98 protein-coding genes, 2 tRNA genes and 1 pseudogene (1 of these 101 running past the window's edge) are annotated in these 115343 nt (G+C 72.0%); 53 read left to right on the forward strand and 48 right to left on the reverse strand.

The genetic code is table 11. From position 1 onward, the window contains the following. Positions 1–121 precede the first annotated feature (121 nt). Entirely contained in the window at positions 122–871 is a 750-nt protein-coding gene (locus ACYVLT_RS16790; RefSeq protein ID WP_461121141.1) for a phosphotransferase, read from the reverse strand. A 51-nt stretch (positions 872–922) separates the two neighbouring features. Between ACYVLT_RS16790 and guaA the strand changes: the two genes are divergently transcribed. Then, positions 923–2482 carry a glutamine-hydrolyzing GMP synthase gene (gene guaA, locus ACYVLT_RS16795; RefSeq protein ID WP_461121142.1) on the forward strand — a complete coding sequence of 520 codons (1560 nt, stop codon included), beginning with the start codon at positions 923–925 and terminating at the stop codon, positions 2480–2482. A 95-nt stretch (positions 2483–2577) separates the two neighbouring features. Here guaA and ACYVLT_RS16800 read toward each other — a convergent pair whose 3' ends face one another. Further along, positions 2578–2781, reverse strand: coding sequence for a hypothetical protein (locus ACYVLT_RS16800; protein WP_461121143.1), 204 nt, complete (start codon positions 2779–2781; stop codon positions 2578–2580). Next, positions 2774–4072, reverse strand: coding sequence for a PspC domain-containing protein (locus ACYVLT_RS16805; RefSeq protein WP_461121144.1), 1299 nt, complete (start codon positions 4070–4072; stop codon positions 2774–2776). Before ACYVLT_RS16805 ends, ACYVLT_RS16800 begins: the two co-directional genes overlap by 8 nt. A gap of 110 nt (positions 4073–4182) precedes the next feature. Between ACYVLT_RS16805 and ACYVLT_RS16810 the strand changes: the two genes are divergently transcribed. After that, the gene (locus tag ACYVLT_RS16810) at positions 4183–5421 is read left to right on the forward strand and encodes an ATP-binding protein (RefSeq protein WP_461121145.1); all 1239 of its coding nucleotides are present in this window, start codon (positions 4183–4185) and stop codon (positions 5419–5421) included. Next, entirely contained in the window at positions 5418–6068 is a 651-nt protein-coding gene (locus ACYVLT_RS16815; RefSeq protein WP_053721568.1) for a response regulator, read from the forward strand. Before ACYVLT_RS16810 ends, ACYVLT_RS16815 begins: the two co-directional genes overlap by 4 nt. Before the next feature lie 44 nt (positions 6069–6112). Here the strand turns inward: ACYVLT_RS16815 and ACYVLT_RS16820 are convergent, their stop codons facing one another. From ACYVLT_RS16820 to ACYVLT_RS16830, 3 genes are all read right to left on the reverse strand, one after another. After that, a complete protein-coding gene (locus ACYVLT_RS16820; RefSeq protein WP_461121146.1) occupies positions 6113–7423 on the reverse strand; it encodes a serine/threonine-protein kinase in 1311 nt (436 codons plus the stop codon). Positions 7424–7446: 23 nt separating this feature from the next. Next, positions 7447–7857 (reverse strand): SsgA family sporulation/cell division regulator, encoded by a 411-nt coding sequence (locus ACYVLT_RS16825; RefSeq protein WP_360464368.1) that lies wholly within the window; start codon positions 7855–7857, stop codon positions 7447–7449. A gap of 228 nt (positions 7858–8085) precedes the next feature. Further along, positions 8086–8976, reverse strand: coding sequence for a DMT family transporter (locus ACYVLT_RS16830; RefSeq protein ID WP_461122226.1), 891 nt, complete (start codon positions 8974–8976; stop codon positions 8086–8088). A gap of 109 nt (positions 8977–9085) precedes the next feature. On the opposite strand from ACYVLT_RS16830, the gene ACYVLT_RS16835 reads away from it, so the two are divergent. After that, on the forward strand, positions 9086–9979 hold the full coding sequence (locus ACYVLT_RS16835; protein WP_461121147.1) for a LysR family transcriptional regulator: 894 nt from the start codon (positions 9086–9088) through the stop codon (positions 9977–9979). Positions 9980–10002: 23 nt separating this feature from the next. Here the strand turns inward: ACYVLT_RS16835 and ACYVLT_RS16840 are convergent, their stop codons facing one another. From ACYVLT_RS16840 to ACYVLT_RS16850, 3 genes are all read right to left on the reverse strand, one after another. Further along, positions 10003–11613 carry a serine/threonine-protein kinase gene (locus ACYVLT_RS16840; protein WP_461121148.1) on the reverse strand — a complete coding sequence of 537 codons (1611 nt, stop codon included), beginning with the start codon at positions 11611–11613 and terminating at the stop codon, positions 10003–10005. A 111-nt stretch (positions 11614–11724) separates the two neighbouring features. Further along, positions 11725–13065: a serine/threonine-protein kinase gene (locus ACYVLT_RS16845; protein ID WP_461121149.1), complete on the reverse strand. Its 1341-nt coding sequence runs from the start codon at positions 13063–13065 to the stop codon at positions 11725–11727. Between the two features lie 388 nt (positions 13066–13453). Then, positions 13454–14173 carry a hypothetical protein gene (locus tag ACYVLT_RS16850; RefSeq protein ID WP_461121150.1) on the reverse strand — a complete coding sequence of 240 codons (720 nt, stop codon included), beginning with the start codon at positions 14171–14173 and terminating at the stop codon, positions 13454–13456. Positions 14174–14266: 93 nt separating this feature from the next. On the opposite strand from ACYVLT_RS16850, the gene ACYVLT_RS16855 reads away from it, so the two are divergent. Then, positions 14267–14542: a hypothetical protein gene (locus ACYVLT_RS16855; RefSeq protein WP_461121151.1), complete on the forward strand. Its 276-nt coding sequence runs from the start codon at positions 14267–14269 to the stop codon at positions 14540–14542. A 93-nt stretch (positions 14543–14635) separates the two neighbouring features. On the opposite strand, the gene ACYVLT_RS16860 is transcribed toward ACYVLT_RS16855, so the two are convergent. From ACYVLT_RS16860 to ACYVLT_RS16870, 3 genes are all read right to left on the reverse strand, one after another. Further along, positions 14636–15214, reverse strand: a complete 579-nt coding sequence (locus tag ACYVLT_RS16860) for a hypothetical protein (protein ID WP_461121152.1) — start codon at positions 15212–15214, stop codon at positions 14636–14638. A gap of 354 nt (positions 15215–15568) precedes the next feature. Further along, positions 15569–16495 carry a hypothetical protein gene (locus tag ACYVLT_RS16865; RefSeq protein ID WP_461121153.1) on the reverse strand — a complete coding sequence of 309 codons (927 nt, stop codon included), beginning with the start codon at positions 16493–16495 and terminating at the stop codon, positions 15569–15571. Positions 16496–16707: 212 nt separating this feature from the next. Further along, positions 16708–17022: a hypothetical protein gene (locus ACYVLT_RS16870; protein ID WP_461121154.1), complete on the reverse strand. Its 315-nt coding sequence runs from the start codon at positions 17020–17022 to the stop codon at positions 16708–16710. Between the two features lie 64 nt (positions 17023–17086). Here ACYVLT_RS16870 and ACYVLT_RS16875 point away from each other — a divergent pair, with 64 nt between their 5' ends. Then, positions 17087–18148 (forward strand): arginase family protein, encoded by a 1062-nt coding sequence (locus ACYVLT_RS16875; RefSeq protein ID WP_461121155.1) that lies wholly within the window; start codon positions 17087–17089, stop codon positions 18146–18148. 8 nt (positions 18149–18156) lie between these two features. Here ACYVLT_RS16875 and ACYVLT_RS16880 read toward each other — a convergent pair whose 3' ends face one another. Continuing rightward, positions 18157–18417 carry a chorismate mutase gene (locus tag ACYVLT_RS16880; protein ID WP_360466478.1) on the reverse strand — a complete coding sequence of 87 codons (261 nt, stop codon included), beginning with the start codon at positions 18415–18417 and terminating at the stop codon, positions 18157–18159. A 218-nt stretch (positions 18418–18635) separates the two neighbouring features. On the opposite strand from ACYVLT_RS16880, the gene pcrA reads away from it, so the two are divergent. Continuing rightward, entirely contained in the window at positions 18636–20972 is a 2337-nt protein-coding gene (gene pcrA, locus ACYVLT_RS16885) for a DNA helicase PcrA (protein ID WP_461121156.1), read from the forward strand. A 373-nt stretch (positions 20973–21345) separates the two neighbouring features. On the opposite strand, the gene ACYVLT_RS16890 is transcribed toward pcrA, so the two are convergent. Together ACYVLT_RS16890 and ACYVLT_RS16895 are read right to left on the reverse strand one after the other, a co-directional pair. Further along, positions 21346–22062, reverse strand: coding sequence for a M23 family metallopeptidase (locus ACYVLT_RS16890; protein ID WP_461121157.1), 717 nt, complete (start codon positions 22060–22062; stop codon positions 21346–21348). Positions 22063–22310: 248 nt separating this feature from the next. After that, positions 22311–23327 carry an alpha/beta fold hydrolase gene (locus ACYVLT_RS16895; RefSeq protein ID WP_461121158.1) on the reverse strand — a complete coding sequence of 339 codons (1017 nt, stop codon included), beginning with the start codon at positions 23325–23327 and terminating at the stop codon, positions 22311–22313. A gap of 122 nt (positions 23328–23449) precedes the next feature. Between ACYVLT_RS16895 and ACYVLT_RS16900 the strand changes: the two genes are divergently transcribed. The 7 genes from ACYVLT_RS16900 to purH all read left to right on the forward strand — a co-directional run bounded on the left by ACYVLT_RS16900 (position 23450) and on the right by purH (position 32189). Next, positions 23450–25102 (forward strand): hypothetical protein, encoded by a 1653-nt coding sequence (locus ACYVLT_RS16900; RefSeq protein WP_461121159.1) that lies wholly within the window; start codon positions 23450–23452, stop codon positions 25100–25102. A 268-nt stretch (positions 25103–25370) separates the two neighbouring features. Beyond that, positions 25371–26540 (forward strand): ADP-forming succinate--CoA ligase subunit beta, encoded by a 1170-nt coding sequence (gene sucC / locus ACYVLT_RS16905; RefSeq protein ID WP_461121160.1) that lies wholly within the window; start codon positions 25371–25373, stop codon positions 26538–26540. A 2-nt stretch (positions 26541–26542) separates the two neighbouring features. Further along, positions 26543–27433, forward strand: a complete 891-nt coding sequence (gene sucD, locus ACYVLT_RS16910) for a succinate--CoA ligase subunit alpha (RefSeq protein ID WP_461121161.1) — start codon at positions 26543–26545, stop codon at positions 27431–27433. Between the two features lie 184 nt (positions 27434–27617). Continuing rightward, positions 27618–28280, forward strand: a complete 663-nt coding sequence (locus ACYVLT_RS16915; protein ID WP_461121162.1) for a DUF5336 domain-containing protein — start codon at positions 27618–27620, stop codon at positions 28278–28280. 102 nt (positions 28281–28382) lie between these two features. Further along, a complete protein-coding gene (locus ACYVLT_RS16920; protein ID WP_461121163.1) occupies positions 28383–29918 on the forward strand; it encodes a cell division protein PerM in 1536 nt (511 codons plus the stop codon). A gap of 55 nt (positions 29919–29973) precedes the next feature. Further along, complete coding sequence (gene purN / locus ACYVLT_RS16925; RefSeq protein WP_461122227.1) at positions 29974–30609, forward strand: phosphoribosylglycinamide formyltransferase; 636 nt, start codon at positions 29974–29976, stop codon at positions 30607–30609. Then, complete coding sequence (gene purH / locus ACYVLT_RS16930) at positions 30606–32189, forward strand: bifunctional phosphoribosylaminoimidazolecarboxamide formyltransferase/IMP cyclohydrolase (protein ID WP_461121164.1); 1584 nt, start codon at positions 30606–30608, stop codon at positions 32187–32189. Before purN ends, purH begins: the two co-directional genes overlap by 4 nt. Positions 32190–32249: 60 nt before the next feature. Here purH and ACYVLT_RS16935 read toward each other — a convergent pair whose 3' ends face one another. Continuing rightward, positions 32250–33035 (reverse strand): hypothetical protein, encoded by a 786-nt coding sequence (locus ACYVLT_RS16935; protein ID WP_461121165.1) that lies wholly within the window; start codon positions 33033–33035, stop codon positions 32250–32252. 201 nt (positions 33036–33236) lie between these two features. Here ACYVLT_RS16935 and ACYVLT_RS16940 point away from each other — a divergent pair, with 201 nt between their 5' ends. Genes ACYVLT_RS16940 through ACYVLT_RS16955 form a run of 4 tightly spaced genes read left to right on the forward strand, consistent with a single transcriptional unit; the run spans position 33237 to position 39180 of the window. Then, a complete protein-coding gene (locus ACYVLT_RS16940; protein WP_461121166.1) occupies positions 33237–34004 on the forward strand; it encodes a hypothetical protein in 768 nt (255 codons plus the stop codon). 3 nt (positions 34005–34007) lie between these two features. Further along, the gene (locus ACYVLT_RS16945) at positions 34008–35624 is read left to right on the forward strand and encodes a DNA polymerase Y family protein (RefSeq protein WP_461121167.1); all 1617 of its coding nucleotides are present in this window, start codon (positions 34008–34010) and stop codon (positions 35622–35624) included. Next, entirely contained in the window at positions 35624–35872 is a 249-nt protein-coding gene (locus tag ACYVLT_RS16950) for a hypothetical protein (RefSeq protein ID WP_461121168.1), read from the forward strand. The genes ACYVLT_RS16945 and ACYVLT_RS16950 overlap by 1 nt, the downstream gene beginning before the upstream one ends. Next, a complete protein-coding gene (locus ACYVLT_RS16955) occupies positions 35872–39180 on the forward strand; it encodes an error-prone DNA polymerase (RefSeq protein ID WP_461121169.1) in 3309 nt (1102 codons plus the stop codon). The genes ACYVLT_RS16950 and ACYVLT_RS16955 overlap by 1 nt, the downstream gene beginning before the upstream one ends. Positions 39181–39470: 290 nt before the next feature. On the opposite strand, the gene ACYVLT_RS16960 is transcribed toward ACYVLT_RS16955, so the two are convergent. Further along, positions 39471–39902 (reverse strand): hypothetical protein, encoded by a 432-nt coding sequence (locus ACYVLT_RS16960; protein WP_461121170.1) that lies wholly within the window; start codon positions 39900–39902, stop codon positions 39471–39473. A gap of 215 nt (positions 39903–40117) precedes the next feature. Here ACYVLT_RS16960 and ACYVLT_RS16965 point away from each other — a divergent pair, with 215 nt between their 5' ends. Continuing rightward, complete coding sequence (locus ACYVLT_RS16965) at positions 40118–43315, forward strand: AfsR/SARP family transcriptional regulator (RefSeq protein WP_461121171.1); 3198 nt, start codon at positions 40118–40120, stop codon at positions 43313–43315. 212 nt (positions 43316–43527) lie between these two features. Here the strand turns inward: ACYVLT_RS16965 and ACYVLT_RS16970 are convergent, their stop codons facing one another. The 3 genes from ACYVLT_RS16970 to ACYVLT_RS16980 all read right to left on the reverse strand — a co-directional run bounded on the left by ACYVLT_RS16970 (position 43528) and on the right by ACYVLT_RS16980 (position 47991). Further along, positions 43528–45993 carry a tetratricopeptide repeat protein gene (locus ACYVLT_RS16970; RefSeq protein ID WP_461121172.1) on the reverse strand — a complete coding sequence of 822 codons (2466 nt, stop codon included), beginning with the start codon at positions 45991–45993 and terminating at the stop codon, positions 43528–43530. Positions 45994–46163: 170 nt separating this feature from the next. Then, a complete protein-coding gene (locus ACYVLT_RS16975; RefSeq protein WP_461121173.1) occupies positions 46164–46715 on the reverse strand; it encodes a hypothetical protein in 552 nt (183 codons plus the stop codon). A gap of 709 nt (positions 46716–47424) precedes the next feature. Continuing rightward, entirely contained in the window at positions 47425–47991 is a 567-nt protein-coding gene (locus ACYVLT_RS16980) for a dihydrofolate reductase family protein (protein ID WP_461121174.1), read from the reverse strand. A gap of 72 nt (positions 47992–48063) precedes the next feature. On the opposite strand from ACYVLT_RS16980, the gene ACYVLT_RS16985 reads away from it, so the two are divergent. Further along, entirely contained in the window at positions 48064–48627 is a 564-nt protein-coding gene (locus ACYVLT_RS16985) for a TetR/AcrR family transcriptional regulator (protein ID WP_360458981.1), read from the forward strand. A gap of 6 nt (positions 48628–48633) precedes the next feature. Here ACYVLT_RS16985 and ACYVLT_RS16990 read toward each other — a convergent pair whose 3' ends face one another. Genes ACYVLT_RS16990 through ACYVLT_RS17005 form a run of 4 tightly spaced genes read right to left on the reverse strand, consistent with a single transcriptional unit; the run spans position 48634 to position 51951 of the window. Then, the gene (locus tag ACYVLT_RS16990) at positions 48634–48927 is read right to left on the reverse strand and encodes a DUF3017 domain-containing protein (protein ID WP_360459092.1); all 294 of its coding nucleotides are present in this window, start codon (positions 48925–48927) and stop codon (positions 48634–48636) included. A 19-nt stretch (positions 48928–48946) separates the two neighbouring features. Then, a complete protein-coding gene (locus ACYVLT_RS16995) occupies positions 48947–49804 on the reverse strand; it encodes a bifunctional methylenetetrahydrofolate dehydrogenase/methenyltetrahydrofolate cyclohydrolase (RefSeq protein ID WP_461121175.1) in 858 nt (285 codons plus the stop codon). A gap of 16 nt (positions 49805–49820) precedes the next feature. Further along, the gene (locus ACYVLT_RS17000) at positions 49821–50750 is read right to left on the reverse strand and encodes a DMT family transporter (protein WP_461121176.1); all 930 of its coding nucleotides are present in this window, start codon (positions 50748–50750) and stop codon (positions 49821–49823) included. Further along, a complete protein-coding gene (locus tag ACYVLT_RS17005; protein ID WP_461121177.1) occupies positions 50743–51951 on the reverse strand; it encodes an MFS transporter in 1209 nt (402 codons plus the stop codon). The genes ACYVLT_RS17000 and ACYVLT_RS17005 overlap by 8 nt, the downstream gene beginning before the upstream one ends. Before the next feature lie 109 nt (positions 51952–52060). Here ACYVLT_RS17005 and ACYVLT_RS17010 point away from each other — a divergent pair, with 109 nt between their 5' ends. The 8 genes and pseudogenes from ACYVLT_RS17010 (at position 52061) to ACYVLT_RS17045 (ending at position 63775) form a co-directional block, all read left to right on the forward strand. After that, the gene (locus ACYVLT_RS17010) at positions 52061–52564 is read left to right on the forward strand and encodes a YbaB/EbfC family nucleoid-associated protein (RefSeq protein WP_461121178.1); all 504 of its coding nucleotides are present in this window, start codon (positions 52061–52063) and stop codon (positions 52562–52564) included. Continuing rightward, a complete protein-coding gene (locus ACYVLT_RS17015; protein ID WP_360458991.1) occupies positions 52561–52872 on the forward strand; it encodes a WXG100 family type VII secretion target in 312 nt (103 codons plus the stop codon). The genes ACYVLT_RS17010 and ACYVLT_RS17015 overlap by 4 nt, the downstream gene beginning before the upstream one ends. A gap of 56 nt (positions 52873–52928) precedes the next feature. Continuing rightward, positions 52929–53273 (forward strand): annotated as a pseudogene (locus ACYVLT_RS17020) (WXG100-like domain-containing protein); the annotation flags it as partial. 1414 nt (positions 53274–54687) lie between these two features. Next, positions 54688–54858, forward strand: a complete 171-nt coding sequence (locus tag ACYVLT_RS17025) for a hypothetical protein (RefSeq protein WP_461122274.1) — start codon at positions 54688–54690, stop codon at positions 54856–54858. 455 nt (positions 54859–55313) lie between these two features. Further along, complete coding sequence (locus tag ACYVLT_RS17030) at positions 55314–59108, forward strand: glycohydrolase toxin TNT-related protein (protein WP_461122228.1); 3795 nt, start codon at positions 55314–55316, stop codon at positions 59106–59108. After that, positions 59071–59547 (forward strand): hypothetical protein, encoded by a 477-nt coding sequence (locus ACYVLT_RS17035; RefSeq protein ID WP_461121179.1) that lies wholly within the window; start codon positions 59071–59073, stop codon positions 59545–59547. Before ACYVLT_RS17030 ends, ACYVLT_RS17035 begins: the two co-directional genes overlap by 38 nt. After that, entirely contained in the window at positions 59544–61046 is a 1503-nt protein-coding gene (locus tag ACYVLT_RS17040; RefSeq protein WP_461121180.1) for a TNT domain-containing protein, read from the forward strand. The genes ACYVLT_RS17035 and ACYVLT_RS17040 overlap by 4 nt, the downstream gene beginning before the upstream one ends. 83 nt (positions 61047–61129) lie before the next feature. Beyond that, entirely contained in the window at positions 61130–63775 is a 2646-nt protein-coding gene (locus ACYVLT_RS17045) for a TNT domain-containing protein (protein ID WP_461121181.1), read from the forward strand. Positions 63776–63803: 28 nt separating this feature from the next. Here the strand turns inward: ACYVLT_RS17045 and ACYVLT_RS17050 are convergent, their stop codons facing one another. Then, on the reverse strand, positions 63804–64355 hold the full coding sequence (locus ACYVLT_RS17050; protein WP_461122229.1) for a pentapeptide repeat-containing protein: 552 nt from the start codon (positions 64353–64355) through the stop codon (positions 63804–63806). Positions 64356–64546: 191 nt separating this feature from the next. Here ACYVLT_RS17050 and ACYVLT_RS17055 point away from each other — a divergent pair, with 191 nt between their 5' ends. Together ACYVLT_RS17055 and ACYVLT_RS17060 are read left to right on the forward strand one after the other, a co-directional pair. Beyond that, positions 64547–65536, forward strand: coding sequence for a malate dehydrogenase (locus ACYVLT_RS17055; RefSeq protein WP_461121182.1), 990 nt, complete (start codon positions 64547–64549; stop codon positions 65534–65536). 101 nt (positions 65537–65637) lie between these two features. Beyond that, entirely contained in the window at positions 65638–66447 is an 810-nt protein-coding gene (locus tag ACYVLT_RS17060; RefSeq protein ID WP_461121183.1) for an inositol monophosphatase family protein, read from the forward strand. Between the two features lie 25 nt (positions 66448–66472). On the opposite strand, the gene ACYVLT_RS17065 is transcribed toward ACYVLT_RS17060, so the two are convergent. Beyond that, a complete protein-coding gene (locus ACYVLT_RS17065; protein WP_461121184.1) occupies positions 66473–67378 on the reverse strand; it encodes an NAD(P)H-binding protein in 906 nt (301 codons plus the stop codon). Between the two features lie 78 nt (positions 67379–67456). Here ACYVLT_RS17065 and ACYVLT_RS17070 point away from each other — a divergent pair, with 78 nt between their 5' ends. Further along, entirely contained in the window at positions 67457–68152 is a 696-nt protein-coding gene (locus tag ACYVLT_RS17070; protein WP_461121185.1) for a TetR/AcrR family transcriptional regulator, read from the forward strand. On the opposite strand, the gene ACYVLT_RS17075 is transcribed toward ACYVLT_RS17070, so the two are convergent. The 6 genes from ACYVLT_RS17075 to ACYVLT_RS17100 form a co-directional block, all read right to left on the reverse strand. Then, the gene (locus ACYVLT_RS17075) at positions 68074–68298 is read right to left on the reverse strand and encodes a DUF1918 domain-containing protein (protein ID WP_461121186.1); all 225 of its coding nucleotides are present in this window, start codon (positions 68296–68298) and stop codon (positions 68074–68076) included. The two genes, ACYVLT_RS17070 and ACYVLT_RS17075, sit on opposite strands and share 79 nt — an antisense overlap. A gap of 67 nt (positions 68299–68365) precedes the next feature. After that, positions 68366–68761 carry a bacteriophage spanin2 family protein gene (locus ACYVLT_RS17080; protein ID WP_461121187.1) on the reverse strand — a complete coding sequence of 132 codons (396 nt, stop codon included), beginning with the start codon at positions 68759–68761 and terminating at the stop codon, positions 68366–68368. A 38-nt stretch (positions 68762–68799) separates the two neighbouring features. Then, on the reverse strand, positions 68800–69753 hold the full coding sequence (locus ACYVLT_RS17085) for an ABC transporter ATP-binding protein (protein ID WP_461121188.1): 954 nt from the start codon (positions 69751–69753) through the stop codon (positions 68800–68802). Beyond that, positions 69750–70547 carry an ABC transporter permease gene (locus tag ACYVLT_RS17090; RefSeq protein WP_461121189.1) on the reverse strand — a complete coding sequence of 266 codons (798 nt, stop codon included), beginning with the start codon at positions 70545–70547 and terminating at the stop codon, positions 69750–69752. Before ACYVLT_RS17090 ends, ACYVLT_RS17085 begins: the two co-directional genes overlap by 4 nt. Further along, positions 70540–71241 (reverse strand): ABC transporter permease, encoded by a 702-nt coding sequence (locus tag ACYVLT_RS17095; RefSeq protein WP_461121190.1) that lies wholly within the window; start codon positions 71239–71241, stop codon positions 70540–70542. Before ACYVLT_RS17095 ends, ACYVLT_RS17090 begins: the two co-directional genes overlap by 8 nt. A gap of 143 nt (positions 71242–71384) precedes the next feature. Further along, positions 71385–71693 (reverse strand): ArsR/SmtB family transcription factor, encoded by a 309-nt coding sequence (locus tag ACYVLT_RS17100; protein ID WP_461121191.1) that lies wholly within the window; start codon positions 71691–71693, stop codon positions 71385–71387. A gap of 58 nt (positions 71694–71751) precedes the next feature. Here ACYVLT_RS17100 and ACYVLT_RS17105 point away from each other — a divergent pair, with 58 nt between their 5' ends. After that, the gene (locus ACYVLT_RS17105; RefSeq protein WP_461121192.1) at positions 71752–72969 is read left to right on the forward strand and encodes an MFS transporter; all 1218 of its coding nucleotides are present in this window, start codon (positions 71752–71754) and stop codon (positions 72967–72969) included. On the opposite strand, the gene ACYVLT_RS17110 is transcribed toward ACYVLT_RS17105, so the two are convergent. The 4 genes from ACYVLT_RS17110 to ACYVLT_RS17125 all read right to left on the reverse strand — a co-directional run bounded on the left by ACYVLT_RS17110 (position 72903) and on the right by ACYVLT_RS17125 (position 77375). Then, positions 72903–74363, reverse strand: coding sequence for a serine/threonine-protein kinase (locus ACYVLT_RS17110; RefSeq protein WP_461121193.1), 1461 nt, complete (start codon positions 74361–74363; stop codon positions 72903–72905). The two genes, ACYVLT_RS17105 and ACYVLT_RS17110, sit on opposite strands and share 67 nt — an antisense overlap. A 9-nt stretch (positions 74364–74372) precedes the next feature. Beyond that, positions 74373–74957 (reverse strand): HhH-GPD-type base excision DNA repair protein, encoded by a 585-nt coding sequence (locus ACYVLT_RS17115; RefSeq protein WP_461122230.1) that lies wholly within the window; start codon positions 74955–74957, stop codon positions 74373–74375. Between the two features lie 31 nt (positions 74958–74988). Continuing rightward, complete coding sequence (locus ACYVLT_RS17120; RefSeq protein ID WP_461121194.1) at positions 74989–76167, reverse strand: LLM class flavin-dependent oxidoreductase; 1179 nt, start codon at positions 76165–76167, stop codon at positions 74989–74991. Positions 76168–76265: 98 nt separating this feature from the next. Further along, positions 76266–77375 (reverse strand): J domain-containing protein, encoded by a 1110-nt coding sequence (locus ACYVLT_RS17125; protein ID WP_461121195.1) that lies wholly within the window; start codon positions 77373–77375, stop codon positions 76266–76268. Positions 77376–77433: 58 nt separating this feature from the next. Here ACYVLT_RS17125 and ACYVLT_RS17130 point away from each other — a divergent pair. The 3 genes from ACYVLT_RS17130 to ACYVLT_RS17140 all read left to right on the forward strand — a co-directional run bounded on the left by ACYVLT_RS17130 (position 77434) and on the right by ACYVLT_RS17140 (position 77893). Further along, positions 77434–77507: transfer RNA gene (locus ACYVLT_RS17130), tRNA-Ser, on the forward strand. Further along, positions 77508–77581, forward strand: a tRNA-Pro gene (locus tag ACYVLT_RS17135). It begins immediately after the preceding tRNA gene. A gap of 54 nt (positions 77582–77635) precedes the next feature. Further along, complete coding sequence (locus ACYVLT_RS17140) at positions 77636–77893, forward strand: Prokaryotic metallothionein (RefSeq protein ID WP_360459033.1); 258 nt, start codon at positions 77636–77638, stop codon at positions 77891–77893. Between the two features lie 28 nt (positions 77894–77921). On the opposite strand, the gene ACYVLT_RS17145 is transcribed toward ACYVLT_RS17140, so the two are convergent. Continuing rightward, the gene (locus ACYVLT_RS17145) at positions 77922–78401 is read right to left on the reverse strand and encodes a hypothetical protein (RefSeq protein WP_461121196.1); all 480 of its coding nucleotides are present in this window, start codon (positions 78399–78401) and stop codon (positions 77922–77924) included. A gap of 140 nt (positions 78402–78541) precedes the next feature. Then, positions 78542–79348: a metal-dependent hydrolase gene (locus ACYVLT_RS17150; protein ID WP_461121197.1), complete on the reverse strand. Its 807-nt coding sequence runs from the start codon at positions 79346–79348 to the stop codon at positions 78542–78544. 284 nt (positions 79349–79632) lie between these two features. On the opposite strand from ACYVLT_RS17150, the gene ACYVLT_RS17155 reads away from it, so the two are divergent. From ACYVLT_RS17155 to ACYVLT_RS17195, 9 genes are all read left to right on the forward strand, one after another. Beyond that, complete coding sequence (locus ACYVLT_RS17155) at positions 79633–80853, forward strand: NADP-dependent isocitrate dehydrogenase (RefSeq protein WP_461121198.1); 1221 nt, start codon at positions 79633–79635, stop codon at positions 80851–80853. Positions 80854–81056: 203 nt separating this feature from the next. Beyond that, the gene (locus ACYVLT_RS17160; protein ID WP_461121199.1) at positions 81057–81371 is read left to right on the forward strand and encodes an SH3 domain-containing protein; all 315 of its coding nucleotides are present in this window, start codon (positions 81057–81059) and stop codon (positions 81369–81371) included. A 12-nt stretch (positions 81372–81383) separates the two neighbouring features. Beyond that, positions 81384–81602, forward strand: a complete 219-nt coding sequence (locus tag ACYVLT_RS17165; protein WP_461121200.1) for a hypothetical protein — start codon at positions 81384–81386, stop codon at positions 81600–81602. Positions 81603–81611: 9 nt separating this feature from the next. Then, positions 81612–82418: an exodeoxyribonuclease III gene (locus tag ACYVLT_RS17170; protein ID WP_461121201.1), complete on the forward strand. Its 807-nt coding sequence runs from the start codon at positions 81612–81614 to the stop codon at positions 82416–82418. 214 nt (positions 82419–82632) lie between these two features. Further along, positions 82633–84318 (forward strand): TIGR03767 family metallophosphoesterase, encoded by a 1686-nt coding sequence (locus tag ACYVLT_RS17175; RefSeq protein ID WP_461121202.1) that lies wholly within the window; start codon positions 82633–82635, stop codon positions 84316–84318. A 138-nt stretch (positions 84319–84456) separates the two neighbouring features. Continuing rightward, positions 84457–86937, forward strand: a complete 2481-nt coding sequence (locus ACYVLT_RS17180; protein WP_461122231.1) for a bifunctional FO biosynthesis protein CofGH — start codon at positions 84457–84459, stop codon at positions 86935–86937. Positions 86938–87099: 162 nt separating this feature from the next. Beyond that, on the forward strand, positions 87100–87384 hold the full coding sequence (locus ACYVLT_RS17185) for a hypothetical protein (protein WP_461121203.1): 285 nt from the start codon (positions 87100–87102) through the stop codon (positions 87382–87384). Between the two features lie 109 nt (positions 87385–87493). Next, positions 87494–88504: a tryptophan--tRNA ligase gene (gene trpS, locus ACYVLT_RS17190; protein WP_461122232.1), complete on the forward strand. Its 1011-nt coding sequence runs from the start codon at positions 87494–87496 to the stop codon at positions 88502–88504. Positions 88505–88568: 64 nt separating this feature from the next. Further along, a complete protein-coding gene (locus tag ACYVLT_RS17195) occupies positions 88569–89540 on the forward strand; it encodes a YhjD/YihY/BrkB family envelope integrity protein (RefSeq protein ID WP_461122233.1) in 972 nt (323 codons plus the stop codon). Between the two features lie 42 nt (positions 89541–89582). Here ACYVLT_RS17195 and ACYVLT_RS17200 read toward each other — a convergent pair whose 3' ends face one another. Next, a complete protein-coding gene (locus ACYVLT_RS17200; protein WP_461121204.1) occupies positions 89583–89927 on the reverse strand; it encodes a hypothetical protein in 345 nt (114 codons plus the stop codon). 24 nt (positions 89928–89951) lie between these two features. Continuing rightward, positions 89952–90083 carry a hypothetical protein gene (locus tag ACYVLT_RS17205; RefSeq protein WP_461121205.1) on the reverse strand — a complete coding sequence of 44 codons (132 nt, stop codon included), beginning with the start codon at positions 90081–90083 and terminating at the stop codon, positions 89952–89954. 60 nt (positions 90084–90143) lie between these two features. On the opposite strand from ACYVLT_RS17205, the gene ACYVLT_RS17210 reads away from it, so the two are divergent. Continuing rightward, positions 90144–91436, forward strand: coding sequence for a D-alanyl-D-alanine carboxypeptidase family protein (locus ACYVLT_RS17210; protein WP_461121206.1), 1293 nt, complete (start codon positions 90144–90146; stop codon positions 91434–91436). Positions 91437–91641: 205 nt separating this feature from the next. Here ACYVLT_RS17210 and ACYVLT_RS17215 read toward each other — a convergent pair whose 3' ends face one another. The 6 genes from ACYVLT_RS17215 to ACYVLT_RS17240 form a co-directional block, all read right to left on the reverse strand. Beyond that, a complete protein-coding gene (locus tag ACYVLT_RS17215; RefSeq protein ID WP_360459057.1) occupies positions 91642–92424 on the reverse strand; it encodes a succinate dehydrogenase iron-sulfur subunit in 783 nt (260 codons plus the stop codon). Then, positions 92424–94175, reverse strand: coding sequence for a succinate dehydrogenase flavoprotein subunit (gene sdhA / locus ACYVLT_RS17220; RefSeq protein ID WP_461121207.1), 1752 nt, complete (start codon positions 94173–94175; stop codon positions 92424–92426). Before sdhA ends, ACYVLT_RS17215 begins: the two co-directional genes overlap by 1 nt. Before the next feature lie 25 nt (positions 94176–94200). Continuing rightward, positions 94201–94611 carry a succinate dehydrogenase hydrophobic membrane anchor subunit gene (locus ACYVLT_RS17225; protein ID WP_141980443.1) on the reverse strand — a complete coding sequence of 137 codons (411 nt, stop codon included), beginning with the start codon at positions 94609–94611 and terminating at the stop codon, positions 94201–94203. A 2-nt stretch (positions 94612–94613) separates the two neighbouring features. Continuing rightward, entirely contained in the window at positions 94614–95039 is a 426-nt protein-coding gene (sdhC, locus tag ACYVLT_RS17230; protein ID WP_360459062.1) for a succinate dehydrogenase, cytochrome b556 subunit, read from the reverse strand. Between the two features lie 242 nt (positions 95040–95281). After that, a complete protein-coding gene (locus ACYVLT_RS17235; RefSeq protein WP_461121208.1) occupies positions 95282–96541 on the reverse strand; it encodes a YrhB domain-containing protein in 1260 nt (419 codons plus the stop codon). 54 nt (positions 96542–96595) lie between these two features. Beyond that, complete coding sequence (locus ACYVLT_RS17240; RefSeq protein ID WP_461121209.1) at positions 96596–104086, reverse strand: scabin-related ADP-ribosyltransferase; 7491 nt, start codon at positions 104084–104086, stop codon at positions 96596–96598. A gap of 409 nt (positions 104087–104495) precedes the next feature. On the opposite strand from ACYVLT_RS17240, the gene ACYVLT_RS17245 reads away from it, so the two are divergent. Next, complete coding sequence (locus tag ACYVLT_RS17245) at positions 104496–105755, forward strand: hypothetical protein (protein WP_461121210.1); 1260 nt, start codon at positions 104496–104498, stop codon at positions 105753–105755. A gap of 345 nt (positions 105756–106100) precedes the next feature. Next, positions 106101–106706, forward strand: a complete 606-nt coding sequence (locus ACYVLT_RS17250; protein WP_461121211.1) for a hypothetical protein — start codon at positions 106101–106103, stop codon at positions 106704–106706. On the opposite strand, the gene ACYVLT_RS17255 is transcribed toward ACYVLT_RS17250, so the two are convergent. Beyond that, complete coding sequence (locus ACYVLT_RS17255) at positions 106691–108355, reverse strand: hypothetical protein (RefSeq protein ID WP_461121212.1); 1665 nt, start codon at positions 108353–108355, stop codon at positions 106691–106693. The genes ACYVLT_RS17250 and ACYVLT_RS17255 overlap by 16 nt on opposite strands. An 18-nt stretch (positions 108356–108373) precedes the next feature. Continuing rightward, a complete protein-coding gene (locus ACYVLT_RS17260; RefSeq protein WP_461121213.1) occupies positions 108374–108940 on the reverse strand; it encodes a YbaB/EbfC family nucleoid-associated protein in 567 nt (188 codons plus the stop codon). A 371-nt stretch (positions 108941–109311) separates the two neighbouring features. Here ACYVLT_RS17260 and ACYVLT_RS17265 point away from each other — a divergent pair, with 371 nt between their 5' ends. From ACYVLT_RS17265 to ACYVLT_RS17290, 6 genes are all read left to right on the forward strand, one after another. Beyond that, positions 109312–110442 carry a BMP family lipoprotein gene (locus tag ACYVLT_RS17265; protein ID WP_461122234.1) on the forward strand — a complete coding sequence of 377 codons (1131 nt, stop codon included), beginning with the start codon at positions 109312–109314 and terminating at the stop codon, positions 110440–110442. 97 nt (positions 110443–110539) lie between these two features. After that, on the forward strand, positions 110540–112114 hold the full coding sequence (locus ACYVLT_RS17270; protein ID WP_461121214.1) for an ABC transporter ATP-binding protein: 1575 nt from the start codon (positions 110540–110542) through the stop codon (positions 112112–112114). Continuing rightward, entirely contained in the window at positions 112114–113184 is a 1071-nt protein-coding gene (locus ACYVLT_RS17275; RefSeq protein ID WP_461121215.1) for an ABC transporter permease, read from the forward strand. The genes ACYVLT_RS17270 and ACYVLT_RS17275 overlap by 1 nt, the downstream gene beginning before the upstream one ends. 73 nt (positions 113185–113257) lie before the next feature. Further along, a complete protein-coding gene (locus ACYVLT_RS17280; protein WP_461121216.1) occupies positions 113258–114523 on the forward strand; it encodes an ABC transporter permease in 1266 nt (421 codons plus the stop codon). After that, the gene (locus ACYVLT_RS17285) at positions 114516–114905 is read left to right on the forward strand and encodes a cytidine deaminase (RefSeq protein WP_461121217.1); all 390 of its coding nucleotides are present in this window, start codon (positions 114516–114518) and stop codon (positions 114903–114905) included. Before ACYVLT_RS17280 ends, ACYVLT_RS17285 begins: the two co-directional genes overlap by 8 nt. Continuing rightward, positions 114902–115343 carry the start of a thymidine phosphorylase gene (locus tag ACYVLT_RS17290; protein ID WP_461121218.1) on the forward strand. 833 nt of this gene lie beyond the right edge of the window, so only the first 442 of its 1275 coding nucleotides appear in the window; it begins with the start codon at positions 114902–114904; the stop codon falls past the right edge of the window. The genes ACYVLT_RS17285 and ACYVLT_RS17290 overlap by 4 nt, the downstream gene beginning before the upstream one ends.

Below are 115343 nucleotides of genomic sequence, written 5' to 3' on the forward strand. Positions count from 1 at the left end.
CAGGCCTGGCGGACGCTTTTCCCGCCAGGCCTGCCCGGCTTTGGCCTGCCTGGGGTGCCCGTAAGGGCCCCATGTCAAATCGAGCCGGAAGCGCCCACCCCACCCCCTCTCCACCTCACCCTCACAAATCCAAAAAATGCTCCCGCACGTACTCCACGTGCCCCAGGTAATAAGCCTCGTGCCCCTCTTCTCGCTGCCGCCAGAACTCAGGCCGCTCCCGGATCATCGCGACCATGTCCTCCAACCGGGCCAACACCCGCCGCCCCATCCCCTCCACCGGCAGCCCGTACGCCCCGCAGAACAGCCCAACCCGCCTCCGCTGCTCCTCCACCCCGTACTCCGTCACCCCGAACCCCTCCTCCACCCCTCCGAACTCCGGCGAGAACGGCACCAGGCAATACGCCGTGTACGCCACGTCCCACCACCGCGGCCCAGGCCGAGCACCGTCGAAATCGAAAACCCCAACCGGCAACCCAGCCCGAAACACCATGTTGTAGGGCGCGAGATCGTTGTGGCAGATCACTTCAACGGGCGAAATCGCCGGAAACTGCCACCCCTCCACTCCCACCGCCCCCACCACCGGAACCGACGCGTCGTGCAACCGCCGCACCATCCGCGCCACCGCCACCAGCACCTCGTCCGACCGCAACTCCTCGCCCAACGGCGGGTGGCCCACCTCACCCTCCAGGTACGACAGCACCTCCCGCCCCCGCTCGTCGATCCCGTGCACCGCCGGCGAAACACCAAGCGGCGCAAGGTGTTCCAACAGCCGGTGCACGTTCGGTGTCCACGGACCGGTCGGCCTCCGCACCGTCGACCCGACCCGCACGACCTCGTTCAGCCCGCCTCCGGTGAGCGCTTCCTCATGCACGCATGACATCCTTCACCTGCGCGGATCCGCCAGACGAGAGGTTTTTCCCCAGTGGCCGAGAGCAGCAACCGCCCTGTGCTGGTAGTCGACTTCGGCGCGCAGTACGCGCAGCTGATCGCCCGGCGAGTCCGGGAGGCGCAGGTCTACTCGGAAGTCGTCCCGCACACCACCCCGGTGGCGGAACTGCTGGAACGCGACCCCGCCGCCATCGTGCTGTCCGGCGGTCCGTCGAGCGTCTACGAGCCGGGCGCGCCCCAGGTCGACCCGAAGCTGTTCGACATGAACGTCCCCGTCTTCGGCATCTGCTACGGCTTCCAGGCCATGGCGGGCGCCCTCGGCGGCACGGTGGAGCACACCGGCACCCGCGAGTACGGCCGCACCGAACTGGGCGTGCAGCACGCCGGCGGCCTGCTGCACGAGGAGCTGCCCGCCAACCACCCGGTGTGGATGAGCCACGGCGACTGCGTCACCAAGGCCCCCGAGGGCTTCACGGTCACCGCGACCAGCGAGGGCGCCCCGGTGGCCGCGTTCGAGGACACCGAACGCCGCTTCGCCGGTGTCCAGTACCACCCCGAGGTCGGGCACTCGCCGCACGGCCAGGAGGTGCTGCGCCGGTTCCTGCACGAGATCGCCGGCATCCGGCCGCAGTGGACGACGTCCTCGATCGTGGACGAGCAGGTGGCCCTCATCCGCGCGCAGGTCGGCAACGGCAAGGCGATCTGCGGCCTGTCCGGCGGCGTCGACTCCGCCGTGGCCGCCGCGCTCGTCCAGCGCGCCATCGGTGACCGCCTGACCTGCGTCTTCGTCGACCACGGCCTGTTGCGCGCGGGTGAACGGGCACAGGTCGAGCGCGACTTCGTCGCCGCGACCGGCGTCAACCTCGTCACCGTCGACGCCCGCGAGCGGTTCCTCGACGCGCTCAAGGGCGTCACCGACCCCGAGCAGAAGCGCAAGATCATCGGCCGCGAGTTCATCCGGGTCTTCGAGCAGGCCGAGCGTGACCTCAAGGCCGAGGGCGACTACCAGTTCCTGGTCCAGGGCACGCTCTACCCCGACGTGGTCGAGTCCGGTGGCGGCGCGGGCGCGGCGAACATCAAGAGCCACCACAACGTCGGCGGGCTTCCCGACGACCTCCAGTTCACGCTGGTCGAACCCCTCCGCGCGCTCTTCAAGGACGAGGTCCGCCGCGTCGGCACCGAACTGGGCCTGCCCGAGACGATCGTGCAGCGCCAGCCGTTCCCCGGCCCCGGCCTGGGCATCCGGATCATCGGCGAGGTCAACCAGGAACGCCTGGACGTCCTGCGCAAGGCCGACGCGATCGCCCGCGAGGAGCTGACCGCCGCCGGCCTCGACCGCCAGATCTGGCAGTGCCCGGTGGTGCTGCTGGCCGACGTGCGCAGCGTGGGCGTGCAGGGCGACGGCCGCACGTACGGCCACCCGGTGGTCCTGCGCCCGGTGTCCAGCGAGGACGCCATGACCGCGGACTGGACCCGGCTGCCGTACGAGGTGCTGGAGCGGATCTCGACCCGCATCACCAACGAGGTGAACGAGGTCAACCGCGTGGTCCTGGACGTGACGAGCAAGCCGCCGGGCACTATCGAGTGGGAATGACCGCGAACACGTGAAAGGCCCGTCCTCCCGGACGGGCCTTTCACTTTCTTCCCCCGAACCCTGCTACCCCCTCGCTACCGACGCCGCCGAGCTCGCTACCGACGTCGCCGAGCAGACCCCGCCAGCAACCCCAACCCGATCACCATCGCCCCTCCCGCCAACGCCCACCTCAGGTCGAGGAACTCCGGCCAGGACGCGCCGTCGGAGAGCATGTAGGCGGCCGCGACCAGGGCCGCGACCCCGAACACCAACCCCACCACGTCGACACCGCGCTTCTCGATCTGATCCTGGTCAGCCACGACTCACCTCCACCTGTCCGACTTCGCTCCGCACGTCCAGCTCGATCTTCAACCCGCCCTCGCCGTCGGCCCCGTTGTCGGTGACCTCCTGGTGCGCGCCCCTGCCGTCGGACGTCTGCCCGAGGCACTGCACGTCACCCACGTCGGCCTGGCAGGTGACCACGACGTCCGCGTTCGCGGGCACCCGGACGTGGGCGTTGCCCAGCCCGACCTCGACCTCGGTCCGCACCGACCCCGAGTTCGGCAGCGCGGTCAGGTCCAGCTGCACCTCGCCGACGCCGGTGGCGTACCGGGAGTCGACCTGCTCCACCGTCGTCGGCCGGTGCTGGTAGCTGCCGACCCGGTCCGAGTCGATCCCGTCGAAGTCGATCGAGGTGATCGCCACCCCGATCACCGACAGCGGCACGACCAGCCAGATCAGCCCGCGCCCGCCACCGCGGAACGCCCCGAGCACCATGCCCCCGCCCAGCACCGCGACCAGCAGGCCGAGGATGTGCCCGGCGTCGAACCAGTTCGAGTACGCGGACGCCACCAACGCCCCGGCCAGCACCACCATGGCGACCCCGAACGTCGCCACCCCCACCCGCGACCTGCGACGACGCACCGGCGCCGTCGTGGCCGTCGGAGCCGCCGCGACCGCCGGCTCCGGCGTCCCAGGCTCCGGCAGGTCCCATGCGAACGGCGCCGCACCCAGCGGATCCCAAGCCGGCGGCGTCACCCGCTCGGTCGTGTGCTCCTCAGCCGACACCGTGGCCTTCACCCCTTCTTCCCCCGAACCCACACCCGCACCTGCACTCACACCCGCCCCCGACGCCACACCCGCGCCCACTGGCTCACCAAAGCCCGCGACCACCTCCGGCCGGTTGAGGTGCCCCCGACCGCGGTGCAACAGGTAGATCGACCCCACCGACAGCAGCACCCCACCGACCATGGTGAAGCCGCCGTCCACGAAGAAACCGGTCGCCGGCACCACCGCGAGCCCCAGCAGCACCGTCAACGCCGTGGGCGTCGAGCTGCGGCCCCGCCCGATCAGCGACTCCGCCGCCGACACCTCGTCATCGGCCTGCGCGAGCCACAACCAGCCCAGCAGGTACACGAGCAACCCGGCGCCGTTGCACAGCGCCATGGCCACGAACGCCACCCGGACGATCACCGGGTCGATCTGGTACCGCTGGGCGATACCGGCGGCGACACCGGCGATCTTGCGACCGTCGTGAGGCCGCCTGGGCCGAGTGGCCCAGAAGTCCTTCAGCGTCTCTTCGACGCTGGCTGCGCTGATGCTCCCGCTCACAACGACAAGCTTGCTCAAACCGGGCCGCCCGCACATCGGGGGGCCACCCTGAACCGGGCATCGGGTGGAACCCTGATGACCGGCCCCGACCCGCGTGTGACCATCAACGGGTGAGTGTGGAGACGAAGGCCGTCGAGCCGGTGCGCCGCAGGCGGACCGGTCGGGTGGTCGCGGGCGTGGCCGGCGGTGTCGCCGACCACCTCGGCATCGAGGTGTTCTGGGTGCGGGCGGCGTTCGCCGCGCTGACCGCGCTCAACGGCGTCGGCGTGATCGCGTACGGCCTGCTGTGGCTGTTCGTGCCGCAACGCGCGGCCGGCGAGCCGGAACAGCCGTCGAACGCGCGGGAGCGCCAGCAGGCGCTCGGCCTCGTCGCCCTGGGCATCGCCGCGGCCGTGCTCGCCGGGCTGTTCTCCGGCCCGGTCAGCGGCTGGATCGCCGGGCCGCTCGCGGTGGCCCTGGTCGGTGCGGCCGTCGTCTGGCGCGAGGCGGACGAGGCGCAGCGCCGCCGTTGGCGGGCCGGCGCGAAGTCCGGCATCTTCGGCGGCACGGGCCGCAGCACGTTCGTGCGCGTCCTCGCGGGTGTGGCGCTCGTCGCCATCGGCATCGGCGTGCTGCTCGTCAACAGCTACGGCATCGACCAGCTCCGCTTCGCGCTGCTGGCCGTGGTCGCGACCCTCGGCGGGGTGGCGGTGCTCACCGTGCCGCTGTGGATCAAGCTGATCAACGACCTGGGCGAGGAGCGCCGGGTCCGCATCCGCACCGAGGAACGCGCCGAGATCGCCGCCCACCTGCACGACTCCGTGCTCCAGACCCTCGCCCTGATCCAGAAGCAGGCCGAGCAGCCGCGCGAGGTCAAGCGCCTGGCGCGCGGCCAGGAGCGGCAGCTGCGGGAGTGGCTGTACGGGCGGGTGGTGGAGGACAACAACGAGCCGACCACGGTGTCCGCCGCGATCGCGAAGGCCTCTGGCGAGGTCGAGGACAGCTTCGCGCTGGCCGTGCAGCAGGTCGTGGTCGGCGACTGCGTCCTCGACCCGAACCTGTACGCGCTCGTGCAGGCCTCACGGGAGGCGATGGTCAACGCGGCCAAGCACGCGGGCGTCGGCGAGATCAGCGTGTACGGCGAGGTCGAGCCCGAACGGGTGACGGTGTTCGTCCGCGATCGGGGCAAGGGCTTCGACCCGGAGACCGTGCCGGAGGACCGGCATGGCCTTGCGGACTCGATTGGGGGGAGGATGGACCGGCACGGCGGCGAAGTCCGGATCCGCACCCGACTGGGTGAGGGCACGGAGGTGCAGCTGATGATGCCGAGGAAGACCGCAGACAAGCGAGAGACGGGGGCCAGGACATGACCGTTCGGGTGTTCCTGGTGGACGACCACGCGTTGTTCCGCGCCGGGGTGCGGGCCGAGCTGGACTCGATCACCGACGAGATCGAGGTCGTCGGCGAGGCCGGTTCGGTCGGCGAGGCGGTCGCGGGCATCGGGCACCACCGCCCGGACGTGGTGCTGCTCGACGTCCACATGCCCGACGGCGGTGGCGCGGAGGTGCTGCGGCAGGTGCGCACGGCGTTGCCGGAGGTGGTGTTCCTGGCGCTGTCGGTGTCCGACGCCGCCGAGGACGTCATCGCGGTCATCCGCGCCGGTGCGCGCGGGTACGTGACGAAGACCATCTCCAGCCAGGAGCTGGTGCGCGCGGTGGTGCGCGTCTCGGAGGGCGACGCGGTGTTCAGCCCCAGGCTGGCCGGGTTCGTGCTGGACGCGTTCGCCGACCGACCGGGTGCGGCGCCGATCAGCGACCCGGAGCTGGACCTGCTGACCCCGCGCGAGCGCGACGTGCTGCGGCTGCTGGCGCGTGGTTACGCGTACAAGGAGATCGCGTCGGAGCTGTTCATCTCGGTGAAGACGGTCGAGACCCACGTGTCGAGCGTGCTGCGCAAGACCCAGCTGTCGAACCGCTACGAGCTGTCCCGCTGGGCGTCCGACCGCCGCTTGGTCTAGGGACCGACTGCTCTGGGAATCGACGGCTCTAGGGATCGACGGCTCTAGGGATCGAGCAGGCCCGACCGGACGATCAGCAGCCTGCCCTCGGTGTGCTCCAGCACGAGCTGGTAGCGCTCGGTCGTCTCGGCACCCGCCTGGATGAACGTCACCTGCACGTCCACCAGGAACCGGCTGGGCGACAGCGCCACGGCCTGGATCCCCTCCGCCCGCACCTGGTCGTACTGGCCCCAGGTCTGCTGGTAGTCCGCGAACGTGGGCCGGAAGACCGTGGCGAGGTTCTGGTAGGCGGCGTCGGGGTTCTCGGGCAGGGCCTCGTAGTGCCTGCGCACGAGCTCTGCCGCGTCCTCCTGCGTGTACGCGGGCTGCTGCGGCGCCACCTCGTACGTCGTCCTCCACGGCTGGAAGTACGCGGTGGCGGCTCCACCGGCGACCAGCAGCACGGCCGCCACGATGGCGGGCACGAGCCAACGGCGCCGCGCACGTGCCGCGGTCGGCTCGGCCGGCGGCTCGACCGCCTCCGCCGCGGTCGGCTCGGCCAGCAGGTCGACGGCCTCCGCCGCCGTCGGCCGGACTTGCGGGTCGGTGTCGAGCATCCTGGTCAGCAGGGCGGTGAGGTCACCTGACCGGGTCGGGGGCTCCACCTTGCCCGCGGCGGCGCGGTACAGCAGGCCGAAGCTGTTGTCGCTGGTCCCGTACGGCGACTGACCCTCGATCGCCGCGTACAGCGTCGCGCCAAGCGAGAACACGTCCGACGCCTGGGACGGCTGCTCGCCCCTCGCCACCTCGGGCGCCAGGTACGCCGGGGTGCCGGTGATCATGCCGCTGTCGGTGAGCGTGCCGTCACCCGCCGCACGTGAGATGCCGAAATCCGTCAACTTCACCGAGCCGTCGTGCCCGATCAGCACGTTCGACGGCTTCACGTCCCGGTGCACGATGCCCGCCGCGTGGGCCGCGGCCAGCGCCGCCGCCACCCGACCGCCGATCCGGGCCGCCTCGTCCGGGCTCACCCCGCCCCGTCCGGCCAGCAGCCCGGCCAGGCTGCGCGAGGGCAGGTACTCCATGACCAGCCAGGGCCGGTCGTCCTCCACCACCACGTCGAACACGGAGATCGCGTCGGGGTGTTGCAGCCGGGCCGCGTTGCGCGCCTCGCGCATCGCCCGCGCCCTGGCCACCTCGACCTCGCCGGCCGTCAGGTCCGGCCACCGCAGCTGCTTGACCGCCACCTCGCGGTCCAGCAGCTCGTCCCGCGCCCGCCAGACGACGCCCATCGCGCCGCTGCCGATCCGCTCGACCAGCGCGTACCGGCCGCCGACCGTGCCGATCCCCGTTCCTGTCCCCCCGGACTCCGCCACGCCAAGCAGGTTAGGCGATGACGTCAGTTGGTCGAGACCAACTTGGCCAGCTCGCGGTCGAAGTCGATCCACAGGTCCTCCTCGCCGGGCTGGACCACGTCGTAGGTGAGGTCCAGGAACTCGGCGATGTCCTCGGCGTCGGCGGACAGGATGGCGAAGCCCGTGGGGGCGTTCAGCTCGACCAGCACCCGCTCCGGGTCGTCGGCGGCCGGCCGGACCAGGATGTCGCCCTCGCCGGACGAGGTCAGCAGGCCGTCCGCGAGCAGGTCGCGCGCGAAGATCCACTCGACCTTGCCCTGTCCGGTGTGGAACAGCACGGCTACCGCGTACGGGTCCTCCGGTTCGTAGTGGAGCTCGGCCTCCACCGGTGCCGGGGCCACGCCCGGGACGAGGAGGTGGAACGTCGTCGTGATGGTGATGCTCTCGTTGCTCATGTCCTGTGGGTTCCCTTCCGGAGTCGTCCCTTTCATGTGAGGAGACGTCCGACAGGGCGAATCGGGACGTGGTTCGCCTGAACACCACGCGATCGGGGGAGACCTGAGTCTCAAGTCCACCCGTTTGCCCAGCAGCCGTGTCTCAGTTGGCCGCAGGGGCCGGCGCACCGCACCCGGACCGCCGCCACGCCGCCGCCATACCGGCGAGTAACACTGCGTTATCGCAGGTCACTTGTGCGTAGTCACCGGCTCCTCGACGAGCGGCACGATCGCCGTCGCGGGCTGCTTGCGGGTCAGGGCGACGCCGACGAGGACCACCACCATGCCGATCACGACGCGGAAGTTGAGCGCTTCGCCGAGGAACACCGCGCCCAGCAGCACCGAGACCACGGGCAGCAGGTAGCCGACCATCGTGGCGTTGGTCGCGCCCTCGTCCTCGATGACGCGGTAGTTGAGCACGAACGCCACGCCCGTCCCGAACACGCCCAGGATCGCCACGGCCACCAGCGGCTGCCACGACAGGTGCACCGGCTGCAACCCCGCCACCGGCACCACGACCGCCGTCATGCCCGCCGCGGCCACCAGTTGCGACGAGGAGATCTGCATCGGGGTCAGGCCGCGGCCGGACACCTTGCGGCCGATGTAGGCGTAGCTGACCGCGTAGGACGCCGCGGCGGCCAGGCACGCGAGCGCGCCCCAACTGGCCAGCCCGGCCTGCTGCCACGGGGCGAAGATGAGCAGCACGCCGGCGAACCCGAGCGCCAGGCCGGCGAACCGCGCCGCGTTGCGCTGCCGCTCCGTGCCCATGACCAGGCCGATGCCCAGCGCCCACAGCGGCGTGGTGGCGTTGAGCACACCGGCGACGCCGGAGTCCACCGTCTGCTCACCCAGTGCGAACAACGCGAACGGCACCGCGCTGCCGAAGAACGCGGCGAAGCCGAGGTGCAGCCAGGACGCCCTGTCCCGCGGCAGCCGCTGCCTGCTCCAGTGGACGAGCGCGACCAGCACCAGCGCGCCGAGGGCGGTGCGGGTGAGCGTGATCTGGATCGGCGAGAGGCCGGTGAGTGCGATCTTGATCCACAGGAAGCTGGAACCCCAGAGCAGGGCCAGGACACCCATCCTGATCAGCGTGCCAGGCTTGTTCACCAGGCCACTTTGCGGGATGACGAAGCATCAGCACAAGTGAATAGAACTGCACGAGCTTTAAGCTCAGCTGTAGTGTTGCGCCATGTTGGACGTGCGACGCATGCAGGTGCTCCGGGCCGTGGTGACCACCGGCTCCATCACCGCCGCGGCGGTGAACCTCGGGTACACGCCCTCGGCCGTCAGCCAGCAGGTGTCCGCCCTGGAGAAGCAGGCCGGCCTGCCGCTGCTGGACCGGGTCGGGCGGGGCGTGCGGCCGACGCACGCGGGTCGGCTGCTCACCGAACACGCCGCGCACATCACCGACCGGCTGGTCGAGGCGGAGGCGGCGCTCGCGGACCTCCGTGCGGGCCGCACCGGGCGGCTGCGGGTGCGCTACTTCGCCACCGCGGGCGCGGCCCTCGTGCCGCCCGCCGTGGCCCTGTTCCGGACCAAGCACGCCGAGGTGCAGCTCGACCTGAAGCTCACCGAGCCGGACGACCCGGTGGTCGAGGTGGAGGCGGGTCGGGCCGACGTGGCCATCGTGGTGCACCACCGGGACAGCGAGCCGCCGCGCGGCGTGCGCCTCGTGCACCTGCTGGACGACCGGTACCTGGCCGTGCTGCCGCGCGGCCACGAGCTGACCCGCAAGCGGGTGCTCGACCTCGCGGACCTGGCCGAGGAGCAGTGGGTGGACGCCGTGACGCCGCCCGGACCGTGCCGGGCCATCGTGCTCGACGCCTGCGCGGCCGCCGGGTTCGCGCCCAACGTCGTGGTGGAGGCCGACGACTACCCGACCGCGCAGGGGTTCGTCGCGGCCGGGCTGGGCGTCACCATCGTGCCCAAGCTCGGCCTCGGGGTGGTCAACCCCGGCGTGGTGATCCGCAAGCTGCGCCACCCGGAGCCGACCAGGACCATCTGCGCCGCGATCCGCGAGGACGGCCTGCGCTCACCCGCCGTGGTGAGCCTGCTGGAGGCCCTGAAGGCCTCCACCGGCTGACCGCGCACCCAGGACCGGGACGCTCAGCCGAGCTTCTGCTCGCCGTCGATGTAGATGCCCTGGTTCTCCCACTTCAGGATGATCAGCTTGCGCTCGGTGTTGATCGCGCCTTCCTTCATCTGGTAGGCGATGTCGACCTCGTACGCGTACGGCGAGTTCATCCGCACGCCCTTCAGGTCGACCGCCTTCACCGACTTCCACCAGCCCTCGTAGGCGCCCGCACCGCCGGCCGCGGCCTGCATCTTGGCGGTCAACCGGCCGAAGCCCTCGTCCACGTGGTCCGGCAGCAGGCCGAAGTAGTCGCGGACCGCCTGCTCCTGCTGCTCGGGCGTCGGTTCGACGGTGATCTTGGTGGCCGGCGTGCTCGGCCTCTTCGACGGCGTGACCGACGCCTCGCCGCCCGCTTCACGCGCCGTGGTCGACGTCGTGGAGCCGGCCTGGTTGTTGCCCGGGTCGCCGTTGGACAGCATGCTCGCCAGCAGGATGCCCACGACCGCCGCACCCGCGATGGCGAGCGCGGTGAGCACCGCGGACCGCTTGCTCTTCATCGGACCGCCGGCCGGTCTCGACGCGCCGAGCGGACGGGCGGGCGGCGGTGGCGGGTTGTGCTTGGTCGGCCGCTGCGGCGCGGGCGGCGCGGGCGTCGGCGCGGCCGCCACCCGGGTCGCGGAGTGCGGCGGGGTGCCCGGTGCGGCCTGCGAGCCGTGCTGGCCGGCCGGGGTCAGCGCCCGGGTCGGCTGGGCCTGCACGGGCGCGCCCTGCCACGACGGCGGGTGGCTCTGCGGCAGCGCCACGGGGAAGTCGGGTGCGGTCCGACCCGCCGCCACCGCGGCCAGCGCCTCGCGGGCCTCGGCCATGGTCGGCCGGTCCTCCGGCTCGGCGCGCAGCAGGCGCATCAGCAGTGCGGTCAGCGGGCCGGCCTGCTTCGGCGGCACCACCTTGCCCGACGCGACCTGGTGCAGCAGCGCGATGGTGTTCTCGTTCAGGCCGAACGGCGGCGCGCCCTCGATCGCCGCGTACAGCGTCGAACCCAGCGAGAACACGTCCGAGGGCGGGCCGGGGTCGTACCCCTTGGCGACCTCGGGCGCGAGGTAGGCGGGCGTGCCCGCGAGCATCCCGGTGGCGGTGACCGTGACGTCGCCGGTGGCCCGGGAGATGCCGAAGTCGGTGATCTTCACCGTGCCGTCGTTGCCGAGCAGGATGTTGCCCGGCTTGATGTCGCGGTGCACGATCCCGGCGTTGTGCGCGGCGGCGAGCGCGGAGGCGACCTGCGAGCCGATCGACGCCACGTCCCGCGGCGGCAGCGTGCCGCGCTCGGACAGCGCCGTGGACAGGCTCTTGGACGGCAGGTACTCCATCACCAGCCACGGTTGGCCGTCGTCCTCCGCCACGTCGTACACCGCGATCGCGTGCGGGTGCTGCAAGCGGGCCGCGATCCGGCCCTCGCGCATGGCGCGGCGCTTCGCCTCGTCCGTGTCGGCCTCGGCCAGCCCCGGCTGGAGCAGCAGCTGCTTGACCGCGACGGTGCGGTGCAGTCGTTCGTCGTGCGCCTGCCAGACGATGCCCATCGCACCGCTGCCGATCCGCCGGCCAAGTCGGTAGCGGCCGGCAACCAGGCGGCCATCGTCGCTCACGGCGTGCTCCCAGTAGCTGCTAGGGCTTCATTCAGTGGCGAACGACAAGACGCCACTAGGACAAGAACGTTGCGTCACCCGATCGGGTTCGGCACCACCATACGAGGTTCACTAGCCCCCCGGTGCCACCGTGGTGGTCGTGGTGGCCGGTGGCGTCGTCGTCGGGTTCGCCGAACTGACCGGGGGCGGGGTGGTGGTCGTGGTGGTCGTGGTCGTCGTCGTGGTGGTCGTGGTGGTCGGCTGCTGCGTCGTCGTGGTCGGCTCGACCGTGACCGTCTGCGTCTCCACGGTGGTCGTGGGCGCGGGCGTGGTGGTCGTGGTGGTCGGCTTGGCCGAGGACGAGCTCGTCTCGCCCACCGGCGGCGTGACCGGGTCCTTGCCGCCGAACCAGTCCAGCGCCACCGCCAGGAAGCCGAGCAGCAGGATGGCGCCCAGCACCACGGCGGCGATCACCAGCGGCCGGTTGTCCGTCCGCGTGGGCGGCACGGCGACCGGCGTGGCGCCGCCCGTCGAACGCGGACCGGGCCGCACCACGCGGGTGCGGTCGGCGTCCAGGAGGGCCGTGGCGCCCGCGGGCACCGGCGCGAACCCCGGCGAGCTGGCCGGCAGCAGGCCGGTCAGGCTGGGGTTGCGGCCGTGCGCGACCGCGCTGAGCATGTCGCGGGCCTGCGCCATGGTCGGCCGGTCGGCCGGGTCGTAGTTGAGCAGCCGCAGCAGCACGTCGGTCAGCGGGTGGTCGACCGTCGGCGGGTTGATCCGCCCCGCCGCGACGGCGTGCAGCACGCCCAGGGTGTTCTCCGACAGCCCGAACGGCGGCTCGCCCTCGACCGCCGCGTACAGCGTCGAGCCGAGCGAGAACACGTCCGAGGCGGGCGACGGGTCCTGGCCGCGCGCGATCTCCGGCGCCAGGTAGGCGGGCGTGCCCGCGATCAGGCCGGTCTTGGTGACCGTGACGTCGTCGCTGGCCCGGGAGATGCCGAAGTCGGTGATCTTGACCAGGCCGTTGTCGGCGAGCAGCACGTTGCCGGGCTTGACGTCCCGGTGCACGATCCCGGCGGTGTGCGCGGCGGCCAGCGCGGCGGCGGCCTGCATGCCGATCTGGGCCACCTCGACGGGGTCCAGCGGGCCGTGCTCGGCCATCGTGTCGGCCAGGCTGTAGGACTGGAGGTACTCCATGACCAGGCACGGAGCGCCGTTCTCCTCCACCACGTCGTAGACGGCGATGGCGTTGGGGTGGTGCAGCTTGGCGGCGATGCGGCCCTCGCGCATGGCGCGCTGGATCGCCTCGTCCTGCTCGCGCTCGTCGAGGCTCGGCGCCAGCAGCAGTTGCTTGATCGCCACGATCCGGCCCAGGCGCTCGTCCTGGGCGCGCCACACGATGCCCATCGCACCGCTGCCGATCCGGTCGAGGAAGCGGTAGCGCTCGGCGATGACGCGCTCGTCGTTGCTCACCGGGCCACCTCGCTGGGGCGCTGCGTGACCGCGGCAAGGGCAGCAGGTCTCACGCTCGGGCTCCTCGTCGTGCGGATCGGTGCGCGGAACAGGCTAGGCCACCGCTCGCCCACAGAGCCTACCCCGGCCGTGACTACGCCTTTCGAGCCGTTGCGCAGGTCACGTGAGCCGAGGGGTGACCGGGAAGGGATACCTGATACCGGCCCGTAAGGACACCCGTTCGCACGAAGATCGCCAGTTTTGCGGCCGAACGGGCTAACTGCCTGGTGGGTCACCCGATCGTGGGCACGAGTCCTGCGCGGAGGCGGCGCGGGGCGGGCGCCCGGACGTCGCGAACCCGCCGCTCGGGCACGCCGAGCGGCGGGTTCCGGACACGTCGGTGGAACGGTCAGCCGGCCGGGGCGAAGAAGTCGAACCCGCCGAGCGGGTTCAGGATCCGACCCAGGTCGAGGTCCAGGCCGAGGCCCGAGTCGCCGTCGTCGGACGGCGGGGTGCTCGGGTTGGACGAGGACGGCGGCGTGCTGGACGGCGGCGTGGTGGACGACGGCGGCTGCGAGCTGTCGCTCGGCGGCGCGGGGGTCGTGCTGCTCGGCGGCGGCGGGGTCGTCGTCTGCTGGCCGCTGCTCGGGCTCGTCGTCTGCGTGCTCGTCGCGGCCTGCTGCTGCGTCGTCGTGGTCGTGGTCGTCGTCTGCTGCTGCGTCGCGGGGCGCGGGGCGCGCTGGGTCGTCGTCTCCGGCGCCTGCTCGGTCTGCTCGGGCGTCGTCGTGGTGGTCTCGGCCTGCGCCTGCTGCTGGGCGGCGGCCGCCGCGCCGAGGTCCTTGGTGAGGGTGTTGGTGGCCCGAGCGGCCGGGCGGGCGTCGAAGCGCACCTCCGCCGGCGGGCGCTCGTCCGGGGACGACAGCAGGTTGGTGGCGGTGAACGCGACCGTGCCGGCGAGCACCACGCCGCCGCCGGCCATCGCGACGAGCTTCGGCACGGAGAACCCGCCGCCGCGCTCTTCTTCACCGGCGCGGCCCTCGCGGCGCAGCAGTTCGGTGACGTGCAGCTCGCGGCCCGAGAGGTTCGTCGTCGCGGCCGCGGCCGACAGCGCCGCGACCGAGAAGCGCACGGTCTCCTCGTCGTCCTCGGTGCTCCGTCTGGCAGGTCGTGCACCTGCCCCGCCGACTGCTGTCCGGCTACCGGCCTCGCCACCTGCCGTCCGGTGACCAGCTTGGCCGCCAGCCGTCCGGCGACCAGCTTCGCCGCCAGCTGTCCGGTGACCAGCTTCGCCGACTGCCGTCCGATTGCCGGCTTCGCCGGCGGTGATCCGCGGGATCGGCTGCGTCTCCGCCTCGCGCCTGGCGAGCAGGTCGGCGACCGACAGCTTGGCCGTCGACCCGTCCTGCCGACGGCGTTTGTCGTCGTTCGACACCGCTGGACACCCTTTCCCGGAGAGAGCAATGCGCTACTGACCGGGACCATGGATACCGAATCGTGACCGTCTACGTAACCCCTTTGAGTGAAGTTTCCTGCGGGGTGAGGGGGTAATTGAACGCACAGTGAACAGCTGAGGTGCGATCGCTACGCTGCGTCAGCCCCGTTGGGCCGATAGGACTTCGGTGGCGACGATGCGCGGAACGCTCGTGTCGGTCAACCGGAAGAGCTGTTCGACGCGGATCCACCGACCGGTGCGCTCCTGCATCGACACCACCGCGAGCACCGCGCCGTCCGGCCGCAGCCGGGTCGACTCGATGGTGATCGCCTGCACGTGGTCCCAGGAGTCGACGAAGTCGCGCGCGTCGCCGCCGAGCAGCTCCGGCGACAGCAGCCGGGACGCGTCCGCGGGCTTGGCCGGCAGCAGCTCGAAGAACCGCCGCACGACGTCGACCTGCGGTTCCGGCCCGGCGTTCACCTGGGGCGGCGGCACCATGACCGGCGATTGCTGCGGCGCGGCCGCGGCCGGTGGCACGGCCTGCCGCGCCGGGGCAGGCAGCCGGTCGGACCGATCGCCGCCCAGTTCCGCGGACAGCAGATCCGGCCGCAACGCGGACGACCCGCTGATCGCCGCGGGCGGTTCGACCCGCGGCTGGTCGGGACCGGCGGGGCGGTTGCCCGCCAGGACCGAGGCGGCGGCGATCGAGCCGAACAGCACGATCGCCCCGGTGGCCACACCGGCGAGCTTCGCCGCGCGGGTCGATCCCCGCCCGGGCGGCCTCGGGTCGGTCTGGGCACCCGGTGGATAGGCAACCGGGCTCGGCTCGGCAGCCAGGCCAGGGGTGGTGGCCTGGTCGCGGGTCCGGATCCGCACCGGTGTCGGCTGTTTCCTGATCAGCTCCGCCACCGTGACCGAACCCGCGCGGTTGTGCCTGCGACCGCTAGTCGTAGGGCGCTGCACTGGCGACTCCCTCGTCGTGTCGTCGCCAAGACTCGTACCGTGGGGGCGAACGGGAATCCAGCTCAGCGCGGGACTTCACTCGTTCGTGGCGACCAGTGGTCAAAACCGGTCGCTCGAACGGGCGAAGGACTACGGAACGGCGCGCCGCGCGGGTGCGGTCGCACGTCCCGTCGCGGGCCGCTCTTCGTCGATCAGCGGCACGCCGGTCGTGGTGAACACCAGCTCGCGCTTCTGCGTGGTGGTGGACCCGTCCTTGCGCGTCACCTGCAACGTGCTGACCGTGACGGCCCGGGCCGGGTCCACGGTGATCTCCCGCACCTCGATCAGCGACACGTCGGCGAAGTCCTCGCCGAGCAGCGCCTCACCGGTGATCCGGAACGTGTCGGAGACCAGCGTCAACGCGCTGTCCGAGTTCGCCGCCACCTCTTCGTAGAACAACTCGGTGTTCACCGCGATCGTGTCCGCGTCCACCACCGGCCCCGACTCCGCGGGGACCGTGGTGACGTGGGCGGACGTCTCCGGACCCGCGAGGCCGGCGGTCCGCCCGACGGGCGAGCTGCCGCCCGCGGAGGTGCGCTCCCCGGTGGCCGCGGCCAGGCCGTTCGCCACCGCCTCGGCGGGCACCCGACGCACGGTCGGGGTGGCCGAGGGCGGCGGAGTGGTCAGGAAGCCGGTCAGCAGCGGCACGTCGGTCGGGTAGCCGGGCAGCCCGATGCGCTCGGTCGGGCTGTTCGAGCCGACCAGGTTGGCCGCCGCGACCGCAAGGCCGACCAGGACGCCCGCCGAGGACAGCACGGCGAACCAGGCGGCCCGCTTCCACGTCCGGGGTGGCGTCACCGAGGCGGGTACCAGGCCGATGTTGAACTTGCGCAGGCCCACCGGGTCGGTGTCGAGGAACGGGTCCTGCGGAGGGGGCGGCTCGGGTGGTGGCTTCAGCGGGCGCACCACCGCGCGTTGGAGCGGTGCGCCCTCCAGCTCGCCGCCCACGGGCAGCCAGATCGCCGCCCCGTCCTCCAGCCGATGCCGGCCCGACCGTTCCGGTTCCCCGATGTCCATGCTGTGCAGACCCCTCCCGCGCACGGGCCTGACGGCCCTCGCGGTCTTTCCACCTGTTTGGGCCCGAACTCACCCGGTGGGTTCGGGTGGCGCGGGGAATGGAGGTGGGACGCCGAGGCCCCCGCCCCTACCTCAGAGTAGGTGCAGGGTGCACGTCGAGCCGGGTGGATCAGCCTTGTGGGACGGAGCGACACACTTATGAGTGAATCTTGCTAGCTACCGCTGTTCAGCTTCTTCCTGGTGCTCTGCAACGCGTTGGTGGCGGCCAGGCCGGCGCCGCCCGCGATCAGCGCGCCGATGATGTCGCCAGAGACGGCTCCGCCCGAGGTGATCAGCAGGCCCACGAGCGCGATGATCGTGGTGACCCCGGCGACGGTCCACCGGCTGCGCACGTACTGGGCGATGGGCGCGCCCGCGGCGCGCTTGGACTTGGCGGCGGAACCGAGCATCGCGAGGTACCCGTCGTGCGCCAGCGCGGCGAGCACACCCAGGATCGCGATGAGGCCCGTGATGAGACCGATGACCATGACACCAGTGTGCCCGCGGCCAAACCTGCTGGACCATCCGTGATCGCCCTGATATCTCCCTCAGGTGGAGGTCTTCTGGCACGACGCCTGCCTGGCGCACGACACCGGCACCGGGCTGTGGGAGCTGCCCGGCCGGTGGGACTGGCTCGACGTGGCCGAACCGCACCCGGAGAACGCCGACCGGCTGCGCACGTTCCGGCACGCCCTCCGGCACGGGCCGGTCGCGCCGCACCTGTCGTGGTCGACCGGCCGGTTCGCCTCGGACGAGGAGCTGGCCCGCGTCCACGCGCCGTCCTACCTGGCCGAGCTGCGCGCCGCGTGCGAACGGCGCACCGCCGTCGAGGTGAACACCGTGGTCGGTCCCGGCTCGTGGGACGCGATCCGCGCCGCCGCCGGCACCGCGCTGGCGGCTTGGGAAGCGGTCGCCGCCGGTCGGACGCGCCTGGCGTACGCCCTGGTCAGACCGCCGGGCCACCACGCACAGCCGGCCCTCGCCGACGGGTACTGCCTGGTCAACAACGCCGCGCTGGTCGCCGAGACGGCTCGTCTCGCCGGCCGCCGGGTCGCCGTCCTCGATTGGGACGTGCACCACGGCAACGGCACCCAGGAGATCTTCCGCGACACCCCGGACGTGCTCACCGTCTCCGTGCACATGCGCCACGGCCCGTGGGGCGCCAACCACGCCCAGAGCGGCGCGCCGGCCGAGTCGGGCGCCTCGAACATCAACGTCGAGCTGTCGCTCGGCGCGGGCGACGGCGCGTACCGGCGCGCGCTGGAGGAGGTCGCCTTCCCGGCGTTGGCCGAGTTCGGCGCCGACTTCCTGGTCTGCGCCTCCGGTTTCGACGGGTCCGCTTTCGACCCGAACGGCAGGCACAACCTCACCGCCGCGGGCTACCGGGCCATCGGCCGGGCGGTGTCGGGGCTCGGCCTGCCGACCGTGCTCACCCAGGAGGGCGGCTACCTGCGCGGCTACTCCGCGCTGTGCCTGCACGCCCTGGTGGAGGGCCTGCTCGGCCTGGACCTGCTGGACGACCCGCTGGCCTACGTGCCGGACGACACCCAACTGGTGGACACGGACCTGGCCAAGGCCAAGGCCACCCTGACCAGCTGGGTGTTCGCCCGCTGAACGCGTCCCTACCGACCGAGGTGGCCGCGTCCCAGCTTGAGCAGGATCATGGCCAGGTCGCGGCCGTCGGGGCCGAGCTCCTTGTAGCGGTTGATCACGTCGATCTCCCGGTTGTGCACGATCCGCGTGCCGCCGGCGGCCATCCGGGCCGCACCGATGATCTTGGAGACCTCGATCCGACGCTTGACCAGCCGCAGCAGCTCGGCGTCCAGGTGGTCGATCTCCTGGCGCAACGCGTCGATGTCCGGGGCGGTTTCGGTGCTGTTCATGGTGACGACCTCTCGACTCTGGTTGGAGTCCCAGCCCTGGCAGCAACGAAGCCCCGGGGGTCCGAGGACTCCGGGGCTTCGTGGTGGCTTGTCGGCGCTAGCGGTCCACGGGAGCCGGAGTCCGGTTCCCGTAGAAAAACTCGAAGTGGGCCATGCGCACACCCACATCATGCCACAGCCGAAGGACTGTCGGTGCCACCCGGTAACGTGGACGGACGATGAGCGCCTTGTTCGACTTGCCTGCAAGTCCCCCTGCCCCCAGGTCCGCCCATTCCCCCGCCGGGCGGCTGCTCGACGACCTCAACCCCTCCCAGCGCCGGGCCGTCGAGCACGCGGGCGCGCCGCTGCTGGTCGTCGCGGGCGCGGGCTCGGGCAAGACGCGCGTGCTCACCCGCCGGATCGCCTACCTGCTCGCCGAGCGCGACGTCCACCCCGGCGAGGTCATGGCGATCACCTTCACCAACAAGGCCGCCGCCGAGATGAAGGAGCGCGTGGCCGACCTGGTCGGCGCGCGGGCCCGCTCGATGTGGGTGTCCACGTTCCACTCGATGTGCGTGCGGGTGATGCGCCGCGAGGCCAAGACCCTCGGCATGTCGTCCAACTTCTCCATCTACGACTCCGACGACACCCGCCGGCTGATCACGCTGGTGGCGCGCGACCTCGACCTGGACCCCAAGCGCTACCCGGCGCGCACGCTGGCGATCCACATCTCGAACCTGAAGAACGAGCTGGTCGACGCCGCCACCGCCAAGGAGCGCGCGACCAACGACCTGGAGCGCCGCGTCGCCGAGGTGTACGAGAGCTACCAGCGCCGGCTCGGCGAGTCGAACTCGCTGGACTTCGACGACCTGATCATGCGGACCGTCGAGCTGCTGCAGAACCACCCGGACGTGGCCGAGCACTACCACCGCCGGTTCCGGCACGTGCTGGTGGACGAGTACCAGGACACCAACCACGCCCAGTACACGCTGGTCCGCGAGCTGATCGGCACCGGCGCCGACGGCGTGCCGCCGGGTGAGCTGTGCGTGGTGGGCGACGCCGACCAGTCGATCTACGCCTTCCGCGGCGCGACGATCCGCAACATCGTGGAGTTCGAGCGCGACTACCCGCAGGCGACCACGATCCTGCTGGAGCAGAACTACCGGTCCACGCAGACGATCCTGAGCGCCGCCAACGCGGTCATCTCGCGCAACCCCGACCGCCGGGACAAGCGGCTGTGGAGCGACCTGGGCGACGGCGAGAAGATCGTCGGCTACGTCGCGGACAACGAGCACGACGAGGCGCAGTTCGTCGCCAACGAGATCGACCGGCTGGTCGACGGCGGCGAGGCGAACAACGGCGAGATCGCGGTGTTCTACCGGACCAACAACCAGTCGCGCGTGTTCGAGGAGATCTTCATCCGCCTCGGCCTGCCCTACCGGGTCGTCGGCGGCGTCCGGTTCTACGAGCGGCGCGAGGTGCGCGACGCGCTGGCGTACCTGCGGGCGCTGTCCAACCCCGACGACACGGTGTCGTTGCGGCGCATCCTCAACGTGCCCAAGCGCGGCATCGGCGACCGCGCCGAGGCGTGCGTGTCGATGTACGCCGAGCGCGAGCGGGTGGGCTTCGCGGCGGCGCTGCGCGACGCGGTCACCGGCAAGGTGCCGCTGCTCAACCCGCGTTCCCGCAACGCGATCGCCGGGTTCGTCGAGATGATGGACGAGCTCGGCGAGCTGGTCGAGCGCGGCGACGACGTGGCCGACATCCTGGAGGCGGTGCTGGAGAAGACCGCCTACCGGGCCGAGCTGGAGGCCAGCGAGGACCCGCAGGACCACACCAGGGTGGAGAACCTGAACGAGTTGGTCACGGTGGCCCGCGAGTTCACCGAGCTGAATGTCCCGCCGCCGGACGAAGCGCCCTCGCCCGACACCGGTGACGTGCCCGCCGAGGGGTCGCTGGCCGCGTTCCTGGAGCGGGTGTCGCTGGTGGCGGACGCCGACTCGGTGCCGGACGCGGAGTCCGACGGCGTGGTCACGCTGATGACCCTGCACACGGCCAAGGGCCTGGAGTACCCCGTGGTGTTCTGCACGGGCTGGGAGGACGGCGTCTTCCCGCACATGCGGGCGCTCGGCGACCCGACGGAGCTGGCCGAGGAACGGCGCCTGGCCTACGTGGGCATCACGCGGGCCCGCAAGCGGCTGTACCTGTCGCGGGCGCTGGTGCGCTCGGCGTGGGGCCAGCCGTCGGCGAACCCGGCGTCGCGGTTCCTGGACGAGATCCCGGCCGACCTGCTCGACTGGCGGCGGGTGGAGCCGAGGCGCTCCGCGCCGTCCGCGCCGACGTCGTGGAGCCGCGGGTCGGGCCCGTCGCGCCCGGCGCCGACGAACGCGGGCTGGAAGGACACGCCCGCGGTGAAGCTGGACGTGGGCGACCGGGTGAGCCACGACAAGTACGGGCTCGGCCGGGTGGTGGCCGTGGACGGCTCGGGGCCCCGTGCGACGGCCACGATCGACTTCGGCGGCGCGGGGACCGTGCGGCTGATGCTCATCGGGGGCGTGCCCCTCGTGAAGCTCTGAGGCCCGCTCAGCCGTAGTCCGCCGTTCGGCGCGAGCAACCGCCGGCTCACCCCTGCCCTCGATCGGGACTCATCCGATCGAGGGCAGATTCCTGTGCAACCCGAATCGCGCCCGTGCGTCTTTAGGGGTGTCACCAGCGGGATGGCCGGGTCACTCGGGGTGAACCGGCCAGAGGAAGCCGCTCGGCGGCAACGGGGGAAGTGGGGCGGGAGCCGCGTCGGGGCGGCGACCGCAGTGGGGAGCACCTTCGGGGGAAGGTTCGCACAGTGGCAGGGCCGGGCTGCTCAGGCAGCCCGGCCCTGTGCGTTCCGAGTGGGTGCGGCCGTGCGAGTGCGCTCGACGTGAGCCGGCGGCTCGGCCGTCGATGCCCGTCTCAGACGCTGATGCCCTTGGAGTTCAACCAGGTCAGCGGGTTGATCTTCTTGCCGTCCGCGTTCCAGACCTCGAAGTGCAGGTGCGGACCGGTGGAGAAGCCGCGGTTGCCCATGCGCGCGATCTGCTCGCCCGCCAGGACCCGCTGGCCCTTGCGCACCGAGTAGGTGTCCACGTGGCCGTAGACGGTCACGGAGCCGTCGGGGTGCTCGACCTTGACCCACAGGCCAAAACCACTTGCCGGACCGGCCTCGATCACGACACCATCCGCGGCGGACAGGATCGGCGTGCCGATGGGGCCCGCGATGTCGATGCCGTAGTGCATCTCGCCCCAGCGTCCGCCGAAGCCGGACGTGAAGTCGCCGGCGGCGGGGCGGGCGAACTTCGGCCGCTTCTGCTCGGCCTCTTCGGCCTCGCGGGTCTCGGTGATCTGCTGGCTCTTGACGAGCTTCTGCGCCTCGGCCGCCGGGTCGACCGTCTTGGCGACGGGCAGGACCTGCGGGGACGCGGGGCCGGAGCCGCCGACGCCGAACGCGGCGGCGCCGTCGGCGGCGTTCGCCAGCGGTGCGACCTCGTCGGAGGAGGCGGGCGAGTCGGAGCCGAGCGCGTGGAGCGTCTGCCCGGCGCCTGCGGCGGCGAACGCGCCGACGGCGACGGCGGCGACCACGATCCGTCCGCGCAGCGCCGAGGGCGGAGGCGGAAGCCGGTGCGTGCTCACCGCGCGGCTCGAAGCGCGTTCTACCGCTTCTTCGAGTACCGCAGAGCTCGTATGGCCGCCGGGGGAGCGGTGTTGGGACAAAACCTGGCCTTCCGTCTTCGGGGAGTCCGGTCGGACTACCGGGCGGGGGATCCCGGTTGAGCCGGTCGGGGTACCGACTCGTCGTCCTGCTTGTGACCAGACCGTGACAACGGACCGGGGGAAGATAACGGCGCGGAGCCCTTAAGGGCAATCCCCGATGACGATGTCTACCGTTTAGCGGTCAGTGGGACATCCGCGTGTGTGACCGGTGACTGTGCGTCATGGTCCTGATCGCTAAACCCCGCACGTGCAGGCACGATGGGGTGATCCTCGTTGTCATCCGAACGCGTGATGGCGGTCACAACGAGGTGAAGAGTGCGGGTATCAACCGATAGCGAAAGGTGACCTGAATCACGTATCCGGTGCTCCTCTACGAGCAACGCCGGATGCTCCAACCGGGCGTTCCGCTGCGGGACGATCACCTGGTCCATCTCGCTCCACACCACCACGAACCTGGTGCGGCAGGGGCGGGACGGTTCGGCCAATTCGGACAACAGGTCGGAACCGGGCCTCAACTGCCTGGTCAACGAGGTCGGCAGCAGGTAGGCGGCCAACGTGCCGCGGTGCGGGGTGCCGAGGGTGACCAGCGTGCGCACCCGCGCGTCGCCGCCGAGGCGTTGCACGTAATAACGCGCGATCAGGCCCCCGAGGGAGTGGCCGACCACGTGCACCCGGTCGGAACCGGTCTGCTCGCAGATCCGCTCCACGTGTTCCCCGAGCAGCGCCGCCGACCGCCGGACGTCCCCCGTCAACGCGGTCAGCACGCTGTAGTTCACCGCGTGCACCACTCCGAAGCCGCGCCTACGCAGTGCCCCCGACAGCACTGCGAAGGCGGAGCGGTTGTCCCCGATGCCGTGCACCAGCACGATCGGGGTGCCCGCCGCCTCCATGGCCGAAACCACGAGGCCGCGCCGGCGGGGCGGCAGGCGGTCGGTGCGGTAGGCGCGGAAGTGCCCTTCGGGCTTCACCCGTTCTTCCACGACGCCCCACGGGTAGAGGACGGTGTGCGCGGCCAGCCAGGCGGCCTCGACGGCGACGCCGCGGACCCCACCGGGGGAAGCGACGGCGCGGAGCACGCCGCCCGCCAGCCCGAGGGCTTCACCCGCCACCCCGAGCCCCGCGTCCACGCCGGCTCCGACCCGGTCCGCCCAGGTCCCCACGAGCCGCCGCACCGCGTCACTCATAGGGCTGAACGTAGGTGATGCCCCCACCAAATAGGAGTACCCGGTGTCCGATGTCCACAACCCCTGGCGGCCCGCGCCCGGCCGACCGTCGCCCCCCGCTCCGCTTTGCTAGCGTCCGAGCGGTGATCCGAACCGCTGAACCGGTCTCACCGACCCCCACGAGACTCCGGGCGGCGGTGGGGGTGGCCGCGGCGGGCGCGGCGCTCACCGCGATCGCCCCGGCTGTCGGGGTGGTCGACGGCTCCGCGCCGCCCGCGTTCACGGCTTGGCCGCTGCTGGCGCTGCTCGCGCTGCTGCCCACGGCCCTGGCCGGGTTCTTCCTGGCCCGCGGTCAGGAGCTCACCGCCGCGGCGGCCCTCATCGCACCGGCCGTGTTCGCCGTCGGCCGCCTGCTCAACGACCTGCAACTGCTCGTCGACCCCGTCGACGCCTCGCGTCCCGAGCTCTTCCGACCGGTGGACCTCGACGCGCCCACCCCCACCGCGGGCGGGTGGCTGCTGCTGGCCGGGCACGTGCTGCTGATCGTCGCGGGCGCGTTGGCCACGCTCGGCGCGGAGCCGGACGTCCGCAGCGAGCGGGCGAGCTTCGTCCTGCCCGCGACGGCGGGCATCGTGGCGGGCATCGGCCTGTTCACCGCGCCGTTCGGCTCGACCGACGCGCTGATCCCGGCCCGGGGCCCGTTCGAGTCGCCGACGCTGCCGATGCTGGGCGGCCTCGTCCTCACCCTGGCCGCGCCGGCCCTGGCCGTGCTCGCGGCCAGCGCCACCACCGACGAGGCGCGCAAGGGCGGCCTGCTCGGCCTCGCGGCCGTCCTCTTCTCCTTCGCGCTGCCGCCGGTCGTCACGGCCCTCGTGGTCGACGGCGTCGACCTCGCGGTCGGGCCGTTCCTGGTCCTCGCCGCCGCCGTCGCGCTCGCCTGGCCCCGGCGCGCCGGGAGGGACGTGGCAGGGCAGGACACAACAGGGAAGGACGTCGCGGAGCACGACCTCGAACTGCCCGGCCAACGCCGGCTGCACGTCATCGCCGCCGTGCTGGGCCTGGTCGCCGCCGCCGCGGCGGCCATCGGCGCGTCCACCGACCAGCTTGTGCTGCCGGAGGGCTTCCCGGCGCCGACGGCCTACGCCGCCCGGCTGCTGTGGCCCGCCGCGATCGCCACCGCCGTCCTCGCCGCCGCGCTGTTGGCCAACGCCGCCGCCCGGCCCGCGTTCACCGTGGTCACGGCGACCATCCCGCTGGCGGCGGCCGGCGCGCTCGACGCCGTCTTCGCCGCCACCCAGGTCAACGCCATCCAGCCGGGACCGGGCGTGTGGTTCACCGCGGGTTCGGTCGCCGCCGCGGCGGCCGCCGCCGTGACCGCCGCGCTGGCCGGCGCGGTCGAGCGGGACGAGGTGGGCGTGACCGCGGCCGAACCGCCGTTGCCGCTGGTCGCCGTCACGCTGATCGCCGCGCTGCTCGCGGTCGGCGCGTTCGCCCTGCCCGTGCTGCGGGCACCGGACCTCGTGCCGATCGGCGCGTTCGGCCTGCGCGTCGGCTCGTCGGGCCTGCTGGTCGCCCTGGTCGCCGTCGTGGCCGCCGCCGCGGTGGCGCTCAAGGCCAGGCCGGACCGGGGTGCCGCGCTGTTGCTGGGTGCGGCCGTCGTCACGGGCGTCCGCGCGCTGGAGTACCCGCTCACCGCCGCGCGTGCCGCCGAGGCCGCACCCGGTCCGGGATTGTGGCTGGCCACGGCGGCGACCGTCGCCTTCCTCATCTCCGGCGCGTTGCGCACCTCGCGCTGAACCGGTCGTGCGGTCACCACGCCCCGCCGGGTGTGGTGATCGACCTCACCACGTCTATGACGGACTTCACGGGCGTGGGGTGCGGCGGAGTCCGGGCAGGTCGATAGTGTCTTGCGAAGCCGCGTCGAGCCGGTCCCGCCACGGCTGTGCCGGCGTTCCAGGTGATGCCTGGTGCGCGTGGGCAACCAGGCTCCGGCCTGGAGCGCCGGACCCCAGAGGACCGCACGAGATGACGCGGTGTCCGACACCGACGTCGCAGGAGACCCGAGTGGACCTGTACGAGTACCAGGCGAAGGATCTCTTCGCCGCCCACGACGTCCCGGTACTTCCGGGCGACGTGGCGACCACCCCCGCCGAGGCCAAGGCCATCGCCGAGCGCTTCGGGCAGACCGTCGTGGTCAAGGCCCAGGTCAAGACCGGCGGCCGGGGCAAGGCGGGTGGCGTCAAGCTCGCCGAGACCCCGGACGAGACCCAGGCCAAGGCCGAGGCGATCCTCGGCTTGGACATCAAGGGGCACATCGTCCACCGCGTGCTGGTGACGCCCGCGTCCGACATCGCCGAGGAGTACTACTTCTCCTTCCTCCTCGACCGCGCCAACCGCACCTTCCTGGCCATGGCCAGCGTCGAGGGCGGCATGGACATCGAAGAGGTCGCCGCGACCAAGCCCGAGGCCCTGGCCAAGGTGCCGGTGGACGCGATCACCGGTGTCGACCGCGCGAAGGCCGACGAGATCGTGGCCGCCGCGAAGTTCCCGGCCGAGGTGGCCGACCAGGTCGCCGACGTCATCGTGAAGCTCTGGGAGACCTTCGTCTCCGAGGACGCCACGCTGGTCGAGGTCAACCCGCTGGTCCGCGACCCCGAGGGCAAGATCGTCGCGCTCGACGGCAAGGTCACCCTCGACGAGAACGCCTCCTTCCGCCACCCGGGCCACGAGGCGCTGGTGGACAAGCAGGCGGAGGACCCGCTGGAGGCCAAGGCCAAGGCGAAGGGCCTCAACTACGTCAAGCTGGACGGCCAGGTCGGCATCATCGGCAACGGCGCCGGCCTCGTGATGTCCACCCTCGACGTGGTGGCGTACGCGGGTGAGAAGCACAAGGGCGTCAAGCCCGCGAACTTCCTCGACATCGGCGGCGGCGCGTCGGCCGAGGTCATGGCCAACGGCCTGGACATCATCCTGCACGACCCCGACGTGCGTTCGGTCTTCGTGAACGTCTTCGGCGGCATCACCGCGTGCGACGCGGTGGCCAACGGCATCGTGGCCGCGCTGGGCATCCTGGGCGACGAGGCCAAGAAGCCGCTGGTGGTCCGCCTCGACGGCAACAACGTGGAGGAGGGCAGGCGGATCCTCGCCGAGGCCAACCACCCGCTGGTCACCGTGGTGGACACTATGGACAACGCGGCCGACAAGGCCGCCGAGCTCGCGGCTGCGGGGGTCTGACGATGGCTATCTTCATCACCAAGGACAGCAAGGTCATCGTCCAGGGCATGACCGGCGCCGAGGGCACCAAGCACACCAAGCGGATGCTGGCCTCGGGCACGAACATCGTCGGCGGCGTGAACCCGCGCAAGGCCGGCGAGAAGGTCGACTTCGACGGCAACGTGCTGCCGGTGTTCGGCACCGTGGCCGAGGCCATGGAGGCCACCGGCGCCGACGTGACCGTGATCTTCGTGCCGCCGGCGTTCGCCAAGGCGGCCGTGATCGAGGCGATCGACGCGGGCATCGGCCTGGCCGTCGTGATCACCGAGGGCATCCCGGTGCACGACACCGCCGCGTTCTGGGCGCACGCCGTCGCGACCGGCAACAAGACCCGGATCATCGGCCCGAACTGCCCCGGTCTGATCAGCCCCGGGCAGTCCAACGCGGGCATCATCCCGGCCAACATCTCCGGCGCGGGCAAGATCGGTCTGGTGTCGAAGTCCGGCACGCTGACCTACCAGATGATGTACGAGCTGCGTGACTTCGGCTTCTCCACCGCCATCGGCATCGGCGGCGACCCGATCATCGGCACCACCCACATCGACGCGCTGGCGGCCTTCGAGGCCGACCCGGAGACCGCGGCGATCGTGATGATCGGCGAGATCGGCGGCGACGCCGAGGAGCGGGCCGCGGCCTACATCAAGGACAACGTCACCAAGCCGGTCGTCGGCTACGTGGCGGGCTTCACCGCGCCCGAGGGCAAGACGATGGGCCACGCGGGCGCGATCGTGTCCGGCTCGGCCGGCACCGCGCAGGCGAAGAAGGAGGCCCTGGAGGCCGCCGGCGTCAAGGTCGGCAAGACGCCGAGCGAGACCGCCGACCTGATGCGGGACATCATGCAGTCCATCGGCTGACACTCGTCCGTTCGTGTCACGCACCGAGGGTCACCTCCGCCGGGAGGTGGCCCTCGGTGCGTTCGCGGACGAGTCAATGCGCACATTGGGGGGAACCCGGGGAGTCCGGTCGTCGTCGGAGAGTGTGCATCGGCTAGCGTTCTGTCGACCCGAAATCAGTTCCGAAGGTGGAGGAGACCGCATCATGTCCCAGCCGTACGGCGCCCCTCAGCAGCAGCCGGGACCGGCGCAGCCGGCGGTGGGTGTGAACCTGAACCTCATCCTTCCGCTGGTCGCCGCCGGTCTGGCGCTGATCGCGTTCCTGCTCGCGTTCGCCGACGACGTGCCGTCGTCGGAGTACCTGTACGCGGCGGGCATCCTCGCCGGCCTGTCGGTGCTGCCGAAGGCGCCCAAGGGCCTGCTGTACGCGGCGGTCCCCTTCGCGCTGATCCCGACCCTCGGGCTGCTCCAGGGCCTGATCACCACCGAGGCCGACGTGCAGGGCATGCAGATCGTGCTGCTGATCGTGGCGCTGCTGCTCACCGCGGCCGTGGTGATGAGCCTGCTGCTGGAGACCGGCATCGTGAAGCTCCAGCCGAAGGCCGCCAACGTCTACGGCCAGCCCGGTGGCTGGAACCCGCACTCCGGCGCGTTCCCGCAGCAGGGCCAGCAGCCGCAGCAGTTCGGCCCGCCGTCCGGCCAGTTCGGCCAGCAGGCGCCGCCGCCGCAGGGGCAGCCGCAGGGCCAGCAGCCCGGTCAGCCGCAGCCGACGTCCTACATGCCGCAGCCGGGCCAGTTCGGCCAGCCCGGCCAGCAGCCCGGCCAGGGCACCCCGCCCGGCGGGTTCGGCGGGCCGCAGCAGGGCTGAGCACGTCGTGGGAGGGGTGGCGCCGGAGCTCCGGCGCCACCCCTCTTCGCGTGTCCGGCGAGCCTCGACCGAACGGCTCACCGCTACTGGGACAGTGGGAGGATGTCGGTGCAGCAAACGACCGCGCACGGCGTCGTGACGGACTCCGTCCGCCCGCCCGAGTTCTCCCGCGCCGAACGGCTGCGGGTGCTGACGATGACCGCCGCCGGGTCGGTGGTCATCGGCTACGCGGGCGTCGCGGCCCTCCTCGCGCTGGTCTCCTCGACGGCCGCGCACGCGTCCTTCTCCACCACCGGTGTGCTCACCGCCGCCGCGCCGGGCTGGCTGGTCGCGCACCACGTGCCGCTGCGCTTCGACGGCGGGCAGCTCGGCCTGCTGCCCCTGCTGCCGACGGCGCTGGTGATGCTGCTGGTGTACCGGGCGGCGGCGGGCGCGGCGGACCGGTTGGGGCTGTTCGAGCCGTTGCAGGCGCGGTCGGTGGTGTTCGGCATCGCCGGGGCGCACGCCGTGGTCGGCAGCGTGATCGCGTTCCTGATGGGTGACGAGGGCCCGGTCCGCGCCACGCCCGCGGTGGCGTTCTTCGGGTGCGCGGCGGTGTCCGGGGTGGCGGCGGTCGCGGGTGTCGCGCAGCGCTGCGGCCTGGTGGAGGTCGTGTTCGAGCGGATCGACCCGGTGGCGCGGCGCGGGTTGCGCGCGGGCGCGTCGGCGTTGTTCGCGCTGGTGGCGGCGGGTGCGCTGGTGCTGGCGCTCGGGCTGGTCTTCTCCTGGTCGACGACCGCGCAGCTGTTCGACCGCAGCGGCGGCACCATCGGCACCGGCCTGGGTCTCTGGCTGCTGTGCCTGGCGTACCTGCCGAACGCGGTGGTGGGCGCGCTGTCGTACGTGGCGGGCGCGGGGTTCTCGATCGGTGGGGTGGTGGTCGGCCCGCTGGAGTTCACCGGCGGCCCGGTGCCCGCCGTGCCGCTGCTGGCCGCGTTGCCCGAGGAGCACGCGAGCTACCTGCCGCTGGTCCTGGTGCTGCCGGGGGTGATCGGGGTGCTGGTCGGGCTGTCGTTGCGCGACGCCGCCGGGATGCCCCGGTCGCGGGTGCGCGCGGTGCTGGTGGCGGCGGTGACCGCGGGCGTGGGCGCGCTGGTGCTGGCGGCGGTCGCCGGTGGCGCGCTGGGCGGTGGGGTGTTCAACCCCGTCACCATCCCGGCCGGGCTGCTGGCCGTGCTCACGTTCGGGTGGGTGACCGTGCCCGGCGCGATCGTGGCCTGGTTCGCCGGACCCCGGCCGCCGCGGGTGGTGGAGCCCGAGCCCGTCGTCGCCGAGGACGCCGAGGCGGATGAGTACGACGACTACGACGAGTACGAGGACGAAGAGGACGCGGAAGAGTTCGAAGAGGAAGAGCTCGAAGACGAGTTCGAGGAAGAAGAGGAAGACGACGAGGAGTTCGACCACGACCTCGACGAGTACGACGACCTCGACGAGGAGTTGGCCGAGGAGGACGGCGCAGTCGAGGAGGGTGAAGTCGAGGAGGGTGGAGAGGGCGAGGGGCCCGAGCCGGCCGACGGCGCTGACGACGACGTTGACGACGGCAGCGGCGCCGGCGACGCCGGCGACGACCCGGAGGACCTGGCCGACAAGCCCCGGTAGGCAACGCCTAGGCTGCTCTTGAGCTGCTGTGACAGTCCCCAGCAAGGAGAGCACGCTGAGCGCCGCGACCACACTCCGGCTTCCCGTCCCCGCCAGGGTCGTCGTCCTCGTCTCCGGTTCCGGCACCCTGTTGCAGGCGTTGCTGGACGCGGCGGCCGACCCCGGATACCCGGTCGAAGTGGTCGCCGTCGGCGCCGATCGCGACGGCATCGAGGGCCTGGACCGCGCCGAGCGCGCCGGCGTCCCCGGCTTCGTGGTGAAGCTGCGCGACCACGCCGACCGCGACGCGTGGGACGGCGCGCTGGCCGACGCCGTCGAGGCGCACGAGCCCGACCTGGTGGTCTCCGCCGGGTTCATGAAGATCCTCGGACCCGCCTTCCTGGCCCGCTTCGGCGGCCGGATGGTCAACACCCACCCCGCGCTGCTGCCCGCCTTCCCCGGCGCGCACGGCGTCCGCGACGCCGTCGACTACGGCGTGAAGGTGACCGGCGCGACCGTGCACCTGGTGGACGGCGGTGTGGACACCGGGCCGATCCTGGCCCAGGAGGCGGTCGTCGTCGCCGATGACGACGACGTCGAAAGCCTGCACGAGCGCATCAAGGTGGTGGAGCGGCGGCTGCTGGTCGACGTGGTCGCCCGCCTGGCCCGCGAGGGCTGCACCGTGAACGGACGAAAGGTGAGCATTCCGTGACCACTCCTGCCGAGAGGCGACCGGTTCGCCGGGCCCTGATCGGGGTTTCCGACAAGTCGGGGCTGCTGGAACTGGCCACCGGCCTGCACGCGGCCGGAGTCGAGATCGTCTCCACCGGCGGCACGGCGCGCGCGCTGGCCGACGCGGGCGTGCCGGTCACGCCGGTCGAGCAGGTCACCGGGTTCCCGGAGGCGTTGGACGGCCGGGTGAAGACGCTGCACCCCGGCGTGCACGCGGGCCTGCTCGCCGACACCCGGCGTGACGAGCACGTGGCGAAGCTGCGCGAGCTGGGCATCGAGCCGTTCGACCTGCTCGTGGTGAACCTCTACCCGTTCACGCAGACGGTCGCCTCGGGCGCGTCGGCGGACGAGTGCGTGGAGCAGATCGACATCGGCGGGCCGGCCATGGTGCGGGCGTCGGCCAAGAACCACGCCAGCGTCGCCGTGGTGGTGGACCCGTCGCGGTACTCGTGGGTGTTGGAGCAGGTCACGGCAGGCGGGTTCACGTTGGCCGACCGGCAGCGGCTGGCCGTGGACGCGTTCCGGCACACCGCGTCCTACGACGTGGCCGTGGCGTCGTGGCTGGGCAGCGCGGTGGCGGCCGACGACGAGGGCTCCGGCTTCCCCGGCTGGGTCGGCGCGACGTGGGACCGCAAGCAGGTGCTGCGCTACGGCGAGAACCCGCACCAGCGGGCCGCGCTGTACACGCAGGGCGACGGGCGTTCCGGGCTGGCGACGGCGGAGCAGTTGCACGGCAAGGAGATGTCCTACAACAACTTCGTCGACGCGGACGCCGCGTGGCGGGCGGCGTGGGACCACGAGCTGCCGTGCGTGGCGATCATCAAGCACGCCAACCCGTGCGGCATCGCGGTGTCCCGTGTGGACGGTCCGGGGGCGATCGCCGAGGCGCACCGCAACGCGCACGCGTGCGACCCGGTGAGCGCGTTCGGCGGCGTGATCGCGGTGAACCGCGAGGTGACCGTGGAGCTGGCCGAGCAGGTGGCGGAGATCTTCACCGAGGTGATCATCGCGCCCTCGTACGCCGACGGCGCGGTGGACGTGCTGACGCGGAAGAAGAACATCCGCATCCTGGTCGCGCCCGAGCCGGTGCGCGGTGGCGTGGAGATGCGTGCCGTGTCCGGTGGGCTGTTGGTGCAGACGGCGGACACGATCGAGGCCGAGGGCGACGACCCGGCCAAGTGGACGCTGGCGTGCGGCACGCCGTTGGACGAGGAGGGCCTGGCCGACCTGGCGTTCGTGTGGCGGGCGTGCCGGGCGGTGAAGTCGAACGCGATCCTGCTCGCGTCCGGTGGCGCGACGGTCGGCGCGGGCATGGGCCAGGTCAACCGGGTGGACGCGGCCCGGCTCGCGGTCGCGCGTGCGGGTGACCGGGCGCGGGGTTCGGTGGCCGCGTCGGACGCGTTCTTCCCGTTCCCGGACGGGCTGGAGGTGTTGCTGGAGGCCGGTGTGCGCGCGGTCGTGCAGCCCGGTGGGTCGGTGCGTGACGCCGAGGTGATCGCGGCGGCCGAGGCGGCCGGTGCGACGGTGTACCTGACCGGCACGCGGCACTTCGCGCACTAGGTTCCGATCGGTCTCGGGGGCTCCTCGCCGCGGGTGGGGAGCCCCCGAGCCGTTTTCCGACTACTTCGAGATCAGGTCTTCGGCCGCCTTGACGGCCACGGCCTCGGCGTCCGCGATCGGGAACCCGGAGTCGCTGAAGAAGCCCTTGTCGTGGCCCGTGTAGCGGATGTTCCACACCACCGGGCCCTTGCGGACCAGCAGGTTCACCTCGGTGAGGTCGGTCGGCGAGGTCGGGATGAGGATCATCGACTCGTCACCGAGGTCGAGGGTCTTGGCCTGGTCGCCGGTGCCGTACGACATGAAGCTCGTGTAGTTGTCGTGGGCCTGGTCGAGGTTGCGGTCGGCCTTGTCGGAGAACGTGGTGAAGTCGTAGACGAGGAAGCTGAGGCGGCGCGGGTTCGGGCCGTCCTTGCCCTTCGTCTGCTCCCACGCGCAATGGCTCTGCTTCATGCCCTTCTTGGCGTCGGTCGGCGCCTGGATGAGCCGGAAGCTGCTGACGTGCGCCTGTGACCTGACCTCGGCGCTCAGCTCGCACCCGGCGATCGGTTCCGCGCCGGGGCCGCCGCCGGGTTCCTCGGCGTACTTGAGGTACAGGGAGCCGAAGATGCCGGCCAGCACGAGCACGACGACGCCGATCGCGATACCGACGATCAGCCCGGTCCGCTTCTTCCGGGGCGGCTGGCCGGGCCCGTACCCGCCCGGGGCGTGCGGGAACCCGGGCGGTGGCGGGCCGTGGTTGCCGGGTGGCAGGGGGGCGCCTGGCTGTGGTGGGCCGTAGCCGGGCTGGTGGGAGCCCGGCGGGGGCTGTTGAGGTGGCCAGGACTGCGGGTTCTGCGGTGCGTTCACGGTTCCCCCCGTGTTGCCGGTCGGTGCGCGCGGAGCAGTCTGCCGGCCACCCGATCGGGGACCTCGGCAGCATTGACAGCGGGTGCCTGGTTCGGGATAAGATCACCCTGTCGTTCGAACAAGTGTTCGACGGACAGGTCGCCGAACTTCCCACGGCGATCCGCGCACAGGGGTGCGCGCGGATCAGTGGGAGGAGGGCTGGTGTCCAGGTCGGCAACGGCGACGCTGACCGCGCTCGGGGTAGGCGCGGCGGGCGAGCTGACCACGGCACCGGCTCGGACCCTGCCGGTTCGCGGGGAACTGGCAGGGCTCCTCCCGTGGGGCGGCCTGCGGCGGGGCAGCACGGTGTCGGTGCGTGGGTCGACATCGTTGCTGCTCGCGCTGATGGCCGCGGCGACGGCGGAAGGGTGCTGGGCGGCCGTGGTCGGTCTGCCGGGGTGCGGGGTGCTCGCGGCGGCCGAGCTGGGCGTGGCCGTCCACCGACTCGCCCTGGTTCCTCGTCCTGGGAGGGACCGGGGCGAGGTCGAGAAGACCGTGGCGGCCCTCCTGGACGGGTTCGACCTGGTCGCGGTGGCCACCCCGGTCACCGCGGCGACCTCGCGCAAGCTCAGCGCCAGGGCACGTCACCGCAAAGCGGTCCTGCTGCCGTTCGCCGTCCCCTGGCCGGGCGCCGACGTGGAGCTGACGGCCGCCTCCGGCCGGTGGACCGGGCTGGAAGCGGGCCACGGCGTGCTGGCCACCCGAACCGTCACCGTCCAGGCGACGGGCCGAGGCGCCGCCACGAGACCGCGGCAGACCAGCCTGGTGCTGCCCGGCACCGAGCCCTCTCCTCGCCCCACTGCGGGCCCCGCTCTGGTCCCCGTACCGACCGCCGACTCACCGCCGCCTGCCGACCCACCGCTGCCGACCACCGGCCTGCTCACGCCGATCGCCGGCCCGTCGCTGCCGACCACCGCCGAGGCGGGGTGACCCGTGCGCGCTCCCGAATCCACCGAAGAGGTGAACACCCTGTACACGCTCGCCGTCTGGTGCCCTGACTGGCCGGTGGTGGCTGCCGCCGCGGAGGCCGCGCTGCCGCCGCACGTGCCCGCCGCCGTCGTCGGAGCAGGCGAAGTCGCCGCCTGCTCGGCGGTCGCGCGCGCCGAAGGGGTGCGGCGCGGGATGCGTCGTCGCGCGGCTCAGGGGCAGTGCCCCGAGCTGGCCGTCTTCGAGTACGACGAGGTGCGCGACGCCCGTCTCTTCGAGCCGGTCGCGGCGGCGGTGGAGGAGCTCGCGCCCGGCATCGAGGTGGTCCGGCCGGGGCTCGTGGTCGTCGCGGCTCAAGGACCGGTCGGGTACTACTCCTCCGCGGCACTGGCCGCCGAGCGCCTGGTCGACCACGTCGCGGTGCGCGCCGGCGTCGAAGCGCAGGTCGGGTTCGCGGACGGCTTGTTCGCCTCGACCCTGGCCGCGCACCGCGGGCTGATCGTGCCGCCCGGCGGGACCGCGGCGTTCCTCGCCCCGCTCGGCATCCGCGAACTCGACCAGCCCGCCGAGCGCCGTGAGGACCGGTCCGCGCTGGTCGACCTGCTGCGCCGGCTCGGCCTGCGCACCCTGGGCGCGTTCGCCGCCGTGCCCGAGCGGGACGTCGCCACCCGCTTCGGCCGCGCCGCCGTGCTGGCCCACCGGCTGGCCGCCGGGCTGGAGGAACGGCCCAGGTCACGCCGCCGCCCGCCGCCCGAGCTGTCGGTCACCCGTGAGCTCGACCCGCCGATCGACCGGGTCGACGCGGCGGCGTTCGCGGCCAAGGGCCTCGCCGAGCGCCTGCACGCGGGGCTCGCCGACCGCGGTCTGGCCTGCACCCGCCTCGGCATCCGGGCCACCACCGAGAACGGCGAGGAGCTGCACCGGGTGTGGCGGTGCGCCGAACCGCTGACCCCGCAGGGCATCGCGGACCGGGTCCGCTGGCAGCTCGACGGCTGGCTCACCCGTGCTCGCCTCGACCGGGCCGGCCCCACCGCCGGCATCCACCTGCTGCGGCTCGACCCCGAAGAGGTGGTCGACGCCACCGCCCTGCAACTGGGTCTGTGGCCCGGCGCGGGTCAGGACCAGGGCGAGGCGGCCGAACGCGCGGCGCGCGCGATGGTGCACGTCCAGGGCCTGCTCGGACCGGACGCCGTGCTCACGCCCGTGCTCGGCGGCGGACGCGGGCCGGTCGAGCGGGTGCGGCTGGTGCCGTGGGGCGACGAGCGCACCCCGGCCGCGGACCCGGACCAGCCGTGGCCGGGGCAGCTGCCCGCGCCGTCGCCCGCGACGGTGTTCGCCGAACCCGAGCCGGTCGCGCTGCTGGACTCCTCGGGCGCGGACGTCGTGGTCACCGGCTACGCGGAGCTGGTCGTGCGGCCGCACCGGATCGTGCACGGCGGTCGGACGCGGCAGGTCGTGGCGTGGTCGGGACCGTGGCCGGTGGACGAGCGCTGGTGGGACGCGGAGGCCGCGCTGCGCGGTGCCCGATTGCAGGTGCTGGGAACCGCGGCGGACGGCGAGGAACTGGCGTTCCTGCTGATCCGCGCAGGCGGCAAGTGGGCGGTGGAAGGGGTGTACGACTGATGAGCGGTGACTTCTCCGAACAGGATCGCCGTGGTCTGGCCGAGTGGCTGGACGACTGCGCCCGCCGGCACGACGTGCCGGCGGGACCCGACGTGCCGGATCAACGCGGGGGACCGGCCTACGTGGTGAGCTTCGGCTGGCTGCCGGCGCGGCTGCCACCGGCGGCGCCGTCGATCCCGGCGCCCCGGCGAGCCCTCGACGACCTGCCCGGCTGGGCCGAGCGGCCAGGCCGGGACGAGCGGCGCTGATGGGCTGGAACAACCCGCCGGTCCGCTGGTCGGAGTTGGAGCGCGCGCTGTCGGGGCGGAAGTCCGGGGAAGCGCCGGTCCCCGACGGCGGCGACAGCCCGGCGTGGACGCGCCATCGCGACCGGTACGAGGCGCCGCCCGACTTCGCGGTCAAGGTGGACGACCTCGGGTCGACCCGCGCCCGCGTGCCGTACGTCGAGCTGCACTGCCACTCCAACTTCAGCTTCCTCGACGGCGCGAGCCACCCGGAGGAGCTGGTGGAGGCGGCGCAGCAGCTCGGGTTGGACGGTGTGGCGCTGACCGACCACGACGGCATGTACGGCGTGGTGCGGTTCGCCGAGGCAGCCAAGGAACTGGGTGTGCGCACGGTGTTCGGCACGGAGCTGAGCCTCGGGCTGTCCGCGCCGCAGAACGGCGTGCCCGACCCGGAGGGCGAGCACCTGCTCCTGCTGGCCGCCAACCGCGACGGCTACCACGCCCTGTGCCGCACGATCACCACCGGCCAGCTCGCCGACGGCAGTGAGAAGGGGCGGCCGGTCTACGAGCTGGAGGAGGTCGTCGCCGACACCCGGGACGACTGCGTCGTGCTCACCGGTTGCCGCAAGGGCGCGGTGCGCCGGGCGTTGGCGCGGGAAGGGCCGGCGGCGGCGTTCGCGCGACTGCGCGGGCTGGTCGACCGGTACGGCGCGGACCGGGTGTTCGTGGAGCTGACCGACCACGGCTACCCCGAGGACGGTCCGCGCAACGACCTGCTCTGGGGGATGGCCCACGACCTGGGGTTGCCGACCGTGGCGACGAACGCCGTGCACTACGCGGTGCCCGCGCGCGGTCGGCTGGCGGCGGCGATGGCGGCGGTGCGGGCGCGGCGCAGCCTGGACGAGATGGCGGGCTGGCTGCCGCCCGGCCGCACGGCGTGCCTGCGGTCGGGGGAGGAGATGGCCCGCCGGTTCGCCCGGTTCCCCGGCGCGGTGCACCGCTCGGCCGTGCTCGGCATGCAGTGCCAGTTCGACCTGAAGCTGATCGCGCCGCAACTGCCGCCGTTCGACGTGCCGTCGGGGGAGGACGAGAACAGCCACCTCCGCAAGCTGACCTACGAGGGCGCGGCCCGCCGCTACCGCTCGATCGGCGAGAACCCCAGGGCGTACCAGCAGGTCGAGCACGAGTTGAGGGTCATCGAGGAGTTGAACTTCCCCGGCTACTTCCTGGTCGTGCACGACATCGTCTCGTTCTGCCGGCGCAACGACATCCTCTGCCAGGGCCGCGGGTCGGCCGCGAACTCGGCGGTCTGCTACGCCCTGGGCATCACCAACGTGGACGCGGTCCGCTTCGACCTGCTCTTCGAGCGCTTCCTGGCCCCGGCCCGCGACGGCCCTCCCGACATCGACCTCGACATCGAGTCCGACCGCCGCGAGGAGGCCATCCAGTACGTCTACCGCAAGTACGGGCGACGGCACGCCGCCCAGGTCGCCAACGTCATCAGCTACCGCGGCCGGTCGGCGATCCGGGACGTGGCGCGGGCGCTGGGCCACTCGGTCGGCCAGCAGGACGCGTGGAGCAAGCAGATCGACCGCTGGGGGCCGTTGCGGTCCGCGGTGGAGGAGAGCGGCATACCGCGCCCGGTGCTGGAGCTGGCCGCCGAGTTGGAGAACTTCCCGCGGCACCTGGGCATCCACTCCGGCGGCATGGTCATCTGCGACCGGCCGGTCAGCGAGGTGTGCCCGGTCGAGAAGGGTCGGATGACCGACCGCACGGTGTTGCAGTGGGACAAGGACGATTGCGCCTCCATCGGGTTGGTCAAGTTCGACCTGCTCGGCCTGGGGATGCTCTCGGCGCTGCACTACGCCATCGACCTGGTGCGCGAGCACGAGGGCGTGGAGGTCGACATCGGCGACCTCGACCTGGAGGACGAGCGCGTCTACGAGATGCTGCAACGCGCCGATTCCGTCGGCGTCTTCCAGGTGGAGAGCCGCGCCCAGATGGCCACCCTGCCCCGGCTCAAGCCGCGGACGTTCTACGACCTGGTGGTGGAGGTGGCGCTGATCCGCCCCGGCCCGATCCAGGGCGGCTCGGTGCACCCCTACATCCGCCGCCGCAACGGCCGGGAGGAGTGTGACTACGACCACCCCTTGTTGGAGGGTGCGCTCAAGAAGACCCTCGGGGTGCCGCTGTTCCAGGAGCAGCTGATGCAGATCGCGGTCGACGTGGCCGACTTCAGCCCCGCCGAGGCCGACGAACTGCGCCGTGCCATGGGCGCCAAACGCTCCACGCACCGCATGGAACGCCTCCGTGAGCGCTTCTACGAGGGTGCCAAGGCCAACGGTGTCGGTCAGGAGTTGGCGGAGAGGATCTACGCGAAGCTGCTGGCGTTCGCCAACTTCGGCTTCCCGGAGAGCCACGCGCTCAGCTTCGCGCACCTCGTGTTCGTCAGCGCCTGGTTCAAGCTCTACCACCCGGCCGCGTTCTGCGCGGCGTTGCTGCGCGCCCAGCCCATGGGCTTCTACTCACCCCAGTCGCTGGTGGCCGACGCCCGTCGGCACGGCGTGCGCGTGCTCGGCCCCGATGTCAACGCCAGCCTCCCGCACGCGACCCTGGAGTCGGTCGACGGCGAGCAGGCCGTGCGCATCGGGCTGGGCGGCATCCGGACCATCGGCCAGCAGGTCGCCGAAAGCGTTGTCGCGCAACGGGAGTCGGGTCCGTTCCGGGACATGGCGGACTTCGGCGCCCGGGTCCGCCTGACCACCGCGCAGGTGGAGGCCATGGCCACCGCGGGCGCGTTCGGCTGCTTCGGCCTCGACCGGCGTGCCGCGCTGTGGTCGGCGGGCGCCGTGGCGAAGATCCGCCCCGACCGCCTGCCCGGCACCGTGGTCGGCACCGACGCACCCGCCCTGCCCGGCATGGACGAGGTGGAGCTCGCCGTCGCCGACGTGTGGGCGATGGGTTTGTCACCGGACAGCTTCCCGACCGAGTTCGTGCGCGATCGCCTGACCAGCCTGGGCGCCCTGGCCACCGCGGACCTGGCCCGGGTGCCCGACGGCACCAGGGTGCTGATCGGCGGTGCGGTGACCCACCGCCAACGCCCCGGTACCGCGGGCGGCGTCACGTTCCTCAACATCGAGGACGAGACCGGCATGGTCAACGTCGTCTGCACCACCGGCCTGTGGTCCCGCTACCGCAAGGTCGCCCGAACCAGCCCCGCGCTGCTGGTCAGAGGGGTGGTCGAGGCAGCGGAAGGCGTGATCAGCATCCGGGCGGAACGCCTGCAACACCTGGACCTGCGCATCCCCTCCCGCTCCCGCGACTTCCGCTGAACCGCACCGGTACCGGCCGACCCGGTGTCGGGTCTCAAGCCCGATGGCGGATTCTCAGCGGTGGTGGTGGGTGGTCGGCGGATCCGCCACATGTCCGAAACTGCGGCGCGTGCGTGCTGTTGCTCGTGCTTCGCCGGCACCTGGGCCAAGCGCTCCGCATGCCTGGCCCAGGTGCCGGCGACGGATCCGTCCACCGCACGATGAATCGATTCGCAGTGGCAAGCCCGATGTTTCCGGTCACCACATCGCCCGTTACGGCCGACACTGGGGCGTTCTACCGCGGTGATCGATCAGCGGTAGCACTCGTACCAGGAGTTCGTCCAACCGCCGGGAAGGCGGTAGAGCTGGCACCAGAATTTGTTGCTCGATGCCGTGTAGACCACTGCCAGGCGCTCTTTGGTGTCCCGGTCTTCGAGGAACAACAGGGGGGCGATGGTGTCTGCGTAGCCGCCGCCGCCCATTTTCTTCCACCCGCCCGAGTTGGGCCAGGCGTGCCAGATCGTGCGGTCGGTCGAGATGCCGAAGCACTCGTCGCTGCTGGATTTCCAGTCGACGACGACTACGTATGTGCCGACTTTGAACGTGCCGCCGTAGCCGTAGCAGAATACCCTTCCGTTGGCCGGTACCGCGGTCTCGTAGAAACTCGGGTATTCAGGTTCCGCCGACGCCTGCCCGGCGCCGATCAAGGTACCGAGCAGGGCGCAGGCGAGCGTCAGCAGCACCGCTATGGTACGTGACGATGATCTCTTCATATCTCCCCTTTGGATGTGTCCGGAGAATCCGGACCGTTCCGATCGCGGGTTTCCTCCGCTGAGCGGGCTGTCCGATCTGGAAGATGCGGGTCCGATCGTGTGAACTTCTCGCAGGTTTTCTGTACTGCGCTGCACAGGCCGCTATGCCTGTAGCCCCGGGGGCGACAGGGAAGGGGGCGGTGGGCGTGGCGGTGGTGCGTCTGTTGGGTGAGGTCGGCGCGGAGGTCGGTGGGCGGTCGGTGGACCTGGGCACGCCCAGGCAGCGGTGCGTGCTGGTCGCGTTGGCGGTCGACGCCGGGCGGGTGGTGCCGGTGGACCGGCTGGTCGAACGGGTCTGGGGTACCGATGTCGCGCCGAAGGCGCGGTCGACGCTGCACAACTACATCTCCCGGCTACGCCGAGCGCTGGCCGCCGCGGACGGCGTGGTGATCGTGCGTCGGTCGGGCGGCTACGTGTTGACCACTGACGCGACCGAGCCGGTGGTGGACCTGCACCGGTTCCGCGACCTGCGCACCAACGCCCATGCGGAGGACGACGAGCGGGCCGCTCGGTCGCTGACCCTCGCACTGGAGTTGTGGCACGGGCAGGCTCTGACAGGCGTGGACGGCGAGTGGGTCGAAGCCGAACGTGACCGGCTCGAGTTGGAACGATCGGCCGCGCAGCACGACTTGACTGACGTCCTGCTACGTCTGGGCCGCGGCGGGCAACTGGTGGTCGGGTTGGCCGAGCAGTCCGGTGCGGCCCCCTTGGACGAGCGAGTGGCCGGCCAGTACATGCTGGCCCTGCACCAGGCCGGCCGCACGGCCGACGCATTGGAGCACTACCGGCAGGTTCGTGCGCGACTGGTCGAGGAACTCGGTTCGGACCCTGGCGCGGCCCTGCGAAACCTGCACGGCCAGATCCTGGCCGGCGGCTCCGGACGCGGGGTGGATCCGGAGCGCGGCATCGAGCCCCGGAGCACGGTGCACGAGGTGGGTGCCGCCCGGTCTCGGTACCGATCGCGATCCGAGGTCCGCCCGATCGCCGCCGGTATCGCGCAGTTGCCGTCCGTGCCACGGAGTTTCGTCGGCAGGGAGGAAGCGCTGAGCGTCATGGGTGGAGCACATGACGGGGTCGACGGCAGCCCGGTGGTGCACGTCCTGACCGGCACTGCGGGCGTGGGCAAGACTGCGCTGGCACTGTATTGGGCCCACGGCAACCGGGACCGCTTCCCCGGCGGACAACTGTTCGTCAACCTGCGCGGACACAGCGCTGGAATGCCGCTGACGGCCAGGCAGGCACTGGAGGAGTTGCTGCAGGCGCTCGAAGTCGCGCCGATCAGGCGACCCGCGAGCGTGGACGGCGCGGCCGCGGTCTACCGCTCGACGTTGGCGGACAGGCGGATGCTGGTCGTGCTCGACGACGCCGTCGACGCGGGTCAGGTTCGTCCCCTGCTGCCGGGCACGCCGGACTGCACCGTGGTCGTCACCAGCCGCAACAGGCTCGACGGCCTCGTGGCACACGAGGGTGCCCGGCAACAGCGGCTGGACGTGCTGGGCGTCGACGATGCCAAAGCGGTGCTCGACCGGATCATCGGCGGGACGCGCGTCGCCGCCGAACCCGAAGCCGCCACCGACCTGGTGGCACTGTGCGGTGGGTTGCCGCTCGCCCTTCGCATCGCCGCCGCGCACCTCGCCGCCCAGCCGAACCGCTCGATCGGCGACTACACGACCGCGCTGCGCGGCGGCGACCGGCTCGCCGCGCTGGAGCTGCACGGCGACCCGACCGCGGCCGTCGGCGCCGCCATCGAGTTGTCCTACGCGGCCAGGGCCCGGTCGACGCAGCGGGTGTTCAGGCTGCTCGGGCTGGTGCCGGGACCGGACGTGACCGCACCCGCGATCGCGGCGCTCGCCGATACCGGCCTCGCCGAGGCCGAGCGCGAACTGCGGGACCTGGTGGCTGCGAGCCTGGTCGAAGAACCTGCTCCCGGCCGCTACGCGTTGCACGAGCTGACCCGGCTGTATGCCGCCGACCGTGCCGTCCGGGACGGACACGACCCCGTGGACCGTCTGCTGACCTGGTACGCGATCGCCGTCGACAGCGCCGCGGACGTCCTCGATGCCGGAAGGGTCCGCCTGCCGGGGAGCACCTCGTGGGCGGGCCACGGGCCGATGTCCTTCGACGGCAGCGCTGCCGCCTTGGCCTGGTTCACCGCGGAAGCGTCCAACATCACGGCGATCGTGGGACTGGCCTCGGCCACCGGCCGGCACCGACTCGTCTGGCAGGTGGCCGACGGGTTGAAGGGGTACTTCCTGCGGGGCAACACCGCGCAGTGGGAGACCGTCGTCCGCTGTGCCCTCCATGCCGCGCAGGCCGACGGCAACCCGCACGCGGTGGCCGCGATGGACAACAGCGCCGGCGTGCTCGACTTGTTGAGGGGCGACCACGCGTCGGCGGTCGACCACTTCGAGTCGGCGTTGACCGGGGCGACAGGCGCCGATTGGCCCCTGGGCAGGTGTACCGCGCTGTCCAACCTCGGCGTCCTGCACTACTACACCGGTACTCTGCCGGCGGCGTTGGAACACCTGCGTCGAGCCGACGAGATCGCCACCGCCGAGTCCACGTGCCTGATCCACGCCGGCACTGTGCTGATCAACCTGGGGATGACCTCGCTGAGGCTCGGCCGTCCGGCGGAGGCCCTCGACTACCTCACCAGGGCACGCGCCGTGCAGGACGCGTCCGGCCACGACCGGGGACGCGGCGCCGCGCTGATGGGCCTGGCCGAAACCCGCCTGCACCTCGGCGACCTCAGGAGGACCGAGGAACTCCTCGACTCGGCGGCTCCGCACATCCGACGGGTCTCGGCGGGCTACGAGACCGCGTGGTACCTAGGGGTGAGAGGGAGGCTCGTCGCCCTCCGCGGCGACTACGACCAGGCTGTAGTCCTGCTCGAACAGGCAGTGGAAGCCGCAGAAGGCCACCACGCCGTCGCGGTGGACACGCGCAACACACTCGCCGCGATGCACCGCTTCAGACAGCGGCTCGACGAGGCCGAGTCGCTGCACCGACACGCGCTCACGGCCGCCGACCACTCGCACTACCGACAAGGGCGGATCGAAGCACTGCTCGGCCTGGCGGCGGTCCACCACCACCGCGGCCGGCCGGCGTCCGCCATCGATGACGCCACCGCGGCACTCGACCTGGCCCGCCACACCGGCCATCGACCTCACCAGGGCCACGCCCACGCAGCCCTCGCTGCCGTCCACGTGTACCGAGGCGACCACCGGGCAGGCGCCGACCACGCCGAACAAGCACGACTGATCCACGCGGAGACGGGGCACCTGCCGGGTGAGGCACAGGCCCTGCTCCTCGCCATGACGGCTGGACACGACGAAACGACCTGAGCACCACCGGCCCTGGTCGAGCACCAGCCCTCCACGAGTTGCTCATTCACCACACATGAGGGAGCAGCACCGGAGGACATGACACGCCGACCAAGACTGATCATGGCGGCATCACCGTGAGTCAGGCTCGACCCGCAAGTCGCACAAGATCGGCATGTTGTGCGTGGCGAGAACCTACAGCCGGCTGACCGGTGTCGGGGCGAGGAGGTGGACTACGGAGGGTCGTTCGTCGCGGCCTTGATGCCGGCGTGGATGGCCCTGGTCACGCGGTGGTCCGGTCCCAGCACCCGGTCGGCGACCTCGGACGTCGCTTCGAACAGCGCGATCGCCCGCCCGGTGTCGCCCACCGCCTGGAGGGCGTGGGCGAGGTTGTTGCCCGAGGCCAGTGTGTCCGGGTGTTCGGGCCCGAGCACCCGCTCGCTGTCGGCGAGGTTCCCCTCGAACAGCGGGACCGCCCGCCCCGGGTCACCGGCCGACAGGTAGGCGCCGGCGAGGTTGTTGCGCGTGGTCAGCGTGTCCGGGTGGTCGGTTCCCAGCACGTGTTGCCGGTCGGCGAGGTTCGCCTCGTGGAGGGGGATCGCCCGTGCCAGGTCACCGGCCGACACGTAGGCGTGGGCGAGGTGGTGCCGCGAGGCCAGTGTGTTCGGGTGGTGGGGGCCGAGTACTCGTTCGTCGGCGGCGAGGGCGGTCTCGAGCAGCGGGGTTGCTCGCGCCAGGTCACCGGCCGACTGGTAGACGCGGGCGAGGTCGTGCCGCGAGGACAACGTGTCCGGGTGGTCGGAGCCCAGCACGCGCTGCCGATCGGCGAGGGTCGCCTCGAACATCGGGATCGCCCGCTCCGGTTGCCCCGCCCCCAGGTAGGTGTGGGCGAGGTTGTTGCGCGAGCGCAGCGTGTGCGGGTGGTCCGGTCCCAGCACCCGCTCGATGTCGGCGAGCGTCGTCTCGAACAGCGAGGTCGCCCGTTGCCGGTCACCGGCCGACAGGTAGGCGGCGGCGAGGTTGTTGCGCGAGGTCAGCGTGTGCGGGTGGTCCGGTCCGAGTACGCGCTCGCTGTGGGCGCGGGTCGCCTCGTACAGGGTGATCGCTCGACCCGTGTCCTTCGCCAACCCGTAGGCGTGGGCGAGGTTGTTGCGCATGCGCAGGGTGTCCGGGTGGTCGGGTCCGAGCACGCGCTCGACGTCGGCGAAGGTCGTTTCCAGCAGTGGGATCGCGCGTGCCAGGTCACCGGCCGACATGTAGGCGCCGGCGAGGTCGTTCCGGGAGGTCAGGGTCGCCGGGTGGTCGGGGCCGTCGTGGCGTTCGCGGTGGTGCGCGGTGCGGGTGTGCAGGGCGATTGCCGTGGTGATGTCGCCCTGACCGTGGAGGTAGACGCCGAGGTGGTCCGCGAGGTTGCAGAGCTGGGCGGTGTCCGCGTCGGGGTGGGTGTGGTCGAGCAGTGCCCGTGCGTGGGGCAGTACCGCCTGGAACGCGGGCCAGTTGGTGGGCAGTTCGGGGTCGGATCCGAGCACGGCGGCAGCCAGGGCGTTGGTGGTGGCGCGGTGGGCCCGGGCGATGTCGTCGGGCCGGCGGTGGGGGTCCGAGGGGTCGGGTGTGCGGGTGACGGCCTGGACCAGCCGGTGGACGCTGATGGTGTCGGCGGTGAGGGTGATCATGCTGTAGGCGGCGAGCCTGCCGAGGGCGTGCACCAGGTCGGGCTCGGGGGCGTCGTCGGCGGTGGCGAGGAGGTGGCGGGGGATGTTGTCGGGGGCGTACCAGGCCAGTCGGCGCAGCAGGTCCCCGGCGATCGGGGTATCGGTGAGGCGGTCGAGGGTGACGTGCCAGACCCGGGCCGCGGTGCGCTGGGCGTCCCCGCCTTCGGCGGTCGCGGTGAACATCCGCGTCGGGAACCGCGTCAGCAGGTCGAGGTAGGCGGTGGGGGTGATGCGGGTCTGCACGATGTAGGCGCCCGCCTGCTCGATCGCCAGGGGCAGCCGACCCAGCTCCGCGCACAGCCGTTCGGCGCCGGTCAGGTCGGCCTGCGGCCACTGCTCCCGCACGATGCCGGTCAACAACCCGACGGCCTCGGCGGGCGGGAGCACGTCGAGGGCCACCGCGGACATGCCGCGCCAGCCGCCCACCTGGCGGGAGGTGATCACCACCGTGCCGGTCCGGACACGCTGCAACAGACCCGCCGCGTCGTTCGGGCCCGTGAGGTTGTCCAGCACCAGCAGCCACCCGTCGTGGGAGGCCAACCACCGCACCCCCAACTCGACCCGCTGCTCCAGCGTGAGTTCGGCGGCCTGCGGCACGAGGGCCACGGCCAGCTCGGACAGCCCGGTGTCCAGGGCGGCGGCCGAGTCGGCGGTGATCCACCACACCGGTGCGAACCGCTCGGCGGCCTGCTCGGCGAACCGGGCGGCCAGGGTGCTCTTGCCCACCCCGCCCAACCCGTGCACCGCCACCACCACCGCACGCCCACCCGACCTCGCCACCGCCGCGTCCAGTCGCGCCAACTCCTCCTCGCGGCCCACGAACGACCCCGGCACCACCGGGACCCGCCCCACCCAGGACAGGCCCGGCACCGACTCCATCACCGGCACCACCGGCGCAGCGCGCGTCACCACGTCACCCCGGACCGTGAGGTCCCGCCCGACCTGGAACAGCGTCGAACCGCCGGAGGCCTCGCCGGATTGGGTCACCGCACCCGGACCGCGTTCATCACCCGACCCGCCCACCACGCCACCCCAATTCACGTGCGAACCGGCTCCGAGCAGACACGGCAGCAGTCCGGAGGGCTACTCGAACCGGTGCCACGTCCGGCCGCAACGCAGAAGTGCGGACAACGTCGTTCCGGCGTGCGAGCGTGGTTTCAGCGGTTCGGCCGGGTTGCCGAGTGGTATGCCGCCTGGAGCTCCGCGAGCCGCGCTTCGACGTCGTGCCAGGGCTCCAGGCCGAACTCGGCGACCAGCGCCGTCAGCAGGCGGCGCTCGTCGGGATCCGGTGCCGGCTCGGTGGTGGTCTGGAGCGCGTTGATCAGCTCCGCCCGACCCCAGGAGTAGGCGAGCCGGTCCAGGTTGAAGTAGCCGGTGCGGCAACCCAGCGCGAGGAACTCCCGCACGTCACCACCGACGACGTGGTTGGGGTTGGTGAACGCCATCGGCACGGTCATCACCACCGGCCAGGCGTCGGCGACGGGCACGATGCTGAAGTGGACGCCATCCCCGCCGGTCGAGGCGAAAGGGACGGCGCCGGCCGGCGTGGCGGCGTAATCCGACACGACGACCTGCCGTGCGGGGTCGTCCAAGCGCAAGCCGATGGGCAGGAACACCGCCTCTGCTGAGTCCTCGACGCCGGGAGGCAGGCGATGCGCCAGTTCGTACAGGCGGGTCCACGACGTGCGGGAGTCGGCATCCGGAATCACCCGGGCGAGTATGCCGAGCCCGGTCCCGCCGCGTGAACGTGATTCGGCAGGCTCGGTGCCGGGGACGCGGATGCCGTCGAGCAGTGGCGGCGGTCGCGGGTTGTCCCCTGCCTGGCCGGGAGAGTGGTCAGGGCGAGCACCGGCAGGTCGCATCCGTCGACCGCGATAGAGATCTTGGTGCTCGGTCGGCGCACGACGCCCCGCCATGCCCGAGGCCTACCAAGCTCTGATCCGCGGCTTGCAGGACCCTGCTCCAGGTGCGCCGCGTGTTCCCCGGAGCTGCGGCCACGCCCCGGCGCCTGTGACAGCGGCTCGATCGCCGCCCACGTCAATCGGTCGACGGACGACGCCCGCCCCGCCATGCCCGAGGATTACCAGGCGTCCTGATCCGCGGCTTGCAGGACCCTGCCCCAGGGTGCCGCGTGTTCCGGGGAGCTGCGCCCGGCCGGTCGCCGGTGCCGGTGCTGGTTGTCGTCGGCGGTGGTTGTCGGGGTTGAGTGGTGGCCGTCGGTTCTTGGTTGGCGGCGGCTGGGCCGCGTGTCCGGATGCCGGCCCAAGGCCACCGGCCACGATCGGGGCGTGGCCGGTGACCGTTGGGTAGGCCTGCGGTTGCCCGTGGCCGAGTTGGAGGCGGGCTGGGTGCCGCCGGGAGGGTCTGGCTGCGGTTCGGTGCCGTGGACCGTGAACCGTCAGCGGTTGGCCAGGTTGGTCATGCGGCGTCCGCCTTGGTGTAACCGGCGAACACGACGCCGGTGTCGAAGGTCCTGGTCGAGGCCTTGGCGAATCGGGCGGTGGGGAAGTCGCCGGCGAACAGGGGGATGCCCCTGCCCATCACGATCGGGTGGATCTTGAGCACCAGTTCGTCGATCTCCGGCAGCAGCGTGGCCGCCAGCCTGCCGCCGCCGCACAGCCAGATGCCCAGGCCCGGCTCGGCCTTCAGCTCGCGGACCTTGGCCAGCGGGTCGGCGACGACCTCCACGTCGTCCGGTGTGGTGCTGAGCCTGGTCGACACCACGTACTGCCGCAGATGTGGATAGGGACTCGGTAGCCCACCCGGCACTTGATAGGTGGCCCGACCCATGAGGATCGTGTCGAAGTTCTTGTTCGGCACGTCGATGCCCATCGCCTCACGGGCCTGCGCCGGCAACGTGTCGGGGTACTCCTCGAACAGCGCCGTCATGTGGTCGCCCCCGAACAGGAAATCGCCGAAGCCGCCCTTCGGGTCGGCGATGAAGCCGTCGAGCGAGGTCGCGACGAAGTAGGTCAGGTTTCGCATGGCATTCTCCTCGGGGTGTGGTTGCCACTCCGACTGTAGTACTATGGTTGGAGTGGCTGTCAAGGAGGGATCTTGAGACGTAACCCGACCAGGCGTACGGCGTTGGTCAACGCGGCGATCGAAGTGCTGGCGAAGGAGGGCGCGCGCGGCCTCACGTTCCGGGCCGTGGACCAGGAGGCGGGCGTGCCCAACGGCACCGCGTCGAACTACTTCGCCAACCGCGACGACCTGTTGCGCCAGGTCGGCGAGCACATCCACGTCCGGCTCACGCCGGATGCGCGGCGGCTGGCGGAGACGATGGCCGCGCCACCGGACAAGAGCCTCGTCGTGCGGCTGCTGCAAGAGCTGCTGGAACGGCTCCAGGTCGACCGCACGGGCTACCTGGCCCTGTTGGAGCTGAGGCTGGAGGCCACCAGGCGCCCCGAGCTGCAGGCCGCCCTGACCAGGACGATCAGCGAGAACCTGGAGCAGAACGTCCGCTTCCACCTGGACGCGGGCCTACCCGGCGACCGCACCACCGTGGTCTCGCTCTACCTGGCGATGAGCGGCCTGATGGTCGAGCACCTGACCCTGCCCGAAGTGCTGCCGAAGGAGGAGATGACCAAGTTGATCACGGAGCTGGTCGAGCGCACCTGACCCGCGTCAGCGGTCCAGCGGGCCGCCGATGATGGTCATCGCCACGAAGATCACGGCGAACCCCAACCCCGAGTACAGCAACGCGTCCACGCCACGGCTCCGGATCGCGATCAACCCCGCCTGCTCGTCGGTCACGAGCACCCGCAGCAGCGCCGCGACCAGCAACGCGACGCCGATCAGCACCGCGCCCTGCCGCCAGTGGTACTGCACGATCCGCACGAGACCCAGCCCGACCACGACGAGCACCAGCGCGAACGGCAGGTGCTTGCCCGCCGCGGACCGCCAGCGCTGCTCCGGCAACAACTCCACCGCTTCCGCCTCAGGCCGTCGCCGCAGTGCGCTCGGCTGCCTCGACCGTGTTGGTCAGCAGCATCGCAATCGTCATCGGACCCGCGCCACCCGGGATCGGCGCGAGGAACCCCGCCACCTCCGCCACGGACGGGTGCACGTCGCCCACCAGGCCGGCCTCGGTGCGGGTGATGCCGACGTCGACGACGGCCGCACCGGGCTTCACCATGTCCGCCGTGATCAGGCCGGGGCTGCCCGCGCCCGCGACCACGATGTCGGCCCGCCGCACCTCGGCGGCCAGGTCCTTGGTGCCGGTGTGGCACAAGGTCACGGTGGCGTTCTCGGACCGCCGGGTCAGCAGCAACCCGATCGGGCGACCGACGGTCACCCCCCGACCGACCACGGTCACGTTCGCCCCCGACAGCGGCACGTCGTAGCGGCGCAGCAGCTCCACCACCCCGCGCGGCGTGGCGGGCAGCGGAGCCTCGTCGCCGAGCACCAGCTTGCCCAGGTTGACCGGGTGCAGGCCGTCGCCGTCCTTGCGCGGGTCGATGCGCTCCAGGATCGGGTTCGGGTCGAGGTGCTTGGGCAGCGGCAGCTGCACGATGTACGCGGTGCACGCCGGGTCGGCGTTCAGCTCGTCGACGACCTCTTCGAGCCGGGCCTGCGTGGTGTCCGCGGGCAGGTCGCGACGGATCGACGTGATGCCGACCTTCTCGCACGCCAGGTGCTTGCCCCGCACGTACGAGTGCGAGCCCGGGTCGTCGCCGACCAGCACGGTGGCCAGCCCCGGCGTCACCCCGCGCTCGCGCAACGCGGCGACCCGCGCGCGCAGGTCTTCGAAGATCGCGTCCCGGGTGGCCCTGCCGTTGAGGATCGTCGCAGTCACGTGCCTCATCATCTCATCACCGCCGGCCGGGCAGCGCGGCGACCACCACCGCGAGCAGCGTCAACACCGTGCCGACCAGAGCGTGCACGGACACGTGCTCACCTGCGGCGGGAGTGATGACGTCGACCGCGAGCGCACCCACGAGCTGCCCCGCCACCTGCACCAACCCCACCAGCAGAACGCCGAGCCGGCGCACCGCGAGCACGGCCGAGGCGATGGTCACGACACCGAGCGCGCCGCCCGCGTAGAACCACGGTTCGGCCGGCACCGCCGAGGGCAGCCCGCGCACCGCCACGTCCACCGCGCACACGACCAGCAGCACCGCCGTCCCGGTGCCGAAGTTGACCAACGTGGTGACGCGCGTGCTCCGCGCCGCCTCACGCACCAGCCCGTTCACCGCCTGCTGCCAGCCCAGCCCGATCCCGCCCAGCGCGGGCAGCAGGGCCAGCCACAACGCGGACCCCTCGCTCGCCTCGTCCGACACGGCCACCGCGACCGCCACCACGGCCAACGCCGCACCGGCCACGCGCGGCCAGGTCAACGCCACCCGACCGGCGGGCCCGATCCCGGCCCGGTCCACCAGCAGGCTGCTCACCGCCTGCGCGCCCACCGCGGCCACGGTGAACACCGCCACGCCCAGGGCCGCGATCGTCAACCCCTGCGTGGACACGAAGAACGCGCCGCACGCCCCACCGACGCACTGCCACCAGCGGATCCGTCCCGCCCGCAGCGACGACCGCAGCCTGGCCAACCCGGCCCGCCCGGCGGCCGTCGTCGGCACCACCAGCAGCAACAGCGCGAACCCGCCGCCGAACGACACCAGCGCGGCCAGGAACCCGTCGGCGAACACGTGCCCCAGCTCGCCGTTCAACCGCCCCTGAACCGCCAGGAAAGCCCCGCCGACGAACGCGAGCAGCCCGCCGACCAGCCGAACGCGCTCACCCAACCGGCACTGCCCTCCGCTCCCGCACCCGACTCGCCAGCAACGCGCCGAGCAGCGCCGCCGCCGTGCTCGACCCGGCCGCCGCCGCAGGCCCGAAGTGGTCCAGCAAAGACCCGGCCAGCGGCAGCGCCAACGCCGAGCCCGCCGTGGTGAACGTGCCCATCCAGCCGAACGCCTCCGCCTTGCGGTCGTCCGGCGCGAGCCCGCTGATCCGCTGGTTGTTGGCCGCGATGGCGGGCGCGATCGCCATCCCGCCCACCCCCAGGACCAGTCCGATCAACCACGCCGACGACGGTTCCAGCACCGGTGGCAGCACCAGCACCAGCGGTGCGATGCCCAACGCCATCAACAGCATCCGCCGGGTGAACCGGGCCCGCCCGACGAGCCCGCCCGCGATCAACCCGCCGACCACCGACCCGATGCCCCACACCACCGTCAGCACACCGGCCATCGCGGGTCTGCCGAGGTCACGGGCCCACCCGATGATCACCATGTCGATCGACACCAGCGACGCCACCATGCACAGCGCGGACGCCAGGGCCAACGTCAGGGAACCGTCGCGCAGCAACGACCGCCCACCGCGCTTGGCCTCACGCGCCACCGGCCGGTCCAGCCCGGCCCGCCGCAACGCGGCCGCGAAGCCCAGCGCGCCGAGCACGGCCAGCGCGCCGCACAGCCACAGCGCCGCCCGCGCGTTCCCCACCGCGACCACGGTCGCCGCCAGCGCGGGGCCGACGATGTACATGACCTCCTGCATGGACGCCTCGACGGTGAACACCGCCGACTGCGCCGGACCCGTCGCCAGCCTGGGGAAGCTCGCCCGGCTCATCGCCGTCACCGGCGGCGTGGACAACCCGGTCAGGAACGCCACCGCCACCGCCGCCGGCCACGCCGAACTGGGCGTGAACGAGGGCAGCGCACCCAGCACCGCGATGCCCACGCCGTAACCCGAGGCCGTGACCAGCAGCAACCGCCCCGCCGGGCTCCGGTCCGCGGCACGCCCGCGCAGCGGTCCCGCCACACCCATGCCCAACGTCAACGCGCCGCCGACCACACCGGCCACCGCGTACGAGCCCGTCCACCCGGCTATCAGGAACGACACCGCGAGCGGCGTGGCCGGCAGGTGGATGCGGCCGATCATGGACCACAGCAGCAGCCACGGCAGGTGGGGTATCGCGGCGAGTTCCCGGTACGGACGGAGCACGGTGACACTCTGCCCGCAGCCACCGACAACGCGATGCCGAATATCCGCGGGAACCTGCGGGCCTCGGTTAGCGTCAGCACCTCTGGGTGGCGCTCACGAGGGGACAGCTGTGACCGATCCGACCGGACGACGGGCCGAGCTGGAGGCGCGCAACGCGGCCATGCGCGAGCAGGTCGACTCCCTCCTGGTCGAGCTCAAGAAGAAGACCGCCGAGTTGCGCGAGACGCAGGCGCAGGCCATGGCGATCACCGCGACCGCGGCGTCCAAGGACGGCTCCGTGCGGGCCACCGTCGACTCCGCGGGCGCGTTGACGTCGCTGGAGTTCTCGGCCAACGCCTTCGAGCGCACCACGCCGGACAAGCTGGCCCGGCTCACCGCGGAGACGGTGCGGCAGGCCGTCGCCCTGGCGCGGACCGAGCTGAACGAGGTGTTGGCGCCCGCGCGGCAGGGTCCGAGCATCGACCTGTCGGAGATGCTGCCGGGCGTGCCGTCGTTGGCCGACCTCATCCCCCAGCCGCCCGTCGTGCCGCAGCCGTCGACGCAACCGCGTCGGTCCGCGCCTGCTCCCGACGATGACGACGGCGACAGCATCATGGACAGGAGCGGCTGGTGAGCGGGTTCGACGTCAGTGTGTCCGGGCTGCGGCGCGGCGCGGGTCAGTTCGGTGCGGCGGGTGACTCGCTGGGCGGCGTCTTACAGGCGCTGAACTCCGCGTTGCAGGCCGAGGGGCAGTGCTGGGGCGGCGACGAGTCCGGGCAGGCGTTCGCCAAGCAGTACGTGCCGAACTCGCAGGCCACGTTGGAGGCCTTCGGCAACCTCGCGCAGGCCCTTGGCGACATCCGCACCGGCGTGGAGCAGACCGCCGATGCCTACGAGGGTTCCGACCAGGGCAACGCGACCGGGATCTCCCGGACTTACTGAGGGGCACTGCGGTGGGCATCGAGATCCCGAGCGAAGTCACGTGGCTCTTCCCGATCGTGGTCGGGCAGAGCTGGCCGGAAGGTGACGAGACGGCGTTGCGGCGGATGGCGGACGCCTACCGCACGGCCGCGCAGGGCGTGAAGTCGGTGATCGACGAGGGCAACGGCGCGGCGTCCACCGTGTTCGCGAGCCAGACCGGCGAGGCGGTCAAGCGGTTCGAGGAGTACTGGAAGAAGTTCACCGACGGTGACGACTCCTACCTGCCGAAGTTGCAGAAGATCTGCGAGCAGCTGGCGGAGAGTTGCGACAACACCGCGCTGGAGGTGGAGTACACCAAGCTGTCGATCATCGCGTCGCTGATCGCGCTGGCGATCGAGATCGCCGCGCTGATCGCCGCGGCGTTCGGCACGTTCGGCGCGACGACGGCGGGCATCCCGATCGCGCAGCAGGCGACGCGGCTGATCGTGCAGTTCACGTTCCGGCAGCTGATCATCGCGATCCTGAAGGAAGTGGCGATCTCGGTCGGTATCGACGCGGCCATCCAGGCCGTGCAGGTGGCTCGTGGCGACCGGGAGTCGTGGGACTGGGGCAAGACCACCGAGGCGGCGGTCTCGGGCGTGGTGTCCGGTCTGGTCGGCGGTGTGTCGGGTGGGCTGAAGTTCGAGGGTGGCGGGCTGGCCGGGCAGGTGGCGGTCGGCGCGACGCGTGGTGCGGTCGAGGGCGCGGTGTCCACGGTCGGCACGGCGGTCGCGATGGGGCAGGACATCTCGGCGCGCGACGTGTTGATGGGTGCGTCGGCCGGTGCGGTGTCCGGTGGGATCGGTGGGGCGAAGGACGGGATCTCGGTCGATCCGCCGCGGATCAACCCCGGTGGTCCCGACGGCGGGCCGCCGAACCTCGGGCCGGTGCCGGGTGCCCTTCCCGGTGCGCCGGGCGGTTCGCCGAGCGGCGTGCCGGGCGGTTCGCCCGCCGGACCGCCGGTGAACCGCGACGCGCTGAACCGGCCGCTGGCGGGCACGACCGCGACCTCGGCCGTGGCCGCGCCGACCGCTCCGGCGGGGCCGAGGGTGGGTCCGCCGCCTTCGGTCGGCGGTGACTCCTCGCCCGGCACGCCTGGTGGTTCTCCGGCGCCCGCGGCGTTCGGCGGCCCTCCGGCCGGTACGCCTGGTGGGCGCGGTGGTGCTTCGCTGCCGACGTCGCCGGGTGGCGGTTCGGCCGGACCTTCGATCGGTAGCCGGCTCGGCTCGGGCTCGGGCGGTCCGCTGCCCACGGGTGGTCCGGTGCCGACGAGTGCTCCCGGTGGTTCGGCCGGCGGCTCGGCTCCCGGTGGTGCCGGGCCTCGGGTGCCCGGCGGGATGCCGGCCGGCGGTCCGGTGCCGGGCGGGTCGTCGTTCACGCCCGGTTCGGCTGGTTCGCCGAACGGGTTGAGCTCGGCTCCTGGTGCGACGCCTGCTGGTGCGACGCCTCCGGGCGGTGCCGCGGGGGCCGGTCTTCGGCCTGGTGCGGGCATGCCTGGTGCCGGCATGCCGGGCGGTGCGGTACCTGGCGGTGCTGTGCCTGGCGGATCGGCGCCCGGTGGGTTTGCGGCGAACGGGTCTGCCGCCACCGGGACCGTGCCGGGTGGGGCCACGCCGACCGGCGCTGTGCCGGGTGGGGCTGTGCCTGGCGGATCGTCGTTCGGTGGGGCGACGCCTGGTGGTCCGGCGGTTGGCGGGCAGACGCCGGGCGGGCAGACGCCGGGTGGTATTGCTTCCGGTAGTCCGGTCCCGGGCAGCGCGACACCCGGTGGATCGGTGCCGGGTGGATCGGTGCCGGGTGGTGCGACGCCTGGCGGGCCTGTGCCGGGTGGGTCGTTGCCGGGTGGTCCGACGACTGGTGCTGTGCCTGGTGGTGCGGTGCCTGGTGGGGCTACCACCGGCGGGCCGGTTCCGGGTGGCGCGCCCGTTGGCGGGGCTACGGCCGGTGGGCCTGTCGGTGGCGGTGTGATTGCCGGTGGGGTGCCGCTCGGTGGTGGCATGCCTGGTGGTTCAGCGCCTGGTGGGTCGGTGTCCGGTGGGTCGTCGCTCGGGGGATCCACGCCGGGTGGGCCGGTGTCCACGGGTGGGCCTGCGGCCGGTGTCGCGCCTACCGGTGCTGCGCCTGCGACGACTGGGCCTGCGACGGGTGGGCCTGCGGTTGGTGGGCCCGCGCCGGGTGCCGGCCCTGCTAACCCTGGCCCTGCGGGGTCTGCTGGCGCTCCGATGGCCGGTGCGGCGGGTGGTATGGCGCCTGCGACCGGTGTGGGTGGGGCGCCTGGTGGGCGTGGGCCCACGCCGGCCGCCGGCGGGTTCTCGCCCGATGCTTCTCCGGCTCCCGCCACTCCCGCCTCCACTCCCGCCCCTTCCGGCCGGGATCAGCACGTTCGGGGGAACGACGCGGTCAGCGCCAGTTCCCTGACCGGGATGCCGGTCCAGCCGCTGCCGACCACCGGTCCCGGGTCGTTGCCCGAGCAGCGCGGTCCGGTGTCCACCGCGCCGTCGCAGACGCCCACGCTCCCGTCGCAGCCCGGCGGGTTCGGGCCGCAACCGGGTGGGTTCGGGCCGCAGCCCGGTGGGCCCGCGCCTGCCGGACCGCAGCCAGGCAGCCCGCAACCTGCCGGCCCGCAACCAGGCGGCTCGGCCGCGCCGGCTCGTCCGGAAGCCTCGGCACCGGCACGCGCCCCGGAGCCCGCCGCACGTTCCGCCGCGCCCGCGCCCACGGCTCCGATCCGCACCGACGGTCCCGCGCCCGCCGCTCGCGGCACGGACGGGCCGACACCGACCAGCGACGGGCCCGCGCCAACAACGGAAGGGCCGAAGGCGGACGGGCCGAAGCCGGACAGCACCCCGTCCGACAGCACCCCGCCCGACACCGCGCCGGACACCGGGGACACCACGAACGGCACCGAGCCGCCGGCCGACCTGGTCGGCGCGCCCGGTGACGAGCACTCCCCGGCCTCCAGCCACGAGTGGCCCGCCGACACCACGACCGACATCACCCCCAGCACCGACAGCACGACCAGCACCGACAGCACCGGCACGGATCCGTTCCCCCAGAAGAACGTCTGGAACCAACCGGCAGGTGTCGTCCCCGGCTTCTCCCACAACGGCGACTACGTCCCCGTCCACGAGAGCACCGGCCCCACGGACCAATCCGTCGGCACCTACGACCAGCGCGCCGCCGCCCTGATCGAGCCGACCTACCAGCCCTACGGCCCGTACGGCGACTACCAGTCGTTCCGCGACGCCCACTCCAAGCCCGACGGCAGCATCGACTGGCCGCCGAACCAGGGCGCGGACGGCGCGCGGGTGGTCGTGGAACTGCCCGCGGGCACCGTGCTCGACCGCTTCGGCAGCCCGAACGGCGACTTCCTCTCGCCCCTGCGCCCGGACGGCCAGGCCTACGGGTTCGGCGAGCGCGCGATCATGCCGGACAGCCTCGGCAAGGGCTACCACGTCTACGTCCTGGACGCCCCCCTCACCGTCGAGCTCGCCCAGGTCGCCCCCGCCTTCGACCAGAACGGCGGCGCGCGCCAGCTCCAGCCGGTCCTCGACGCGGCCCTCGTCGACCCGGCCACCGGCAAGATGAGCGTCCAGCGCCTGATCGACCTGGGCGTCCTGCACGAGGTCGACGTGCCGCCCGCCGACGGTCGCGTGCTGCCACCCGACTTCGGCACGTTCGACCGCGACGGCAACGTGGTCAAACCCGACACCGCCACCGTCGCCGAGGCACAGCAGGGCGCCTTCGCCGACCACCCGCCCGTCGACCGACCGGCCGACACGCCGAACCCCGACCTCGGCCCGGTCTCCCACGACGGCCCGATCCCGCTCGGCGAGGTGTCCCAGCGCGTCGACCAGGCGATCCGCAACAGCCAGGTCACCGACTCGGGCGTCGCGCTGCACACCGAGGACCGCCTCCGCGACCTGTCCGGGCGCATCCCGGCCACCGACGGCCAGGTCGTCCTCGACGTCCACACCGACGGTGACGGCGTCCGCATCGGCGACACCCACTACACCCGCGCCGAGCTCGTCCAGCTGATCGGCAACCACCCCGACCTGGCCGGCCGCACGATCCTGTTCGTCGGCTGCGACGCGGGCGCGGGCGGCGAGAACAGCCTGGCCGCGCACGTGGCGCGGGAGACCGGGCAGCGGGTCATCGCGCCGGACAGCCTGGCCTGGTCCGACCGGGACGGCAACGTCTACGCCGGCTCGCCGAACGAGGCGGGCACCGGCCCGAAGCTCCCGCCGGACGGCGGCTGGCACGCCTTCGAGCCCGACGGCACGCACGCGCCGACCGGCGAGCACGGGATGCCGCCCGGCCACGAGCCCAAGGGCGACCTGGCCACCGACGACCAGGCGCACCGCGGCCGGCTCGACATCGAGCCGCAGGTGCAGCAGCCGTGGACGGCCCCCGAGACCACGCACCAGCAGGACGTCCGGCTGCGCGACGACCAGTCGTTCTTCAACAGCGGCCAGGACCTGCCCAGGGACACCCGCGTCACCATCCGCGGCGAGGACGGCACCGTGCGCACCGTCGTGCACGTCGACGCCGACGGCCGGGTCCACGTCGACGCCATCGCGCCGAACACCCGCCACGGCGACAACCCCGAGGTCCGCCACCCCGCGCCGAACGCCCACTACCGCGTGGAGGTCGGCCACCGGCACGACGTCTTCGTGGCCAACGCCGACGGCACCCGGCAGACCACCCAGGACACCATCAAGGTCGGCGACCGGACCGTCACCGTCGACCGCGCGGTGATCATCGAGCCGATCCCCGAGCCCGCCAACGGCCGCCGGACGATCGACCGCGACCACCCGCTGGCGCCGGGACCGGACGAGGCGTTCACCGCCCGCACCGACCTGCCGCCGAACACGCGCATGGAGGTCCACGACACCGACGGCACGTACCGCGGCACGGTGCAGACCGACGCCGACGGCAAGCCGAGGTGGGTGGCCGCGCCCGACTACCTGTCCACCGACGTCCGCAACCCCGAGGTGGGGCACACCTCGCAGGGCACGAACTACAACATCGACCGCGGCCCGCTGCACCAGGAGTTCACCACCAACGCCGACGGCCACCCGCAGAACGCGGTCGAGCGCGCCGAGCCGGCCACGACCAGGCAGACCCCGGTGGACGACGTCAAGCAGGGCGAGCCGTTCAGCCGACCCGGCCAGGTGCACGACCCGAACACCGAGTACCTGGTCACCGACGAGCACGGCCAGCACCGCGGCCGGTTCCTCACCGACGAGTCCGGTCACGTGGTGTTCGAGGACACGCACTCCGGCCAGCGCAGCCGGGTCAACGCCGAGATCACCCAGGCCCCGGCGCACGCGCAGGTCACCTCCGACGGCTTCTACGGCCTCGGCACGGCCCAGAACCCGACCCGGAGCTGGCCGACGCCCGTCAACGGCGAGGTCGAGCTGGCCGTGCAGCGCACCAGGACCGACGACGGGTACGCCTACTCCGTGCAGGTCGTCAGCGGGAACACCAGCGGCTGGACGCCCGCGCAGCACGCGGCCGTGACGCGGCCGTTCAGCAACTCCGACCCGTTCGCGGCCCGCGCCGACCTGCCGCCGAACACCCGGTTCGTGCTGGACGACCACAAGAAGCAGGGCTACGGCACGTTCCAGACCGGCGACGACGGCTCGACCGCGCACGTGCACACGTTCCGGCCGTTCAGCCCCGACCTCAACAACCCACTGCCCAACGCCGTGCTGGTCGCCGACAACGACGCGTGGCGCGGCCGCACCAACGGCGACGGCGAGACGGTCGCGACGACCGGTCGGCCCGACCTGAGATCCGGCGGCGCGATCCGGCGCGACGGCACCGCCCAGCTCGACGTCGGCGGTCACGGCGAGGTGGACGCGGACGGCAAGAAGCTCTCCGACGGCGGCCACCACCAGGGCAACGAGACCGGCGGACCCGGTGAGGCGGCGAACCAGTCGAGCCAGCAGCGCGACGAGAACCAGGGCAACAAGCGGCCCGCGTTCGCCACCGCCGAGACCTGGCACCGGATGGAGCGGGACCGCGCGAAGTTCATGAAGTCCGGCGGTACCGTCGAGATGATCGACACGTTCGCACTGCGCGACCCGCTGCAACGCCACCCGCACACGTACCAGACGCGGTGGCGTGTGACGCTCGCCGACGGCACCACCGAGATCTACGTCAGGAGCTACCCGAATGAGCACAACGCAGCCCTCTGGCCGGCCGACTTCTGAGCAGCGCCACGACGAGCTGCTCCAGCACATCGGCGGCATGCTGCTGGACGCTGCTCCGGACGGCTTCCGGCGGATCGACCTGCTGGTGCGGATGACCGTGGCCGTGCAGGACGCGACGCTGAAGGTCTACCTGCCCGACCGCAGCACCCCCGAGGTGATGCCGCCGGAAGGGCTCAACGCCGCGTTCCAGGAGATGCGGCAGGTGCTGTACCAGCCGGGCCGCGGCACGTGGTTCTCCGCGCGGTGCGTGGTGAACGCGCCGGTCCGCATCGACATCACCTACAACTTCGACCACGACCCGCGGTTCGACCCGCCCGTGCCGGCCGCGGACTTCGCCCGTGACCTCCAGGTCTTCCCCCGCGACGAGGCCTTCATCCCCGACTGGCTGCGCGCCAAGCTGGTCGAGGCGAGCGAGACGACCGAGGAGCAGAACGCATGACCGCACCGCAGCTGGACGTCGAGGACCAGAACGCGATCCTCGGCTCCGTCACCACCCTGCTGGTGCAGCGCCTGCCCGGCGACTGGGAGCAGCTGTTCGTCGACGTCCGGATGGTGGGCCGCTACCTGGAGACGCAGGTCTCCGGGCTGACCATGTACGGCTCGTCGTTCGACTGGGAGCTGCCGCCCGAGGCGCTGCCGTTCTTCGTGCAGCTGCGCGACGGCATGGCGCGGCCCGGCCACGGCACGTGGTTGTCGATGAAGTTCCACCTCGTGCACCCCGACACGTACTCGGCGGAGTTCGACCGGGACGGCGAGCCGGACTGGACGCAGCCGCCCGCGCCGCAGTACTACGCCGAAGAGCTGGAGCTCTACCCGCGCGACGACGACGCCCTCCCGGCGTGGCTGCGGGAACGGGCGGGGCTGGGCCCGGCCAGTGGCACCGTGATCGCCGCGCCGCTGTTCGACGGGCCGGACCCCGCGGTGCACGACCGGCCCGGCGTGCACCCGCAGGAGCTGGACGACGTGCTGGCCTACCTGGAGAACGCGCCGATCGTGCTGGCCGCGCGCTCCTACGGCCCGGACGCGCTCAAGCCGGACGCGACGCCGTCCGTGCCGCTGTCCTTCCACACCGACGGCACCTGGGTGTGGCCCGGCGGCGTCGCGTACTACCTGCGCAACCACCACGTGCCGCCGGTGCCACAGCTGGTGCAGCACATCCGGGACAACGACTACCGCGTGCCGCCGGTCGCGCCCGAGGCGGAGCGGGCGGCCACCGCCGTGGCCACCGGGCAGGCCGAGGGCGCGCCGCTGCCCGAGCACGAGCCGCGCGTGATCACCGAGGTCGACCAGCGCGCGCTCGACCACCTCAAGGAGCGGCTGGAGCACTTCGGGGTGGCCGAGTCCGAGTACGGCATCGTGGCGCCGAAGCCGGACGCGTTCGTGCTCGAACCCGCGCCCGGCCGGTCCGGCTGGCAGGTCCAGTTCTGGGACGCCGACCGCGGCCCGCACGGCCGGCCGCGCGTCTACGAGCACGCGGTGGACGCGGCGAAGGTGCTGCTGGCCGAGCTGCTGTGGCGGGCCGACCTGGACCGGACGCGGGCGGCGGCGGACACCGGCGCGCTGGTGCTGCCGGTCGCGGACATCCAGCCCTTGCCCGACGAGCCGCCGCTGTCGCTGTTCCGGGACCGCGAGAACGTGGTGGTCCCGGTCGGTGTCGAGCTGGATCGGTTCGGCGCGGAGTCGGGCAACCTCGTCTACGCGGCCGGGACGATGTTCGGTCACCGCTCGCTGCCACCGGATTGGCTGAACCGCCGCTACCACGTGTACCGGGTGCAGAAGCCGGTGCCCGCGCTGAAGGGCGTCGCGGTGCCGTGGTTCGGGCAGGTCGGGGGCGGCACCGGCTACTTCCTGGCGAGCTCCGTGCACGACCTGCTGGCCGACGGGAGCCTGGTCGAGGTGCCCGCGGCGGCGATCCAGCAGCCGCAACCGGGGGTCTAGGGTCCGTCGCGCCGCGTCATTACTCCGTTCGGCTCAGCGGGGCCACGTGCGGGCACGGTGAGTCGCGGGGGAAGATGATGCACGTGTCCGAGCTGAAGCCGCTGAACCCGACCGAGCAGGATGCGCTGGTCAAGCAGATCGGCCTGACGCTGATGCGGGCCGCCCCGGAGGAGTGGCGGCACGTGACCGCGGAGTACCGCGCGACCGGCCGGTACTTCGAGCTGGCCGCCGAGGTGCGCACCGCCGACGGCGCACTGCGTGCCTGGTCACCGCCCCAGGAGGTGGCCGGGCTGTTCTCGCGGTTGCGCGCGGGCATGTACCGGGACGGCCGGGGCAGCTGGTCCAACGCCCGCTACCAGCTCGACCACCCGTCCAGCTACAACCTGGACTTCGACCGCGCCGAGCCGTCCTGGACCACGCCACCGCCGCCGCAGGCGTACCTGGACGAGATGCGGTTCTTCCCGCGCACCGACGAGAACGTGCCGGACTGGCTGCGCCGACGCCTCCAGCAGGCCTCGCCGCCGCCTCCGCCTCCCGCCGACCAGCCGCAGCCCCCGCGCGCGTTCCGCACGGCCAGGGTGTTCGACGGCGCCGGTCCCGGCGGGCGCCCGTCGGTGAACCGGCCGCCGGTCGCCGAGGCCGACCGCGACCTGCTGCTGAGCTACCTGGACCGGGCGCCGGTCGCGGTGATCGGCCGCGGGTTCGACGCCGACGTGCTGAACCCGGACGCGCCGTCGGTGGTGCCGGTGGGGTTCCAGACCGACGGGCACTGGATCTGGCCCGCCGCCGTCGGCTACTACCTGCGGGCCTACGGCGTGCCGCCGGAGCCGGAGCTGGTGGAGCAGGCCAAGGCGCAGGACTTCGTGCTGCCCGAGGTGACCGAGGAGGCACGGGTCGCCGCCGCGGCGAACCTGGGCGCGCCCGCCGCGCCGCAGGGCACCGAGCTGCCGGTGGCCGAACCCCTGCCCGTGCCGGTCGAGCCGCCGGTCGAGGTCGGCGCGACCGTGGCCGCGCCGCTGCCGGAGCTGCTCGCGGACGACGAGCCGCGGCAGGCCGAGGACACCGGTGGGCCGGTGGACGTCGAGGAGACCGCGAACCTCACCGAGCTCAAGCCGGAGGTCGTCGAGTACGCGCAGGACGGTCCGCCGTACCGGGTGCGGTTCGACGAGGACGGTCCGGTGATCGACGACCGGTACCGGCGCGAGTCCTACGTCGAGGGGATGGACCTGTTCGCGCCGACCGCGTACGAGCGCGAGCCGGGGGACACCCAGACCTGGAACCCGTTCACCGACGACGAGCCGGAGACCGGACCCGCCGAGCAGACCGCCGAGGTCGAGGCGGTCACCGACGAGCCCGCGCACGACGAGCGGCACGAGCAGCCGGCCGAGCCCGAGCCGGAGCTCGTCGAGGAGCAGGCGCCCGAGCCCGAGTCGCGGCACTCCGCCGACGAGGCCGAGGTCACCGCCGAGTTCGAGGTCGACCAGGCCCGCCTCTACGCGCCGGAACGCCACGACGAGCCGCTCGACGTGCACGAGGACGCCCGCTTCGGCGACCACGACGAGCAGGCGTTCATCGAGCCGGACCAGCCGCCGTTCACCGAGCAGGCCCACGACGACCGGCACGACGAGCCCGAATCCCGGTTCGCCGACCACGCCGACCACGACGAGCACGAAGACCACGCCGTCCATCCCGACCACGCCGATCGCGAGATCCACGAGCTCCACGAGATCCCCGAAACGCACGAGCGCCACGACGAGCCCGCCGACCAGCCGCCGTTCGTCGAGCAGGTGCCGCCGCCGTTCGCGGACCAGTCGACCCGGTTCGCCGAGGCCGTGCAGCCGTTCGACGACGTGAGCCCGCCCGTGGTGCCCGCACCGGGCCTGGTGCCGCCGCCTCCGCCGGTCCAGCCGCCGAAGCCGGTCGAGCCGCGCCAGGTCACGCCGGAGGAGGAGCGCGAGCTGTCCGCGATCCGCCGCGCGCTGGACGAGCTCGACGTGCCGCCCGCCGCCTACCGGTTCGGCGAGCCGGCCGACCGCAGCTGGCTGCTGCGCACCGAGGGCCAGGACTGGGAGGTGTCGTGGTTCGACCGCGGCCCGACCAACCCGGTCCGCTTCGACCGGCTGGAGGACGCCGCCGCGTACCTGACCGGCAAGCTGGTGCTGGCCAACCGGCGCGTGCCCCGCCCGGCCCCGATGCCGCCCCCGCCGCCGCAGCAGCAGCGCCCCCGCCCGCCGATGAACGTGAACAACGGGTTCCGCGAGGAGCAGCCGCCCCCGCCGCGTCGGCACGTGCCGCAGCCGCCGGTCCCGGCACAGGCCGCGGCGCACCCCTCGGGCACCACCACGTCCACCCAGGAGCCGAAGCCCCAGCGGTCGTGGCCGATCAACCCGATGAACGGCGAGCCGCCGCTCACCCTGTTCCGGCACAAGAAGATGGTCGAGCTGCCCGCCGGCACGGAGGTGGACCGGTTCGGCGAGGGCGAGGGCAACCTCCTCTACGCCGCGGGCACCCCGTTCCCGCAGCGCTCGCTGGTGCCGTCGTGGATCAACCGCCCGTACCACGTGTACCGGCTGCGCCGGCCGGTCGAGGTGCTGACCGGTGTCGCGGTGCCGTGGTTCGAGCAGCCCGGTGGCGGCACCGCCTACCTGATGCCGAAGACGGTCGACGACATGATCGCCGACGGCGTGCTGGTCGAGGTCGCGGGCCAGGAGGCCCCGCCCACCCACTAGCCGACGCGCCCGCTAGCCGGCGTGCCCGCTAGCCGACGCGCACCCCGTGCGCCGCGGCGAAGGCGACGGCCGTGTCCAGGTCCACCCGCGCACCGCGCAGGGTGGCCTGGACGAGCCCGTCGGCGTCCAGCCGCGCGCCGCGCAGGTCGGCGCCCTCGAACCGGCACCCGCGCAGCCGGGCGCCGGTCAGGTCGGCGTCGCGCAGGTCCGCGTCCCGCAGGTCGGCGCCCTCCAGGTTGGCCTCGCGCAACCGCATCCCGCGCAGCGACGCCTTCCGCAGCACGGCGCCGGACAGCCCGGCGAGCGTGAGATCGGTCTCCTCCAAGGCGATCGGCCGCATCGCGCAGTCCACGAACACCGACCCGAGCCACGAGCACCCGGTGAACCCGGCGGACGCGAGCACCGCCCGGTCGAACCGGCACGACCGGAACGCGCTCGCCCGGTGCGCGGAACCGCCCAGGTCGGTCCGGTCGAACGCGCACTCGGTGAACGTGCACCCGGACGTGGTCACCCCGCGCAGGTCGGCCTCGGTGAAGTCGCACCGGACGTACGACCGGCCCTCCCAGCTCTGCCCGCGCATGACCGCGTCGGAGTAGTCCTCGCCGATGATGTCCACTGTCACACCTTGTCATCGTGGCGCAGTTGGTAACCTCCGACCTGCCGGGCAACCCGCCCGGTGCGCGGTCCCGGAGTAGAGACCGCCGCTGACAGGTCGTCAGCCTGCCTAGTGGTCGTGCCCGAGGACTGAAGCCACAACATTCGGGAAGGCACATGACCCGCACGCCCGTGAACGTCACCGTCACCGGTGCGGCCGGCCAGATCGGCTACGCACTGCTGTTCCGCATCGCCTCCGGCCACCTGCTCGGCCCCGATGTCCCGGTCCGCCTCCGCCTGCTGGAGATCCCGCAGGCCGTGAAGGCCGCCGAGGGCACCGCGATGGAGCTGGACGACTGCGCGTTCCCGCTGCTGTCCGGCATCGACATCACCGACGACGCCAAGACCGCCTTCGACGGCGTGAACGTGGCGCTGCTGGTCGGCGCCCGCCCGCGCACCAAGGGCATGGAGCGCGGCGACCTGCTGGAGGCCAACGGCGGCATCTTCAAGCCGCAGGGCGAGGCGATCAACGCGGGCGCGGCGGACGACGTGCGCGTGCTGGTCGTCGGCAACCCGGCCAACACCAACGCCCTGATCGCCCAGCGGCACGCGCCCGACGTGCCCGCCGAGCGGTTCACCGCGATGACCCGCCTCGACCACAACCGGGCGCTGTCGCAGCTGGCCAAGAAGCTCGGGGTGTCGGTCACCGACATCAAGAAGCTGACCATCTGGGGCAACCACTCGGCCACCCAGTACCCCGACCTGTTCCACGCCGAGGTCAACGGCCGCAACGCGGCCGAGGCGGTGAACGACCAGGCCTGGCTGGAGAACGAGTTCATCCCGACCGTGGCCAAGCGCGGCGCGGCGATCATCGAGGCGCGCGGCGCGTCCTCGGCGGCGTCGGCGGCGAACGCGGCGATCGACCACGTCCACGACTGGGTCAACGGCACCGCCGAGGGCGACTGGGTGTCGATGGCCATCCCGTCGGACGGCTCGTACGGCGTGCCGGAGGGCATCATCTCGTCGTTCCCGGTCACCGTGACCGACGGCAAGTACTCGATCGTGCAGGGCCTGGAGATCGACGACTTCTCCCGCGCCCGCATCGACGCCTCCGCGGCCGAGCTGGTCGAGGAGCGCGACGCGGTCAAGGCCCTCGGCCTGATCTGAGTCGAAGCCCCGGGACTCGAAGCACCCCGGGGCGAAGCACACAGGATCGAAGTACGCGGGAGGGCCGCCGCCGGTGGCCCTCCCGTGGCAGTGTTCGGGGCATGGATTCCTGGCCCGTGCCCGCCCCGAACCTGCCCTCCGACGTGCACCCGGCGCTCGCCGCCACCGCGATCGCCGCGTCCGCCGCCTACGACCGGGCCCGCCGCGAGTTCACCCGCGTGCAGCTGCGCGAGGAGGTCGCCGACGGCGCGGACGGCACGCCCACCATGCGGGTGGACGCGATCGTGGAGGCCGCGATCGCCGAGGCGGCCGCGCGGGCGGGCGCGAACCTGCTGTCCGAGGAGGCCGGGTTCATCGACAACGGATCGGCCGCCACCCTCGTGATCGACCCCGTGGACGGCTCGGCGAACGCGGCCATGGGCGTGCCGCTGTCGTGCTTCGCGGGCGCCCTGGTGCTCGACGACCAGCCCGTCGAGGCCCTCACGGTCTGGTTCGACACCGGCCGCGCCTGGTCGGCCCACGCGGGCAGGCCCACGCCCTACCGCACCACCGGCCGGACCCACCTCAAGGGCGCGTCGATCTGCATGATGCGGCCCAAGCGCGGCACCGAGGACGCCTGGATGCGGGTGGCGAACCAGGTCGACCGCGTGCGCATCCTGTCCACCACGTGCCTGGAGACCGCGCTGGTCGCCGAGGGCGCGGTGGACGCGTTCGCCGACCCGGGCTCGGACACCCACCGGCTGATGGACCTGATCGCCGCCCTGGTCACCGTCCCGGCCGCGGGGGGAGCGCTGCTCGACCTGCGCGGCCGGCCGCTCACCTTCGACCTCGACATCTCCCGGCGCTGGTCGGGCATCGCCGCCGCGACGCCCGCGCTGGCCGATGACCTGATCGCGACCATCCTGGGCTGAGACCGTTCCCAGGTTGCCGTTTCGCTCACCCGCGGTACCACCGCGCGGTGTCCTCGATCGCCTGCTCGTGCGGCGTGACCGGCAGCGGCCCGAACGTCGACTCGAACGCGGAGTGGTCCACCACCCACGGCGCGGTCCGCTGGTGGTCCATCTCGCCCGAGCCGCGCAACCGCTTGTCGAACAGCGACCCCACGGTCACCGCCACCGCCGGCAGCCGCATCGGCTTGCGCCCGTTGCCGAGCACCCGGCCGGTCAGCGCGAAGAACTCGCGCACGGTCAACGTCTCGGCCGCCGGCGTGTGCCAGACCTTGCCGTCGGCGCGCTCGTCGTCGCCCAGCACGATCTGCGCCCGTGCCGTGTCGGCCAGGTAAGCGAACGTGTGCTGCATGTCCAACGGCCAGAACCACATGCCCGCCTTGCCCGCCGACATCGGCTTGATGATCAGCTCACCCGGCAGCGACCCCACACCACCGGGGCCGTAGTAGTCCGACGACCGGCACGTCGTGACCGGCACCGACGCCTCCCGCAAACGCTTGCCCAGCACGCTCCTGAGCTTCTCCTTCGGCCCCACCGGGCGCTCCGGCGTGTCCTCGCGCAGCGGCCCCGACACCGGTCCGTACGCGTACAGGTTGTCCGCGTAGACGATCTTCGCGCCCACCGCCTCCGCCGCCGCGATGGTGTTCTCCACCATCGTCGGCAACATCTCGACCCAGCTCGTGTACGGCACGTTCGCGGCCAGGTGGACCACCGAGGCGCCCTCGACGGCCTTCAGGGTCGACGCCCGGTCCATCAGGTCGCCGCGCACGTCCTGCGCACCCTCCGGAACTCCACCCGAACGTGTGACGGCCCGAACCTCCCGCCCGTCGGCCACCAGCTGCCGGGTGATCTCCCGCCCGATGCCCCGACCCGCTCCCAGCACGACCGCGGTCATGACGCCCCCTCGTATCAGCCTGTAACTTGTGTTAGAAGTTCTAACACAAGTTACCGTGTCCCCGTCAAGGAGGGTGACGTGGTCAACGTCCGCCGCGAGCGGTTCCGCGAGGAGACCAAGGCCGAGGCCAAGCGCATCGCGCTGGAGCAGTTGGCCGAGCAGGGGATCGCCGGGGTCTCGGTGAACGCCATCGCCAAGCGCATGGGCGTGACGGGTCCCGCGCTCTACCGGTACTTCAAGGGGCGCGACGACCTGCTCAACGACCTCGTCCGCGACGCGTGGCACGACCTCGCGGACGCGGTGGAGGCGTCGGTCGCGGCAGCGGAGGGCGCGCCCGCGCCCGACCGGCTGCGCGCGTTCGCCGAGGGGTTCCGGTCGTGGGGCGTCACCCAGCCGCACCGGTACCTGCTGCTGTTCGGCACGCCGCTACCCGGCTACCACGCGCCGCCGGACACCATCCTCATGGCGCACCGCACCATGAGCGCGCTGCTCGGCGTGCTGCCGCACGAGGGCGCGACGGCCGGGGCGTCCACACTGGACGACCAGCTCGTGGCGTGGGCGGGCTCGCGCGGCGAGGGTGACGTACCCCCCGCCGTGCTGCTCACCGGCCTGCGTGCGTTCACCAGGCTGCACGGCGTGCTCAGCCTGGAGGTCTCCGGCCAGTTCGGGCCGATGGGGATCGACCCGGCGCTGCTCTACCGCGCCGAGGTCGAGTCCTTGATCCTGGGTGATTCGGAGGTCCGGGGCTCGACCAGGCTGTCGGGGCCGGGGTAGACCAGCCCTTCGTGGCCGTCGGAGAAGCGGACCCGATACGGTGGCGCACCTTCCTCGCCGCGGACTTCGAGGATCTCGCCGACCTTCTCGTCGAGACCCACCGCGCGGCTGTGGATGTGCAACCGGTCGCCTACTGTCGCGTGCATCTGCAACACCTCCGGTGCGTCACAGCGTAGGGCTGTTCCGAAGGTACCGACAGCCTGGCATTTCCGCTCAGCTGCAAGCCTTGGACAACTTCGCCACCTGGTCGAGCTTCGCCTGCGTCCAGGCCGCGGCGTTGGCCGGGTTCAGGTCCTCCAGCGTCACCTTGCTCATGGTGTCGGACATGCCGGTGATGGCGTCCTTGACCGTGGCGTCGCCGGCCTTCGCGGCCAGGTCGTTCAGCTCCTGCGCCTTCTTCTGGGTCTCCTCCAGCGCCTTCTGCGGGTCGGTGCTGTCGGGGACGAAGTTGGCGAGCTGGAGCGCGTCGATGCAGACCTGCGCCTTGTCCGCGGCCTGGCCGACCTGGTTGGCCGTGTCGGAGGCCTGCTGCACGGCCTCGCAGCCGGAGACCGCGGCGGCGAGGCCCATCGCCAGCAGGAAGGTGGCTACCGGACGACCTGCGCGCATGAGGTGCTCCCGTTCTGAGTTGACCGTTTCGCCCGACTCTACCGACGTGCGTACAAACGACGCACCACGTCGTCGATTTCCGGCTCGACGACGACCAGGTCGTGCACTTCGGCCCGTGCGGCGACGGCGGAGATCAATGCCGCGGCCGTGGTGTCGGCGCGGCGGAACGTGAGGTGGTGTCGCAAACCGTTCGGCTCGCTGCGGCTCGACGTGACGCCGGGCAACCCGTCCAGCTCCGCCGGCCGTTCCAGGTCGATCACCAGCACCCGTTCCGGCGCCACCTCGGCCCGCAACTCCTCCAGCGGCCCGTCGGCCAGCACCGTGCCGCGGTCGATCACCACCAACCGCGGGCAAAGTCGCTCGATGTCGTCCAAATCGTGCGTGGTGAGCAACAAAGTGGTGCCGCGCTGCGTGTTCACCTCCGCCAGGAATTCCCGGAGCCGCTCCTTCGATTCCAGGTCGAGCCCGATCGTCGGCTCGTCCAACACCAACAACTCCGGCCCGTGCAGCAATGAGGCCGTGACCTCGCCCCGCATCCGCTGCCCCAGCGAGAGCTGCCGAACCGGCGTGCCCAGGAAGGGGCCGAGCTCCAACAGCTCCGCGCACTCCCGCAGCCTGGCCTCGAAATCGCCCCTCGGCACCCGGTAGATGGCCCGCAACAGGTCGAAGCTGTCCCGCAGCGGCAGGTCCCACCACAACTGGCTGCGCTGCCCGAACACCACCCCGATCCGCCGCGCCAGGTCACGCCGGGCGCGCGACGGGTCCACCCCGCACACCCGGACGAACCCCGAGGTCGGCACGAGGATCCCGGTCAGCACCTTGATGGTGGTGGACTTGCCCGCGCCGTTCGGCCCGACGTACCCGACGGCCTCACCGGCCGCCACGTCGAACGAGACCGAGTCCACCGCCCGCACGACCTGCTTGTCGCGCCGGAACCGACCGACCTTCGTCGTCACGGTGAACTCGCGACGCAGGTCCCGCACCTCGATCATGATCCAGTCCCTCGGTAGCGGCGGACGGCGGTCCGCCAGACCAACCCGGCCGCGACGGCCGCGGCCGCGGCGACCAACGGCGAGATCCACCCCAGGAACGCCGGACCGCCCAACGGGTCGGGGCGGTCGAGCAGGGCGAGGCTCGGGTAGTAGGCGACGAACGCGCCGGGGATGACGAAGGCGAAGAACCGTCGCAACCACGGCCCGTACACCGTGGCCGGGTAGGAGGTGAACGCGTTGCTCCCGTACGTCACCGCGTTCGAGAGCTCCTGGCCGTCGACCACCCAGAAGCAGATCGCGTTGGCCGTGATCCAGATCGACGAGAAGATCACCGCGCCGCTGATCGGGGCGGCGACGACGAGCACCGCGGTCGACGGAGACCAGGCGATGTCGTTCCGCTCCAACGCGTACACCAGGGCGGCGACGCCCGCACCGATCCGCCCGATCTTGCGCAGGTGCAGGTCGGAGGCCATCATCTGGGCCAACGTGCCCAAGGGCCGCAACAGCAGCACGTCGAACGTGCCGGTGCGGATGTAGGTCGGGAGCTCGTCCAACTGGCCCGCGACCATGTCGGCGATGCCGAACGCCGTGCCCGCGATCGCGTAGATCAGCACGACCTCGTCCACCGAGAACCCGCCCAGCGCGCTGACCCGGTTGAACAACACCAGGATGATGACCAGCTCGGCGAGCTGGGTGACGGCCTGGGCGACGCACTGGAGCACGAACGAGGCGCGGTAGGACATCTGACCGCGCAGGCGCGCGCCGACGAGCTTCAGGTAGACGCGTTCAGCCACCTTGGACCACCACCTTGCGCACGGCGCGCCGCAACACCAGGTGGCCGACCGCGAGGACCACCACGGCCCAGAACGCCTGCCCCGCCAGGAACGGCCACGGCGAGCCGCGCTCCAGGAACACGTCGATCGGCGCCTGCAACATCGCCGCGAACGGCGTGGACCACACGAGCGGGACCGCCCACTCGGGGAAGAACGCCAACGGCACGGCCAACCCGCACAACAGCCACGTCGCCGCCGTGTAGATCGCCGCCACGCCCCGGTTGTCGAGCAGCCAGAACGTCGTCGCGTTCAACAGGAACCGCAGGCCGAAGCTGACCGCCACCGCGAGCGCCACGCTGACCACGAATACGACCCACGTCCCGACCGAGGGCCACCGGAACGGGAAGAACAACGCCCCGAACAACACCGGCGGCGCGAACCGCACGGCCACCGCGTACCCGCAGCGGCCGACGTCCTCGGCGAACAACGCCATCTGCAGGTGCCAAGGGCGGTAGAGGTCGACGACGACGTCGCCGCTGCGAACGCGGTCGGCCAGGTGCTTGTCGCCCCACAGCACCACGACGGCGATCAACCCCTGGCCGAGCCAGACGTAGGTGGCGGTGGCCGCGACGTCGTAGCCGGAGATCGGACCCGGCCCCACCGCGGTGACCAAGACGGCCAGCCTGAGCAGCCCGAACACGACGTTCGTCGCCATGCCGGCGACCATCGCCCGTCGGTAGGTGGAGTACCTGCGGAATCCTGCCAGGGCTAACCGGGCGTAGGCACGCACGTCTGTTCACCCTAGGAACCACGGCAACCGAATTAGGCCACCGCCGAATCAGCCGACCGGCCGGGAACTCACCGCCGCGCCGCCAACACCCCGTCCAACAACCCCGGGAACAACGCGTCCAGGTCGTCGCGCCGCAACGAACTGATCCTCGACGTCCCCTGCGCCCGCACCCGCACCACGCCCGACTCGCGCAACGTCCGCACGTGGTGCGTGAGCGTCGACGCCGTCACACCGAGGTCGAGCCCCCCGCAGGACAGCCCCTCCTCGTGCCGCGCCAACTCGCGCACGATCCGCAGCCGCACCGGATCGGCCAAGGCGTGCAGCACCGACGTTATCCGGATCTCGTCCCGCTCCGGGTGCGCGAGCGCGGTGGTCATGGCGGCAATACTACGATATCGGTCGAACTTTGATGAACATCGTAGTACGTTGATCCTCATGTCGGCCCGAACCGCCCGCACCTACCTCTTGGCCGCCGGGGCGTTCGCCATCGGCACGAGTGGCTATATCGTCTCCGGCGTGCTGCCGGCCGTGAGCGAGGAACTGCACGTCTCCCACGCCACCGCCGGTCAACTGCTCACCGCGTTCGCCATCGCCTACGCGATCTCGTCCCCGCTCCTCTCCGCCCTCACCGGCCGGTGGGAACGCCGCACGCTCCTCGTCGTCGCCCTGGGCGTGGTCGCCTTCGGCAACCTCCTCGCCGCCCTCGCCCCGAACTACCCGCTGCTCCTGGGTGCCCGCGTCGTCAGCGCCCTCGGTGCGGCCGTCTACACACCCGCCGCCACCCTCGTCGCCACCGTCCTGACCCCGCCGCAACACCGCGGCCGAGCCGTCGCGCTCGTCTTCGGCGGCCTTACGTTCTCGCTGGTCCTCGGCGTGCCGGCGGGCAACCTGCTCGGTGGCCCCCTCGGCTACCAGGGCGTGTTCGCGCTGATCGCGGTCGTCTCGGCGGTGGCGGCGGTGGCCGTGCGGCTCTGGCTGCCCCGGGTCGAGGCCCCTCCGGTGGTCGGCCTGCGCCAGCGGTTCGCCCCCGCCGCCGACCGGCGCGTGCTGATGGTCCTCGGGCTCACGGTCCTCGCGTGCCTCGCCGTGTTCAGCGTCTTCAACTACATCGCGCCCCTGCTCACCCAGACCGCCGGCGTCGAAGGCGCCGCGATCGGCGTGCTCCTCGTCGCCTACGGGCTCGGCTCCGTGCTCGGCAACTGGGCCGCGGGCCGCCTCACCGACCGCTTCGACACCCGCAAGCTGCTGGTCGTGCTGTTCAGCTGCTTCACCGTCGTGCTGGCCACGTTGCCGCTGACCGCCACCACCCCGGTTTCGGCCGCCATCGCCCTGTTCGTCTGGGGCGCGCTCACCTGGTCCGCCAACCCGCCCATCCAGAGTTGGCTCATCGAACTCGCCCCCGCCAACAGCGGTCTGCTGCTCTCGCTCAACGCGTCCGCGATCTACCTGGGCGTCGGGCTGTCCGGGGTGGTCGGCGGCCTGGTGATCAGCTGGGCGGGCCTGCTGCCGCTGGCCCCGGTCGCCGCTCTCCTCGCGCTGGTCGCGCTGGTGATGCTGATCTTCGCCCTCAAGCCGCCCCGGTCACCTCAGGACCCGAACGCGCTGGTGGTGACCTCACCGGCGTCGGGCTCGCTCGCCAAGCAGTGGAAGTAGTTCCGGTCGCCGTCCGCGAACGCCACCGCGGTGATCCGCCACGTCGACGTGTCCACGGTCGGCCGGGTGTTGGCCTTCATGGCCTCGGCCGTGCACACGTCGGCGACCTCCGGCGCCTTCAGCAGGTCGTCGTTGCCCACCCGGGGGATCGCACCGGACAGCCAGCCACCGGCGAACGCCTCCCAGAAGTGCTCGACCGAGCAGTCACCGGCACGTCGTGCCGTCGCCGCCTGCCCGCCCGCGTGGTTGATGCCGTGGTAGCAGGTGGGTTCGGCGACGCAGAAGCCCGCCTCGCACGCTTCGAGCCTCGGCGGCGGCAGGGCTTCCCGCGTCGTCGTGGTGGTGGCAGTCGGAGTGGTGGTGCCGGTGTCGCCGGAGTTGCGGGTGGCCGCCCACCAGGTGCCACCGGCGATGACGGCCGTCAGCACCACCGCGCCGATCACCAACGGCGTCCGTGAGGGTCCCGCGGGCACGCCGCTCTGCCCGGGATGCGGCCGACCGGCCGGTGGCGCGCTCGGCCCGAACCCGGAGCCAGCACGCCCGAACACGGGCTCCCGCGGGCGAACCACCCCGGGCACGTCCCGCGACTCCGGCCGCAGCCCGTCCTGCAACTCCTGCCGCAACCGGGCCGCGCTCGGCGTGCGGTGGGCGACGTCCGGGTGCAGCGCACGCACCAACGTCTCGTGCAGGTCCGGCGGCACCCCGGGCACGAGCGGAACGGGCGATCGCAGCACCGCACCGAGGTGGTCGAACGACTCGACCGGCCACGGCACGGGACGCGGCGGCTTGCCCGCGAGCAGGTCGTACAGGGTCGCCGCCAACGCGTAGACGTCCGCGGCCGGCGTCGGCTGGGCCATGGCGAACGCCTCGGGCGGCGCGTAGCTGGGACTCAACGCGTCCCGCGTCACCGTGCTCGACCCCTCGGCGTCCAGCAGCGCCGCCAACCCGAAGTCGGCGAGCTTCACCGTGCCGTACCGGTCGAGCAGGATGTTGCCGGGCTTGATGTCGCGGTGCAGCACGCCCTCCGCGTGCGCCGCCGCCAAGGCGTCCGCCAACTGCACGCCCACCTCCCGCACCCGCGCTGCGGACAGCGGACCCTCCCGCCGGACCAGGTCGGCCAGCGAACCGCCCGGGCACAGCTCCATCACCAGGTAGGGGATGCCCTCCGGGGTGACGTTGGCGTCGTGCACCGCGACGACGTGCGGGTGGCCGGACAACCTGGCGGCGGCGTGCGCCTCGCGCAGGAACCGCCGCCGGTCGCGTTCGGTGCGCAGCACCCGGTCGTCGACCTTCACCGCGACCTCGCGGTTCAGCTGGACCTGGCGGGCGCGGTGGACGGTGGCGAAACCACCCTGACCCAGCGGCGTGAGATCGGCCAGTCCCGGCAGCTGCACGCGGGGACTCTAACCGGTGGCCGTCGCGCCACCCGCCGCCTTCGCCGCCTTCTTGAACGCCCGGACCTCCACCAACGTCTCGGCGCTGGTCACGTCCGCGATCGAGCGCCGCGAGCCCTCCTCGCCGTACGCCCCGGCCGCCTCCCGCCACCCCTCCGGCGTCACCCCGAGCTGCTTGCCCAGCAGCGCCACGAAGATCCGGGCCTTCTGGTCACCGAACCCGGGCAGGGCCTTCACCCGGCGCAGCACCTCCCTGCCGTCCGGCTTGCCCGACTTCCAGATGTTCGCCGTCTTGCCGTTGTAGTGCTCGATCACGTGCAGCGCCAACGCGTGGACCCGGCGTGCCATCGAGCCGCCGTACCGGTGGATCGCGGGCGGTTGCACGCACAGCTCCACGAACTCGTCCACATCGGCTTCGGCGATCTTGGTGATGCTGAACCCGTCCATCCGGTCCGCGATCTTCCGGGGACCGGCGAAGGCGTGTTCCATCGGGAACTGCTGGTCCAGCAGCAGCCCCGTGAGCAGCGCGAAGGGATCTTCGCTGAGCAACTTGTCGGCGGCCGGGTCACCGGTCAGGCGCAGCTTCTTCGGCATGGGTGCCATCCTCGCACCACACCCCGCGACCTCACTTGTCGAACTCCGGGATCAGCTCGCCGACCAGGCGCAGGCTCTGCATGACGTCCTCGTGCTTGAGGCTGCCGACCTGGTGGAACGCCATCAGGCGGTCGATGCCCAGGTCCGCGTAGACGCGCAGCTTCTTGCGGCACGTCTCCGGGCTGCCGACGATCAGCGAGTCCTGCTCGTTCAGCGCCTCGAAGATCTCCTCCGGCTCCACGTCGTCACCCTGCAAAACCCGGCCGATCACCACCTGGGCCCGGTTCGGCCCGGTGGACGCGGCCGCCTCCGCCCGCAGGAAGTCCCCGGTCAACCCACCGCCTGTGGGGTCGTTCAGCAGCTCTTCCTGACGTCGCACCGTCTCCACGAACGTGTCCGCGGCCTCGAAGAACGTCAGCGCCTTGACCGTGTACCACGCCGCCGCGATCACGGCGCCGTTGCGGATCGCCTGCTCGTCGGTCTCCGCGCAGTGCACGAACGTGAAGAACGCGACCTGGTCGTTGACCGACGCGCCGACCGGCGACGTGCACGCCCGCGCCGCCGCCCGGTACAGGTCCACCATCCGGCGCACCCGCTCGACGGACTCCCAGATCGTCGTCCCGAGCACCCCGACGCCCCGACGCCCGGCCTCCTCGAACGACGCCGGGCTGGCCGCCGCCTGCCACAGCGGCGGGTGGGGTCGTTGCAGCGGCTTGGGCACGATCGGCACGTCGTCGATCTCGAAGTCCTCGCTGGAGTGCGAGAAGCGCTCCGAGGTCCACATCCGCGGGATCATCTCGAACGCCTGCTGCGTCTGCCGCCGCACGTCCGCCGGGTCGATGCCGAACAGCCGCCACTCCGGCGTGGTGGACCTGGTCAGGCCGAACTCCAGCCGCCCACCGCTGAGGTGGTCCAGCATCGCGGCCCGTTCGGCTGCCCTGATCGGGTGGTTGAACCGCGCCGGCGCCAGCACCGCCGCGTGCCCCAGCCTCATCCTCGACGTCTGCTGCGAGATCGCGGCCAGCATCAGCTCCGGCGCGGACGACAGGCTGAACTCCTCGGCGCCGTGGTGCTCGACCTGCCACCAGCAGCCGTAACCGAGCTCGTCGGCCAGCCTGGCCTGCTCCAACGCCTCCGTGATGCGCGCGTGCTGGTGACCCTCCTGCCACGGGCGCGGGTCCTGGATCTCGTTGAAGACGTCGATCTTCATACCCGTCTCCTCCCGTGGGCTCGCCGAAACGTAGCCCGCGGACGCCCGCCGGGACATGCGCCATTCGGCTGACCGCCGACCGGTTGACCGGCCCGCGCTCAGGTCCGCACGATCGGCACGACCTGACCGATCAGCAGGCGCAACGCCTCCCGGTCCACCGTGGCCGGGTCCTCGGCCAGCCAGTCGCCGATCTCCTCGATGAACTGGGCGGGCGTCATCGGCGGCACGATGGCGTCCGCCGGTTCCTCGGTCGTGACCACGCCGTCCCGGCTCGGGTACACCAGCAGCGCGGTCCGGATGTCCAGCCACGGCAGCAGCTTCCGGTACACCGCCAGGCTGCGCGGCATCCGCATGCCACCGCCCCGGAACGGGTGGCCGTTGCGCCACACCGTGCCGTCGTCCTCGGCCTCGTAGTGCCCGGGCAGCCACGACTTCGACTCGATCAGCACCAGCTTCCGCCCGCACAGCACGGCGTGGTCGACGTCGGCGAACACCGAGCCCGGCCAGGCCAGGCCGTGGAAGATCCGCGCGCCCGGCAGCCGGGTCAGGTACCGGCTGAGCAGGTCCGCGGTGTGCTGCTCGCAGACCCGGTCGTCCGTGGTGCCGTGCACCACGCCGGTGTCGTGGTCCAGCGTGAACGCCCGGTCGGCCCGGATCGCCGCCAGGTACCGCCGCACCAACCGGAACGCGGCGGCCGCCGAGGCGGCCACCAGGACCAGCCAGACGCCCAGCGCCAACGGCGAGAAGTCGAGCACCACCACGGGCAGCAGCAGGAAGAACCACCCGCACATCGCAACCAGCGCGGGCGCGTGCCCAGGTCCGGCGGCGGGGACGTACCGCACCCGCTGCGCCACGTCGACCAGGTGCCACCACGCGAGGCCGCCGAGGTCCACCACGGGCTTCGGGGGTACGAAGTCGGGGTCTTCGCCGAAGTTGCGCAGTCGACCGGTCCGGCCGGAGCGCGGCGGGCGGGTCGGTGACGTGGGCCGTGCGCCCGGACGGGTGAACGACCACCCCCGGTCGTAGTCACGCCTCCGGGAGGGGTCACGCAGGGTGTCATATGCCTCTTGCAGCATGCGGAAGGTGCCGGAGGACCCGCCCGCGTCCGGGTGCATGACCTTGGCCAGGGAGCGGTAGGCGGACTTGATCTCCGCCTCGGACGCGTAGCGGCCGACCCCGAGGAGTTCGTAGTAGTCGACTCCGCGCACGAGGGCAGACCTTAGCGGCCCTGTCTCCGGGACCGTGGTCATGGTTAGTGTTGGGCAAGAGCCCGGTAGCGCAGTGGTTGTCGCGCCCTCCTGCTCGGAGGGAGGACGCCGGTTCGAATCCGGCCCGGCTCGGGACCATGTAGCGCAGTGGTTGACGCGCCCTCCCCCTGGGAGGGAGGACGCCGGTTCGAGTCCGGCCTGGTCCGCAGGGGTTCGAGGTCCGAGTTGCCGGTGCCGGTCGGCCGGCGCAGGCTTCGGCCATGGCGACTTGCGACGTTTGCGGCAACGACTACTGGATGAGCTTCGAGGTCCGGACGGCCGGCGACGGCGTGCACACGTTCGACAGTTTCGAGTGCGCGATCCAACGCCTGGCGCCGCGCTGCGAGCACTGCGACTGCCGCATCATCGGCCACGGCGTGGAGGTGCGGGGCAGGTTCTTCTGCTGCGCCCACTGCGCGCGCAGCGCGGAGAGCCTCGGCGCCCAGATCAAGGACACCGTCGGCGCCCACCCGGGCTGACCCGGCGGCCAGGTCGCTCCCGGACGCCTCAGCCGCAGTCCAGCACCAGCCGGCCGTTGACGAACGTCGGTTGCAGGTCGCCACGCGCGTCCACGCTCTTCGTGCCGTGCGGCAGCACCTCTTCGATCGCGCTGAACGCGAGGATGTCCGACACGCCGTAACGACCGCGCAGCGTGCGTTGGCCGGGGAACCGCAGCACCCGGCCCTCCCGCCGGTCGCGGTGGGCCAGCACGGCCCGCAGCGCGCCGCGGGTGAGCGCCTCCGGCCCGGCGAGCCGTTGCAATGAGCCGTTGTGCACGGCCACGCCGTAGCCGCGTTCGATCAGCGTCGACACCGTGTTCTCCGACGGCTGGTCGGTGAGCCGGAACGACATCGCGTGCCGTTCCTCCACCTCGTGCACGCACACGAGCTGCGCGTGGAACAGCAGCGTTTCGTACAGCGACACCGCGATGGCGTCCGCGGTCGCCCGGTCCTCATGACCGAGGTTCAGGCCGAGCCAGGTGGTCATCCGGCCGCCTCGACAACGTTGTCGTGCGTGGGGTGGGGCACGAAGTCCTCCTCGGCGCGGTCCGCGCGGGTCAGGATTTCGTGGAGGTTAGTCCGATCGGGTGATGATGCGGTAGCCGCCGAATGGCCGTTATCCAAAATTCAGATGGGTAGCAGGTCGAAAGTTTCGAAGAACGGGAGCGCGCCGGCCTGCTGGAGCGCGGCGGCGGACAGCCAGACGCTCAGGATCGTGATCAGCGGGCCGACGATCGCCATCTCGACCGTGCCGCCGGTCTTCATCCGCATGATCTTCGGCGGCGCGACCGGGAACCAGGTCTTGCCCATCAGCGGGATCGGCCACAGGATCGGGCAGCCCTGCTCGGTGATCGCGTCGCCGAGGTAGTGGGCCACGCACCCGATCCCGACCGCCACGCCGCACGCCGCCGCGCTGGCCGGCGTCTGCGCGGTCCAGGCCACGCAGGCGACCGTGATGGCGGCCGAGACGCCGGTGATGAGCAGGGCGTCCCTCTGCGGGCACCAGTCGTTCATGATCCCGCGCACGGCCAGGCCCGCGAACACGAACATCAGCGCCGGCAGCGCCCACTTCTGCGACTGCTGCACCACGGCCGTCGTGCCGACGGCGGCCGCCAGCGCGAACGCCAGCGTGTGGGTCAGGCCGCGGTGCCCGCCGTCGCGGTTGGAGTCCTTGCGGGTGCGGGTGGTGCGGTAGACGAACGAGCTCACCGTGTTGATCAGGGCCGACGCGCCCGCGCTGACCGGCCCGAACGTGCGGGAGATCGTCGACGACGGGTGGTCGAGGTCGGGCAGCAGGGCGGCGCCGGTGGCGAGCACCGCGCCGACCGCCCAGCTCTGCGGGGTGAGCTGGCCGATGGGGTGGCTCTCGGCCAGCGCGGTCACCGCCGCCCAGGCCAGCAGACCGCTCATGGCGTGGGTCGGACCCGTCGACAACGCTGCCCCCTTGATCACTCGTACGGGTGCGAGGTTAGCGGGGTGAACGCGCCCGGCGGTGGCAATCCGCGAACGCGTGTTCGAGTGTCGTCGCCGGTCGTCCCCGTGCGGCGGGCCGGCCGTGCGGCTGGTTGTATTGGCCCCGAGCACACCGGTGCCACCGGCGGCCGCGGCGTCCGCCCAGATGTGACGCCGTTCCCTTTTTCCGCCCGGGTGGACGCAAGCAGCCTGACATAGCAGTACGCTTGTCTTGCTTGCATTGTCGCGAGAGGAGCGCCCTGAGTATGGGCAAGATCAAGGTTCAGGGGACCGTCGTCGAACTCGACGGCGACGAGATGACCAGGATCATCTGGCAGTTCATCAAGGACAAGCTGATCCACCCGTACCTGGACGTCAACCTCGAGTACTACGACCTGGGCATCGAGTACCGGGACGCGACCGACGACCAGGTCACGATCGACGCCGCGCACGCCATCAAGAAGCACGGCGTCGGCGTCAAGTGCGCCACCATCACGCCGGACGAGGCGCGGGTCGAGGAGTTCGGCCTGAAGAAGATGTGGGTCTCGCCGAACGGCACGATCCGCAACATCCTCGGCGGCGTGGTGTTCCGCGAGCCGATCATCATCTCGAACATCCCGCGGCTGGTGCCGGGCTGGACGAAGCCGATCATCATCGGCCGTCACGCCCACGGCGACCAGTACAAGGCGACCAACTTCAAGGTCCCCGGCGCGGGCGAGCTGACCATCACGTTCACGCCCGAGGACGGCTCCGAGCCGATCAAGCACGTGGTGGCCAACTACGGGCCCGACGGCGGCGTGGCCATGGGCATGTACAACTTCAACAAGTCCATCGAGGACTTCGCGCGCGCCTCGTTCTCGTACGGGTTGCAGCGCAACTACCCGGTGTACATGTCGACCAAGAACACCATCCTCAAGGCGTACGACGGTGCGTTCAAGGACATCTTCCAGCAGGTGTTCGAGGACGAGTTCAAGGCGCAGTTCGACGCCGCGGGCCTGACCTACGAGCACCGCCTGATCGACGACATGGTGGCCGCCGCGATGAAGTGGGAGGGCGGCTACGTCTGGGCGTGCAAGAACTACGACGGTGACGTGCAGTCCGACACGGTCGCGCAGGGCTTCGGCTCGCTGGGCCTGATGACGTCGGTGCTGATGACGCCGGACGGCAAGACCGTCGAGGCCGAGGCCGCGCACGGCACGGTCACCCGGCACTACCGGCAGCACCAGGCGGGCAAGCCGACGTCCACCAACCCGATCGCGTCGATCTTCGCGTGGACCGGTGGCCTGAAGCACCGCGGCAAGCTGGACGGCACGCCGGAGGTGACCGGCTTCGCGGAGACGCTGGAGCAGGTCATCGTCGAGACCGTCGAGAGCGGCCGGATGACCAAGGACCTCGCCGTGCTCGTGGGCAAGGACCAGGAGTGGCTGACCACCGAGGACTTCCTCGGCACGCTGGACGAGAACCTGCAGAAGAAGATGGCCGGCTGACGCCTGCCCTCCGGCTCGCGCGATCAGGGGACTGCCTCCGGGCGGTCCCCTGATCCGTTCCCGCTGCCGTCTCCGTTCCGCTGCCGTTTCCGTGACGACGTCACCCGTCGGGGTTCCCGGTGGGGTGGAATGTGCCGCCGACCGGCCCGCGACCACTTCCGGCGCGCTATATCTGCACTTCAGCAGAGGTGTCAGGAGGCGTGATGCTCGGGATTCCGGTGCGCGGCATGGTCGTCGTCGGTGTGCTCGCGGCGGCCGGGTTGATGTACGTCGCCAACGAGGGCCGCAGGCTCGGGGTGGAGGAGGTCGTGGCCCGCGAGTGCAGGGTGACCGTGATCGCGGACGTCCTCAACGTGCGGTCCGGGCCCGCCGACACCCAGCCGATCGTGGCCACCATGCCGCGCGACGCGGTGGTGCGGGCCGAGGCGCGGGTCGAGAACGGGTTCCGGCTGCTCACCGACGGGCGTTGGGTGAAGGACGAGTTCGTGACACCGACGTCGGACAGCAGTTGCGCGTGATGTGATGGGTGCATGTTCTTCAAGTGGCGGGCGTTCCGCCGTGACGTGGTGACATGCGCGTGCGAGCCGGAGTGGCCGGGTCTGCGCGCGCGGGTGGACGGCGCCGACGTGGCCGGGGTGCCGTCGCCGGAGGGCAGCAGCCCGCTGGTGCTGATGCTGGGCCTGACCGCGTGCTGCACCGGGTGCGGCGCGGAGTACCCGTACGGCTGGGCGGTCGCCCCGCGCGGTTAGGCTGCCCCGGTGCTGACCGTCTCCACGATCAACGTCAACGGGCTGCGTGCCGCGGCGAGGAAGGGCTACCTCGACTGGCTGGCCGCGACGTCGGCGGACGTCGTGTGCCTGCAGGAGGTGCGGGCCGAGCCGGGGCAGTTGTCGGACGAGGTGCGTTCGCCCGAGGGTTGGCACGTGGCGCACGCGTACTCGGAGGTCAAGGGGCGCAACGGCGTTGCCGTGCTGACCCGGGCCGTGCCGGAGGCCGTGCGGATCGGGTTCGGGGTGGCCGAGTTCGAGCACTCGGGGCGGTACGTCGAGGTCGAGCTGGCCGACGTGGTCGTGGCGTCGCTGTACCTGCCCAGCGGTGACGTCGGCACGCCGAGGCAGGACGAGAAGGACCGGTTCATGGCCGCGTTCCTGCCGTACCTGGTGGAACTGCGCGACAAGGCCGCCGCCGACGGGCGTGAGGTGCTGGTGTGCGGCGACTGGAACATCGCGCACCGGGCCGAGGACCTCAAGGCGTGGAAGGCGAACCAGAAGTCGTCCGGGTTCCTGCCGGAGGAGCGGGCGTGGCTGGACCGGGTGTTCGGTGAGGCGCGGTACGTCGACGTGGTGCGTTCCCTGCACCCCGACGTGACGGGTCCGTACACCTGGTGGTCGTACCGGGGCAAGGCGTTCGACAACGACTCCGGCTGGCGGATCGACTACCAGGTCGCCACGGAGGGCCTGGCGGGCTCGGCGACCTCCGCCGTGGTCGAGCGCGCCGCCACGTACGCCGAACGCTGGTCCGACCACGCGCCCGTCACCGTGACCTTCGACTGGCCGAGGGCCTGAGGTCGGATGTCCGGGAAAGCGTGCCGGACACCGAGCACCAGCTGTACGCCGGCTGCCCCGCGCGCCCGACTCGGCGGATGAAAGTGTTGTCCGGCAACGGAACCGATCAACCCGACGATCGACTTCGCTCGTTCGGCCGCACTTCACGTCGAGTTCGTGACCCGCTCCCCGGTTCGTGAGAACTTTTCACCTAACCGAGACACGGGAGCGTTCGATGGGGATCAGCCGGCGGCGTTTCTTCCAGGCGGCAGGTGCGGCGGGCACGGTGCTGGTGTGGGGTGGGCCCGCTTGGGCGGCGACCACCGGAACCACCCTCGACGTCGCGGCCACGGCGGTCGGCACCGCGGGGTACCGGCGGCTCCAGGCCGGTCCGGGGTGGCCGCTGGTGGTGCGGTCGGACCTGGCGCCGCCCGGCGCCGGACGGGCCGACCGGCGCACGCCGCTGGCCTGCTTCGTCCAGTTCACCGACATGCACGCGGTCGACGCGCAGAGCCCGGCCCGCTTCGAGTACACCCACCCGCTGCTGGGCGCCGGCGCCTTCCGCGCCCACGAAACGCTGGCCCAGCACACGTCCACCGCCCTGGTGAACAAGGTCAACGCCATCCGCACCGGCCCGTTCACCAACCGCCCGATCGACTTCATGATGACCACGGGCGACAACACCGACAACCACGAGCTGGTGGAGCTGGACTGGTTCCTCACCACCCTCAACGGCGGCCGCATCACCGCCAACACCGGCGACCCGGCCCGGTACGAGGGCGTGCAGGACTCCGGCGCCAAGACCTACTGGAACCCCCACTCCACCCTCCTCGACGACTACAAGGCCAAGGGCTTCCCGCGGATCCCCGGCCTGCTCGACGCCGCGATCCGCCCGTTCGACAGCCCCGGCCTGCGCATCCCCTGGTACTGCACCTTCGGCAACCACGACGACAGCGTGGTCGGCACGCTCCCCGACGGCATCCCGCCCGTCGACGCCCTCTACACCTCGAACCGCAAGGTCATGGGCTTCTCGGACGCGCAGGTGCGCCGGCTCGTCACCGCCATGACCGACCCGACCCACGTGCTGGACGCGGCGGCCGTGCTCGCCGAGGGCGGGCTGGTCCGCACGGTCACCCCGGACGCCCGGCGCAGGCCGTTCACCACGGCCGAGTTCGTCCAGGCCCACCTCGACCCGCGCCACACCGGCCCCGGGCCGCACGGCCACGGCTTCACCCCCGGCAACGCCGACGGCGTCGACGTCTTCTACACCTTCCCCATCGCGCCCGGCGTCACCGGCATCAGCCTCGACACCACGACCACCGGTGGTTTCTCCGACGGCTCGATCGGCCTGCACCAGTACCTCTGGCTGGAACGGACCCTCAAGCGCAACAGCTCCCGCTACTACGACGTGCTCGGCCTGCGGCACCGCCAGGACGTCACCGACGAGCTGTTCATCCTCTTCAGCCACCACACCAGCTGGACCATGGGCAACCTCCTGCCCGACCGCCGCCGCCCGCTCGACCCGCGGCTGGACGGCAGCGCGCTCGTCAACCTCCTCGGCCGGTTCCCGAACGTCGTGGCCTGGGTCAACGGCCACACCCACGAGAACCGGATCGTCCCGCACGGCACGGGCGACCGGGCGTTCTGGGAGATCAACACCGCCGCGCACGTCGACCACCCGCAGCACGCCCGCGTCATCGAGCTCGCCGACAACGGCGACGGCACGCTGTCGCTGTTCACCACCCTGGTCGAGGGCGACGCGCCCTACCAGGCCGACTACGACGACTTCTCCCCGCGCGGCCTGGCCTCGCTGGCCCGGGAGTTCGCGTTCAACGACCCGCACGCCAACCCGAACGCGGTCGGCGCGGCCACCGACCGCAACACCGAGCTCCTGATCGCCGGGAGGACTCCGATCCGGTGAACTCCCGGCAGGACGCCGTGAGCGGGCCGTGCCGCCGATCACTCCGCGCGTGGCCGGGGATTTGCGGCACCTAAGGTCGATGCCGTGGCCGTCGACATCTCGATCACCCAACCGGAACCGACGCCGACCCCGTCGGCGATGCGACGCGCGTTGCGCCGTGCCGCCGACGGCGCGGTGCTCGACGTCACCGAGGCCGCCGTGCTGCTGCACGCCCGCGGTGACGACCTGGACGCGCTGCTGGCCGCCGCCGGCCGGGTGCGCGACGCCCACCTGTTGGCGGAGGGCCGGCCGGGTGTCGTCACCTACAGCCGCAACGCGTTCATCCCGCTGACCCGGCTGTGCCGCGACCGCTGCCACTACTGCACGTTCGCGACCGTGCCGCACAAGCTGCCCGCCGCGTTCCTGGAGCGCGACGAGGTGCTCGACATCGCCCGCCGGGCCGCCGCCCAGGGCTGCAAGGAAGCCCTCTTCACGCTGGGCGACCGGCCCGAACAGCGGTGGCCGCAGGCCAGGGAGTGGCTGGAGGCGCGCGGGTACTCGTCCACCCTCGACTACGTGCGGGCCGGCGCGATCGCCGTGCTGGAGGAGACCGGCCTGCTGCCGCACCTCAACCCCGGCGTGCTGAGCTGGGAGGAGTTGCAGCGGCTGCGGCCGGTCGCGGCCAGCATGGGGATGATGTTGGAGACCACGGCCGAGCGGCTGTGGTCGGAGCCGGGCGGGCCGCACTACGGCAGCCCGGACAAGGAGCCCGCGGTCCGGCTGCGGGTGCTCACCGACGCGGGCCGGGTGAACGTGCCGTTCACCACCGGCATCCTGATCGGCATCGGCGAGACGGTCACCGAGCGCGCCGAGTCGCTGCTGGCCATGCGCGGCGTCGCCCGCCAGTACGGGCACGTCCAGGAAGTGATCATCCAGAACTTCCGGGCCAAGCCGGACACCGCGATGCGCGGGATGCCCGACGCCGACCTGCACGAGCTGGCCGCCACGATCGCGGTGGCGCGGCTGGTCATGCCCTCGTCCACGAGCGTGCAGGCGCCGCCGAACCTGGTCGGCGGCGAGTTCGGGCTGATGCTGCGCGCGGGCATCGACGACTGGGGCGGCGTGTCGCCGGTGACGCCCGACCACGTCAACCCGGAACGGCCGTGGCCGCAGGTGGACGCGCTCGCCGGGCACACCCGGGAAGCGGGCTTCGACCTGTGTGAACGCCTCGCCGTCTACCCCCGGTACGTGACCGCGCCCGCCGGCCAGTGGATCGACACCCGGCTGACCGCGCACGTGTCCGCGTTGGCGCGCGAGGACGGGCTGGCCGAACCGGCCGCCCCGGTCGTCGGCCGCGAGTGGCAGGAGCCCGACGGCGGGCTGGACACCTACGGCCGGGCCGACCTGAACACCGCTGTCGACACCGAGGGCCGCACGGGGGACCGGCGTGGCGACTTCGACAGCGTCTACGGCGACTGGGCGTCGCTGAACGTCCCCCGGGCCACCGGTCGGCCGTCCGTCGAACGGCTGCCCGAGGACACCGCGCGCGCCCTCAAGCTGGCCGCCGAGAGCCCCGGGAAGCTGCTGGACGACACCGACGCCGCCATGGCGCTGCTCACCGCCGACGGCGCGGCGCTGGAGACCATGACCCGGCTGGCCGACGAGCTGCGCGCCGAGGTCGTCGGCGACGACGTCACCTACGTGGTCAACCGCAACATCAACTTCTCCAACGTCTGCTACGTCGGCTGCCGGTTCTGCGCGTTCGCCCAGCGCGAGCGCGACGCCGACGCGTTCCGGCTGTCCGTGGTCGAGGTGGCCGACCGCGCCCAGGAAGCTTGGGACGCGGGCGCCACCGAGGTCTGCATGCAGGGCGGCATCGACCCGAAGCTGCCGGTCACCTACTACGCCGACGTCGTGCGCGCGATCAAGGCGAGGGTGCCGGGCATGCACGTGCACGCGTTCAGCCCGATGGAGGTCGTCAGCGCGGCGGCCAAGGCGGGCGTGAGCGTGCGCGAGTGGCTGACCGAGCTGCGCGACGCGGGCCTGGACACCATCCCCGGCACCGCCGCCGAGATCCTGGACGACGACGTGCGGTGGGTGCTGACCAAGGGCAAGCTGCCCGCCGCGACCTGGCTCGACGTGGTCGCCACCGCGCACGAGGTGGGCCTGCGCTCCTCGTCCACGATGATGTACGGCCACGTCGACCACCCCGGGCACTGGCTCGGGCACTTCCGGGCGCTGGCGGCGCTCCAGGACCGCACCGGCGGCCTCACCGAGTTCGTCGGCCTGCCGTTCGTGCACCGCAACGCCCCGATCTACCTGGCGGGCGTGGCCCGGCCCGGACCCACGCGGCGCGACAACCGGGCCGTGCACGCGTTCGCCCGGCTCGCCCTGCACGGCCGCGTGGACAACATCCAGTGCTCGTGGGTCAAGCTTGGTGACGAGGGCACCGCCGAAGTGCTCCGCGGCGGCGCCAACGACCTGGGCGGGACGCTCATGGAGGAGACCATCAGCCGGATGGCGGGCTCCGAGCACGGCTCCGCGCGCACCGCCGGGCAGCTGCACGCCACGGCGGCGTTGGCCGGTCGCCCGGCCCGGCAGCGCACTACGACGTATGGCCGAGTCGACGTGGTCGGGTAGCCCCCTGCGGACGGGGGTGGGCGCGGCTGTGGTTAGTCTGCCGCCGGCCGCGTTTACCGGAACCGAACATGCCAGCCCCTCAGCTTCGGTAGGTTCTCGGCCGTCCGTCAACAAGGATCACTCCTCCGTGGAGTGGCACGGTGTTGGTCAGGAGGCTGGGCAGTGCGCGGTCGCTTTGCGGTCCTGGGTCTGGTCCTGGGCGCGGCGTCATCCCTGGTCGTCGAAGGTGTCGCGGTCGCGGCCGACGGCGCGGTGGCGGCTCCCGTCTCCCTCGAGGCACCGGTCGGCATCGCCGCGGTGGCGTTCGGCGTGATCGGCCTGGTGGCCGGCCTGGTCCGCCACCGCAGGGGCGCGGTGGTGCGCGCGGCGGTCGACGAGCCCGTCGCACCCCTGGCGACCGTCGGTGACGGCGCGGCCGAGGTGCGGCCCGCCACCACCGGGGTCTGATCGGCCTGGGAGAATCACTCCCGTGGTCGTCGAGAACCCCCGTGAGAACGCCCCTGGCGAGCCCGAGCAGGCGGAGCAGGCAGCCCCGGCTCCGGTGAGCCGTCCCCGCGTGCTGTCCGGCATCCAACCGACCGCGGGCTCGTTCCACCTCGGCAACTACCTCGGGGCGCTGCGCCAGTGGGTGGCGTTGCAGGAGACGCACGACGCGTTCTACTGCGTCGTCGACCTGCACGCGATCACCGTCGAGCAGGACCCCAAGGTGCTGCGGCAGAACACCCGCGTGTCGGCCGCGCAGCTGCTCGCGCTGGGCATCGACCCCGACCGCTCGTCGCTGTTCGTGCAGTCGCACGTGCCCGAGCACGCCCAGCTCGCCTGGGTCATGCAGTGCCTGACCGGGTTCGGTGAGGCCAGCCGGATGACCCAGTTCAAGGACAAGTCCGCGCGGCAGGCCGACGGCGGAGCCGGCAATCAGACGACCGGGGGGGTCGGCGTCGGCCTGTTCACCTACCCGATCCTGCAAGCGGCGGACATCCTGCTGTACCAGGCGCACCACGTGCCGGTCGGCGAGGACCAGCGGCAGCACCTGGAGCTGACCCGCGACCTGGCGCAGCGGTTCAACACCCGGTACGGCAAGACGTTCCGGCTGCCCGAGCCCTACATCGTCAAGGACACCGCCAAGATCTACGACCTCCAGGACCCGACGTCGAAGATGTCGAAGTCCGTGCCGGCGGGCGTGGTCGAGCTGCTGGACGACCCGAAGCGGTCGGCCAAGAAGATCCGTTCGGCGGTCACCGACACCGGGCGCGAGATCGTGTACGACCCGGAGCGCAAGGCGGGGGTGAGCAACCTGCTGGTGATCTACTCCGCGTTGACCGGGCGGTCGGTCGAGTCGCTGGTCGCCGACTACGACGGCAAGGGCTACGGCGACCTGAAGAAGGACCTCGGCGAGGTGTTCACCGAGTTCGTCACGCCGGTGCGCGCGCGGGTGGCCGAGTACCTGGACGACACCGCCGAGCTGGACAAGGTGCTGGCGCGCGGCGCGGAACGGGCGCGTTCGGTCGCGGCGAAGACGCTGGCCAGGGCCTACGACCGGATCGGCTTCCTGCCGACTGGCGAGTGATCACCCCACCGGTTAGCTTTTCCGGGTGGCGGACAACGCTGGGACCGAGTCGAAGCTCGACCGGATGCGCCGGCAACGGCCGTGGCTCGACCACCTGTTCCGCGCCGCCGCGCGCTACACCGAGAGCTACGGTGCGCACTACGCCGCCGCGGTGACGTACTTCAGCGTGCTGTCGCTCGTGCCGATGCTGATGATCGGCTTCGCGGTCGCCGGTTTCGTGCTGGCCTCCGAGCCGGCCCTGATCGAGGAGCTCCAGGCGAGCATCGCCGAGGCCGTGCCCGGCTCGCTCGGCGACACCATCAACAAGGTCGTGCAACAGGCCATCGACTCCAAGGGCACGGTCGGCGTGCTCGGCCTGCTCACGGCCGCCTACTCCGGCCTGGGCTGGATGAGCAACCTGCGTGACGCGTTGACCGCGCAGTGGGGCCACGCCAAGGAGGACCTGCCGTTCCTGAAGACGGCGTTGAAGGACCTGCTGGCGCTCGTCACGCTCGGCGCGGCGCTGGTGGTGTCGTTCGGCCTGACGGCGGCGGGCAGCGGGCTCGCCGAGCTGGTGCTGAGGTGGGTCGGCCTGGACGGCGTCGGGTGGGCCGAGGCGCTGCTGAAGGTCGGCACGATCGCGCTGGGCCTGGTGGCGAACTGGCTGGTGTTCCTGTGGGTGCTGGCCAAGCTGCCGCGCAAGCCGTTCAGCCTGCGCAGCGCCGCGAAGGGCGCGGCCGCGGCGGCGGTGGTGTTCGAGGTGCTGAAGCAGGGCGGGACGCTCTACCTGAGCACGGTCACGTCGTCGCCCGCGGGTGCGGCGTTCGGGCCGATCATCGGCGTGCTGTTCTTCGCGAACCTGGTGGCCCAGTCGCTGCTGTTCATCACGGCCTGGACGGCCACCGCGCGGGAGAACCTGCTGCGCGACCCGCCCGTGCCGCCGCCACCCGCGGTGATCCGGCCGGTGGTGGAGGTCAGGTCCGGCCCCAGCCCCCGCGCCGCCGCGGGGCTGGTCGGCGCGGGGCTGCTGCTGGGCGCGTTGTTCCGGCGGCGTTGAGGCCGTCGTCCCGGCGGTCGGTGCCTACGTGGCGGTCGGGGCCTACGTCCAGAAGACGGCGATGCCGACGTTCACCACGACCAGGCCGGCCAGGACGGGCGTGAGCCAGGCGGCGGGCTTCTTCTTCAGGTTGACCGCCACCAGTGCCGCGATCACGACCAGGACCAGGAGCTTCACCCCGATCTTGATGTCGTTGTAGTCCTGGTCGGTGAGCGGGGCCAGGCCCATCAGCGCCACGCCGGTCAGCAGCTGCAACGCGCTGCCGTGCAGCCAGCCCTTGTTCAGCGGGGCGTCGGCACCGGTCCGGCGCTGGACGAAGAACATCGCGATCAGCATGCCCATGCCGAGCAGGTGCAGGAACACCAGCAGTAGGCGCACGAACTCCACGGCGGAGCCTCCAGGTGTGGTGGGTTATTCGTTCTCGGTGCTTCCGACGGCGCGCGGGCCGCGTGCACCCGGCGTGCCGGTGACCGTGCCGAACGTGAGCGACGCGACATCGAGCGGCAGGTGCGCCGCCGCGGACGTGCCTCGGGAGAGCCTCACCGGAGCAGTATCGGACGTGGCGGGTGCAGGTCACTCATCCGGGGTGGCTAGCCTGGGCAGGTGCGTTCCTCCGCGTTCCGACGGCCCGTCGCCCTGGTCCTGGCTGCTTGCGCGCTGATGGCCGGCGCGTCGTTCGTGGCCGCACCGGTCGCCGCGGCCCAGCCGGCCTGCGAGAACAAGGTGTCCCCGCCCCCGGCGGTCGACACGTCCGAACAGGTCGCGCCCGGTGAGAAGCCTCCACCCCCGATCGAGGTACCGGAAAGCCCGATCGGGGGACAGCGCCTCGGTGAGTGCGGCCTCGTGCTGCCGCCGAACGCGCCGGTGCCGCCCGACGGCATCACCGCCAAGACGTGGCTGCTGGCCGACATGGACTCCGGCGCCGTGCTGGCGGCGGTCGACCCGCACGGTCGGCAGCGGCCCGCGTCGGTGATCAAGGTGCTGCTCGCCATGGTGGTGGCCAAGGAGCTGCCGCCCAACGCCACGGTGGCGGCGACGCCGGAGGACCTCGCGCAGGAGTGCACCTGCGTCGGGCTGCGCAACGGCGCCGAGTACACCGTCGAGCAGCTGCTCCACGCGCTGGTGATGGCGTCGGGCAACGACGTGGCGCACGCGCTGGCCCGTCGGCTGGGCGGCGTGCCGTCGGCGATCCGGAAGATGAACGCGCTGGCGGCCGAGCTCGGCGCGTTGGACACGCGGGCCGTGACGCCGTCCGGGCTGGACGCGCCGGGCACCTCGACGTCGGCGTACGACGTGGCGTTGATCTACCGCGAGGCGATGAAGTACCCGGACTTCGTCAAGGCCGTGCGGACGCAGCGCATCGACTTCCCGGCGGCCAACGGCAACGGGACCGTGCCGATCGTCAACGACAACCGGCTGCTGACCACGTACAAGGGTGCGTTGGGCGGGAAGTCCGGGTTCACCGACGACGCGCAGCACACCTACGTCGGTGCGGCGGAGCGCGGCGGCAAGCGGCTCGTCGTGGTGCTGCTGCGGGGTCAGCAGCAGCCGACCAGGCTGACCGACCAGGCGGCGCGGCTGCTGGACTACGGGTTCGCCCTGGAGCCGGCCGCGTCCGGCAACCCCGTCGGCCGGTTGGTCGAGGGCGCGCCGCAGGCGAAGAAGAAGACCACCGAGCCCCGGCCGACGCCCACCAGCGCCGGTGTCGGCGAGGTGGCCAACTCCACGCCCGACGGCACCCAGCCCTCCGCCATGCAGACGGCGTTCGGCAACGTGGGCGGCCCGATCACCGCCGTGGCTGGCCTGGGCCTGGTGCTCGCCTTCGTCATGTACCTGCGCAGCCGCCGCGCCAAGGCCGCCCGCGCCGCCCGTGCGGCCGCCCAACAACGCTCCTGAGCGTTCAACTCGGCTGTCCCGAACGTAGGACACGCGCGTTCCGAACGTAGGACACGCGCGAGAGTCCTACGCCCAGACCGCGAGAGTCCTACGTTCGCGTACCCCGAGTTCAACGCTCACGACGAGCGGCCGGTGTCTGAGCGTTGAACTCGGGTGCGCTGAACGTAGGACTCTCGGGACCTGAACGTAGGACTCTCGCGTGGGGTTAGACGCGCTTGAAGAGGAGGGCGCGCTTGACTTCCTGGATGGCCTTGGTGACCTGGATGCCGCGGGGGCAGGCGTCGGTGCAGTTGAACGTGGTGCGGCAGCGCCACACGCCGTCGACGTCGTTGAGGATGTCCAGGCGCTCCTCGGCGCCCTCGTCCCGGCTGTCGAAGATGAACCGGTGCGCGTTCACGATCGCCGCCGGGCCGAAGTAGGAGCCCTCGGTCCAGTACACCGGGCACGACGTGGTGCACGCCGCGCACAGGATGCACTTGGTGGTGTCGTCGAACCGCTCGCGGTCGGCGATGGACTGCACCCGCTCACGCGTCGGCTCGTTGCCGTACGTGATGAGGTACGGCTTGACCGCCTTGAACGCCTCGAAGAACGGCTCCATGTCGACCAGCAGGTCCTTGTGGACCGGCAGCCCCTTGATGGGCTCGATGGTGATCGTGGTCGGCTTCCCGCCGGACGCCAGCAGGTCCTTCAACAGCACCTTGCACGCCAGCCGGTTCACGCCGTTGATGCGCATGGCGTCCGAGCCGCAGATGCCGTGCGCGCACGACCGGCGGAACGTCAGGGTCCCGTCGAGGTACCACTTCACGTAGTGCAGCAGGTTCAGCACGCGGTCCGACGGCAGGGCCGGGATCTCGAACGAGTCCCAGCGCGGTTCGTCGTCGAACTCCGGGTTGAACCGGCGCACCTTCACGGTGACGGTGATCGCGCCGTCCGGCACGGGGGGCTGGTTCCCGCGCGAGCCGGTGGACACTTCAGCGGTAGCGGTCATCAGTACTTGCGCTCCATCGGCTGGTACCGGGTGAACGTCACGGGCTTGTAGTCGAGCCGGATGTCGGCCGCCAAGCCGTCGCCCTGCTTGTAGTACATGCTGTGGCGCATGAAGTTCGTGTCGTCGCGGTTCGGGTAGTCCTCGCGCGCGTGACCGCCGCGGGACTCCTTGCGCGCCAGCGCGCCCACGACGAGGACCTCGGCCAGCTCCAGCAGGAAGCCCAGCTCGACGGCCTCCAGGAGGTCGGTGTTGAACCGCTTCCCCTTGTCCTGCACGGTGATCCGCTGGTACCGCTCCTTCAACGCCTGCACGTCGTGCAGCGCCGTCTTGAGCGTGTCCTCGGTGCGGTACACCGACGCGTTGGCGTCCATCGTGGCCTGGAGCTCGGTGCGGATGTCCGCCACGCGCTCCTCGCCGTGCTCGGACAGCACCAGCGCCACCTGCGCCTCGACGGCGGCGGCCGGGTTCGACGGCAGCTCGACGTGGTCGTGCGCCAACGCGTACTCGGCGGCGGCGATGCCCGCACGGCGGCCGAACACGTTGATGTCCAGCAACGAGTTCGTGCCGAGCCGGTTCGCGCCGTGCACGGACACGCACGCGCACTCACCGGCGGCGTAGAGGCCGGGCACGACGTTGTCGTTGTCCCGCAACACCTCGCCGTGCACGTTGGTCGGGATGCCACCCATCGCGTAGTGCGCGGTCGGGTAGACCGGCACCGGCTCCTTCACCGGGTCGACCGCCAGGTACGTGCGGGCGAACTCGGTGATGTCGGGCAGCTTGCTCTCCAGCACCTCGGCGCCCAGGTGCGTGCAGTCCAGCAGCACGTAGTCCTTGTTCGGACCGGCGCCGCGGCCTTCCAGCACCTCCAACGCCATCGACCGGGCCACGATGTCGCGCGGCGCCAGGTCCTTGATGGTCGGTGCGTAGCGCTCCATGAACCGCTCGCCGGAGCCGTTGCGCAGGATCGCGCCCTCACCGCGCGCGCCCTCGGTGAGCAGGATGCCCAGGCCCGCGAGACCGGTCGGGTGGAACTGGTAGAACTCCATGTCCTCCAGCGGCAGGCCCTTGCGGAACACGATGCCCATGCCGTCGCCGGTCAGCGTGTGCGCGTTGGACGTGGTCTTGAAGACCTTGCCGAAGCCGCCGGTGGCGAACACCACGGACTTGGCCTGGAACACGTGGATCTCGCCGGTCGCCAGCTCGTAGGCCACCGCGCCGGTGCACACCGGGCCGTCCTCGGTCTCGGTCATGCAGATGTCGAGCACGTAGAACTCGTTGAAGAACTCGATGCCGTGCTTGACGCAGTTCTGGTACAGCGTCTGGAGGATCATGTGGCCGGTGCGGTCGGCCGCGTAGCACGCCCGGCGCACGGCCGCCTCGCCGTGGTTGCGGGTGTGGCCGCCGAACCGCCGCTGGTCGATCTTGCCCTCGGGCGTGCGGTTGAACGGCAGGCCCATCTTCTCCAGGTCGAGGACCGCGTCGATGGCCTCCTTCGCCATGATCTCGGCGGCGTCCTGGTCGACCAGGTAGTCACCGCCCTTGATCGTGTCGAAGGTGTGCCACTCCCAGTTGTCCTCCTCCACGTTCGCCAGCGCGGCGCACATGCCGCCCTGCGCGGCGCCCGTGTGGGAACGCGTGGGGTAGAGCTTGGTGAGCACGGCCGTGCGGGCGCGCTGGCCGGACTCGATCGCCGCGCGCATCCCGGCGCCACCCGCGCCGATGATGACGACGTCGTACTTGTGGAACTGCATGGCTCTGTGCACTCCCCGCAGCGGGTCAGTCGGTGATGTTCGGGTCGAAGGTGAAGATCACGTACGTGCCGAGGGCGATGATCAGCACCATCGAGACGTAGAGCAGCACCTTGAGCCAGAACCGGGTCGCGTCCTTGCGGGCGTAGTCGTTGATCACGGTGCGCAGGCCGTTGCCGCCGTGGATCTGGGCCAGCCACAGCATCGCCAGGTCCCAGAACTGCCAGAACGGCGAGGCCCACCGGCCCGCGACGAAGCCGAAGTTGATGCGGTGCACGCCGCCGTCGAGGATGTTCATGATGAACAGGTGCCCGAGCACCAGCACCACGAGCGCGACACCCGAGATGCGCATGAACAGCCAGCTGTACAGCTCGAAGTTGCTGCGGCGGGCGGCGGGGCGGCGCGGTGCGCGCGGCTTGGCCAGGGTCAGCTCGCTCATGTTCAGTGACCCCCGCCGAACAGGTCCGCAACCATGCGGACCGTCATGTAGTAGGTGCCGGGGACCATCACCAGCACCCAGACGCCGAGCACCGCCCACAGCATCTGCTTCTGGTAGCGCGCGCCCTTCTCCCAGAAGTCGACGAGCATCACCCGGATGCCGTTGAGCGCGTGGTAGAGGACCGCGCCGACGAGGCCGACCTCGAACAGGTTGACGACCGGGTTCTTGTAGGTCTCGATGACCTTGTCGTACGCGTCCGGCGACACCCGCACCAACGCGGTGTCCAGGACGTGCGCGAACAGGAAGAAGAACGTCAACACACCGGTGATGCGGTGGGCGACCCAGGACCACATCCCCAGGTCGCCGCGGTAGAGCGTTCCGCCCCCTTTAGAGGTGCCCGCCCGCTCGGGTGCGGTGGTGCCGGCCATGCGCAACGGCCTCCAGCGTCAGTGGTGGACTGGTCTCCGGTACGTGCGTACTCGGACCTTGACCCTCGGATGCTAGACCCGCGTGCGCCACCCGACCCAACAGCCCGACCCGTCTGTGAGCGACGAGACACCGGGTGGCCACTGGATCGGTTCGGCTCACACTGCCAGGCGCTCCGCTGTGCGGCGTCGGTCCCTCGGACGGGTGACAGACACCGTCCACTGCGGACTCGCCGGGCGGGGTGTCACCGGTAGTAGACGACGTGCAGGTGGCTCGTGCCCTCGTCAGACGGCGTGAAGGGGGTCGTGGTGGTGCCGTCGGCCAGCTGGAGGCCGCCTTCCGTCCGGCGCGCGTTGACCAGGTGGCCCACGGACTCGCGACCGCGGCGGTCGTGGCGCCGGATCCAGATCACGGCGGCCGTGCCGACCGGGCGGGTGGCGAAGTCGGCCAGCACGTCACTCCACCGGGTGTGGGTGGTGGTGTCCGTCACGTCGCCCAGGCGGGCGAGGGTGGGTGCGAACCAGGCGGCGGGGCCGGGTGCCGGGGGTGCGGGCAGGTCCGCCTCACCCGCGTCCCAGCGGGACAGCCACTGCCAGGGGTCGGCGTTGGGCAGCGCGAAGGGGGTGCGGCTCGGGTCCTTCGGCACGACCAGGGCCGCGTCGAGCATCTGGTCCCGGTGGTGCCCCGAGGACTGGAAGGCGCGGGTCGTGCAGGCGAACAGCCAGCCGTTGGCCAGTTCGTCCTCCGGGGACGGGTCCACCAGGACCACCTCGTCGCCGTAGGCCCCCGCCAGGTGCTGCTCGGCCGCGCGGACGGCGGCGGCGAAGTCCAGTTCGGACACGACCGGCCGCGGCCGGTGGAAGCGGGCCAGCAGGAGGCTGCCGACGGTCGCCGTCTCCAGGTCGGCGAGGGTGCCCCGGATGGCGTCCAGCACGGCGACCTCGCCGTTGTCGTTGTGCGCGTAGAGCAGGTGGCCGGTCACCTCCACGCCCGCCAGCTCCCGCCGCACCCAGATGACGCCCCTGGTGTCCGGTCCGCCCGCCCGCACCGCCTCGACCACCTCGGGCCACGTCGCGCAGGTCGCGACCTCCGCCTCCGGGAAGTGCCCGGTGCGGAGCCGGTCCCACCAGCCCGGCCGTTCGTCGGTGGGGCGCCACGGCAGCGCGGAGGCCGGGGCGCGGTCGACGGCCGCGTCCAGGGCGATGACGCAGTTGCGCGCGTTGACGCGCCTGGTCCAGTCGGCTTCGACCGGCGCGCGCCAGCCCGCCGCGTCCTCGTTCAGGCCCAGGTCGTCGAACGGGCGGTCGTTGGGCAGCGGGTACGGGGCCTCGCCGGTCGTCGGCACGGCGATCGCGGCGGCCAGCAGCGGGTCCCGGCTCTCGCGGAACCGGCAGCCGAAGACCGCGACCCGCGGCGTCTCCAGCAGCGGGTGCCTGCTGGACTTCACCGTGCCGGCGTAGACCCGGTCGAGCCACTGGTCGGCAGTGTCTCGTGCTTGCGTCACGCGCACCTCATCGGTTCCGAAGGACTGCGGCTGTGGTTCGGTCGTCCGAGGACGCTACGGGACGGAGCCGGTCGTCGGCGCCGCGGTGACCGGCGGCGGGACCGGCTTCGGCAGGTCCGGCAGCGGGATGAACTGGATCTTGACCGCGTCGCGCTCCAGCCTGGCCGGGCGGTGGTTCTGCGAGTCGAAGAACGTGATGCCGCCGCCGTCGTTCCAGGCGTTGAACACGTGCCCGGTGCCGTCGGCGCGGGTGATGCCGATGCTGGCGTGCCTGCCCGGTTGCGCGGCCAGGTAGTCGACCACCTCGTGGTAGTTCGCGGCGGTCTGGAACGTCGACTTGAAGGTGCTCTCCAGGTACGTGCCCGGCGCCGGTGCGGGCAGCGGCGGGGCGGCGACCGGGCGGCCGTGCAGCGTCTCGTGGGTGGCGATCACGCAGTTCGTGCAGTTGACGTCGTGGCCGGGGGTGTTGTTCTCGAAGTTGGTCCGGTTCACGTTCGACAGGCCGGGGTAGGCCGTGTTCGCCCACGTGGCGGCGGCGCTGTCGTCGGCGAACGCGGCGAAGTGCTTCGTGCCCGCCGGCAGCCACTTGGCCAGCTCGGCCGCGTGCTCGGCGTCCTGCCTGGCGTTGAGCCGGTCCTCCTCGGCCTTGCGCTCGGCGGTCTGGCGGGCGTCGAGCGCCGCCTCGGCCTGCTTCTGCTCCAGCAGCTGCCTGGCCTTGAGGTCCTGCTCCGCCTTGAGGCGCTCGGCGTCCTGCTTGACCTTGAGCTGCTGCTCGGCCTGCTGCCGTTCGGCGAGCTGCCGCTGGTCGAGCTGGTGCTCGGCGGTCCGGCGGTCGCCGTCCTGCCTCAGGCGCAGCTCCTGCTCGACCCGCAGCCGCTCGGCGGCCTGCTCGTGGTCGAGCTGCTGCTCGACGTTGCGCTGGACGGCCGCCTGGTTGAGCCCGACCTGCTGCCGGACCTGGTTCGGGTCGAACGACCCCGGCGCGACGGCGAGCTGCTGCTGGATCTGCGCCTCCACCTGGTTGCGCTCCAGCTGCTGGTTCGCCAGGACCTGGGCGGCGACCTGCTGCCGGTGCGCCTGCTGGTTGGTCGCCAGCTCGGCGGAGACGCGGTCGTACTCGGCCTGGAGCCGGGCGGCGAGCGCGTTGCTCTCGGTGACGCGGTCCTGCTGCTGCTTGGCGAGCAGGTCCGCCTCGGCCTTGAGGCGTTCGGCGTCGAGCTTCGCGGCCACGGCGGCGCTCTCGGCGTTGTACTCGGCCTGCTGCTTCGCCTTGAGCGCCAGCGCCTCGGCCTGCTTCTCGGCTGCTTGACGGGCCGCGACGGCGTTGCTCTCGGCGGTCCGCTCGGACTGGTGGCGCGAGGCCAGGGCGGCGGCATCGGCGTCGCGCTTGGCGGTGGTGCTCGCTGTGCTCGACGTGCTCGGGGCCGACGTGCTGGTGCTCGGGGTGGGCGTGCCGCCGGCGGTGGGTGCGCCGAAGGTGCGCGTGGCGGTGGCCGCCGGTGCGCCGAAGGTCTGCACGACGGGCGGCGGCGCGGAGGTCGAGCCGGACCGGGAACCGGTGGTTCCGGGATCGGGCGGAGGAGTGCCGGCGGACGAGGTCTTGGTGGACGAGGTGCCGGCCGGCGAGGTGCTCGCGGGCGGGGTGTTGGCGGGCGGGGTGTTGAACGCGGCCAGCTGCCGGTCGGCCCCGGTCTTGCCGTGCCACCAGTTCGCCTGCCCGACGTCGGCCGCGTCCTGCTTGCGCGCCAGGTCGGTCTGGGCGGCGGTGATCCGCGTCTCCAGGTCGGCGCGCTCCCGCACGGCCCGCTGGTGGTCGCGCTCGGCCGTCTGCCTGGCCTGGTGGGCGTTGTCGCGGCCCTCGGTCGCGTCCTGGACGGCCTGCACCAGGCCCGGCCGCACCGGGTCGGGCGCAACGTTCGGGTCGGGCGCGGCGTCCGGGTCGGCGTTCGGCTGGGTGCTCGGTGGGTTGGCCCGGTCGTGCCGGGCCAGGGCCGCCTCGGCGTCCCGCAACGCGGTGTCCGCCGTCCGCGCCTCCCGCGACCGGGTGTCCAGGACGGTCTGGCGGTTGGTGACCTCCGCGTCCGCGGCGGTGCGCTGGGCGAGCAGGTCCTGCGCCTGGTGGCGCGCGGCCTCCACGGCGGCCTCGGCGGTGCGCCACGTCTTCGCCGCGTCCCGCACGCCGTCCTGCGCGGTCGCCAGCTCCGGCGGGACGGTGCGGCCCAACGCCGCCTCCACGTCCGCCAGCGGCATCCGCAGGTCGACGGAGTCGGGCACGGTCAGGTCGTAGACACCGACCTTGCCGCCGCCGAGGTCGGCGACGAACCGGTACTGCACGGTGAACCCCACCAGGCCCGTGCGCCCGGACGGCTTCAGGTTCTGCTGCGTGCCGCTGATCGGGCCGCCCGAGTCGGCGGTCGAATCGTCGCTGGTGTGCTTGAACTCCGGCACGGCGAACGCGGAGTTGGCCGAGTTGACCAGGTCCGGGTTGCCCTGCGGGTCGTCCGCCTTCTTGTTCACGCCGCCCGTCGGCGCGACGACGACGTCCCCGCTCTGGGTGTGCTTCGCCTCGGACGTGGTGGTGTGCGTGGTGGAGGTCGGGTTCTCCAGCTTGACGCCGTCGGTGAGCGAGTCGAGCCGGGGGTCGACCAGCTTCGCGTACACCTTCAGGTTGGCGTGCTGCGCCCGGCCCAGCGTCGCCTCGTGCAGGCCCGGCACCTCCAGCGGGCCCTTCGCCATGCCGGGCAGCATCGACTGGAGCGTCTCGGAGCTCAGCGTGGACAGCAGCGAGTTGAGCGAGCCGGTGCCCTTGCCGGTGATGCCCTTGCCCGCGCCCGCGCGTTCCAGCGCCGCGATGGCCGCCATCCGCACGTCCTGGACGCCGCGCATCCCCTCGACCGACGTGCCGCCGGGCACGTCGTGGCCGCCCTGCCGCCAGGCGTCGATGTTGGCCTGCGACGCCTCGGCCGGCGGTCGGCTGGTCGCCTCCGCCCCGTACGGGCGGCGGTCGTCCGGCACGTCCGGCGAGTCCACGTGGACGTTGTCGGCGTGCAGCCGGACGGTGATCGGCGCCTCGTCGGCCTTGACCCGGCCGATCTCCTGGTCGCCCTTGTGCACCACCAGCTCGAACTCGACCGGCACCTCGTAGCGCACGGCCGGGCCGGTGGCGGTGTGCTTGTGGCCGAACAGCTCGGTCGTGGTGTCGGTGGTGGTCTTGCTCTGCGCGAAGTTGAGGCTCGCGCCGACCGCGCCGCCGACGGCGGGCGACTGGCCGTTGCGCACGTCCGGCAGGTGCTGACCGCCCGCCCTGGCGTTGATGCCCCAGGACGAGCCCTTGGCCACGGCGTCGGAGTTCCTGTTCGAGCCGGCCAGGATGTGCTCGACGTCGCGGCCGTCGTTGACCGCCTCCAGGAACTTCGGTTGCCCGACCTTGGCCTTCAGCGTGACCTGGTAGGTGTCCTTGCCGATCACCGTGCCGGGCTTGTGCAGCAGCAGCGGCACGCCGCCGTCCACCGCGGAGTCGATCAGGCCCTTGACGCTCGCCGGCGACGTCAGGTCGACCAGCCGCTGGAGGTTGCGCATCGAGTCGTCCAGCACCGAGTCGGGGATGAGCCGGCCCTTGGTGTTCTGGTTGACCACCGTGGCGAGCTGCGCGACCACGGGGGACAGGTCCGGCACGTCGTCCACCAGGCTGAGGCCCAGCCCGCCGGGTTCGCCGGGGTTGAGCCGCTTGGGCGGCCGCATCCGGCCGTGGTCCGGCGAGTTGTGCGGCGGCACGTCGTCCAGCAGGCCCATGTCCCGGGCGACCTGCTCGCTGACCCGCACGAACACCCCGCCCGGCAGGGTGACCGTCCCGCCGTTGGCGCGCGGCGTGCCCTTGTAGATCGCGTTGCCGGACCGGCTCTCGCCGACGATGGAGAAGTCCGCGTCCATCTGCACCAGCACGGTCCGCTCACCGGACGGGCGGACCAGCTTTCGGTCGACGTTGCCACCGACCTCGCGGGCCGTCGTCTCCGTCTTCGACCACGGCGTCCACTTCGCGCCCGCGGTGACCGTCGCGCCGCCCTGGGGCGTCGCGTCGTTCGGCTTGCCGCCGAGCCCGACGCCCGCCGAGCCCTCCACCGACTGGCCGTGCGCGACGCTGTCGCCCGCCTTGAAGCCGCCGGTCGTCCACGTCTCGACCGGTGTGGTGTCCGAGATGGACACCAGCTTCGGCTTGCCCAGCTTGACGGTCACGCCGATCGCGCCCGTGCGGTCGGTGACGCGGCGGTCGAACCGCAGGCTGTCCTCGACCATGCCCGTCTCGGCCATCCGGCGCAGGTTCGCCTTGAGGTTCTCCGGGCTGAACATCCGGTCGATCTGGTTGCGCGCCTGCGTGCCGGGCACGGTCAGCGACCCGTCCGCGCCCGCCGAGGTGTTCAGCAGCTCGATCGCCCTGCCCCGCAACGCCTCCGCGTTCGCCACGGCCTCGACGTGCAGCCACTCGTGGCGGGGCGGGCGGGCCGTGCCCGGCTTGAGCAGGGTGGAGATCGTGGTGTTCGGCGGCAGGTCGCCGGCCACCGGCTTGCCGGGCTTGAAGTCGGCCGACGGGGTCTTGAGCGCGGAGCCGTCCGGCACCCAGAGCTGCACCTTGCCGCCGATCTGCGGCAGGATCTTCGGGTTGTCGCGGGCGGTCGGGTCCAGCTGGTTGTTCAGGTCGACCGTCCGGACGACCGTCTTCTCCTTCGGCACCTGGAGGAACGGCGAGCCCGGCGTGACCCGCTTGACCCACGACTGGCTGCGGCTGAACGTGGTGATCTCGATGTCGAACTCGACGTCGTGCGCGAACACCTGCGCCTTGGTGTCACCGACGTTGAGCGCCACGTCGTTCACCACCGGACCGGCGGCGGTCTTGTTCGCGGTGGTGCTGCTGTACTTCACGGCCGCGGTGCCGGTGGGGGCCAGCGCCGCGGTGCCCGGCTTGACGTTCGCGCCGCCACGACCCTCGACGCCCGCGCTCCAGCCCTTCGTCGTGGTGGTCGCGCTGTCCAGCTTCGGCGCGGAGGAGGACAGGCCGCGCACCTGGCGGGCGTCCGCCTCGCCGAGGTGCTTCGCCCCGCTCAGCCTGGCCTTGACCGTGACGTTGACGAAGTCGTTGGTGGCGAAGCCCTGCCGCTTGAGCTGCACCTGCACACCGGGACCGAGCAGGCTGTCCATCTTCGCCCTCAGGGCGGTCGGCGAGAGCTCCGCGTCGAGCTTGCGCTGGTTGTTCAGCATCTCCACCACGTCGGCGAAGTTCTTGCCGTCCGCGCGCGGGTCGGTGCCGCGGTTCCACTCGGGCAGGAAGCCGTCGAAGTCGGGCAGGCCCCGGAGGGCGTTCTCGACCTGCGCCTGCACCTGGCTCGCCGTGGCGAACTCGCCGACGCGGATGTTGCCCGCCGCGAGGCCCTCGGCCAGGTAGGGCGGTTCGAACCGGGTGTCCTGCGTGCCCGGCTTGGTGATCCCGGTCTGGGTGCCCGCAGGCACGGGCAGGCCGTGCGCGCCCGCCTCCGGCAGCCCGAGCCGCACGTGGGCGGTCGCCGGGACGGTCACCGTGTCGCCGTTGGGCGTGCGCACCTCGACCTCGACGGTCACCTTGTACAGGCCGGTCTGCCCGCCGACCTGCATGCCGGCGCGGTTGACCGAGGTGACGCCCGCCGAGGAGCTCTCGGAGGTCTTGGCGGACGCCGAACCCGTGATGCCCGCCGTGCCGATGGGCACGCCCGGCGTGCCGACCCCGCCGCCGACGGCCGCGTTCACCTCGACGCCGGAACTGGTGGTGGCGGTGACGCCGGTGTTGGTGGTCGCCGTGTCGTGCATCCGGAACTGCGTGCCGCCGTGCGTGCCGACGAGCTCGGCGTCCACCAGCTTCGCCTTCATCTGCACGGCCGAGCCGTACGCCGAGTGCGGGCTGGTCAGGTTCGGCGAGGTGACCCAGCCGTTCAGCATCACGTGCAGGTTGTCGCGGATGTTCGTGGCGCTGAGGAAGTCCCGGAGCACCGTGCGGCCGTCCGCGCCGGGCTTCGTGACCGACGGGTGCAAGTTCGCGGCCACGTCCCTGAACGCCTGGTCCGCGTCGATGCCCGTGACCGCCTCGGGCACGAGGTGCTCGACCTTCGCGCCCCAGGCGGCGTCCGCGGGCCGCACCGTGCCCAGGGTGTTGTCGGTGTTGGCCAGGTTGCGCAGGTCGTCCGGGATCTGGAGGGCGACCGCGGTCCCGTTGGCCTGGACGTCCGTGGTGCCGACGACGGCGCCTTGCGCGTCGGTCAGCGTGACCCGGTACGTGACCGGCACGTCGTGCTTGGTCGAGCTGTCGCCGCCCCGGACCTCGCGGTCGTCCAGCGCGGAGGTCGTGGCGGTGTTGCCGGTGACGGGGGTGGAGAGGGTGGTCTTCACGCCGACCGTGCCGTACGCGCCCATGCCCTGGCTCGCGGTGGCGTTGAGGGAGACGTCGTTGCCGGTGGTCAGGCCCGTGGTCGTGGTGCTGGTCGCGCCGCTGTCCACCCGGCTGTCGACCTTGGCGGGTGACGCCGTGCCAGGGCCGGTCGCGGGGCCGAGGACCGCCGTGACGTTGGCGTCGTAGAAGTTCTTGCCGACCTGGACCTGGAAGCTGCGGCCGTTGCCGAGGAAGGACTCGAAGTTGTCGCCCAGCGCGTTGCCGATGCGGTCGAGGCCCTGCGGCGCCACGCCGTTCACGGTGGGCAGGAGGCCGTTCACCGCGGTCACGACCTGGTCCGCGCCGCGCACGTCGTTGACCGCGATCGAGCCGAGCGCCTGGCTGTTCTGGAAGAACGACGGCAGTGGCACGCCCGGCAGCACCGGGCCGGTCGGTGGGACGTTCGCCGGCGGGGTCGGCGGCTGCGCGGGCGGGGTGGGTGGCTGCGCCGGCGGGGTGGGTGGCTGCGCGGGCGGGATGCCGCGGCTCGACGGGGCGGGCGTGGTGGTCGGGGGTGCGCTGCGGGTGCCGGGGTCGTAATTCGGGTTGAGGATCTTCGGGCCGAACGTGCTCGGTGGCGGCGGTGTCAGCGACAGGTGCGGTTGCACGACCGGCTCGGCGGACACGATGAACTCCGGCTTGACGCCGCCGGGGAAGACGATCTCGTTCTCACCGGGCTTGGCGGTCTTGTCACCGAGGGTGGCGTTGACGTCGACACCCGCGCCGGCGGGCGTGGCGATCTCGTAGCGCCACATGCCCGGACGGCCCCACTTGCCGCCGATCCAGACGTTCTTCGTGCTGCCGACGAACATCGTTTCTTTGTTGGCGGACTGGTAGGTGGACAGGTCGCCGTCGGTCCGCCCGCCGGTGCGGGGCTTCATCCCCTGGACGAACGGGCCGTTCGGGTCGATGTTCCCGTCCTCCGTGACCGGCGGGCGGGTGTCGAACCGGTAGAGCGGGTCGGGACTGGTGTTCCAGACCGGTGTGGGCCGGATCGTCTCCGGGGTGACGTGCGGGTCGGCGGCGTAGGGCTTGACGTTGGGGTGCTCGGTCGCCGGCGGCGGTGTCGGTTCGACGATCTGCCACCGCCGCACCGGCGCCCCCGGGGGCCGGACCCCGCCCGGAGGTGGCGGCGGCGGGGGAACCGCACCGCTGGGGAGGGGCGGCGGTGGTGGCGCGTTGGTGTTGCCGAAGCCGGGCGCGGGCGGGATGCCGGTGCCCGGCAGGGGAGGAGGAGGCGGCGGTGGCGGGACCGGCCCGCCGGCTGGCTGCGCCGTGGTGTTGGGGAGCGGTGGAGGTGGTGGGGGCGGTGGCGGGACTGGGCCACCGGCTGGCTGGGCCGTTGTGTTGGGGAGTGGGGGCGGCGGTGGAGGCGGTGGTGGGACCGGGCCGCTGGCCGGCGGCACCGATCGTGTGGTCGGTGGGGTGGTGCCGTTCGTCGGCGTGGTGTTGGCCGGTGAGGGCTGGGTGTTCGGCTGAGGTGCCGGGGGCGCGGGTGAGGTGGTGCCGACCGGACTCGGCGACTGCGGGGCGCTGACGGTCGGTTTCGGCGCGGGAGGCGGCGTCGAGGGGGAGGCGGCCGGGGCCTTGGTGATGTTGCCGTCACCGACGGGTGGCTTGGGGGACTCGAACACACCCTTGTCCGACCCGCCGGTGAACCTGCCCGGACGATCCGTCGACGGGCTCGCGACAGGCGCGCCTGCGGCGGGAGGTGCCGCCATCGGAGGCGCGGCCGGTGCGTTCACCGGGGGCGCGGGGATGGCGGCCGGCTTTGGACCGGCCGAGGGTGGAGCGGTGCTGGTACCCGGCCCGTTGTTGGTCGGGCTGCTGGTGATCGGGCCGCCGGTGGTCGGGCTGCTGCTGATGGGGCCGACGGGAGCGGGGCCGCTGGGGTTCGGGGCGCTGGGGTTCGGGATGCTGATGGTCGGCTTCGGGGCCAGCGGTGGTGTCGAGGGCGAGCTGGCCGGGGCTTTGGTGATGTTGCCGTCGCCGGTGGGTGGTTTGGGTGCGTCGAAGACGCTCTTGCCTGGTCCGCCGGTGAACTTGCTGGAGCGGTCGGACCCACCGGCGCCGGGCGTACCGCCGGGGGCCATCGGTGCGCCGGCCATCGGGGGTGCCGCCGGAGCGCTCGCCGACGGTGTGGCGCTCGGTGGCGACTTCGGGCTCGTCGACGGGGCCGTTGCGGCGGCCGGTGCGCCGGTGGTGGGTGCGCCGGTCGTCGGTGCGGTGATCGGTGGCGGCGTGGTCGTGGAGGGAGCGCCGATCGTCGGCTTCGGGGCCGGCGGTGGCGTGGACGGCGAGCCGCCCGGGGCCTTGGTGATGTTGCCGTCGCCGGTCGGTGGTTTGGGTGCGTCGAAGACGCTCTTGCCTGGTCCGCCGGTGAACTTGCTGGAGCGGTCGGACCCACCGGCGCCGGGCGCGCCGCCGGGGGCCATCGGTGCGCCGGCCATCGGAGGCGGTGTCGCGGTCGGTGTGCCGGACAGCCCACCGCCGATGCCTCGGGCCGCGGTGCTCCCGCCGGGGGTGGTGGCACCCGCACCCGCACCGGTCACCGGGCCGGCTCCCGGCGTCGGACCGCCCTTGCCCGCCGGCCCGCCACCCGGCGCACCACCCGGCGAGCCGGGGACACCGCCGACGGGGCCGACCGAAGGCCCGCCCGGCGACTTGGACCCGCCCGGCGCGGTGGGACCGGTGGCGCCGGGAACACCGGCGACCGGCCCGACCGCAGGCCCGCCCGGTGACCTCGACCCACCCGTCCCGTGAGGACCGGTGGCGCCGGGGACCGCGGTGATCGGCGTGACCGAAGGCCCGCCGGGTGCCTTGGACCCGCCCGGCACGGTGGGGCCGGTGGCACCGGGCACATTCTGCACCGGGCTGACCGAAGGCCCGCCCGTGGTCTTGGTTCCGGCGGAGCCGTTGGGACCCGTGGCACCCGGCACGTTGGTGACCGGCGCGACGGCGGGTCCGCCCGGTCCCTTGGGTCCGCCGGGTCCGTTGGGCCCGGTCCCGCCGGGCACGTTGGTGATCGGTGTGACAGCTGGTCCGCCCGGTCCCTTGGGTCCGCCGGGTCCGTTCGGCCCGGACGCGCCGGGTACGTTGGTGATCGGTGTGACGGCGGTTCCGCCCGGCCCCTTGGGCCCGCCGGATCCGCTCGGCCCGGACGCGCCGGGCACGTTGGTGATCGGTGCGACGGCAGGTCCGCCCGGCCCCTTGCTCCCGAGCGGCCCGGTGCCGGGGGAGCCCGGTGGTCGTTGGGCGTTCGAGTTCGGGTCGATCTTGGTGAACTGGTCCTTGCTGAACTGGTCGTTCTGCACGTGCGTCTGGAAGGTCGCCTTCAACCCCGACTGCACGTTGCCCATCGCGGTGGAGGCCTTGTTCGCCTGGTTGACCGAGGCGTCGTTCGAGTTGTTCAACGCGGGCACCGCGACGAGCCCGATCGGACCGAGCGCGTTCGGCGCGAGCTTCAACCCCTGCAAACCGCCGGAGATCGTCGCCAGCCGCTCCTGCAGGCTGCCGGCCCTGCTCTGGAGGTTCTGCATGGACGACTCGTTCATGCCGAACCCGGAGTTGCCGGACGGCCCGCCGGCGGGCGGCGGCGGGCCCGGCGGCGGCGGTGACGACGTGCTGCCCGAGCTGTTCGGGTTCGGGTTGGCGTCGACGCCGCCACCGCGTGCCATAGCTGCTTCTCCGGGGTTTCGCTACCGCTGGACTTGACTGGTGGACGGCTCGCCGGACCCGGACGAGGACTGCGCGTACCGCGACTGGTAGTCGTCGTAGCTCGACTTCGCCGCCTCGCCCGCCGACTTCGCGTCGCCCACCGCCTGCTCGACGGTCCGGCCGGACTGCTCGGCCCGGCGCGAGGCCTCCTCGGCGGCCTTGATGTCGGCGTCGCTGCCCGACGCGAACGCCTTGGCGTTGGCCTCGGCCGCCGCCGCGTTGGCGGCCGCGTAGTCGGCGTTCGCCTGCGCGTACCTGGCGTTGGCCTCCTTCGCCGCGTCGTTCTTCGCCGACATGTCGTCCTCGGCGGCCGTGCGCCCCGGGTCGTCCTGGCCGGGGTTGTTGCGCTTGTACTCCTCGTACGCGGCCTCGGCGGCGTCGTCGGCGGGCTTCGCCGCGATCAGCGCGTCGTTGCTGGCCTTGGCCGCGTCGGCGACGTCCCGGCTCTCCTTCGCGGCGGTCTCGGCCGCCTTCGCGGCCTCCGAGCGCAGCGCGTCCGCCTCGCCCTTGGCCGACTCGTACCTCGCCATCGCGGCGTCGTACCCGGCCTGGTCACCGCGCACGGCGGCGGCGTTGGCCTCGTTGATGGCCGAGCTGACCTTCTCGTTCGCGGCGGCGGCCTGCCGCGAGGAGGCGTTCAGCGCCTCGTTGGCCGCCTTGGCCTCCTCGGCGGCCTTGGCCTCCGCCTCCTTGGCCTGCTCGTACTTCCTGGCGGCCTCCTCGGCCTTGGTGTTGGCGTCGGTGACCTTGTCGTCCTGCACGTCCTTGGCCAGCGCCTTGTCGATCTCGCGGTCGACGCCCTTCTGCGCCTTCCACGACTCGTAGCCGACCTCGGCCACGTCGGCGATGTTCTCGAACCGGTTCCAGCCCTTGCCGACGTTCTCGGTGATCTCGTCGAGGTTCTTGATCCGGCCCATCTGGCGGCCCAGCGCCGCGACGACCTTGGCGATCCGGGACGCGATGTTCACGCCCAGCGCCACCGCCTTGCCGACCGCGACGCCGATGAACGCGACGATCGACGCGCCGAAGGTGAAGAACGCGGCGGCGGCCGCGGCGATCGCGCCCGCCAGCAGCGACCCGAGCAGCTGGGCGATCAGGTCGCGCACGATGTCGCGCAGCACGGACACCAGCACGCCGCAGATCGCGACGATCTTGGCCTTCTGCTCGACCGCGTTGGCCAGCGAGTCCAGCTCCTGGCCCATCGACTCCATGTTCTTGCGGAACGCGTCGGAGGACGCGCCGGTCCACCCCTCGGCCGTGGCCAGCTCGCGCCGGTGGTCCTCGGCCAGCACCCGCAGCTCGGCGGCCTGCTTCTTGGTCGCCTCGACGTTGGCGTTGATCTCGTCCGGGTCGCCCATCAGCTGGTCGAGCGGTTCCTTGAGGAACGACACGTGCTCGATCAACCAGCCGATCCCCGCACCGAGGATCGTGCCGAACGGGTCGACCGCCAGCATGGCCATGGACGACGCCGTGCCGATCGCGGCGAACGTGATGTCCAGCGCCTTCTCGGTCTCGGTCTCCGCGTCCTTGCCGATCGTGGTGATCATCTCGTCCCAGGCCGAGATGAACAGGGAGCCCTTGAACTTGTTCTGCTCGGTGATCTCCATGCCGGGCGGCGCGGCGATCGGGGTGTCGGGGGCGGTCATCGGGTCAGGATCTCCTCGTCACCAGGGCTGGTTCTCGTCGTCCTCGTCGTCGCCCGGACGCGGGGGGCGCGCCGGCGACGACGGCATCTGCGGCTGCCTGCTCGGCGGGGGCGAGAACGGGGCCGCGGACGGGGCACCGAACGGCGGCGAGTGCGGAGGCGTGAGCGGGGCCGGCGGCACGGGCGGTCGCACGGGCTCGGGCTCCGGCGCGGCGTACTCGGCGTAGTCGGCGCCACCGTCCCCGACCTCGTCGTCCGGCATGGCGTCGCTGACCATCCGCATCGCCTCGGTGCCCTCGCCCAGCGGCTCGAACGCGGCCATCACCTGCTGCGCGGCCTGCTTCTGCGCGATTTTGGCCGTCTGCATGATCAGCGCGGTGAGGCGGGCCGAGCCGAGCTCGGTCGCCCGGTGGCCGAGCTGGATGTTCAGCAGGCCGCCGTTCGGGCCGACGGTGATGGTCACCGCGCCGTCCGGGCTGGACGCGGTGGCCTGCGAGTTCTCGAAGTTCTCCTGGAGGTCGGCCGACTTGCGCTGGAGATCGGCCAGCTTCGCCTCGAAGTTGTCCAGCCACTGCTGGGGGTCCAAGGTCAACCTCCTAGGGGGGATATCCGTGCAGGTTGGAGTGCACCGGACCCCACCAACGCCGCCCCAACGCCGCACCAACGGGTTAACCCCTGCGGGCCCCCGAACCAGATCGGCTCACGTTTCCCGATCGGCCACTTCACCCGATGCGCGCATTGACAGTGGGTAACCGGCTACGACGCGGGGAAATCGGCGGATCACTACGAGTGGCGGAGTCGCCTGATCGCACCAACGATTAGGTCACGTGCGGACCGGTCCGTGCGTGGGCGTCATTACTACGGGGTACGGTTCGCCACTCGGAAGCCCCGACGCCCGCTGTCGGGATGTGTCTGCTCCTAGCCGAGCAGGGAGGGAGACGAGCCGTGCGTCGTCGAATGCGTGGCCTCGCGGTGGCCGCGATCGCGCTGACCAGCGTTCTCACGATGGCCGCCTGTGCCAAGGACACCGGTGGGAACAACACCGGGTCCGGGTCGACCAACACCGCCGAGGGCTGCAAGCTGGCGGAGAAGCCGGCCGCCGCCTCGGCGACCTCCAGCGCCGCCGCGTCGAGCGAGAAGGTCGACGGCAGCGCGTTGAAGGTGGGCTTGGCCTACGACATCGGCGGTCGGGGCGACGCGTCGTTCAACGACTCCGCCGCGGCGGGCCTGGACAAGGCCAAGGCCGACCTCGGCATCGGCGAGGTCAAGGAGCTGACCGCGGCCCCGAACGAGCCCGAGGACGCCAAGCAGACCCGCCTGCGCCAGCTCGCGAGCGAGGGCTTCAACCCGATCATCGGTGTCGGCTTCGCCTACGCCGAGTCGCTGAAGGTCGTCGCGCCGGAGTTCCCGAACGTCAAGTTCGCCATCGTCGACGGTGCGGTCGAGGGCGCGGCCAACGTGACGCCGCTCGTCTTCGCCGAGGAGCAGGGCTCCTTCCTGGCGGGCGTCATCGCCGCCTACCAGTCGAAGAAGTGCCACATCGGCTTCGTCGGCGGCGTGGAGATCCCGCTGATCCAGAAGTTCGACGCGGGCTACGTCCAGGGCGCCAAGACCGCCGCGCCGGACATCAAGATCGAGTCGAAGTACCTGACCCCGGCGGGCGACTTCACCGGTTTCCAGGACCCGACCAAGGGCCAGGAGGCCGCGACCGGCCAGATCGAGGCCGGCGCCGACGTGCTCTACCACGCCGCGGGCGCCTCCGGCAAGGGCGTGTTCTCGGCCGCCAAGTCGGGCAACGCGCTCGCCATCGGCGTCGACTCCGACCAGTACAACCAGAAGACGGTCGAGGAGTCCAAGGACGTCATCGTGTCGTCGATGCTCAAGCGGGTCGACGTCGCGGTGTACGACTTCGTCAAGGCGGTCGCCAAGAACGACCTGGCGAGCCTGCCGAAGGTGTTCGACCTGTCCGTGGACGGCGTCGGCTACTCCACCTCCGGTGGGAAGATCAACGAGGAGCTCAAGGGCGTCCTGGAGGGCTACAAGGCCCAGATCATCTCCGGCAAGATCAAGGTCAAGTCGGCCCCGTAACCCCATCCGGCCTCCGGCGCACTGGGCCCTGCGAGCACCCTCGCGGGGCCTAGTGCGTGGTTAGCCCCGGCACAGCCGGAGATCACACGGAGCTTCCATGAGCGACACCACCCCTGCCGTCGTCCTGTCGGGCATCACCAAGCGCTTCCCCGGTGTCGTCGCCAACAGCGACGTCCACCTGAGCGTGCAGGTCGGCGAGGTGCACGCGTTGTGCGGCGAGAACGGCGCGGGCAAGTCCACCCTGATGAAGATCCTGTACGGGATGCAGCAGCCCGACGAGGGCACCATCGAGGTGGCGGGCAGGCAGGTCCGGTTCCGCACGCCCGCCGACGCGATCAAGGCCGGCATCGGCATGGTGCACCAGCACTTCATGCTCGCCGACAACCTGACCGTGCAGGAGAACGTCGTGCTCGGCGCGGAGTCGCTGCACGGCATCGGCGCCAGGGCGCGCAAGCGCATCCTGGAGCTGGCCGACGCGACCGGCCTGGCCGTCGACCCCGGTGTGCTGGTCGAACGCCTCGGCGTGGCCGACCGGCAGCGGGTGGAGATCCTCAAGGTGCTCTACCGGGGCGCCAAGGTGATCATCCTGGACGAGCCGACCGCCGTGCTCGTGCCGCAGGAGGTGGACGAGCTGTTCACCACCCTGCGCGGCATGCAGGAGCAGGGCTTCACCTTCCTGTTCATCTCGCACAAGTTGGACGAGGTCCGCGCGATCGCCGACGCCGTCACGGTCATCCGCCGCGGCACCACGGTCGGCACCGCCGACCCGAAGGCGGTCAGCTCCCGCCAGCTGGCCGAGATGATGGTCGGCAGCGAGCTGCCCAGCCCGGAGACCCGCGAGTCCACCGTCACCGACCGCGTCGTGCTCCGGGTCGAGAACCTGGGCCTGGTCGCCGCGGAGGGCACCCGGCCGGTGCTCGACGACATCGACCTGGTCGTGCGCGCGGGCGAGATCGTCGGCATCGCGGGCGTCGAGGGCAACGGGCAGACCGAGCTGGTCGAGACCATCATGGGCATGCGCAGGGCGCACCACGGCCGCGTGCTGCTCGGCGACCGCGACCTGACCAGACTGGGCACGTTGGCGCGGCGCGAGGCGGGCATCGGCTACATCCCCGAGGACCGGCACCGGCAGGGCCTGCTGCTCACCCAGCCGCTGTGGGCCAACCGCATCCTGGGCTACCAGACCCGCGGCCCGGTCTCGAAGGGCCAGTGGCTGGACCTCGCGGGCGCCAAGAAGGACACCGAGCGCATCGTCGAGGACTTCGACGTGCGCACGCCGAGCATCGACGTGGCCGCGGTCGCGCTGTCGGGCGGCAACCAGCAGAAGCTGGTCGTCGGCCGTGAGCTGTCCGGCGACCCGGTGCTGCTCATCGCGTCGCACCCGACGCGCGGCGTGGACGTCGGCGCGCAGGCGTTGATCTGGGACGAGATCCGCAACGCCCGCGCCCGCGGCCTGGCCGTGCTGCTGATCTCGGCGGACCTGGACGAGCTGATCGGCCTGTCCGACACCATCCGGGTGATGCTGCGCGGCAGGCTGGTCGCGGACGCCGACCCGGCCACGGTCACCCCGGAAGACCTCGGCAGTGCGATGACCGGCGCGGGCGCCACGAGCGCCGCCGTCGCCGAGCACGCCCCTGGCGCCGAGAAGGCGTCGGAATCGGAAGGCGAGTAATGGGAATCTTGCGCGGCAAACTGCTGCCGCCCGTGCTGGCGATCCTGTTCTCCGCCCTGCTGTGCGGTGTCGCGCTGGTGGTGTCCGGCGCGAACCCGCTGCGGGCGTTCGGGGTGATGTTCGCGCAGGTCGGTGAGGGCACCACCGCGGTGGACATCATCAACAGCACCGGCACCTACTACATCGCGGCGCTGGCGGTGGCGATCGGGTTCCAGATGAACCTGTTCAACATCGGCGTCGAGGGCCAGTACCGGGTCGCGGCGGTCGTCGCGGCCGTGGTCGGCGGCTCGATCGCCCTGCCACCCGGCCTGCACGCGCTGGTGATCATCCTGACGGCCGCCGTCGCGGGCGCGCTGTGGGCGGCGATCCCGGCGATCCTCAAGGTGACCCGCGGCGTCAACGAGGTCATCTCCACGATCATGATGAACGGCCTGGCGCTCGGCCTGGCCGCGTACCTGATCGGCGCCGACGTGTTCGGCGAGCTGCGCGGCAACAACATCCGCACCCCGGAGATCCCGGAGAGCGGCTGGGTGCCCGGCATCCCGTTCGGCTCGTCCGGCACGGTGTTCGGCCTGGTGTTCCTGGCCGTGCTGCTGGGTGTGGGCTACTGGGTGATGATGAACCGCACCCGGTTCGGCTTCGAGCTGCGCGCCTCCGGCGAGTCGTCCACGGCCGCCGCCGCGGGTGGCGTGAACGCCAAGAAGATGGTGCTGGTCGCGATGCTGCTGTCCGGCGCGATCGCCGGTCTGGTGTCGATGCCCGAGATCCTGGGCCGCGACCACACCTACAACCTGAACTTCCCGGCCGGGATCGGCTTCTCCGGCATCGCGATCGCGCTGCTCGGGCGCAACCACCCGGGCGGCATCGCGTTCGCCGCGCTGCTGTGGGCGTTCCTGGACAAGTCCGGCCTGGCGCTGGACAACGTGCAGGTGCCCAGGGAGATCGTGACGATCATGCAGGGGGCGATCGTGCTGTCGGTCGTCGTCGCCTACGAGGTGGTCCGCCGGTTCGAACTGGCCGCGCAACAGCGGCAGGTCGGTCGGCAGCTCGGAACGGTGGATGCGGCATGAGCGAGCTTGCGAGCGAATCATTGGACACCGCGCACCGTGCTCTTGCGCCGACGAGCGTCAGCGAGGAGGCGGCATGAGCACCTCATTGATGAACCCCTCGGAGGCTCCCTCCACCGTTCCGCCGCCCCGCAAGGCGCGTCGGATCCCCGGTTGGGCCGTCGGCGCGCTGGGCGTGGCGGGTGCGGTCGTGCTGCTCTCGACCACGTCGTACCTGACCGGTGTGCCGCAGCTGACGTCGACCGGCACCATCCAGACCGCCGTGCGGCTGGCGTTGCCGATCCTGCTGGCCGCGCTGGGCGGGCTGTGGGCGGAACGCGCGGGCGTGGTGAACATCGGCCTCGAAGGCATGATGATCATGGGCACGTGGGGCGCGGCGTGGGCCGGGTACCAGTGGGGGCCGTGGGCGGCGTTGGTCGCCGCGGCCGTGTTCGGCGCGCTGGGCGGGTTGCTGCACGCCATCGCGACCGTGACGTTCGGGGTGAACCACATCGTCTCCGGTGTGGCGATCAACCTGCTCGGCGCGGGGCTGACCAAGTACCTGTCCACGTTGATCTTCTTCCCGCTGTCGAACAACCCGCGCGAGTCGCCCGCGGTGCCCAAGTTCGACACCTACTCGGCCTCCGGCCTGTCGGACTGGCTCGGTGAGCTGGAGGCGCAGCAGCGGGTCGGGCTGTCCGACGTCGCCGGGATCCTGCGCGGTCTGGTCACCGGGGTGTCGCCGTTGACCATGCTGGCCATCCTGCTGGTGGTCGGCAGCTACCTGGTGCTGTGGCGGACCCGGTTCGGGCTGCGGCTGCGGTCGTGCGGCGAGAACCCGGTGGCCGCGGAGTCGTTGGGCGTCAACGTCTACTGGTACAAGTACGTCGCGGTGATCGCGTCCGGCGCGCTGGCCGGCATCGGTGGCGCGGCGCTCGTGCTCAACCCCGGCCAGCCCGGGTACCTGGAGGGCCAGACCAACGGGCGCGGGTTCATCGGCCTGGCCGCGATGATCTTCGGCAACTGGCGGCCCGGCGGCCTGCTCGGCGGTGCGGCCCTGTTCGGGTACGCCGACGGGTTGCAGCTGCGGTCGGGCGGCAAGACGTTCCTGGCGCTGGTCTACGGCGCGGTGCTGCTGCTGGTCGTGATCGTGATCTGGCAGCTGGTGCGCCGGCGCTGGTTCGCCGCCGCGTTCGGGATCCTGGCCGCCGGCCTGCTGTACGCCGTGTACTACTCGGTGGACGAGGTGCCGAGCGAGCTGACCACCTACGCGCCGCACCTGGTGACGTTGATCGTGCTGGCGGTCGCGTCGCAGCGATTGCGGATGCCGGCGGCCGACGGGGTGGTGTACCGCCGTGGTTGACGTCGACTGGGACCTGTTGCGGGCGCGCGCCGTCGAGGCCGCGCAGTCCGCCTACTGCCCGTACTCCGGGCTGCGGGTGGGCGCGGCGGCGATCTGCGACGACGGTCGGATCGTGGTCGGCTGCAACGTGGAGAACGCCGCCTACGGCGTCGGTCTGTGCGCCGAGTGCACGTTGGCCGGCCAGTTCGTGCTCACCGGCGGCGGCAGGCTCGTCGCCCTGGCGTGCCGCAGCGGCGCCGGTGAGCTGCTGATGCCGTGCGGCCGGTGCCGTCAGGTGATCTACGAGCTGGGCGGCGCGCCGTGCCTGGTCGACACCCCGTCCGGGGTGCTGCCGATGAGCGAGGTGCTGCCCGACGCGTTCGGGCCGGAGGACCTGCCATGACCCACACCGCCGTGGACGTGATCCGGGCCAAGCGCGACGGCGCCCGGTTGACCGACGAGCAGATCGACTGGGTCGTGGACGCCTACACCCGCGGGGTGGTGGCCGACGAGCAGATGTCGGCCCTGGCCATGGCGATCTTCCTGAACGGCATGGACACCGCCGAGACCGCCCGGTGGACGCGGGCCATGGTCGACTCCGGCGAGCGGCTGGCGCTGGACGTCGGCCGGCCCACCGTGGACAAGCACTCCACCGGCGGCGTCGGCGACAAGATCACCCTGCCGCTGGCGCCACTGGTGGCCGCCTGCGGCGCGGCCGTGCCCCAGCTGTCCGGGCGCGGCCTCGGCCACACCGGGGGGACGCTGGACAAGCTGGAGTCCATCCCCGGCTGGCGTGCGCAGCTGTCCGTGGACGAGGTCGTCGCACAGCTGCGATCGGTGG

The organism is Saccharothrix stipae, assembly GCF_054781895.1.

Bases quoted from the DNA above. Each gene is read 5' to 3' on its own strand.
- ACYVLT_RS17065 (WP_461121184.1), bottom strand. From the start codon at position 67,378: ATGACCGCGGTCGTGCTGGGAGCGGGTCGGGGCATCGGGCGGGAGATC.
- ACYVLT_RS17255 (WP_461121212.1), bottom strand. From the start codon at position 108,355: ATGACCGCCCCCGACACCCCGATCGCCGCGCCGCCCGGCATGGAGATC.
- ACYVLT_RS17280 (WP_461121216.1), top strand. From the start codon at position 113,258: ATGAGCACCTCATTGATGAACCCCTCGGAGGCTCCCTCCACCGTTCCG.
- ACYVLT_RS16895 (WP_461121158.1), bottom strand. From the start codon at position 23,327: ATGAGTGACGCGGTGCGGCGGCTCGTGGGGACCTGGGCGGACCGGGTC.
- ACYVLT_RS17055 (WP_461121182.1), top strand. From the start codon at position 64,547: ATGACCCGCACGCCCGTGAACGTCACCGTCACCGGTGCGGCCGGCCAG.
- ACYVLT_RS17080 (WP_461121187.1), bottom strand. From the start codon at position 68,761: ATGCGCGCAGGTCGTCCGGTAGCCACCTTCCTGCTGGCGATGGGCCTC.
- ACYVLT_RS17085 (WP_461121188.1), bottom strand. From the start codon at position 69,753: ATGATCGAGGTGCGGGACCTGCGTCGCGAGTTCACCGTGACGACGAAG.
- ACYVLT_RS16815 (WP_053721568.1), top strand. From the start codon at position 5,418: ATGACCGTTCGGGTGTTCCTGGTGGACGACCACGCGTTGTTCCGCGCC.
- ACYVLT_RS17175 (WP_461121202.1), top strand. From the start codon at position 82,633: ATGGGGATCAGCCGGCGGCGTTTCTTCCAGGCGGCAGGTGCGGCGGGC.
- ACYVLT_RS17225 (WP_141980443.1), bottom strand. From the start codon at position 94,611: ATGAGCGAGCTGACCCTGGCCAAGCCGCGCGCACCGCGCCGCCCCGCC.
- ACYVLT_RS17145 (WP_461121196.1), bottom strand. From the start codon at position 78,401: ATGACCACCTGGCTCGGCCTGAACCTCGGTCATGAGGACCGGGCGACC.
- ACYVLT_RS17035 (WP_461121179.1), top strand. From the start codon at position 59,071: ATGAGCACAACGCAGCCCTCTGGCCGGCCGACTTCTGAGCAGCGCCAC.
- ACYVLT_RS16915 (WP_461121162.1), top strand. From the start codon at position 27,618: ATGTCCCAGCCGTACGGCGCCCCTCAGCAGCAGCCGGGACCGGCGCAG.
- ACYVLT_RS17105 (WP_461121192.1), top strand. From the start codon at position 71,752: ATGTCGGCCCGAACCGCCCGCACCTACCTCTTGGCCGCCGGGGCGTTC.
- ACYVLT_RS17120 (WP_461121194.1), bottom strand. From the start codon at position 76,167: ATGAAGATCGACGTCTTCAACGAGATCCAGGACCCGCGCCCGTGGCAG.
- ACYVLT_RS17195 (WP_461122233.1), top strand. From the start codon at position 88,569: ATGCGCCGGCAACGGCCGTGGCTCGACCACCTGTTCCGCGCCGCCGCG.
- ACYVLT_RS16830 (WP_461122226.1), bottom strand. From the start codon at position 8,976: ATGGGTGTCCTGGCCCTGCTCTGGGGTTCCAGCTTCCTGTGGATCAAG.
- ACYVLT_RS17100 (WP_461121191.1), bottom strand. From the start codon at position 71,693: ATGACCACCGCGCTCGCGCACCCGGAGCGGGACGAGATCCGGATAACG.
- ACYVLT_RS17215 (WP_360459057.1), bottom strand. From the start codon at position 92,424: ATGACCGCTACCGCTGAAGTGTCCACCGGCTCGCGCGGGAACCAGCCC.
- ACYVLT_RS16825 (WP_360464368.1), bottom strand. From the start codon at position 7,857: ATGAGCAACGAGAGCATCACCATCACGACGACGTTCCACCTCCTCGTC.
- ACYVLT_RS17075 (WP_461121186.1), bottom strand. From the start codon at position 68,298: ATGCACGCGACAGTAGGCGACCGGTTGCACATCCACAGCCGCGCGGTG.
- ACYVLT_RS17155 (WP_461121198.1), top strand. From the start codon at position 79,633: ATGGGCAAGATCAAGGTTCAGGGGACCGTCGTCGAACTCGACGGCGAC.
- ACYVLT_RS17265 (WP_461122234.1), top strand. From the start codon at position 109,312: ATGCGTGGCCTCGCGGTGGCCGCGATCGCGCTGACCAGCGTTCTCACG.
- pcrA (WP_461121156.1), top strand. From the start codon at position 18,636: ATGAGCGCCTTGTTCGACTTGCCTGCAAGTCCCCCTGCCCCCAGGTCC.
- sdhA (WP_461121207.1), bottom strand. From the start codon at position 94,175: ATGCAGTTCCACAAGTACGACGTCGTCATCATCGGCGCGGGTGGCGCC.
- ACYVLT_RS17275 (WP_461121215.1), top strand. From the start codon at position 112,114: ATGGGAATCTTGCGCGGCAAACTGCTGCCGCCCGTGCTGGCGATCCTG.
- ACYVLT_RS17095 (WP_461121190.1), bottom strand. From the start codon at position 71,241: ATGGCGACGAACGTCGTGTTCGGGCTGCTCAGGCTGGCCGTCTTGGTC.
- sdhC (WP_360459062.1), bottom strand. From the start codon at position 95,039: ATGGCCGGCACCACCGCACCCGAGCGGGCGGGCACCTCTAAAGGGGGC.
- ACYVLT_RS16950 (WP_461121168.1), top strand. From the start codon at position 35,624: ATGAGCGGTGACTTCTCCGAACAGGATCGCCGTGGTCTGGCCGAGTGG.
- ACYVLT_RS17060 (WP_461121183.1), top strand. From the start codon at position 65,638: ATGGATTCCTGGCCCGTGCCCGCCCCGAACCTGCCCTCCGACGTGCAC.
- ACYVLT_RS17040 (WP_461121180.1), top strand. From the start codon at position 59,544: ATGACCGCACCGCAGCTGGACGTCGAGGACCAGAACGCGATCCTCGGC.
- ACYVLT_RS16980 (WP_461121174.1), bottom strand. From the start codon at position 47,991: ATGCGAAACCTGACCTACTTCGTCGCGACCTCGCTCGACGGCTTCATC.
- ACYVLT_RS16865 (WP_461121153.1), bottom strand. From the start codon at position 16,495: ATGGACATCGGGGAACCGGAACGGTCGGGCCGGCATCGGCTGGAGGAC.
- ACYVLT_RS16835 (WP_461121147.1), top strand. From the start codon at position 9,086: ATGTTGGACGTGCGACGCATGCAGGTGCTCCGGGCCGTGGTGACCACC.
- ACYVLT_RS16870 (WP_461121154.1), bottom strand. From the start codon at position 17,022: ATGGTCATCGGTCTCATCACGGGCCTCATCGCGATCCTGGGTGTGCTC.
- ACYVLT_RS17115 (WP_461122230.1), bottom strand. From the start codon at position 74,957: ATGCCGAAGAAGCTGCGCCTGACCGGTGACCCGGCCGCCGACAAGTTG.
- ACYVLT_RS16880 (WP_360466478.1), bottom strand. From the start codon at position 18,417: ATGAACAGCACCGAAACCGCCCCGGACATCGACGCGTTGCGCCAGGAG.
- ACYVLT_RS17030 (WP_461122228.1), top strand. From the start codon at position 55,314: ATGCCGGTCCAGCCGCTGCCGACCACCGGTCCCGGGTCGTTGCCCGAG.
- ACYVLT_RS17050 (WP_461122229.1), bottom strand. From the start codon at position 64,355: ATGCGCGGGCAGAGCTGGGAGGGCCGGTCGTACGTCCGGTGCGACTTC.
- ACYVLT_RS17140 (WP_360459033.1), top strand. From the start codon at position 77,636: ATGGCGACTTGCGACGTTTGCGGCAACGACTACTGGATGAGCTTCGAG.
- ACYVLT_RS17270 (WP_461121214.1), top strand. From the start codon at position 110,540: ATGAGCGACACCACCCCTGCCGTCGTCCTGTCGGGCATCACCAAGCGC.
- ACYVLT_RS16920 (WP_461121163.1), top strand. From the start codon at position 28,383: ATGTCGGTGCAGCAAACGACCGCGCACGGCGTCGTGACGGACTCCGTC.
- ACYVLT_RS16955 (WP_461121169.1), top strand. From the start codon at position 35,872: ATGGGCTGGAACAACCCGCCGGTCCGCTGGTCGGAGTTGGAGCGCGCG.
- ACYVLT_RS17160 (WP_461121199.1), top strand. From the start codon at position 81,057: ATGCTCGGGATTCCGGTGCGCGGCATGGTCGTCGTCGGTGTGCTCGCG.
- ACYVLT_RS17180 (WP_461122231.1), top strand. From the start codon at position 84,457: ATGCGACGCGCGTTGCGCCGTGCCGCCGACGGCGCGGTGCTCGACGTC.
- ACYVLT_RS17165 (WP_461121200.1), top strand. From the start codon at position 81,384: ATGTTCTTCAAGTGGCGGGCGTTCCGCCGTGACGTGGTGACATGCGCG.
- sucD (WP_461121161.1), top strand. From the start codon at position 26,543: ATGGCTATCTTCATCACCAAGGACAGCAAGGTCATCGTCCAGGGCATG.